Raw genomic sequence first — 113,634 nt, 5'->3', positions numbered from 1 at the left:
CGAGAGGGGGCGCCCGGTTCTCACCGGGCGCCCCCTCTCGTATGTCTGCCTGCGTGGTGCCGGCCGCTCAGGCCACCGGCGTGCCCGGCTCGGTGAGGGCCGGCCGCCGGCTGGCGATGACGCGCTTCGCCAGCGAGCGCGGGCTCGTCAGGAAGCCGTAGCCCCACGACATGTGCATGGTCGCCAGCGCCACCGGGATCTGCGCCCGCGCCTTCAGCGACAGGCCCTTGCCCGCCGGGAGCGAGCCCGCGACGATCGCCGCGACGTATCCGGCCGGGACGACCAGCGCCCACGGGGTCACCGCCGCGCCCACCACGAGGCCCGCCGCGATCGCGACGACTGCGGTCGGCGGGGCGAGGTAGCGCAGGTTGATCGAGCCCGGGTGGTAGCGGGCGACGACGTGGCGCCAGCGGCCGTAGTCCTTGTACTGCTTGGCGAGCGCCCGGACGGAGGGGCGCGGGCGGTACTGCACCCGCAGCTCGGGGGAGAACCAGATCAGGCCGCCGGCCTCGCGGATGCGGAAGTTCAGCTCCCAGTCCTGGGCACGGATGAACTCGATGTTGTACCCGTCCGCCCGCTCCAGGGCCTCCCGGCGGAAGACGCCCAGGAACACCGTCTCGGCCGGTCCCGCCTCGCCACCGGTGTGAAAGGCCGCGTTGCCGACGCCGATCTTCGACGTCATGGCCGCGGCGACGGCGTCCTCCCAGGCGTTCTCGCCCTCGGCGTGCATGATGCCGCCGACGTTCTGCGCGCCCGTCTCCTCCAGGAGGCGTACGGCCGTCGCGATGTAGTTCGGCGACAGCATCCCGTGGCCGTCGACGCGCACGACCACCGGGTGGCGGGAGGCCTTGATCGCGGCGTTCAGCGCGGCGGGGGTGCGGCCGGTGGGGTTCGGCACGGTCTGGACCCGGGCGTCCTCCGCGACCAGCTCGGCGGCGATCTCGTCCGTGCGGTCCGTGGACGGGCCGAGCGCGATCACCACCTCCATCTCACCGGCGTACTCCTGCTCCAGGATGTGCCGGACGGAGTTCCGGAGATGCCGCTCCTCGTTGAGTACCGGCATGATCACGGAGACGGCGGGGTGCTGCGCGGCAGACATGTGGTCCTCGGGGGGTCCTCGGGAGCGCCGGGGGTCTCGCACCCCACCAGGCGGCGTTATTCGGCCGCCACGTTACCGCGAATGGGGGACAGCGGCGCGCGCCGCCGGCCTGCTGCCCGGGATGGAGATCGTATGGGCCTACCGTGCGAACGGTCCCCCTTGCACCGCGGAGGTGTCCCCCCGTGCCCACGCCGCACCGCTCCCCCCGTCCGCCGAGGCCCCGCGCCGCTCCCCCGCAGCCCAGACGGGCCAGGAGGAGGCAGGACGAGAGACCGCGCTGGGGCATGCGGGTGGCGACCACGCTCTCCGTCCTCGTGCTGGGCGCGGGCGGCATCGGCCACGCCGTGGTGACCAACCTGGAGTCCGGGATCGACCGGATCGACCCGTTCAAGGACATGAAGAACCGGCCCGCGGGCGGCAACGGCATGAATCTGCTGCTGGTCGGCACCGACGGCCGCGACAAGATCACCGCGGCCGAGAAGAAGAAGTACCGGCTGGGCGGCGCACCCTGCCACTGCACCGACACGATCATGCTGGTGCACCTGTCCGCGGACAAGGAGCGTGCCAGCGTCGTCAGCCTGCCGCGCGACAGCTACGCCGAGATTCCCGGGCACCGGGACGCGACGACGGGCAAGGAGCACGCGGCCCACCCGGTGAAGCTGAACGCCGCGTACGCCGAGGGCGGGCCGAATCTGACCGTGCGGACGGTCGAGCACATGACGAGCGTCAAGATCGACCACTATCTGGAGGTCGACTTCACCAGCTTCATGACGACGGTCGACACCCTCGGCGGCGTGAAGATCTGCACCGCCCGGCCGATGAAGGACTCCTACACCGGTCTCGATCTCGCGGCCGGCACCCATGAGCTGGACGGCGGCCAGGCGCTCCAGTACGTACGCTCCCGGCACATCGACGGCGCCGCCGACCTGGGCCGGATGCAGCGCCAGCAGAAGTTCATGGCCTCGCTGATCAAGCAGGCGACGAGCAGCGGGGTGCTGCTGAACCCGGTGAAGTTCCGTGAGGTCGCCTCGACGATGCTGAAGTCGGTCCGGGCCGACAAGGGCTTCGGTACGGAGCAGATGCTGGAGCTGGGCCAGGCGATGCGGGGCTTCTCCGCCGCCTCGTCGGAGTTCACCTCGGTACCGATGGGGGACGTCGCTTACCAGGTCAAGGGCATCGGCTCGACGGTCAAGTGGGATCCGAAGAAGTCGAAGCAGCTGTTCCAGGCGCTGCGGGACGACAAGCCGCTGACCGTCGCACGGCCCAAGCAGGCGCCGGCGAAGAAGGTCGACGTCCCGCCGAAGCAGATCCGGGTCCAGGTCTACAACGGGACCCTCAAGGACGGTCTCGGCTCCACGGTCGACGCCGCTCTGCACGCCACGGGCTTCAACACCACCCGCGCCCCGCTCACCGCACCGCAGCGCGACGTGAAGCACACCCTGGTCACGTACGACCCGCGCTGGGACCGGTCCGCGAAGTCCCTGGCGGCGGCGCTGCCGGGGGCCGAGCTGAAGGCCGTGAAGGGGCAGGGCGGCACGATGAAGGTGACGGCGGGCGCGGATTACGGGAAGGTCGAGCGGGTCCGGGCCGAGGAGCCCGATCCGGGCAGGTTCGGCGCGGTGAAGGGCGACGAGGTGGTCTGCCCGTAAGGGCCTGCCCGGTTCCGTTCAGTCCTCGATGCCGTCGGCCGCGCGCTTCTCGCGCAGTTCCTTGATCGCGCGGCGGCGGGCGAGGCGGTGGGTGCGCCGGATCTGCGCCTCCTGGTAGCGCCGGTTGTCGCGCTCCGTCTCCGGGATCACGGGCGGTACCCGGCGCGGCCTGCCGTCCGCGTCGACCGCGGCGAACACCAGGTACGCGCTGCCGACCTGCGAGGCCGGGGTCGACTCGTTCCACCGCTCGGCCATGACGCGGACGCCGACCTCCATGGAGGAGCGGCCGGTCCAGTTCACCTGGGCGCGGACGTGAACAAGGTCACCGACGCGGACCGGCTCAAGGAAGACCATCTCGTCCATCGAGGCGGTCACCGCGGGCCCGCCGGAGTGCCGGCCGGCCACCGCGCCCGCCGCGTCGTCGACCAGTTTCATGATCACGCCGCCGTGCACCGTACCCAGCAGATTCGTGTCACTGCCGGTCATGATGTGGCTGAGGGTGGTCCGGGAGGCCGCGGTGGGCTTGCCCGGAATGTCGCCCTCCGGGCGCAGGGCCTGATCTGTCATGCCCTCCACCTTATGCGGGCACCATGGGGTCATATGCGGGGGCCGGGAGCGCGTCGCAATGCATCAGCTTCGCAACAGCCCTGGTCCGATTTCTCTCACACCCTGTAAGAGCGGTGGCCCGGACCTGCACACTGGATCGTATGAACGATTGGCCCGAGGGCTGGACCGACGACGACCGCAGCGGAAACCGCTACGGGCAGGGAAGCGCGAGCAACCGGCCCGAGAGCGCCCGCTCGATGCCGCATGTCCAGCGCCGCCCCGCCCCGCCCCAGCAGCGCCCCGCGCCGTCGAGGCAGCCGCAGGTACCGCAGCAGCCCGGCGGCTACGGCGACGCCCCCGAGTACGACAGCGGCTACAACACGGGACAGGTCTACGGCGGCGGCCAGGGTGGCCGCGGCGGTGGCGGTCACGGCGGTGGGCCCGGCGACGGCGGATACGTCCAGGGCCGCCCGGGGGCGGCGCCCGACTGGCGCCGCCGGATCAAGATCGGCGCACTGAGTCTGGTGGTCGTGATCCTCGCCGTCTCGGTCGGCACGTACTTCTGGGCCGACTCCAAGCTGAAGCGCGAGGTCGACCTCTCCAAGGTCATCGAGCGGCCGGAGGCGGGCGACGGCACGAACTACCTGATCGTCGGGTCGGACAGCCGCGAGGGCATGACGTCCGAGGACAAGAAGCGGCTCCACACCGGTTCCGCCGAGGGCAAGCGGACCGACTCGATGATGATCCTGCACGACGGCTCCAACGGCCCGACGCTGGTCTCGCTGCCCCGTGACTCGAACGTCGAGATCCCCTCGTTCGTCGGATCGGAGTCCGGCAAGAAGTTCGCCGGCACGGGCCGCACGACGAAGCTGAACGCCGCGTACGCCGAGGACGGCCCCGAGCTCCTCGTCCGTACCGTCGAGTTCAACACCGGGCTGCACATCGACCACTACGTCGAGATCGGCTTCGGCGGCTTCGCGAAGATCGTGGACGCGATCGGCGGCGTGGAGCTGGACATCCCCAAGGCGTTCAAGGACAAGTACTCCGGCGCCGACTTCGAAGCCGGCAAGCAGACGCTCGACGGCCAGCAGGCCCTCGCCTTCGTCCGGACCCGGCACGCCTTCACCTCGGACCTGGACCGTACGAAGAACCAGCAGAAGTTCCTCGCGGCGCTGGCGAGCCAGACGGCGACGCCGTCGACGATCCTCAACCCGTTCAAGCTGTACCCGACGATGGGTGCCGGTCTCGACACCCTCATCGTGGACAAGGACATGTCGCTGTGGTCCCTGAGCCAGATGTTCTTCGCCATGAAGGGCGTCACGGGCGGTGACGGGGCGTCGCTGAACATCCCGATCTCCGGCTCCAGCGGCGGCAACCTGGTCTGGGACAAGGCCAAGGTCAAGCAGCTGGTCGAGCAGCTCAACAACGACGAGAAGGTCACGGTCACCGGCAGCTGACCGCGTACATCGCGCAGGGAAGGGCCCGGACGGTGCGACCGTCCGGGCCCTTCGCCGTGCCTGCCCCTACACCTTCCCGTGGGCGAGCACCGCCACGTGCGGCAGTGCCAACAGCCCGTCCTCGCCCTCGAATTCCTTGCACATCGCGTCGTACTCCCGCTTCGCGGCGGCCACCCCCTCGGGCCCGCGGCTGTTGACCAGTTGTCCGATCGCGGCGACCCCGGAGGCGGGTCCGGCCCACCAGTCCTCGGCGCCGGTCCGGTGGTCCCAGGACAGCGATGCGCCCTGTACGTCCCCGAGTCCGGCCGCCGTCAGCAGGGCGCCCAGCCCCGCCGGGGTGCGCGGGAAGTCGTGTTCCTCGTCGACCGTGGCCAGCCAGCCGGGCCGGGTCAGACCGGCGGCCGCTGCGGCCCGGCCGATCAGCGCCTGGCCCGGAGCGTTCGGCGTCTGCCAGACCGTGACGGCGATCCGGCCGCCGGGGCGGGTGATCCGGCGCAGTTCGACCAGGGCGTCCAGCGGGCGCCCGACGTGGTTGAGCACGAAGTTCGCCACGACTGCGTCGAACTCGCTGTCGGGGTAAGGAAGCTGGGGCAGCGAGCCGATGCGTACGTCGACTCCGGGCGCCGCCCGCCGGGTGGCCGCGACCATGCCGGGTTCGGCGTCCACGGCCCGTACGACGGCGCCCCGCCCCACTCCTGCCACCGTCACGCTGCCGCTGCCGCACCCCACGTCGAGCAGACGGGTTCCGGCCGCGGTGGACGCCGCGTCCAGCAGGGCGGGCACCGTGTGGGCACAGAGCCGGCCGAAGGTCCGGGCGTAACTGTCGGCGCGCCCGTCCCAGATCCGCCGCTCACTCACGTCGAACGCGGTCATGCGACACCTCCGGCCGGGCCCTGCGGCTCGACTTCGTCCAGGTCCTCGTGGAGCGCGTCCAGGATCCGTCCCGTCGGCTCTCCTTCCGGCGACAGTTCGGCCAGACACCAGCCGGGCAACTGCGCCTCGTCCTCGGGCGGAAGATCGCCGTCAGCCGGGTCCGCCAGCCCGTAGAGCAGGCCGAACGCGGTCTCCTTCGCCACCTCCCGGGCTATCTCACCCAGTTCACCGGGCGTCAGCCCGAGCCGCACCGCCCGCTCGACGGCTCCGCTCGCCAGACCTTCCTTGCGGTAGGCCGCAATCCAGTCGGGAGCCGCCGAGCTCCATGCGTCGATGTCCTGCCAGACCATGCGCAGGAAGCGGTACCGGGCCAGCTGAGGGATGTTCTCCTCGGCCTCCGACTCGGCCCAGCCCGAGGCGTCGTCGGCGCCCAGCGCCTCGAACAGGCCGGTGAGCTTGTCGATGTCCGTCATGGACAGGCAAGGTACGCCACGGGGGCGGGAAGCCCTCGTCCGGACCGGGCGGTCGTCCACGCCGCCCGTCGCCCGGTTCAGCCGAACACGGAGGCGGCGATCAGCCCCACGACGACGGCGGCGGCACACACCAGGACGGTCGCACCCCGCCTGCGCCCGGCCTTCCGGGCGCCCTGCCGCGGCCGGGCGTTCCGCGTAGGTGGGGGCGCCGGCGTCTCCGTGGCCCTCGCGCCGGCCGTCTCGGCCAGCAGGCCCCGGCAGCAGGCCGCCAGACGGGCGATGTCGCCGTCCAGGGGAACCGTGGTCTCGGCGCGCGCCGGGGCGGTCGTACCGCCGTCCAGGATGCGTCCGGCCCGGACCCTCACCCGGCCGCGCCCGTGGGACGCGAGGCTGATCCAACGGCCGGCGTCCTCGCCCCTGATCACCACGGTGCCGTCGCGTTCGCGGTAGACGGTGTGCTGCCGCCAGAGCAGTTTCGCCAGCGGTACGGGGATGTCGGCCACCGTCGCGACCCGTCGTCTGTCGTCGCTCAACGGCACGGTGCCGCCCGACGGTTGTACCGCGCAGGCCGTCTTCGGGCCTCCACGGGCACATGAGCGGGTCGGTGGTCCGGCCGGGGTCTGTGCCCCGGTATGTACGTGGTCAACTCGCCGGTCCTTTCGGCTCACGCCGTTCGGCGTGATCACCGCAGGATTGTAGGGGTGCGTCAACCGTTCATGCACAGAGGAGAACTGACTGCCCGTGAGTTTCTACGGCAGCGACTCAGCCGAGGGGGTCGGTGGTGTCGCGCAGGGTGGCCAGGGCCGGCGCGTACATGCGGGCCTTGATGGTGCCGACGGTGTCACCGGCCTTGTTCACCTGCGCCTGCGCGAACTCGATCGCCGTGGAGCGCACGGCGTCCTCGCTGACCGCCCGGTCGACGATGCCGGCCGCCGCGGCCTCGGACCCGCCGTAGCGGTGGGCGGTGAGCATGGCCTGGTGCGCGGCCTGCGGGGCCAGCCGGGCCTGGATGAGGGCGGCCATGCCGGGGGTGAAGGGGATGTTGATGTCCGCTTCGGGCAGGCACCAGTAGCCACGGTCGGCCCGCATGACGCGGAAGTCGTGAGCGAGGGAGAACATCGCGCCGGCGGCGAAGGTGTGACCCTGCAGTGCGGCCACCGTGATGACGGGCAGCGACAGCATCCGGGCGAGGAGCTCGTGGACCGAGACTACGTAGTCCTGGTGCTGGTCGGCGTGGGCGAACAGCCAGTCCAGGTCGAGCCCGTTGGAGTAGAACTTGCCGGTCGCGGCGGTGACCAGAGCACGGGGGCCCTCCGTCTTCTCCACCTCGTCGAGCGCGGCGCCGACGGCGGTGAGCCAGTCGGGGTGGAAACGGTTCTCCCCGTCCCCGAGATCGAGGACGAAAACGTTGTCGTGGCGGTCGAGCGAGGGCATGGGGACTCCTTCGAGCCGGCTGGCGGGTGAAGTGGCTGCGGGCTGCGACCGGGGCGAGAGGCCGGTCCGCCCCCGGTGGACTACCTGTCGGTAACTTATGGGTTGGGGCATAGCCCGGCAAGAGGGACAGCCGTGATCGTTTACCCGCCGAAGTCCTCGGAGCGCCGCGCTCAGCCGCGGAAGTTGCGGGCCAGCCAGGGGCTGAGCATCGCGCGCGGGACGAGTTCCTTGTACGTCTCGTCTCCGGGCAGCGGGACGACGAGCCACTGGCCGGGCGGGAAGAACCTCCCCTTCACGTACGCGATGCCGCCGTACACGGACCGGAGGAACGCGGGCACGGAGTCCCGGGGGACGTCCTCGAACTCCACCCCGTCGACGGTGATCTTCGCGTCGTCCTCGGGAAAGACCTGAACGGTGACGGCGGGCGCCCCGCCCAGCTCGATGAAGGCCTCGTGCGGCAGCGAGCCGTCGGCGTCGAGCACGGCGAACGCCCCGGCGGAGGTGCGGCGGGAGGTCTGGTCGGCACCGATGTCGTCGGTGACGGTCATCTCCAGGCTGTACGCGCCCGCGACCTCACGGACCGCGGCGACGGCGGTCTCGGTGCTGGGCAGATGAGGATGCCCCATGCGGCGGCTCAGCCCTGCGCCGCGTATGCGACGAAGGCCGCCCAGGCGGCCGGGTCGCAGGCTAGGCGGGGGCCTTGGGAGCGCTTGGAGTCGCGGACGTGGACGGTGTGAGCGGCGGCGGCGACCTCGACGCAGTCGTTGCCGTCACCGCTACTGCTGTAGCTGCTCCTGAACCACGACGGCTCGGCCGCGTCCACGGCAGAGGGCTTGTCGATCATGACTCTCCCAGCAGTTGCTCGATGAAGGCCAGTGACTCCCTGGGCGAGAGGGCCTGGGCCCGGATCATCCCATAGCGCAACTCAAGGATCCTGAGCTGCCTCGGATCGGAGACCGGCCGGCCACTGAACGCGCCCTCGGAACGGCCCACCGCACTGCCGTCGGGGAACTTCAGCACCTCGATCAGCCCGCCCGTGCCCGGATGTTCCTCACGGTGGGTCGGCATCACCTGGATCGACACGTTACGCAACCGCCCTACCTCCAGGAGGCGTTCGAGCTGCGCACGCCGCGCCGCCGCGCCGCCGACGGGACGGCGCAGCGTCACCTCCTCCTGGACGAAGCTGAGCGACGGGAGCGGGTCGCGGTCGAAGATGGACCGCCGGGCCATGCGTGCGGCCATCACGCGCTCCATCTCTTCCAGCGTGTACGCCGGAAGCCAAGACGCGAACAGGGCCCGCATATGGTCCTCGGTCTGCAGGAGTCCGTTGATGTTGTGGTGGTGATACGCCTCCACCTGAACGGCTTTGGCTTCCAGCTTCGCCAGCTCCCGCACCTTCTTCGGGTACCGGACCTCCGCCACATCCCGCTTCATCGCGGCCAGCTTGCCGCCCGCGCCAACCACCTCGTCCGTCCGGTCCAGGAACTCCGGCCGAGGAATCCGCCGCCCGCCCTCCACCTTGTAGACCAGGTCCTCCCCGTACCCGATCGCGGCCCCGAGCTCCCCGGCCCGCAGGCCCGCCGACTCACGCCACGCTCTGATCTGGCGTCCCACCGCGGCGACCACTGCGGCGCCCGACTCGTCATCGGGGTCGACCTCCCAGCCGGGCTCGTCCGCCCCGCCGTCGCCCTGCTCCGTACCGTCGCCAACCACGGTCATGCGTGCCCCACTTCCGACGTGCGTGCCGTTCTTTCCTCAACGGAATCCGTTGCCCGCGCGTCACTCCGGACAACCGGGACAGCGCCGGACACGTCCCGGACAACTGCCACCGGGTCGCGGATGCCCACGACCTACGCGGCCACGACCCGGTTGCCCGCGACCCGGCTGCCCACGACGTCTAAAGGCTTTTAAAGAACTCAGGGAAATAACCCCACCAAACCCAACCCCACCCCCGTCCTGACCTGCGTCACTCGCGCGAGTGAACCTGCGCAACTGGGCTGGATTCGAGGCGGGTTGGCTGGCATATGCTCGCCGCGACAACCACAGAACTGAGACGGCCCCGGCCGGGACTGAGAATCCCGAGCAGGGGCCTGACCACGAGGAAGAAGAAGCTTCCCGATGGCTATCCCGCAGGTTATCGCGCCCCCGTGCGCCCAGCCCGGTTCCCCCGGCACCCTTCCCGACGTCACGCCGACCTCCGGCGTCATCCACGTCAACACCCGCCACGTCTCCGGCTTCGTGATCATCGGCAACCACCTCGCCCAGCACCACGAGCTCTCCCTCATCGCGATCGGGCTAGCCGTCCACATCCAGTCCCTGCCCGCCGGGGCCAAGGTCGGCATCAAGGTCCTCACCGACCGCTTCCCCGAGAGCGAAGCCCGCATCACCGCCGCCCTCCACGAACTCGAAGCCGAGGGCTACCTCCACCGCAGCCGCGTACGCCTCCCCAGCGGCCGCGTCGTCACCCGCACGGTCTCGTACAACCGCCCGGGAGCCGACGCACCCCCGGTCACCACGCCCCAGCGAAAGCCGCAGCGGCCGACCAGGCCCGCACCCGAGCAGACGACGGCCCCAGAGCCCGCACCGGCACCCGCACCAGCGCCCGCCGCCCCCATCCGCGTACCCGCACCCACCGCCCCCAGGACACCGCCCCCACCCCTCCCCCGACCGCACGCACCCACCGCGCAGCTGATGCAGGCGGCGGCAGCCGTCCTCGCCGACCTACGCCGCCACGCACCCCAACTCACCCTCAAAGAAGAGGACATCCCAGCGCTCGCCCCCGGCGTAGCCGCCTGGCTCGAACGCGACACCCACCCCGACACCATCCGCCACGCCCTCACCGACCAACTCCCCCTCCCCGTCAAACACCCGGCAAGGTTCGTCCGCCACCGCATCACCACACTCATCCCGCCCCCACTCCCCGGCACCGCAGACCTCGCGCCCCCACCCCGCCGCAAGGTCATCGTCATCCCGCTCCAGAACTGCGACACCTGCGACCGCGCCTTCCGCGCCACCGACCCCGGCCACTGCGGCGACTGCCGAACCGATCTCCGACAGGCCGCCTAGCATGAACGTGACGACCCCCCTTGCCTCCGGGCACAGACGAGGAGCGCACGCCATGCCCATCGCCTCGGACGATGCACCGCGGGACTCCGCCCGCTACAGGGCCATGCGCGAGATCGTCGAGCAGATGCAGGACAGCGTTCCCGGAAAGCTTGAGATCACCAAGGAAGGGATCGTGCACGACATGATGGCCCCGGGGCGCCCCCACGAGCTGACCACGGCCCGGGTGAGCCGTCGCCTGGAGAAGCTCATGCCGGACGACATCGTCGCGCACACGGGGACGCCGGACGTCGAGGAGGAACCGGCGGGCATCATGCGCCATCCGGACGTCATGGTGATCGCCGAGGCCGACATGGAGGGACAGGGCTCCTTCGATCCCCGCACACTCATCGCCGCCGTCGAGGTCGTCTCGCAGTCGAACCCGGACAACGACTGGGTGAGCAAGATGCGTGACTACCCGCTGCTCGGCATCCCCGTCTACGCCGTCTTCGACCCACGCACGGGTACGGGTGCCGTCCTGTCCGACATTCACCCGACGCCGCAGGGTCCTCGCTATGCCACCCGCAAGGACTTCGTCTACGGCGAGGACGTCACCATCGCCGAGTGGACGATCCCGACGACCGACCTGCCCCGTTACGCATAACGCCGGGTGTCCGACCCGCGTCGTACGCTGAATCCCGTACGCGAGGAACGGGAGGCTCCGGTGGCCGGAACGACAGTGGCCGAGGTGAGGGCCGAGCTGGCCGCGCTCGATGACCCCAAGGCGCGCGCGGTCAACGAGAAGCACGGCGACGACCACGGGGCGAACCTCGGCAAGCTGCGCGCGCTCGCGAAGCGGCTGAAGACCCAGCAGGAGCTCGCGGTCGAGCTCTGGGCGACGGGCGACACCGCGGCGCGGCTGCTGGCGCTCCTGATCTGCCGCCCGAAGGCGTTCGGGCGTGACGAGCTGGACGCCATGCTGCGCGAGGCCCGGGCACCCAAGGTGCACGACTGGCTCGTGAACTACGTCGTGAAGAAGAGCCCGCACGCCGAGGAGTTGCGCCTCTCCTGGTCCGCCGATCCGGATCCGGTCGTCGCCAGTGCCGGCTGGGCGCTGACCACCGAGCGCGTGGCGAAGAAGCCCGAGGGCCTCGATCTCGCGGGGCTGCTGAATGTCATCGAGGCGCAGATGAAGGACGCCCCGGACCGCCTGCAGTGGGCGATGAACCACTGCCTGGCCCAGATCGGGATCGAGCACCCCGAGCACCGCGCCCGGGCGATCGGCATCGGCGAGCGGCTGGAAGTGCTCAAGGACTACCCGACGTCCCCGGGCTGCACGTCTCCGTTCGCGCCCGTCTGGATCGCGGAGCTGGTACGGCGGCGCGAGGGCGCGTAGGGCGGCACGGGACAGAACGGGAGCGGGTCCGCGCACCCGTCTCCGTGAGCCCCGTCAGTCCCGTCAGTCCCGTCAGTCCCGGAAGTTGATCGTGCCCCGTCGGCGCTCGCCGTCGAACTTCGAGCGGTCGATCGCCGGGCGCGGGGCCGGACGGGCGGCGATCAGTCTGATCACGTCGCGGCCGGCCAGCGCGGTGCGCCACTGCCCCATGTCGGGACGGGTGCCGCAGGGCCCGTTCGCCTGCTGCCAGAGCCGCCCCACCGCCGACTCCCGCCGGTCGTCCAGCACACCCGGCACCGGGATCAGCGGTTTGCCGGGCGAGACATAGGCGTTCTGGGCCAGTACGCGGCCGATGACCAGGGCCGCCTTGTAGCGGTCGCTGTCGACCGAGACGGTCCCCGGCGGGGCGAGGGGGTCGTGCCAGTCGGGTGTGTCCGCCTGCTCCAGCACCGGGCGCTGCCCGGAGAGCCGGATGCCGTCGCAGTCCAGGAGGTATGCGGCAGGGGCAGGGCGTACGGTCCACAGGATGTTGGCCTGGGAGAGGTCCCCGATCACCAGGCCCATCGCGTGCAGCCACTCGAAGTGGGTCACCAACGCCACGGCCAGCGCGTACCGTTCGGCCGGCGAGGGCTGCTGGACCGCCTGCCACGCGGCCTTCGGGGGCCGCAGCGCGTAGGAGAGCTCGACGAGCTTGCTCTCGCCCTTCACCGTCGTCCAGGTCATGGCCTCGGGCGCCCGGTGCATGAGGAAGCCGGTGACCCCGGCGCCGTCCACCACCCTGCACAGCGGCCATGCCGCCTCGCGGTCGAGCCGGTCGCGGTCGGCCGGGCCCAGGGCCTGCCGCAGCGAGACGAGCGCGGCCAGAGCCGCACCGTCGACCTTGCGCGGCTCCCGGTAGCTCTTGTAGAGGAGCGCGCCGGGGCCGCCGATCGCGTGGACCTCCCCCTGTCCGCCGTCGCCGATCTTGTCGAACACCTTCAGGGAGTCGTACGGGACGTCCAGGCCGTCGTGCACGCTCACGCGGGGCACTCCCACAGCACGACGACGCTCCGGTCGTCGTCGTACGACTTGACCCGGAACTGGCTCTGCCACAGGAAGTCGGCGGGTCCCGGCACCGTGCCGGCCCCCCACGCCCCGCTCAGGAAGTCGCGCATGCCCTGGTCCCCCGACAGCGGTGTGGACAGTCCGTCCGTACTGAGCACGAGGACATCGCCCGGCGCCGCGGGACCGAGAAGCCGCGTGACCGCGGTACGGGCGAGCGGCAACGCGGCGGTACGGGTGTCGATCATGCCCGACGCCTCCGGGTCCTCCTCCTGCGTGACGTCGAGCTGCCATGCCCCGGACCGCAGCAGGGCCGTTCCGCCGTCACCCACGGCCATGTACCCGCGGGTGCGGACAGCGGGATCGAGCGGCACCAGCAGGATCCGCAGCGTGGTCGCGTACGCCTCCGGCCGGTGCTGCCCCTCCCGATGGGCCAGATCGGCGAGGAGCACGGCGATGCTGCCGACCGCCTCGTTCGCCAGTGCGGTGAAGGCGGGCAGGTCGTCGGAGCGCAGGGCGCCGAGCAGGTCCCCCGCCACCCGGTCCAGGTACACGGCCGCGTGCCGGCACACCTCGTTGGAGCCGACGTGGGAGCGGGCGGCCGACCCGACGCCGTCGGCGACCGCGAGCAGCAGGAGTTCCCCGCTGTCCGGCCCGCCGATCCGGGTGACGCACAGCGCGTCCTGACGGGGCTCGCCCAGATAGCGGTGGGAGTCCCCGCGCACGGAGGCGGCCCGGACGGTCAGCGGGCCGTAGGCCGCACCGTCCACCACGATGTCGGGCAGGACCGCCGCGGCCGGGTCCTCGCCCGCGCTGCGCAGACCTTGCGGGACCGGGGCGTAGCTGGGAGGCCGCTTCCCGCTGTGCGGCGGGTCCCCGAGCTGCGGAACCGGCTGCGGAGTCGCGTGCGATGCCACCGGACCGGGCTCCGGCGCGGGAGCCGGAAGGGGGGCGGGGGCGAGCGCGGCGCTCGGAGGGGCCGCGGCATGGGGCTGCTGGGGCGGCAGCGGACCGGGCAGGTGCTGCGGTGGCTGCTGCGGCGGCTGCTGGTGCCCCGTCGACACCACCGCCTCGACCGAACTCCACGTGTCCCGCAACGGGTCGTCGCTGCCCCCGGCCTCGCCGGACCCGGTCGCCGCCCCGCCCATCCCCTGCTGCTGCATCATCCCGTCCTCAGAGCTTGTCGAGGGACACGGTCGAGAAGCCCGGCACCGTCTCGTCGACCGCCAGCGTGAACCCGGACCCGCCGTCGACGGAGATGCTGCTCGCCGACCGCACGATGGAACGGGTGAGGCTGGAGGCGAACTCGCGCAGCGCCTGGGCCGGTGACACCATCGCGTCCTTCTGCATGAAGGCCCGGAAGTTGGCCACCTGACCGATCGTGGCCTCCTCGGCGTCACCGATGCCGAACGCGATGATCTTCGGGCAGAAGCGGGACTGTTCCAGTTCCTTGTGCGCCTGCTCCCAGCCGTGGTCCGTGGGGATCCCGTCGGAGAGGAAGAAGGCCACCGGGCGGTAGACCTCGTGCCCCTGGCCCTTGAGGGCGGCCACGTCGGACTCGATGCACCGCAGCAGTGTGCGGAAGGCGTCGCCGTACGACGTCAGGCCGCCGGCCGCCAGCGCCGGGACCTGGTCGATGTCGCTCAGGTCGACGAGCGGCTGCAGCACGGTGGCGTTGTCCGAGAACCCGATCAGGCAGAACCGGGTCTTGTCGGCGACCGTCGGATTGGTGCTGATCTCGTGGTGCAGCTCGGGGAGCGCGTTGTTGATGGCGTCTATCGGTCCGCCGGACATCGAGCCCGACTCGTCACAGAGCAGGTAGAACGGAAGGATCTGCACGGTCTCGTACCTCCGGTGGTGCCGGTCAGTAGGTGTAGAAGTAGATCTCGATGTCGGCGTGGCCCGAAGAGGACCCGCCCTTCCAGAAGTCGCGCGTGGTGGCTCCCTCGAACATGTCCGGACGTGCCTTCGCCAGAAGGGAGTTGACCTCGTGGGCGTACGCTCCGCCGGCCCCCGGATCCGCATGGCGTCCGAAGGTGAGGACGAACGCGGCCTGACGGCCCCGGTAGGCGGCCGTCGCGGCGCGCAGCCGCTGCTCGATGCGCCGGCGGTCCCCCGGAGCGGCGTCGATGGACACCGTCACCGGCTTGTTCCGCACCGCGCGCGGGCCCTTGGGTTTCGGTGTCGCCGAGGGTTTCGGCTTGGCCGAGGCCGCGGGCTTCGCCGCCGCCTCGGCGGCCAGCGGGTCACCCCGGTCTCCCATCGCCACCAGGGCGAGCACCAGCAGCATGTCGGCGAAGAGCCATCCCGCCAGGTGCAGCGGGTTGAAGCGGGGCGCCCTCATCGTGCGCTTCCGCGCGGCGGGACGGCGTCCTCGGGCTGGGGTGCCTTCTCCAGCCGGACCGCGGTCCGGCCCCGCCGGTCGGCCGGCGCCGGCACGGTCCGCAGCGCGTCCACGAGTCCGCCGAACCGCTCCGCCACGTCGTGCAGCGCTCCCGCCTGGTCCGCCAGTCTGCGTACGACGTCCTGCGACGCCGCGACACCACGGGCCGACTCCTCGGCGACGTCACCGAGCCGGGTCAGCACCTGCGCGGAGACATCGGACGCCACCTCGATGCCGGTGGTGAACGAACGCTGGGACGCGGCCAGCGTGTTGACCGAGTCCTCGACGCGGTCACCGGCCGAGTCGAGGACGTCCCGCACGGCGCCGCTGACATCCCGGACGTCCTCCAGCGCCTTGCGCACCATGACGCCGCTGCCGCTCACCGCGGACTCGACCTGCTTGCCACCGTCCCGGACGGCCTCCGCGATGCGGTCCGCCGCGTCCTCCAGCGGACGTACCGAGCTGTCGATCCCGGCGAGGCGGCCCTCGGCCTTCTCCACCGCACCGCCCACCACGACCGCCGCGGCCGAGAGGTCCTTCTGCGCCTTGGCCGCGCGATTGCCGAGACGGGTCAGCGTGGCGGCTGCCTCGGTGAGCTCGGCGGCGAACCGTACCGGCGACGACAGACGGTGGGTGTTCAGCACGAGTTGAGCGCGCGTCAGTACGGGAACGAGGCGCCTGCGCAGCTGCTCCGCGTCGCGCTGGGCGCTCTCCTCGCGGCGGGTGACGGAGGACTTGCGCAGGCCGTGGACCAGCACGAGCGCGAAGAGCAGCGCGATCGCGGACGTCGCCCCCATCGCGACATGGCCGAAGGTGAACGCACCGGTGAGATGGCCCTCGAAGCCAGACTGCCACAGCTGGAGGAAGGGCCTGGAAGCGGCCTTCGGGTCGGCACCCGTCAGGGCCTGGTAGGCGCTGGACGCCTGCGTCAGGCCGTACCACGTCATCATGAGCGGCACGAAGACCAGCGCCCCGAGCAGCGCCTCCAGCCAGGACCACGCCCGGTGCTCCTCGGCGCCGGCGCCCACGGGGCCGACGCTCTCCGGCCGGGCGTACGCGTGCAGCAGGTCCAGGTCGGCCCACGGGTCCAGATCCTGCGTGGTGCCGGTGAACGCATCGGCCAGTGCGGAGAGTTCGGATTTCCTGGGAGCGAGCCCGGGCTCGGAGACGAGCTCCCGGATCTTCCGCGCAATATCCTGACGGTCCATCAACGCGCTTACGGACATGCCCATCCCTCTGAGAGAAACTCAGGGGACTCCCCACTTCGCGTCTCTCGCTCCCCAGCGATCACGAAACGCCCGCCCCCCGCACAGCGGCACTCACGTGCAGTACCTCCGTGGGCGCAGAGCGTACCGCAGGGCTCGTGGGCTCAGACATACAATCCAGAGCCTCGTCCCGACGGAACACCTGGCACTGGGGGGCCTCATGGGTACCGATGACAGACCGCGTGGCGTGATCCGGCTGGGTGGCCCGGCCGGTGGTTCCCGGACAGGGCCCGTACCGGCGCCCACGACCGGCGGCGATCGACGTCCGGCCGAGCTGACGCGGGCCGCGCCGGACGGCCGGTTCGGCGGAAGGGGTGCGCTTCAGGCCAATCTCAACTGGCTCCCGGGCCCGGGCGCCGATGTGAACCTGTGCTGCCTCGTCGCGTTCCGGGACGGCAGGGTCCAGGTGGTGCAGGCCCTGGGCGACGACTACGGGTCGCTCACCGCCTGGCCGTACGTCGCCCTCGACCAGGACGACCGGACGGGGGAATCGTCCGACGGCGAGACGCTCCGGGTGAACCCGCAGCACCGCGCGCTCTTCGACCGGCTGCTGTTCTTCGTGTACCTCTACGAGGGCGCCGCCGACTTCCGCCGCCTCGGCGCGACGGCGACGGTCACCGCGCCGGGCGACCCGGGCCGCCGGATCCTGCTCGACGAGTCCCCCGCGGGGTCGATCGCCTGCGCCATCGCCCTCGTCACCCCGGACCCGACCGGCTTCCGGGTCCGCCGGGAGGTCCGCTGGTTCCCCGGCCATCCGGAGGTGTCACCCCACGAGCAGATCGACCGGGCGTACGGCTTCGGGGTCGAGTGGACCATGGGGGAAAAGCCACCCCGTCGGCCGGTGGACCCGCGGCGCGGAGGTCCGGGCCGGGCGCGCTGACGGCCGTACGGACAGCAATGCGCCCCGCCACCGGAAAGGTCCGGGTGCGGGGCGCCGTGCCGTGTCGGTGCGCGGGTGCGGGGCGCCGTTACGGCAGGTTGCGGGCCATCACGATCCGCTGGACCTGGTTCGTGCCCTCGTAGATCTGGGTGATCTTCGCGTCGCGCATCATGCGCTCCACCGGGTAGTCCCGCGTGTAGCCGTAGCCGCCGAGCAGCTGGACCGCGTCCGTGGTGATCTCCATCGCGACGTCGGAGGCGAAGCACTTGGCCGCGGCGCCGAAGAACGTGAGGTCGGAGTCGAGGCGCTCGGACTTGGCGGCGGCCGAGTAGGTGAGCTGGCGGGCCGCCTCCAGCTTCATGGCCATGTCGGCGAGCATGAACTGCACGCCCTGGAAGTCGCCGATCGGCTTGCCGAACTGCTTGCGCTCCTGGACGTAGCCCTTGGCGTAGTCGAGGGCGCCCTGGGCGACGCCGAGCGCCTGGGCCGCGATCGTGATGCGGGTGTGGTCCAGGGTCTTCATCGCGGTGGCGAAGCCGGTTCCCTCCTCGCCGATCATGCGGTCGGCGGGGATGCGGACGTTGTCGAAGTAGACCTCACGGGTCGGGGAGCCCTTGATGCCGAGCTTCTTCTCCGGGGCGCCGAAGGAGACGCCCTCGTCCGACTTCTCGACGACGAAGGCGGAGATGCCCTTGGAGCGCTTGGCCGGGTCGGTGACCGCCATGACCGTGTAGTACTCGGAGACGCCCGCGTTGGTGATCCAGCGCTTCACGCCGTTGAGGACCCAGAAGTCGCCGTCGCGGACGGCCTTGGTCTTCATGCCGGCGGCGTCGGAGCCCGCGTCCGGCTCGGAGAGGGCGTACGAGAACATCGCGTCGCCCTTGGCGAGCGGGCCCAGGTACTTCTTCTTGAGGTCCTCGGAGCCGGAGAGGATCACCGGGAGCGAGCCGAGCTTGTTCACGGCCGGGATGAGGGAGGAGGAGACGCAGGCGCGGGCCACCTCCTCGATCACGATGACCGTGGCGAGCGCGTCGGCGCCGGCGCCGCCGTACTCCTCCGGGACGTGGACCGCGTGCAGGTCGGCGGCGGTGAGGGCGTCCAGCGCCTCCTGCGGGAAGCGGGCCTCCTCGTCGACCGCGGCCGCGAACGGGGCGATCTTCGCCTCGGCGAGCGCACGCACCGTCTCACGGAGCATGTCGTGCTCCTCGGCCGGACGGTACAGGTCGAAATCGGTCGAACCCGCCAAGACGCTCACTCCCCATGATGCTAACTACCGTTAAGTAACCCAATTTTAGGCGCCTTCCCCGGCACAGGCATACGTGCTGGGGCCGTGAGCTTCACGACAGCCGGAATGGGACGTTTCAAAGGCAGGACTATGCTCGTTCACCGCACGTCTGTCCGCATCTCACAGGAGCACTACATGGCCCTCAGGATCACTGTGATCGGCACCGGCTATCTCGGCGCCACCCACGCCGCGGCCATGGCGGAACTGGGCTTCGAGGTCCTGGGGCTCGATATCGTGCCCGAGAAGATCGAGATGCTGTCCGCCGGCCGGGTCCCGATGTACGAGCCGGGGCTGGAAGAGATCCTGAAGAAGCACGTCGCGGGTATCGACGGATCCAGCGGGCGGCTGCGCTTCACCACCTCGTGGGAAGAGGTGGCGGAATTCGGCGATGTGCATTTCGTCTGCACCAATACGCCGCAGAAGCACGGCGAGTACGCGTGCGACATGAGCTACGTCGAGAGCGCCTTCGACTCGCTGGCCCCGCTGCTGACCCGGCCCGCCCTGGTCGTCGGCAAGTCCACCGTGCCGGTCGGTTCCGCGGCCCGGCTCGCGGCCCGGCTCGCCGAGCTCGCGCCCGTGGGCGAGGGGGCCGAGCTGGCCTGGAACCCGGAGTTCCTGCGCGAGGGCTTCGCCGTCAACGACACGCTGCACCCGGACCGGATCGTCGTCGGCGTGGAGAGCGAGCGCGCCGAGAAGCTGCTGCGCGAGGTGTACGCCGGGCCGCTCGCGGAGGGGTCGCCGTTCGTGGTGACGGACTTCCCGACCGCCGAGCTGGTGAAGACCTCCGCCAACTCCTTCCTCGCCACCAAGATCTCGTTCATCAACGCCATGGCCGAGGTCTGCGAGGCCGCCGACGGCGACGTGGTGAAGCTGGCCGAGGCGATCGGCCACGACGAGCGCATCGGGAAGAAGTTCCTGCGGGCCGGCATCGGCTTCGGCGGCGGCTGCCTCCCCAAGGACATCCGCGCCTTCATGGCACGCGCCGGTGAGCTGGGTGCCGACCAGGCGCTGACCTTCCTCCGCGAGGTCGACTCCATCAACATGCGCCGTCGCGGCCACATGGTGGAGCTGGCCCGGGAGGCCGTCGGCGGGGACTCGTTCCTCGGCAAGCGGGTCGCCGTCCTGGGCGCGACGTTCAAGCCGGACTCGGACGACGTACGCGACTCACCGGCGCTGAACGTGGCCGGACAGATCCACCTCCAGGGCGGCCAGGTCACGGTCTTCGACCCCAAGGGCATGGACAACGCCCGGCGGCTCTTCCCCACCCTTGCGTACGCCGACACCGCGCTCGACGCCGTGCGCGGCGCGGATGTCGTGCTGCACCTCACCGAGTGGCGCGAGTTCCGCGAGCTGGACCCGGAGACGCTGGGCGAGGCCGTCGGCCGCCGCATCATCCTGGACGGGCGCAACGCCCTGGACCCGGCGGTGTGGCGCGGGGCCGGGTGGACGTACCGGGCGATGGGACGGCCGAAGGCCTGAGGGCCCGCAGTTCTTTCAGCCGCGCCTCGCGCGGTACGTGCGCATCTTCGCGCGGGCGCCGCACACCGACATCGAGCACCAGCGGCGGCGCCCCGCCGGGCTGCGGTCGTAGTACGCCCAGCGGCAGTCCGCCGCCTCGCACACCTTGAGCCGGGCCCAGGTGCCGTCGGCCGACGCGGCGGCGACGGCCACGGCGACCCGGGCGGTCAGCCCGGGCGGCTCCTCCACGGGGCGCAGCGAAGCCGCGCCGTCCGCGTCCACGGTGACGCGCAGGGGCGCGTCCGCGAGCAGAGCGTCGAGCAGCGACGCCGAGGCGGCTTCGGGCGGGCGGTGGCCCGCGTGGGCGAGACAGAGGGTGCGCAGGGCCTCGCGGAGGGTGCGGGCCGCCGGGACGTCCGGCTCGGCGATCACGAGTGCGGCACACCCGGCGGCCGTGTCGAGGGTGTCCGCGCCGGTCTCGACGTTCAGGGTGTTGACCAGGGCTTCGACCAGCGCGAGTCCGCCGGGCGCCGAGTCCCTCTCATTCATGGTTGCGACGTTACCTCTCTTGCGGGAGCATGCAGTAACGGTGACCGGTTGAGCCTCTTTACCGGTAACGCGTGTCCGCATCTGCCCGAGGAGGAAACGTCATGGCTGTAGCCAAGCTGGGTTCCGTCGTCCTGGACTGCCCGGATCCCGTCGCCCTGGCCGGTTTCTACGCCGCGCTGCTCGGCGGAAAGGCCGAGCAGCAGGAGGACTGGGTGGACCTCACCGGTGTCACCGGCGCGCCGCTCGCCTTCCAGGCCGCGCCCGGTTTCGTAGCGCCTCGGTGGCCGCGCCCGGACGCCTCGCAGCAGTTCCATCTGGATCTGACCGTGGAGGATCTGGACGCGGCGGAGAAGGAGGTGCTGGCGCTGGGTGCGACGGTGCTCGACGCGGAGGACCGGCAGCGGACCTTCCGGGTGTACGCCGATCCGGCGGGGCACCCGTTCTGTCTCTGCGCCTGCTGAGGGCTGTCCCGCGGTCCCGGTGGCTCAGGCCGCCGGGGCGTCCAGCTGCTCGATGGTGGCGTGGGACGGGCCGCGGCGGGTGCGCAGGTCCCGGGCCACGTCCTCGGCGGCGCGCAGCACCCGTACCGCGTTCTGCCAGGTGAGCCTGGCGAGGTCGGCGGTGGACCAGCCGCGGCCCAGGAGCTCCGCGATCAGGTTCGGGTAGCCGGCGACGTCCTCGAGGCCCCGCGGGAGGAACGCGGTGCCGTCGTAGTCGCCGCCGATGCCGATGTGGTCGATCCCGGCGACCTCGCGCATGTGGTCGAGGTGGTCGGCGATCGTGGCCACGGTCGCCATCGGGCGGGGGTTCGCCGCCTCGAACGCGGCATGGATCTTCATCCCGCGCTCGGTGGTGTCCAGGTGGTGCAGACCCTTGGCGCGCATGTTCTCGTCGGCGGACTTCGTCCAGGCGACGGCCTCCGGCAGCACGAACTTCGGTACGAAGGTCGCCATGGCGATGCCCCCGTTGGCCGGGAGCTGCGCGAGGACGTCGTCGGGGATGTTGCGCGGGTGGTCGCAGATCGCCCGCGCCGAGGAGTGCGAGAAGATCACCGGCGCGGTCGAGGTGCCGAGCGCGTCGCGCATGGTCGTCGCCGCGACGTGCGAGAGGTCCACCAGCATGCCGGTGCGGTTCATCTCCCGTACGACCTCATGGCCGAAGGGCGAGAGGCCGCCGACTCCCGGGGTGTCCGTCGCCGAGTCCGCCCAGGCGATGTTGTCGTTGTGGGTCAGCGTCATGTAGCGGACGCCGAGGGTGTGCAGGGCGCGCAGGGTGCCCAGCGAGTTGTGGATGGAGTGGCCGCCCTCGGCCCCCATCAGCGACGCGATCCGGCCCTCGGAGCGGGCCGTCTCCATGTCGTCGGCCGTCAGGGCGCGGCGCAGGTCGGCGGGGTGGCGCTCCAGCAGTTCGGCGACGGCGTCGATCTGTTCCAGGGTGGCGCTGACGGCGTCGTCGCCCGCCATGTCGGACCGTACGTAGACGGACCAGAACTGGGCTCCGACTCCCCCGGCGCGCAGCCGGGGGATGTCGGTGTGCAGGTGGGCCGACTGGTCGGTGGCGATGTCGCGGGCGTCCAGGTCGTAGCCGACCTGTTCGCGCAGCGCCCACGGCAGGTCGTTGTGGCCGTCGACGACGGGGTACTCGGCGAGGAGTTCCCGTGCTCGGTCCAGTCGGTCCGTCACGGTTCCTACTTTCCGAAACCGAAGGTGTCGGGGTTCCCGACCTTGCTGCGCAGACGCTTGCCCTTCTCGGTGGCCTGGTCGTTCAGGTCCGAGAGGAACTCGGTCATGCGGGCCTGCAGCTCGGCGTCGTGCGCGGCGAGGATGCGGACGGCCAGCAGGCCGGCGTTGCGCGCACCCGCGATGGAGACGGTGGCGACCGGGATGCCGGCGGGCATCTGCACGATGGACATGAGGCTGTCCATGCCGTCCAGGTACTTCAGCGGGACCGGCACGCCGATGACGGGCAGCGGGGTGACGGAGGCGAGCATGCCGGGCAGGTGGGCCGCGCCGCCCGCTCCGGCGATGATCGCCCGGAGGCCGCGGCCGGCGGCCTCCTCGCCGTACGCGATCATCTCGCGCGGCATGCGGTGGGCGGAGACGACGTCGACCTCGTACGGGATCTCGAACTCGTCGAGCGCCTTGGCCGCCGCTTCCATGACGGGCCAGTCGGAGTCCGAGCCCATGACGATGCCGACGACCGGCGCGGTGGAGGCGGGGGAAGTCATTCGGTGATCGTTCCTCGCAGGTAGTCGGCCGCGTGCCGGGCGCGCTCGCGCACGTCCGCCAGATCGTCGCCGTAGGTGTTGACGTGTCCGACCTTGCGGCCGGGCTTCACGTCCTTGCCGTACATGTGGATCTTGAGCTGCGGGTCGCGGGCCATGCAGTGCAGGTACGCCTGGTACATGTCCGGGAAGTCGCCGCCCAGCACGTTGGACATGACCGTCCAGGTGGCGCGGGGGCGCGGGTCGCCGAGCGGAAGGTCCAGGACGGCCCGGACGTGGTTGGCGAACTGCGAGGTGATCGCGCCGTCCTGGGTCCAGTGCCCGGAGTTGTGCGGGCGCATCGCCAGTTCGTTGACGAGGATCTGCCCGTCGCGGGTCTCGAAGAGCTCGACGGCGAGGTGACCGACGACACCGAGCTCGGCGGCGATGCGCAGGGCGAGCTGCTGAGCCTCTCCGGCGAGCCGCTCGTCCAGCTCGGGGGCCGGGGCGATGACCGTGTCGCAGACGCCGTCGACCTGGACCGACTCGACGACCGGGTAGGCGACGGCCTGGCCGTGCGGCGAGCGGACGATGTTGGCCGCCAGCTCCCGTACGAAGTCGACCTTCTCCTCGGCGAGGACCGGGACACCGGCCCGGAAGGGGTCGGCCGCGTCCGCCTCGGAGCGGACCACCCAGACGCCCTTGCCGTCGTAGCCGCCGCGCACGGTCTTGAGGATGACCGGGAAGCCGCCCACCTCTTCGGCGAAGGCCGCGGCGTCGGCCGGGTCCTTCACGATGCGGTGGCGGGGGCAGGGCGCGCCGATCTCGGTGAGCTTCGCGCGCATCACCCCCTTGTCCTGGGCGTGCACCAGCGCGTCGGGGCCGGGGCGCACGGGGATGCCGTCTGCCTCCAGGGCCCGCAGATGCTCGGTGGGCACGTGCTCGTGATCGAAGGTGATCACGTCACAGCCGCGCGCGAAGGCGCGCAGCGTCTCCAGGTCGCGATAGTCGCCGACGACGACCTCGCTGACCACCTGGGCCGCCGAGTCCTGAGCGGTGTCACTGAGGAGCTTGAACTTGATGCCGAGGGGGATGCCCGCCTCGTGGGTCATACGGGCGAGCTGACCGCCACCGACCATGCCGACTACCGGGAACGTCACTCCTCCAGGGTATCCGCACCCTCCGGGAGCACCGGACGATGCCCCCGGGCGGCGGCTCCCACCGGACCGGGGAGGAGACTCCGGGTGTCGCGGCGTGCCACACCTGTCCCCGTACTCACAGGCGGCCGACGGGCCACCTGGTTAGCATGGCTGGGTTGACGGAACCTGAAGACGAACCGACAGACGGGCTGAGCGATCACATGAGCGAACGGGGCGCACTGCGGGCCCGGCTGGATCTGCTGGCCCGGGAGGTCGCCAAATTCGGCGTGGTCGGCGCGGTCGGCCTGGTCGTCAATATCGGCGTATCGAACCTGCTGTGGCGCTACACGGACATTCCCACGGTGCGGGCCGGCCTGATGGCGACGTTCGTCGCGATCCTCTGCAACTACGTCGGCTTCCGCTACTGGACGTACCGGGACCGCGACAAGAGCGGCCGGACCCGGGAGCTGACGCTGTTCCTGCTGTTCAGCGCGGTGGGCGCGGTCATCGAGACGGGTGTGCTGTACGCGGCGACGTACGGGTTCGGCTGGAACACCCCGGTCCAGAGCAATGTCTTCAAGATCCTCGGAATCGGCATCGCGACGATGTTCCGCTTCTGGTCCTACCGGACGTGGGTCTTCAGGGCGCTGCCTGACAAAGACGTGGTCGTGAATGACGTGGTCGTGAAGGGTGCGGTCGTGCAGGACTCGGTCGTGAGCGCGGAGGATGCCGCGCTGCCGGGGCCGGCCGTTTCCGTACCCGCACCGGCACCCGCGCCGGCCGCCGCCGTGCGGGTCGAGGCGGATTCCGCGCGGCGGTAGCCGGTCATCGCACCGGGCGTTCCGGTTCGTCCCGGTCCAGGGCCACCTGGCTGAGGAAGAGCGCGAAGACCGGGGGCTGCTGCTGGAGCAGTTCCAGACGGCCGCCGTCCGCTTCCGCGAGGTCGCGGGCCACCGCGAGGCCGATGCCCGTGGAGTTGCGCCCGCTGATGGTCCGCTCGAAGATCCGGGATCCCAGGTCGACCGGCACGCCCGCGCCCTCGTCCGTCACCTCGATGACCGCCTGGTTGCCGGTGACCCGGGTCCGCAGCGCGACCGTGCCGCCGCCGTGCATGAGTGAGTTCTCGATCAGCGCGGCGAGCACCTGGGCGACCGCGCCCGGTGTGCCGACGGCCCGCAGCCCCTTCTTGCCGGAGCGGACGACGGCCCGGCCCTCGCTCCGGTAGGCCGGGCGCCATTCCTCGATCTGCTGCTTGACGATCTCGTCGAGGTCGAAGACGACGGCGGAGCCGGTCCGCGGGTCCCGGGCGTTGGTCAGCAGTCGCTGGACCACGTCCGTGAGCCGCTCGACCTGGGTGAGGGCGATGTTCGCCTCCTCCTTCACCGTCTCGATGTCGTCCGTGACGGAGATCTCCTCGATCCGCATGGAGAGCGCGGTGAGCGGTGTGCGGAGCTGGTGGGAGGCGTCGGCGGCGAGCCGGCGCTCGGCGGTGAGCATCCGGGCGATGCGTTCCGCCGAGGAGTCCAGGACGTCGGCGACGCGGTCCAGTTCCGGCACCCCGTACCTCTTGTGGCGCGGGCGCGGGTCGCCCGATCCCAGGCGTTCCGCGGTCTCGGCGAGGTCGGTGAGCGGCGAGGTCAGCTTGTTGGCCTGGCGTACGGCCAGGAGCACGGCGGAGACGATGGCCAGCAGCGCCACCGCACCGATGATCATCAGGGTGCGGCCGACCTCGCGGGTGACGGAGGAGCGGGACTCCTCGACGGTGACCCTCTCGCCGTGCTCACCCACCTCCGTGGCACTGATCACACTGCCGCTGGGGCGGTCACCGACCTCGATGGGGGCACGGCCGGGCATCTTGACCAGGGCGTAGCGCGTGTCGTCGATCTGTTCGGCCAGCACGCCGGGGTTGATCCGCTCGGCGCCCAGGAGCCGGCTCTCGATCACGCTGATCAGCCGCAGCGCCTCGGAGTCGACGCTCTCCTGGGCGCTGCTGCTGATGGTGCGGGTCTCGACGATGACGAGGGAGACGCCGAAGACGGCGATCACCACGAGCACCACGGCGAGGGTGGAGTTGATCAGGCGTCGGCGCATGACTGCTTCTGTACGTCAGCTCTTCTCGAAGCGGAAGCCGACGCCCCGGACGGTGGCGATGTAGCGGGGATTGGCGGCGTCGTCCCCGAGCTTCTTGCGGAGCCAGGAGATGTGCATGTCGAGGGTCTTGGTGGACGACCACCAGGTGGTGTCCCAGACCTCGCGCATCAGCTGGTCCCGCGTGACGACGCGGCCCGCGTCCCGGACCAGGACCCGCAGCAGGTCGAACTCCTTCGCGGTGAGCTGGAGTTCCTCGTCGCCCATCCAGGCGCGGTGCGACTCGACGTCGATCCTGACGCCGTGGGTGGCGGGCTGCGGGGCGGGCTCGGTGGCGCCGCGGCGCAGCAGGGCCCGGACCCGGGCCAGGAGCTCGGCGAGCCGGAAGGGCTTGGTGACGTAGTCGTCGGCGCCGGCGTCGAGGCCGACGACCGTGTCGACCTCGTCGGCCCGGGCGGTGAGTACCAGGACCGGCACGGTGTGGCCCTCGGCGCGGAGCCTGCGGGCGACTTCGAGGCCGTCCATCCCGGGCAGCCCCAGGTCGAGCACGACCAGGTCGATGCCGCCCTGGAGGCCGGCGTCGAGCGCGGTCGGGCCGTCTTCGCGGACCTCGACCTCGTAACCCTCCCGACGCAGGGCGCGGGCCAGCGGCTCCGAGATGGATGCGTCGTCCTCGGCGAGCAGTACACGGGTCATGGAGTGATGGTAGTCCGCGCGGACGACAAGGCGTGAGGTGATCCGGAAGCCCTGCGGGTCTACGAGCCGTTCGCGCCCAGACCTTCGAATGTGGGAGCGTGGTTGCACCTGGACCTGTGATCCATCTCTCAAGTCCTTCCATATGCCGCTCAGTCGTGTCGTATGGTGTTTCAACGCCTGTTGCACTACTCAAGGACCTTTGGGCAGCTCGACACTCCCCGGGGTCCTTCTGCATGTGCGGGACTGGTACCCGCCAGTCCGGAATCCCAGTGAATGACCTGTGGGCCGGGCCCGTACGCCGACGAAGGCGCTCCGGGCGTGGATCCCGACGCGGTGGGCGTACCCGTGTCGGTGCCGGCCTCCCCCCACCGGGCGCGTACGGCTCACGAGCGACGCGTCCCGAGCAAGCAAGGATCGATCATGGCGTCCAGCCTGACGAAGGACCCGGCGAGCACCGCGGGTGGCGAGAAGACCTTCTTCGGCCACCCTCGCGGCCTGGCCACGCTCTTCATGACCGAGATGTGGGAGCGCTACAGCTTCTACGGCATGAAGGCACTGCTCCCGCTGTACCTGATCGCGCCCGGCGGCATGCACATGAGCGCCACCACGGCGACGGCGATCTACTCCGTCTACATGGCGATGGTCTACCTGCTCGCCATGCCCGGCGGCTGGATGGCCGACCGCTTCTGGGGGCCGCGCAAGACGGTCGCCATCGGTGGCGCTGTCGTCATCCTCGGCCACATCACGCTCGCCGTGCCCAACTCCGCGTCCTTCTTCGCCGGCCTCGTACTCGTGGCGCTGGGCTCCGGCCTGCTGAAGGCGAACATCTCCACGATGGTCGGCCACCTCTACAACGGCCCGGACGATCCGCGCCGTGACGGTGGCTTCACGCTCTTCTACATCGGCATCAACCTCGGTGCCTTCCTCGCCCCGCTGAGCATCGGCACGATCGGCGAGAACGTCAACTGGCACTTCGGCTTCGCGCTCGCCGCGATCGGCATGGCCCTGGGTCTCGCCCAGTTCATGCTCGGCACCCGCCACCTGAGCCCGGAGAGCGACGTCGTCTCCACTCCGGCCACGGAGCAGGAGAAGCGCTCGGTCCTGCGCAAGGGCCTGGTCTGGCTGATCGTCGCGGCGGTGTTCTACAGCCTGCTCGCGATCACCGGCAACTTCGCCGACTGGGCACTGCTGCCCATCACCATCGCGGGGCTGATCATCCCGGTCGCCGTCCTGGTCCGCATGAAGCGCGACAAGGAGCTGACGGACACCGAGCAGTCCAAGCTGTCGGGTTACATCTGGTTCTTCGTCGTCGCCGCCGTCTTCTGGATGATCTACGACCAGAACGGCTCGACCCTGTCGATCTTCGGTGAGAACTCGACGACGAACAGCCTGTTCGGCATCGACTTCCCGACGTCCTGGTACCAGTCGCTGAACCCCATCTTCATCATGGCGATCGCCCCCGTGGTCGCCTCGGGCTGGCTGTGGCTGAACAAGCGCGGCAAGGAGCCGAGCACCGCCGTCAAGTTCGCCTCGAGCCTCGTGCTGATCGGCATCTCCTTCGTCGTCTTCATGATCCCGCTGATCGACACCGCCGCCAACGGCGGCCGGGTCAGTCCGATGTGGCTGGTGGCGATCTACTTCATCCAGACCGTCGCCGAGCTCTGCCTGTCCCCGGTCGGTCTGTCGGTCACCACGAAGATGGCTCCGGCGAAGTACAGCTCCCAGATGATGGGTGTCTGGTTCCTCGCGGTCACCGCGGGCGACTCCGTGACCGGCCTCCTCACGTCCCCGCAGCTCGGGGTCGATCTGAACACCACGGGCGCCGTCGCGTTCGAGGCGGTCCTCGCGGTCATCGCCGGTGTCGGCATCTGGATGTACCGCAAGAAGGTCACGCAGCACATGAGTGACGCGAGCTGACCTTCCGGTTCCACGCGCAGGGGCCGCCGCACCGTTTCCACGGTGCGGCGGCCCCTTCCGTATGCGTACGGGGTCCGGTGTCAGCTCCGGCCCGAGCGCAGCCGGCGCCACGGGGTGAACGTGAACACGGCGCCGCCCAGCAGGATCGCCGTACCGGCCACCAGGCCGAGTGCGCGCAGGGCGCCGTTGTCCTCGGCACCCGTCGCCGCGAGCCCGCCGCCGGACGCCGTGCCGCCGCCCGCCGCCGCCGCCGCTCCGCCGGAGCCCCCGGTGTCACCGCCGGAAGCACCGCCTTCCTGGGCGGTGGTGTCGAGTTCGAGGGACGCCTGCGGGGTGCCCTTGACCGTGCACGGAATGGTGATCTTCGAGCCTCCCAGCATGACGTCGATCGTCAGGGCTCCGGGGGTGAGGGTGGACTTGCCGGAGGCGCCCGGCTTGTACGTGCCGGTCATGTCGGTGAGGCTGACCGGCTTGTCCTTCTCCAGGGCCTTGGGGTTCCCGGGTCCGGTGACGGTCACGGAGCCCTTGTCGGCGCCGCCGATGACGATGTTCATGGACGGCTTGAGCGCACCGGCGGGCAGCGGAGCCGGGCTGTTCATCACGTCCTTGGCTGTCTTGACCGTGAGCGCGTAGCTCCCGCCGTTCTTCTTGGCGTTGATCGTCACCTTGGAGGCGATGCCCTCCTCCGGACCGGGCGACTTGCAGGCGAAGTCGACGACGACTTCCTTGCCCGGGAAGTCGGTGGCGCCGCCGCTGCCGCCGGAGGCCGAACCGCCCGAGTCCGAACCGCCGGCGGTCGTACCACCGGAGGTCGTGCCGCCGCTGGTGGTGCCGCCCGAGGTCGTGCCACCCGCCGTCGTGCCGCCGCTGGTGGTGCCGCCCGCCGTCGTGCCACCCGCCGTCGTGCCGCCGGTGGTGGATCCGCCGCCGTCCGTGACCTTGATCGTCGCGCCCGGCTGGACCGTCTCCTTCGGGGAGCACTTGGTGTCCGTGGAGATCGGCTTGGAGACGTTGATGTTGTACCCGTCGGGCGTCAGCGTCAGGTCGCCCGCCTTCTCCAGCTTCAGCGAACCCTTCATGTCCGGCAGGAGCATCGGGCTGTTCTTGGGGATCGCCGGGTTCTGCCGCGGCCCCTCCATCTTCAGGTCGCCCGTGGCGGCGCCGCCCAGCTTGATCGTGCCGGTCGGCTTGACCGTGTCCTTGTCGAGGTCGAGGACGTCGGGGTTGTTGGAGGCGGCCTGGACCGTCTTCCACACGACCTCGACGGTGTCCCCGACCTTGGCCGAGGCGGGTGCGGTCAGCTGCACCTCGGTGGTGCCCTGGACGGGCGGCAGTCCGGAGATGGCCGGGGGTATGCACTCCGTCTTGTACGAGATGTCGGCGGCCTGGGCCGGGCTCGCGGCCAGCAGCATGCCCGCCCCGCCGATCATCATCGCGACTCCCGCCGCGACCGTCCTGCGTTGCGTACTCACGAATGTCCCTTCGTCGTCGGTCTGTGCTCTGACGGTGCGGAATCAGGGGTGAACCACGGCAGCGCGGCCGTGGTGGTGCTCGGGGGCGGCGCGGGGCCCACGGCCGGGGCCGGGGCGCGCCGCAGCTTCGGAAGTCTCGCGGTCACCGGGCCGCGCGGGGACGGGCCGCCTGCCCGGCGACGGCCGGCGGCGTGTCCGGTGCGCGGCCGTACCTTGTCGACGATCGCCATGCCGATGCGGAACACGGCCGCGGGCACGACGAGGCAGAGCAGGATCCAGAAGAGCGTCACGCCCCACGGGCGGCCGACCCCCCAGGGCTGCTCGGCCAGCACCTTCGTGCCGTACTTCAGCGAGATCTGGTAGTCGCCGTGGGCACCGGCCGTCAGCTCGACGGGCAGTTCGATACGGGCCTTGCGGCCGGGCTCGACGGTCCCGCGCCACTGCCGCTCCTCCCACTGCGCGGCGTAGACGCCGTGCGCGGTGCCGACCTGGAAGACCGGGTCCTTCACCGGTGCGGAGCCCAGGTTGCCGACGGTGAACACGAGCCGGCGCGACGGCGGGGCGCCGAACCAGGTCAGCAGCCCGCTGTCACCCTCCAGCCTGGTGGCCGCGAGGACGGCGAGCTTCCCGTCACCGGTCTCCTTGGGGAGCGCGGCGACCGGGTGCCCGGCGACCACGAACACCGCGTCGGCCAGGGCCTGTTCGCCGGTGACCGTGGCGACGTGGACCACGCAGGGGCACGGCGCGGGCGGCTCGGTGACGGGCATCTCCTTGGTGAAGGCGCCCTTCTTGTCGGTGGTGACGGCCCGGCCTTCCGCGTTGGCGCAGGAGTTGGTGCCGCCGATCACGCCCCGGGCCGGGGTGGACTGCCCGCAGATCAGCATCATGAGCAGGGTGTCGGGCCGCCAGCCCTTGCCCTTGACGGTGATCTCGCCACCCTTGCCCGCCTGCTTCTGCGAGAGCGTGACCGCGGGTTTCGGGTCCGCCGCGCTGCGCTCCTCGGCCCCGGCCCCGGTCGCGGTCAGCAGCAGGGCGGGCAGTATCGCGGCCAGCAGTACGGCGAGCAGCGCGGCCGCCCGCCCGCGGCCGTCGCTCCGGAATGCCGCCGGTCCGGTCCGTCCAGTCACGATTCCGCTCCCGCCTTCACCAAGTGCCTCTCGTCGGAGTGCTGTCGATGGTCCGGGGCCGGCGCGGCCCCGTCGTCGTGGGTGCTCCGCCGTGTCGCCCGCCTGCGCCGGAGGCCGTACACACCGGCGGCGACGGCGCCCAGGAGGAGCAGTGCGCCGCCGGTCACCGGCGCCCAGGGCACGAAGGCCGCAGAGGCGGTCGCCTCGCCGTGCGCGCCGCCCGCCGCCGTGACGCGCAGCCGTACGGTGACGGAGTCGAGGGCGGGGGCGTCCCGCCACGGTTCGGTGAGCCGCACCCGCTGACCGGGCAGGAGTTCCACCGGAAGGGTGCGGGCGTCGCGCCGCAGCAGGGACCCGAACACGCCGTCCGCGCTGACGGACAGGCGCGGCACCAGGACGGCGTTGCCCCGGTTGACCAGCGTGTAGTGGATGGTCCCGCCGCCCACCGTGACGTCCTCCACCGTGAGGGCGGCCAGCGTGGGCCCGCCGACCCGCAGTTGGACCCGTACGCCCACCGAGCGGCCGCCGCTCTCGGCGACGATCGCGCCCGGGTGGTCACCGGGCAGCGCGTCCTCGGGCACGGTGAAGGAGACCGGCACGTCGGCCCTGGTCCGGCCGGGCACCGTCACCTCGGTGCTCGCGGTCCGCAGCCAGGCCCCGGTCCCGGTGGAGCCGTGCGCCCCGCGCACCGCGAAGCCGCCGTCGCCCGTGTTGTAGGCGTCGGCGCCGCGCAGCCGTACCGTGACCGGGTCCGGCCCCGGGTTGGTGACCGAGAGCCGGTCCTCCAGGACGCTGCCGGGCAGGCCCTCCAGGTAGAAGTACGGTCTGGCCTCGTCCCGCCCGGAACCGCTCCCCGCCGGCTGCGCCGTCCACGCCGGTTGGGCCGGGTGCTCGGTGGCACCGGCCACCGCCACCGTGGTGAAGGTGCACCACAGGACGGCGAGCAGCGGCAGGGCACGGGCCAGCCGCCGTGCGGCGGACGGCTGTCCGACGACGGGCGCCGGAGCGGGGCGGGTGCGGTGACCGGTCAACGGCGGCATGGGCGGCTCCCTGGTGCGTGACGGCGGCGGCGGGTCGCGCGGGGGTCAGCCCGTGGCCCGCTGCCCCCGCCTGGTCAGCCACAGCACACCCGCCGCACCGGTCAGCAGCACCGTGCCGCCGAGGGTGCCGAGCGCCACGGCCGAGTCCAGCGGGCCGGTCTTGGGCAGCGATGTGTCGGTGTCGGGGGTGGTCGCGCTGCCGCCGCTCGCGCCGCCGCCCGCAGCGGTGACGTCCAGGGAGAGCGAGGGGCCCGGGTTGTTCGACGGGGTGCAGGTCGTCGTCGTACCGAGCGCCTTGATGGTGAGCACCCCGGCGGTGAAGTCGACCTTGCCGCTCTTCTTCGGGGTGTAGGTACCCGACAGGTCGTTGATCTTGATGGGGCTGTTGGCGGGAATGGCCGCGGAGTTGGCGGGGCCGGAGACCTGGACCTGTCCCGGGTCGGCGCCGCCCACCTTGATCACCGCACTGGGGTTCATCGCGCCCTTGCCCAGTTCGACCGGGCTGGAGGAGACGCCCTTCTGGAAGGACATGGTGAGCTTGTAGCCGCTGCCGCTCTTGACGCTCTTGATGTCGATCGGCGAGACGGCGGCCTTGTCACCGATCGGGGTCTTGCACTTGTAGTTGACGTCGACGACCGTCGCGTGGGCGGCGGGCGCGGCCAGCAGCACCACCGCGCCGGCCAGCCCGGACGCCAGCGCGAGAGCTGTTCGCTTCTGGTTCGACACCTCGAGTTCCCCTCATGCCGGGAGTCGCCGCGCGCCGCTCGGGTGCGGCACAAGAAACTGACGACACATCAGATTGGCCGTCAAGGTACGCCCGGGGCCTTGTGGAGGGAAGACAAAGAGCGCGCCGATCCGGCGCGCTCTTCGAGGGGCGTACGAGCCCAGGGGGACGAGCAGGGAAAACCTGCGCGGGACTACACGGGGGCGGCCAGCTCCGCCCAGACGGTCTTGCCGGGCTCACCCGGAACCCGTACGACTCCCCAGTCCAGGCAGAGCCGCTGCACGATGAACATGCCGTGACCACCGGGCCGTCCGGCGCGGTGCGGGGTTCGGGGAGCGGGCTGTCCGGCACCGCCGTCGGCGACCTCCACCCGCAGCGCCTTCGGCGTGCGGGCGATGCGGAGCTCGTCGGGGCCGTCCGCGTGCAGACAGGCGTTGGTGACCAGCTCGGAGACGACCAGCAGGACATCTTCGGCGGCGGCACGACGGTCGGCGGTCGAGGCGGGGAGCCAGCCCCAGTCATGGAGTGCCTGGCGGGCGAAATCGCGGGCCGTCGGCACGATGCCGGTGGCCTCCCGCAGCGACAGCGTGCGCCACTGCCGCCCCGCGGGCTCTGCGTGCGCGGCGGAGGGGACGCCGGTATCCGCGTCCGCGCGGATGCCCGCGTCGGCGCGTGCACCCACGCCTGCGCCCTCCGGCTCGCGGCCGAGGTCGCCCGGCGGATGCTGCCGGGTGGTGCTCATCAGCGCTTCACCTCACCGATTCACCATGTCGCCATTGATACAGATACAGATACAGAAACGAATAGTGGTACGGACACCGATACAGCTACCGCACCGACACGAAACGTGCAGGTCTCCCACGGCTCGCCGAGGTGTCTCCTGCCCTGCCGATTCATGACAACACCCACTTCGCCTATGCGGAACGCGTGACACGGGCAACAGATGGGGCGCCCGTGGTGTCGAACCGCGGCACTATCAGGTGTCCAGGGCCGCTTCGAGGGAGTCGTGGACGGTGAATACCGCCTCGGCCCCGGTGATCTCGAAGACCCGTGCCACCACCGGCAGCATTCCGGCCAAATGGACCCCTCCCCCGGCCGCCTCCGCCTTGAGGCGGGCACCGAGCAGCACATTGAGCCCGGTGGAATCACAGAATTCGAGTCGCGAGCAGTCGACCACCAGGCGCGCACGCCCCTGCTCGACCGCGTGCTCCAAGGGCTCGCGCAGCAGGTCCGCCGTGTGGTGATCGAGCTCACCCACCGGCGTGACAACCTCACTGCGGCCCTCGGTCCGGGCCTCGACCTGAAGCCGACCCCGGTTCGCGCTGCCGACCGTCCCGCGGTCCATGCCCGTCCCTCTTCGTCTCGTCACTGTCCGCGTCAATACGCATGCAGATGAGTTGCAGCTCTCGCTGACGTTCTTAAAACACTACGCGTTCCGTGCGCCACGCGGTAGCCGAAGAACTCAACAAACCGGACATATAGCGTCAATTGGCGCTTGTAACGACCCGCAGGAACCGGGTAAGGGTAGGGGGACACCCAAAACACGGCCGGCTTTGGAGGCGCCGCTTCACCGCAGGAACACGTATGGGCATCGGCAGCCATATGCCGAGAACGATGGAGGAGACCATGTCACCCCGGCTCGACGAACCGCGTACCCACAACGCGACGTCAGCATGTCCTCAGGGACTGACCGAATCAGACTCCCCTGCTGCGGCCGTTTTGGACGGCACGCGCAACAGCACCACCAGCAGTGGCAGTGACACCAGCAGTACCGAAGACAACAGCACCGAAGGCGTGACCGGTCTCGAAGGACTTCCCGAGATCCCCCCCTACGCCGAAGTGGGGCCGCTGGACGCCAGGGCCCTGTCCAAGACGCTCTTCGCCCGGCTGGAATCCCTCGAAGAGGGCACGCACGAGTACTCCTACGTACGCAACACGCTCGTCGAACTGAATCTGGCCCTGGTCAAGTTCGCCGCCTCCCGGTTCCGCTCGCGCAGCGAACCGATGGAGGACATCATCCAGGTCGGCACCATCGGCCTGATCAAGGCGATCGACCGGTTCGAGCTCAGCCGTGGCGTCGAGTTCCCGACCTTCGCGATGCCGACCATCATCGGCGAGATCAAGCGCTTCTTCCGCGACACCAGCTGGTCCGTGCGCGTACCGCGCCGCCTGCAGGAACTGCGGCTCGACCTGGCCAAGGCGGGCGACGAGCTCGCCCAGCAACTGGACCGCGCGCCCACCGTGGGCGAGCTCGCCGACCGCCTCGGCATCACCCATGACGAGGTCGTCGAGGGCATGGCCGCGAGCAACGCGTACACCGCGAGCTCGCTGGACGCCAAGCCCGAGGAGGACGAGAACGAGGGCGCGCTGGCCGACCGGATCGGCTACGAGGACCACGGTCTCGAAGGCATCGAGTACGTGGAGTCCCTGAAGCCGCTGATCGCCTCGCTGGCGAGCCGCGACCGGACGATCCTCTCGCTCCGGTTCGTCGCCAACATGACGCAGTCGGAGATCGGCGAGGAGCTCGGCATCTCGCAGATGCACGTGTCGCGCCTGCTCTCCCGCACCCTGGTCAAGCTCCGCAAGGGACTGACCCTGGAGGAATGAGCGAGCACCCGCGACGCGCTTGCGGGACTGCTGGATCGCCTGCCGGATCAAGGACCTGCCCCGCCGAGGGGCAGGTCCTTCCGCGTTCCACCGTCTCCGGAACCCGGTCAGGCGCCGCTTCCTCCGCGTGGGTGAGCCGTGACGCCGCTTCTCCGCGTGGATGAGCCCTGACGCCGGTTCCTCCGCGTGGGCGGCGCCCGCTCAGACGCCGCGCGGTGCCACGGCGCGCTCGCCGCGCCGCCAGACCTCGTGGACCAGCGGGACGCCCGGCCGATAGGCGAGGTGGACGTGGCTGGGGGCGTCGAGGACCACCAGGTCGGCGCGCGTGCCGGGGGCGATCCGGCCGATGTCGTCGCGGCGCAGGGCCGCCGCGCCGCCCGCCGTGGCGGACCAGAGCGCCTCGTCCGGGGTCATGCCCATGTCCCGGACGGCGAGGGCGATGCAGAACGGCACGGACGAGGTGAACGAGGAGCCCGGGTTGCAGTCGGTGGAGAGCGCGACGGTGGCTCCCGCGTCGAGGAGGCGGCGGGCGTCGGGCCAGGCGGCCCGGGTGGAGAACTCGGCGCCGGGGAGCAGCGTGGCGACGGTCTCCGACTGGGCCAGGGCGTCGACGTCGGCGTCGGTGAGGTGGGTGCAGTGGTCGGCCGACGCGGCGTCGAGCTCGACGGCGAGCTGGACGCCGGGGCCGTGTCCGAGCTGGTTGGCGTGGACCCGGGGATGGAGGCCCTTCGCCCGGCCCGCGGTCAGGATCGCCCGGGCCTGGTCACCGTCGAAAGCGCCCTTCTCGCAGAAGACGTCGATCCAACGGGCGTACGGGGCGCAGGCGTCGAGCATCGGGCCGGTGACCAGCTCGACGTACCCGGCCGGATCGTCCGCGTAGTCCGGGGAGACGATGTGGGCGCCGAGGAAGGTGACCTCGTCGGTGTGACGGGCGGCGATGCGCAGGGCGCGGGCCTCGTCCTCGACGGTGAGGCCGTAGCCGGACTTGGTCTCGAACGTCGTGGTGCCCTGGCGCAGCGCCTCGGCGAGGTAGCGGGCGACGTTGGCGGAGAGCTCCTCGTCGGTCGCGGCGCGGGTGGCGGCGACGGTGGTCCTGATGCCGCCCGCGCTGTAGGCGCGGCCGGACATCCGGGCGTTGAACTCCTGGGTGCGGTCGCCCGCGAAGACGAGGTGGGAGTGGGAGTCGACGAAGCCCGGGATCACGGCCCGGCCGCCCGCGTCGACGGCGTTGTCAGTGGCGGGTGCTTTGCTTGATTCACCGGTCCAGACGACCCGGTCGCCCTCGATGACGACGGCCGCGTCCTGGATCAGTCCGAGGGGGGAACTGTCGCCGAGGGAGGGGTCGTTGGTGACCAGTGCGGAGATGTGGGTGATCGCGGTCGTCGTCATCGGGGGGCTGCTCTCCTTGCGTGGGGACGGCGGAGTGGCCACCGCCTGGGTGCTCAGTGGTGCAGGGCCGCGATGGCTCGCGCGAGCGCTCCGGGGACGTCGTCGACCGACGCGTGATGTCCGTCGCGGACGAGGTGCCGGCCCGCGACCACGGTGTGGCGCACATCAGCGGCGGAGGCGGCGAATACCGCTGTTTCGGCTGCCAGCCTGGGCACCGGTCCCGCTGTTCTGACGGAGTCGAGGGCGACGGTCACGAGGTCGGCGGGGGCGCCGGGTTCGAGGACGCCCGCGTCCGGCCGGCCGAGTGCGGCGTGGCCGTCGGCGGAGGCGGCGCGCAGCAGTGCGGCGGCCGTCCAGTGGCCTCGGGTGCGGGTGCGCAGGCGCTCGTTGAGCTCCATCGCGCGGGCCTCCTCGAAGAGGTCGATCACGGCGTGGCTGTCGCTGCCCAGCGAGAGCGGCGATCCGGCGCGCTGGAGGGCGACGGCCGGGCCGATGCCGTCGGCCAGGTCGCGTTCGGTGGTCGGGCACATGCAGGTGCCGGTGGCCGTCGAGCCGATGAGCTCGATGTCCTCGCCGGTGAGGTGGGTGTTGTGGACGCCGGTGGTGCGGGGGCCGAGGACCCCGTGGTCGGCGAGGAGCCGGGTGGGTGTGCGGCCGTGGGCGGCGAGGCAGGCGTCGTTCTCCGCGGTCTGCTCGGAGAGGTGGACGTGCAGCGGGGCGTGCCGCTGCTCGGCCCACTGGGCGACGGTGGCCAGCTGGTCCGCGGGGACGGCCCGCACGGAGTGGACGGCGGCGCCGATCAGGGTGTTCTCGTCGCCCTTGAGGAGACCGGCGCGCTCCGCCCAGGCGTCGGCGGTCGTGTCGGAGAAGCGCAGCTGGTGCCGGTCGGGCTGCTGGTACTGGGAGGGCCTGCGGCCGAACCCTGCGGCGAGGTAGGCGGTGTCCAGCAGGGTGATCCGGATTCCGGCCTCGCGGGCGGCCGCGATCAGGGCCTCACCCATCGCGTTCGGGTTGTCGTACGGGACGCCGCCCGGCGCGTGGTGCAGATAGTGGAATTCGCCGACCGCGGTGATGCCGGCCAGCGCCATCTCGGCGTACACGGCACGGGCCAGGTCGTAGTACGTGTCGGGGGTGAGCCGGGACGCGACCTGGTACATGGTCTCGCGCCAGGTCCAGAAGGTGCCGGAACCGACCTGGACGGTGGAGCGCAGAGCACGGTGGAAGGCGTGCGAATGGGCGTTGGCGAGGCCGGGCAGGGTGAGCCCGCGCAGCACGGTCGCCCCGGGTGGCGGGGCGTCGACGCCGGTCCGCACCCCGGCGATCCGCCCGCCGGACACCTCCAGGACGACGTCCGGCTCGACATGGGTGCCGAGCCAGGCGTGGGAGAGCCAGTACGTCACGGCGGCGGGCCTGCCCACGGGCTCCGTGGCGAGCTCCGTGGGCTCCGTCGTCGGCCCCGTCGTCGGCTCCGTCGTCGGCTCCGTCGTCGGCTCGGTCGTCGGCTCGGTTGTCGGCTCGGTTGTCGGCTCGGTTGTCATCGGCACGCGAGACCTTCCAGTACGTCGGCGAGTGCGATCACCCCGGCCACGCAGTCGTCCTCGGCGGCGTACTCGGCCGGCGAGTGCGAGATCCCGGTGGGGTTCCGTACGAACAGCATGGCGGTAGGGACCGAAGCGGACAAAATACCCGCGTCGTGTCCGGCTCCGGTGCCGAGTACGGGGACGTCGCGCCCGGTGTCGCGGAGGGCCGCCCCCTTCAGGAGCGCGCCCAGCTCGTCACGCAGGGCGTGCTCGAACTCCACGACGGGCGTGAAGGACTCCCTTACGACGTCGAGGTCGATCCCGGCCCGCTCGGCGTGTTCCCGGGCGGCCCGCTCGATGCCGGCGACGACGGTGTCCAGGGCGTCCTGGTCGGCGGCGCGGGAGTCGAGCCAGCCGCGCACGAGCGAGGGGATGGCGTTGACACCGTTCGGCTCGACGGCGATCTTGCCGAAGGTGGCCAGCGCTCCGGCCAGTTCCGCCTCCCGGCGGGCCGCGAGCACCGTCTCGGCGTACGTGAGCATCGGGTCGCGCCGGTCGGCGAGCCGGGTGGTGCCCGCGTGGTTGGCCTCGCCCCGGAAGTCGAAGCGCCAGCGTCCGTGCGGCCAGATCGCGGACGCGATGCCGACCGGGTCGCCGCTCAGGTCGAGGGCGCGGCCCTGCTCGACGTGGAGTTCGACGAACGCGCCGATACGGGCGAGCCGTTCGGGGTCCGGGCCGATGGCGTCGGGGTCGTACCCGGCCGCCTCCATGGCCTGCGGCAGGGTGATGCCGTCACCGTCGCGCAGCCGGTGCGCGGCCTCGACCGTCAGCTGCCCGGCGGCGAGCCGGGAGCCGACGCAGGCGAGGCCGAAGCGGGCCCCTTCCTCGTCACCGAAGTTGGTGATCGCCAGCGGCCGGGTGAACTCCACTCCCCTGTGGCGGAGTTCATCGAGCGCGGCGAAGGAGGAGACGACCCCGAGCGGCCCGTCGAAGGCTCCGCCGTCCGGCACGGAGTCGAGGTGCGAGCCGGTGACGACGGCGTCCCCCGCGAGGGGGTCGCCGAGCCAGGCCCACTGGTTGCCGTTGCGGTCCACCTCGCAGTCGAGGCCGCGGGCCTCGGCCTGCATCCGGAACCAGAGGCGGCAGTCGGCGTCGGCCCCGGTCCACGCGTAGCGCCGGTAGCCGCCGGACTCGGCGTTGCGGCCGATGTTCCTCAGCGACGCCCACATCGCGTGGAAGGTGGGGCTCACGCGGCGGTCCCGTCCGTGCCGGACACGGTGCTCGTGCGGGATGCGGCGGTCCCGTCCGCGTCCGCCGCGGTACTCGTGCCGGACGGGTCGCCCTCGCGCATCGGGACCCTGACCCCGCGCTCCGCGGCGACCGACTCCGCGATGTCGTAGCCGGCGTCGACGTGCCGGATGACGCCCATGCCCGGGTCGTTGGTGAGCACCCGGCGGATCTTCTCGCCCGCCAGCTTCGTACCGTCGGCGACCGTGACCTGTCCGGCGTGGATGGAGCGGCCCATGCCGACCCCGCCCCCGTGGTGGATGGAGACCCAGGAGGCACCGGAGGCCACGTTGACCATCGCGTTCAGCAGCGGCCAGTCGGCGATCGCGTCGGATCCGTCGAGCATGGCCTCGGTCTCGCGGTACGGCGAGGCGACCGAGCCGCAGTCCAGGTGGTCACGGCCGATGGCCAGCGGTGCGACCAGTTCGCCACTGGCGACCATGTCGTTGAAGCGCTCACCGGCCTTGTCCCGCTCGCCCTGGCCGAGCCAGCAGATGCGGGCGGGCAGGCCCTGGAAGTGGACGCGCTCGCCGGCCATCTTGATCCAGCGGTGCAGCGACTCGTTCTCCGGGAAGAGCTCCAGCATCGCCTTGTCGGTCCTGTGGATGTCGGAGGCCTCACCGGAGAGCGCCGCCCAGCGGAACGGGCCCTTGCCCTCGCAGAACAGCGGCCGGATGTACGCGGGCACGAAACCGGGGAAGTCGAAGGCCCGCCCGTATCCGGCGAGCTGGGCCTCGCCGCGGATCGAGTTGCCGTAGTCGAAGACCTCCGCACCGGCGTCCATGAAGCCGACCATCGCCTCGACGTGCTTCGCCATCGACTCACGGGCGCGCCGGGTGAAGTCGGCGGGCTTCTCGGTGGCGTAGTCGGCCATGTCGTCGAAGTCGACGCCGAGCGGGAGGTAGGCCAGCGGGTCGTGCGCGCTGGTCTGGTCGGTGACGATGTCGACCGGGGCGCCCTCGGCGAGCATCCGGGGCAGCAGCTCCGCCGCGTTGCCGAGCAGTCCGATGGAGAGCGGCCTGCGCGCGTCCCTCGCCTCGGTGGCCAGCTGGAGCGCGTGCTCCAGGCTGTCCGCCTTCACATCCAGGAAGCGGTGCTCGATACGGCGCTCGATGGCGCGCGGGTCGCAGTCGATACAGATCGCGACGCCGTCGTTCATCGTCACGGCGAGCGGCTGGGCACCGCCCATCCCGCCGAGCCCGGCGGTCAGCGTGATCGTCCCGGCCAGCGTGCCGCCGAACTTCTTCGCGGCGACGGCGGCGAACGTCTCGTACGTGCCCTGGAGGATGCCCTGCGTACCGATGTAGATCCACGAACCGGCGGTCATCTGGCCGTACATGGTGAGCCCGAGCGCTTCGAGGCGGCGGAACTCCTCCCAGTTCGCCCAGTCGCCCACCAGGTTGGAGTTGGCGATCAGGACCCGCGGGGCCCACTCGTGCGTCTGCATGACACCGACCGGCCGCCCCGACTGGACGAGCATCGTCTCGTCCTGCTTGAGCGTCCGCAGCGTGCGGACCATCGCGTCGAACGAGCGCCAGTCGCGGGCCGCCTTGCCCGTGCCGCCGTAGACGACGAGCTTGTCGGGGTGCTCGGCGACCTCGGGGTCGAGGTTGTTCTGCAGCATGCGCAGCGCGGCTTCCTGCTGCCATCCCAGGGCGCTCAGTTCGGTACCGCGCGGTGCCCGTACGGGGCGGGGTCCTGACATGGCAATGCCTCCTCGCGACTGTGAATTTTCTATTCACATCTTGAGCGGCTGAATAGCTCCAGTCAACAGGGCGTGGCGGGACGACGGGTCCGCACACCCCGGCACACCCCAAAGCGGGCCACAGCAGCCCGCGGCGGGGCATTTTCCCGAACCTCTCGCATGTACCTATGGAAAATGCCAGAACCTCCACCTGGAGCGAGCACGTTGCGTAACCTCTGGGTCACAGCCGCACGCAGCGTCGGAGGGGAGTCCGCGTGCCCGGAATCGACGAGTGCCTGCTCGACGTCATGAGACTGCCCGGTGCCCGTGGCGCCTCCGTGGTCGACTGGACGAGCGGTCTCGCTCTCGGCACCATCGGTGACTCGCCCAACGGCGATCACGAGGCCACCGCCGCGGAGACGGCGGAGGTGGCGCGGATGGCAGCCGAACAGCCCGCCTTCGCGGCCGGCTTACCGGAGGTACCGGTCGCCGGGGACGGCACGGGAGCCGCGGGGACACCGCCGCCCGTCGAGGATGTCATCGTCACCACCCGCGCCGGGTACCACATCCTCAGATTCGTCGAGACGGACTTCGACAGCAGCGTCTTCCTCCACCTGTGGCTGGACCGCGCGGAGGGCAATCTGGCCCTGGCCCGGATACGGCTGGGCGAGATGGCCGAGCGGCTGGTCCTGGCATGAGAACCCCCGCCCCCTCGACCGCCCGGGCCCCGGGCGCCCCGGCCCCCGTCCTCTCGCCCATGCTCCAGCGCCTCGCCGCCGAACGGGCCACCGGCGCCCTCATGCGCGACCGCGGCACCCTCTACCTGGCCGACGGCAAGGTGGTGCACGCCGAGAGCCCCTCCACCCCCGGCATCGACGTCCTGCTCACCCGGGGCGGCGCGCTGCGCCGCGAGGGCTGGTGGGACGCGGTCGCCCAGGCCGGTGCCGGGCAGCGGGTGGGCCGCTACCTCGTGGACAGCGGCCGGGTGCCGGGCGGCGCCCTGGAGCTGTGCCACCTGGGGGCGCTGTACGACGCGGCGTTCTTCGCCCTCGCCCCGACCCGGGCCCCGGCCCGCTTCCGCTACGGGGTCGCCCACTGGATCGGCCCGGTCCGCCCCGTCCCCGTGGACGCCGTGCAGCGCGAGACGCTCCGGCGCAGGGAGCTGCTGGACCGGATCTGGCCGGAGTCGGTGACCGACAGTGCCCCGCTCGTGGGCACCGGCCGGCCCGCCGACTCCCCCGTGCCCCCGTACCGGCGCCGCGTACTGGAGCGCGTGGACGGGGTGCGTACGGCGACGGACATCGCGCAGGAACTGGGCAGGTCGGCGTTCCACACCCTGGTCGACCTGCGGCGGCTGGCGGCCGCCGGACTCGTCGCCGCGGCACGGGAGACGGCGGACCCGGCCGGCCGCATCGCGCTCCCCGAGGTCACGGCCGACCCCGACGTCGCCCTGTTGCGCCGGCTCCGAGACGCATTGGAGGCCCTGTGATACGCGCGCTCAGACAGCGTGCCGGGAGGAGACAGCTGATGGTGCCCGAGGCCGAAGTGCAGGACGTCCTGGCCGAGCTCCAGCGGTTACGGGCCCGCGTTCCGCTGCTCTCCGGGGCCCTGGCGGCCAGCACCGACGGACTCGTCCTGGCCCATGACACCCCGGGCGTGGAGGCGGAGGGCGTCGCGGCGCTGACCGCGGCCGCGCTCGGCGTCTCGATCCGGATGACGGACGCGACCGGCCGCGGCGGCTTCCGCGAACTCCTCGTCCGCGGCGAGACCGGCTACATCGCGACGTACGCCGCCGGCTCCTCGGCCGTACTGACGCTGCTCGCCGAGGACCGGATCAACGTCGGAAGGCTCCATCTGGAGGGCCGCAGGTCCGGCTCCCGGATCGGCGAACTCGTCGACGCCGCCCTGGAACGCACCCCCCAGCCCGCGCCGGGCCCCCGGGCCCCGGTGCCCCGCACCCCGCCCCAGGCCGGACCCCTGCCGCACCGCCCGACATGACCCCGCACGACATGACCTGCACGACATGACCCCGCACGAGCCCGGCACGACCCAGAAACGGAACCGGTCCTCCCGACCGGTCAGGGAAAGGAAACGAGCACTCATGGCGAACACCGAAGCGTCACTGAAGGAAGCGATGTCGTCCATCGAGGGCACCACCGGTGTCGCCCTCGTCGACTACACGAGCGGCATGGCGCTGGGCACCCTCGGCGGCGGCAAGGACTTCAACCTGGAAGTCGCGGCCGCGGGCAACACCGACGTCGTACGCGCCAAGCTCCGCACCATGGAACACCTCGGCATCCAGGACGAGATCGAGGACATCCTGATCACGCTGGGCACCCAGTACCACCTGATCCGGCTGCTCAAGACCCGTGGCAACAACGGCCTGTTCCTGTACCTCGTACTGGACGCCGGCCGGGCGAACCTGGCCATGGCCCGCCACCAGCTGAAGAAGATCGAGGCCGACCTGGAGATCTGAGGCGCCGCGTCTCTCGAACCCCGGCGTCAGCGGGAGCGCCGCGCCCCACCGGGCGCCGCGTCGCCCGCCGCGGGCCCCGTCGTCCGGTAGGCCTCGACCTGCTTGCCGGCGGGGCGCCCGCGCCCCACCCTGTCCGTACGGACCCAGTACAGGACGTCGTCCCGGCGCTCCCGCTGCCCGATCCGGACGGCCTTGGCCCAGAGCCCGGCACCGGCCCCGGCGAGCAGCAGCCCGCCCGCCCCGGGCACGGCGAACGCACTGGCGACCGCCGCGAGGAACGCCCCGAGCAGCCACCAGCGGTGCCCCCGGCGCCAGTTGCGTACGGTCACGGCCCGGTCCTGGAGGAAGTCGGTGCGGCCGGCCCGGGTGGCGCCCCTGGCGAGCGAGGCGTACCGGCCCCCGCGCGACAGTGCGACGACGGCCATGGTGACCAGGAACAGCGCCGCCCCCGCCGGCAGGCCGATGCGGCGGCCGGTGAGTCCCGGTACCAGTGCCCCGATGGCTGCCGCGACCAGGCCCGGCCACCACAGGGGCGCCGCTCCGGCCCGTACGATCACGGCCACTCTCGCCAACGACTGCGCTCCGCGCCCCACGTCCGTGCCCCTCTCGACGGCTCCCGTGCTCCATTCCGTGGGCGCAGATTAAGGGCCGTACATGAGCGATGTCTGAGAAACGGCGGGGGCGGCCACGGACCAGGTGATGCGGGGTTCCGTCACTCGACGAACAGGCCCCGCGCCGCCGCCCGCGCGTCGAACTCCTCCAGCCTCGCCTGTGCGTCGGGCAGGTCGTCGCACATGGCTTCCAGCAGCACCCGCCCCAGCAGCATCGGCGCGCAGGCGGTGTCGAAGGCGAGCCCCGTTCCCACGGCGGCGGGGATCAGCAGATCACTGTGCGCGGCCACCGGCGCGAAGGCGGAGTCGGCGACCGAGACCACGGCCAGTCCCTGGTCCCTCGCGTGAGCGAGGGCGTCCACGACCTCGCGGGGGTGGCGCGGCAGCGCGAAGCAGATCAACGCACTGGCACCGGCCCGCCGGGCCGCGTCGATCCGGTCGTGCAGCATGCTGCCGCCCTCGTCGAGGACCCGGACGTCCGGGTGCACCTTGGCGGCGAAGTATCCGAAGCCCCGGGCCTGCGAGGAAGCGGCGCGCAGCCCGAGCACCAGCAGGGGCCGCGAGGCGGCGAGGAGCCGCCCGGCCCGCTCGACGGGCCCCGGGTCGGCGAGCAGTTCGGCGAGGTGGCGCAGGTTCTCGATCTCGCCGAGCACCGCCTGCTGGTACTCGTTGTACGTGTCCTCCCCGTCGCCCTCGCCGGGGCCGGCCGGGGCGACCTCGCGCAGGTGCTTGCGCAGCGCGGGATAGCCGTCGAACCCGAGGGCGACGGCGAACCGGGTGACGGAGGGCTGGCTGACCCCGGCCAGTTCGGCCAGTTCCACGCTGGAGAGGAACGGAGCGTCGCCGGCCCTGCGCACCATCGAGTGCGCGATGCGCCGCTGCGTGGGCGTGAGCCTGCGCCCCTCGAACAGCTGCTGCACACGCGCGGCCGGGCTGCTCCCGCTCATGCTGTCCCCTCGGTAGATCGGCCGTGCCGGGATCCGGCACCGACGAATCCATTCAGCCAGCAAGCCGTCTGCATGTCCATATGCAGCCGCTCCGTGGACGGCCGGCCCCGCTGTTCCCCCTACGGGAAACAGGGGGGCTAGCCCCACTGACCGGGCCGTCCCCGCTTCGTACCGTGGAACCATGGACGCACCCGACACCGAGCTCAAGAAGGAGCTCAAGGCCACCCTGCAGGCCCGCAGCGAGCTGGGGGCCGAGTACGAGTCCGCGCTCGTCGAGTCGTTTCTCGAGAAGGTCGAACAGCGCCTCGACGGCACGCTCGACCGCCGGGTCCGGCGCCATCTCGCCGAGCAGCAGATCAGCGTCGCCCGCGGGGCGCGCACTCCGCAGCTGCCGCTCGGGAACTTCGGTGAGCGCTTCGGGTTCGGGATCATCTCCATGATCCTGGCGATCCCGCTGTCCGCCATCGGTGTCGCGAACGCGGGGATCGAGGGGCTCGTCGTGGCCTGGCTCGGCATCGTCGGCGTCAACATCGTCCAGGCCGCCCACAGCGGGCGGGTGTTCAGGCGCCGGGAGAGCGAACGGCGGACGACGTCCGACTGGGAGGACTGAGCGCCTCAGGCCTGGCGGGTCGGCAGCACGACGACCTGGCGCAGGTTGATGTGGCGTGCGCGGCTGGTCGTGTACGCGATCAGGTCGGCGATCTCGTCACCGGAGAGCCCGCCGAGCGCGTCGAACATGCCGTCCAGCTGCCCGCTGAGTTCCGCGTTGTCGACATGGCCGGCCAGTTCGGAGTCGGTGAGGCCGGGCTCGATGTTCGTGACGCGGACGTCGCGCGGGCCGAGTTCGGTGCGCAGCGAGGCCGACAGGTACGTGAGCGCGGCCTTCGTGGCCCCGTACACGGCGTAGTTGGGGAACGTGACGTGCGCGCCGATCGACGAGATGTTGACCAGATCGGCGGTGCGGCCCCCGGCGGCGGCCGCCACCAGGTCGGCCGTGAAGGCCCGGATGATGCGCAGGACACCCGTCACGTTCGTGTCGAGCATCCGCTGCCACTCGTCGGCGCGGCCCGCTTCCACCGGGTTCGGCAGCATCACACCGGCCGCGTTGACCACCAGGTCCACCGGGCCGAACTCCGTACGCACGCGCTCGGCGGCGGCGTCCACGGACGCCTGGTCGGTGACGTCGGTGACCACGACGAGTGCCTGGCCGCCGTCGGCGGTGATCTTCCCGGCGAGCTCCGTCAGCCGGTCCTCGCGGCGGGCCAGCAGCGCCACCCGTACCCCTTGGGCGGCGAGCAGCCGTGCCGTCGCGTTCCCCATGCCGCTGGCGGCTCCGGTGATGACGGCGGTGCGGCCGGCGAGCGTTGCGTACGCCATGTCGGTACTCCTCGGTGCTGGTGCTCCGGGGCGCTTCCCCGGGCCGGTCCCCACTCTGTGACGGCGCGCGGCGGCTACCCAGGGGTGCGTCCTTCCTGGGTCCGGCAGTACCAGGCTGGGATGCGGCCGGTCTTCTACGATCGGCCGCATGGACGGCGACCTCGGAGACTTCCTCCGCTCACGACGTGCCCGCATCCGGCCCGAGGACGTGGGGCTGAACTCCTACGGCCGCAGGCGCGTCCCCGGGCTCCGGCGCGAGGAGGTCGCCCAGCTCGCCGGGGTCAGCGTCGACTACTACATCCGGCTGGAACAGGGCCGCGGCCCCAGCGTCTCGGACGCCGTGCTCGACGCGATAGCCCGGGTGCTCCGGCTGGACGGGACGGAGCACGCCTATCTGCGCACGGTGGCCCGCCCCGCACCGCGCAAGGCCGCTCAGCCCGCCTCGCAGCGGGTACGGCCGGGGCTGCGGCTGCTCCTGGACACGCTCGACCCGGCGCCCGCCTTCGTCCTGGGCCGCCGGATGGACGTCCTGGCGTGGAACGCGCTGGGTGACGCGGTCGTCGGCTTCTCCCGGATGGCCGCCGCCGAACGGAACATGCCGCGGCAGACGTTCCTGGAACCGGCGGCTCGGGAGCTGTATCCGGACTGGCCGGCCGTGGCGGCGGAGACGGTCGCGTATCTGCGCCTGGACGCGGGACTTCACCCCGACGACAGGCAGCTCGCCACCCTGGTCGGCGAACTGTCCATGAAGAGCGAGGACTTCCGCCGGCTGTGGGCGGACCACCAGGTGAAGGCGAAGACGTACGGCGTGAAGCGGATCGACCACCCGGTCGTGGGCGGGCTGACGCTTCCGTACGAGACGCTCGGCGTGCCCGGCGACCCGGACCAGTCCCTGGTGGTCTACACCCCGGAGCCCGGTTCGGAGACGGCGGAGCGCATCGCCCTGCTGGCGAGCTGGGCCGCCGCGCCACAGGCGCTGGGCGGGGATGAGGAGGGTGCGCGCGGTCTCCGCGCATAGATGTGTCGCGGGGACCGCCGCACCCCCGGTTTCCCAGGGGGCGGGACGACGGCGGTCCCCGCGAAGGACGCGATCCGGGTCAGGGCCGGATCTCGCATCCGGGCGACGGTGGAGGTCCGGGAGCCGCTCCGTAGTCCGTGTCGCCGTTTCGGTGCCGGCGGGTTTCCCTGCCGACACCCACTAATCTGCCCGAGCCGTGTTAAGCCGGTGCTGCGGCCACGTGTCGCGCTCGTACCGTTTTCACGAAGTGCGCGTTCCGGCCCCGGGCCGCGCGTTCCGCTCCACGGCCGCGCGTTCCGCTCTACGGCTGGGCGGGCGTGGCCGACGCGTCCTTGGCGAGGAACGCCAGCAGGTCCTGCCGGCTGACGACGCCCTTCGGCTTGCCCTCGACGAGCACGATCGCCGCGTCGGCCGCGCCCGTGCCGCCGAGCACCGCCATCAGGTCCTCGACCGGTTCGCCGGAGCCGACCTGCGGCAGCGGCGGCGACATGTGCTTCTCCAGCGGGTCGGTGAGCGAGGCCTGCTGGGCGAAGAGCGCGTTCAGCAGCTCCCGCTCGACGACCGAGCCGATGACCTCGGCGGCCATCACGTCCGGGTGTCCGGCACCGGGCTTCACGATCGGCATCTGCGAGACGCCGTACTCGCGCAGCACGTCGATCGCCTCGCCGACGGTCTCCTCCGGGTGCATGTGGACGAGCGTCGGGATCGGACCCGCCTTGTAGTCGAGGACGTCGGCGACACGGGCGGACGGGCCGGTGTCCTCCAGGAAGCCGTAGTCGGCCATCCACTCGTCGTTGAAGATCTTGCTGAGATAGCCGCGGCCGCTGTCCGGCAGCAGGACGACGACCACGTCGTCGGGTCCGAGCCGCTTCGCGACCTCCAGGGCGCCCACGACCGCCATGCCGCAGGAACCGCCGACCAGCAGCCCCTCCTCCTTGGCGAGGCGGCGGGTCATCTGGAAGGAGTCCTTGTCGGACACGGCGACGATCTCGTCGGTGACCGTCCGGTCGTACGCCGACGGCCAGAAGTCCTCGCCCACGCCCTCGACCAGATACGGCCGGCCGGAGCCGCCGGAGTAGACCGAGCCCTCCGGGTCCGCGCCGACGACCTTGACGGCGCCGCCGCTCGCTTCCTTCAGGTAGCGGCCGGTGCCGCTGATCGTGCCGCCGGTGCCGACCCCCGCCACGAAGTGGGTGATCCGCCCGTCCGTCTGCTCCCACAGTTCGGGACCGGTGGTCTCGTAGTGGGAGCGCGGGTTGTTCGGGTTGGAGTACTGGTCGGGCTTCCAGGCTCCCGGCGTCTCACGGACCAGCCGGTCCGAGACGTTGTAGTACGAGTCCGGGTGCTCCGGGTCGACCGCCGTCGGGCAGACGACGACCTCCGCACCGTAGGCGCGCAGCACGTTGATCTTGTCCGTGGACACCTTGTCCGGGCAGACGAAGATGCACTTGTAGCCCTTCTGCTGCGCGACGATCGCCAGGCCCACGCCCGTGTTGCCGCTGGTCGGCTCGACGATCGTGCCGCCGGGCTGCAGCTCGCCACTCTGTTCGGCGGCCTCGATCATGCGCAGGGCGATCCGGTCCTTGACCGATCCGCCGGGGTTGAAGTACTCGACCTTGGCCAGGACCGTCGCCTGGATGCCGGCCGTCACACTGCGCAGCCTCACCAGCGGGGTATTGCCTACGAGACTGATCATCGAATCGTGGAATTGCACCGTGTACTCCGGGGTCTCCGAGATGGTGCCGCAAGAGTATGCGTACGGGCACGAGATTGGGCGAAGCGATTGAACGACGGCCACTTGGGGGCAGTTAGCTCTGTGTACGGCGGTAGGGCAGTACGGCAAGGAGGAGGTGGACCGGACTGTGTCGAGGGCAAGGGTGGCACGGCGGATCGCGGCGGGCGCGGCGTACGGCGGTGGCAGCATCGGGCTGCTGGGCGCCGCGGCGGTGGGCGTCCTGCTGGCGGAGGTCCAGCTGGCGAAGCGGCAGGTGGGAGGCGGCACCGCACCGGTACCGCCGAGCGCGGACGGGCGGTACGGGGTGGCGTTCGCCGGCCCCGCCGACCCGCTGAAGTTCGGGCTGCTCGGGGACTCCACGGCGGCCGGGCAGGGGGTGCGCCGGGCCGGGCAGACTCCGGGGGCGCTGCTCGCCTCGGGGCTCGCGGCGGTGTCGGAGCGGCCGGTGGATCTGCGGAACGTCGCGCAGCCGGGGGCCAGGTCGGACGATCTGGAGCGGCAGGTCTCGCTGCTGCTCGCGGACCCGGCCCGGGTGCCGGACGTCTGCGTGATCATGATCGGCGCCAATGACGTGACACATCGGATGCCCGCCACCCAGTCGGTGCGCTGTCTGACGACGGCGGTGCGCAGGCTGCGTACGGCGGGCGCCGAGGTCGTCGTGGGCACCTGCCCGGACCTGGGCACGATCGAGCCGGTCTACCAGCCGCTGCGGTGGATGGCCCGCCGGGTGAGCCGGCAGCTGGCGGCGGCGCAGACGATCGGTTCGGTGGAACAGGGCGGGCGCACGGTGTCACTGGGCGACCTGCTGGGCCCGGAGTTCGAGGCGAACCCGCGGGAACTGTTCGGCCCGGACAACTACCACCCGTCGGCGGAGGGGTACGCGACGGCGGCGATGGCGCTCCTGCCGACACTGTGCGCGGTGCTCGGCCTGTGGCCGGAGACCGACCGGCTGGACGGGGCGCGGCGCGAGGACATGCTGCCGGTGGCCAAGGCGGCCTCCCAGGCGGCCAAGGAGGCCGGTACGGAGGTCACGGGGGCCCGGGCGCCCTGGGCGCTCCTCAAGCACCGCAGGCGGCGGCGTCTGCCCGCGGCGACGGAGCCGCACCCGCACCCGCACCCGGAGATGCACGGGGAGGCGGGCGGCTCGACGCGGGTGGAACGGCGCCCCGGCACCGGCACGGACACCTCGCCGCGGCACGCCTGAGGATGCGCCGTGCGGGGCCCCGCAGGACGTGCCGTGCGGGGCCCCGCACGATGTTCCGCGCGGGGCCCCGCACCCCCTCGCGTCCGACCCACCGTCAACGAACTGAGCGGTTGCTTAGAAAAGAGGCCCGCATCACACGCCCTGTCGGGTGACCTCAGCAGTACGTCCGGGTAACTTCCAGAGCAGTCCTGCCAGACAGCCTTCCAGCCCTCATGGAGCCGCGTGATGCCCGAAGCCGTGATCGTCTCTGCTGCCCGTTCGCCCATCGGCCGGGCCTTCAAGGGTTCGCTGAAGGACCTGCGCTCGGACGACCTGACCGCCACGATCATCCAGACCGCCCTCGCCAAGGTCCCCGAGCTGGACCCGAGGGACATCGACGACCTGATGCTCGGCTGCGGCCTCCCCGGCGGCGAGCAGGGCAACAACCTGGGCCGCATCATCGCCGTACAGATGGGGATGGACCACCTTCCCGGCTGTACGGTTACGCGCTACTGCTCGTCCTCCCTGCAGACCAGCCGCATGGCGCTGCACGCCATCAAGGCCGGCGAGGGCGACGTCTTCATCTCCGCCGGCGTGGAGATGGTGTCCCGCTTCGCGAAGGGCAACTCCGACAGCCTGCCGGACACCCGCAACCCGCTCTTCGCCGACGCCGAGGCCCGCACCGCGGCCCGCGCCGAGGAGTCCGGTGCGAGCTGGCACGACCCGCGCGAGGACGGCCTGGTCCCGGACGCGTACATCGCGATGGGGCAGACGGCCGAGAACCTGGCCCGGATCAAGGGCGTCACCCGTCAGGACATGGACGAGTTCGGCGTCCGCTCGCAGAACCTGGCCGAGGAAGCCCTCAAGAACGGCTTCTGGGAGCGCGAGATCACCCCGGTGACGACCCCGGACGGCACGGTGGTCTCCAAGGACGACGGCCCGCGTGCGGGTGTCTCGCTGGAAGGCGTGCAGGGCCTGAAGCCGGTCTTCCGCCCCGACGGCCTGGTCACCGCGGCCAACTGCTGCCCGCTCAACGACGGCGCCGCGGCGCTCGTGATCATGTCCGACACCAAGGCGCGCGAGCTCGGCCTGACCCCGCTGGCGCGGATCGTCTCCACCGGCGTCTCCGGCCTCTCCCCCGAGATCATGGGCTACGGACCGGTCGAGGCGAGCAAGCAGGCCCTGAAGCGGGCCGGGCTGACGATCGACGACATCGACCTGGCCGAGATCAACGAGGCGTTCGCCGCCCAGGTGATCCCGTCCTACCGCGACCTGGGCCTGCCGCTGGACAAGGTCAACGTCAACGGTGGCGCCATCGCCGTCGGCCACCCCTTCGGCATGACCGGCGCCCGGATCACCGGCACGCTGATCAACAGCCTGCAGTTCCACGACAAGCAGTTCGGCCTGGAGACCATGTGCGTGGGCGGCGGCCAGGGCATGGCGATGGTCATCGAGCGCCTGAGCTGAGCCGGTCCGGGCCGGGTCCGGGCTGCACCGAGCCGCTCCGGGCCCGGACCGGGTCCGGTCGCCGCGGGGGGCGGCAAGTGCGGGCCGGCCCAGGTCGGCGCACCGCGGGCCCGCCCCCGCAACCGCGCACGTTTTCGTGACGCTCCGGATGCGCCGGATCACCGGCCATCGGCGCCCGCCGGGCCCACACCGCCCTCCGGGCCCTTCGGCCGGACAAAGTGGCCGGTTCCGAGCCCCGACCGTGACCGAATCTCCCCCAGGATGTGACCTATCTCCTGGGGGAGAGCCATTCCCGCAGGTCACACCCACATCAGGGCTAAACCCCGGGCACAAAGACCTGTCCAATTCGTGACGTAATGCACTGACACAGGGTGCCGGTACAGGACAAGCTGATGTAGGAAGTCGGGGGATCGATTGAAACCGGGAGTATGTCAGTGAGCGCCATGCCTCTTGCCTTGTTGCTGACCACCGCCGCTGCCACGGCCGTGGGCGCTGCCGCTCTGCACGCCGCTCACGGGCTGCGTCAGCAGGTAGCCGCCCTGCGGAGGGAGCTGGCCGACGGCCGCGCCCACAGTGCGGCCGTACCCGCTCAGAGCCGTGGCGAAGCCACCCCTGCCGCCGAAATACGTGCGGCGGTCGCCGAGGCGCTGGCCGAGGAGCGGGAGCGCGAGCTCGCCGAGGCCCGGGCCTTCTGGGCCACGCAGGAGGCGCGCGACGCCGCCGACGCCCCGTCCCTGCTGGGCGGTCTGGCCGGGCTGGGCGAGGACGCCCCGTTCTTCATGCCGCGCCAGAGCGACTTCGCCGGGCTGGAGTCGATGGACCTCGACGCCACGGAGGCGTTCGAGGAACTGACGGAGCTGGCCGAGCTGACGGAACTGGCCGACATGGCCGAGCTCCCGGAGACCGCGGAGTTCGCCGAGGACTCCCCCGAGCTGGCCGCGGCACGCCGCCGCCACCCCTCGCACCCCGACTTCGTGCCGGTGCAGACGCCCGTCGTCACCGACCACGAGCGCACGGTGAACCGCCTGGAGGAGCTGGCCGACAGCCGGACCGAGCTCTCCGACGTGCGCCCCGGCCCGCTGGGCACGCTCGATGTGTACGTCTTCGCCGACGGCACCACGCTCTGTATGACCCCCGGCCACCGCGAGACGGCCGAGCAGCTGGCCGCGTCGCTGCGGGCCGGTGAGCACCCCGTGCTCCTGGGCGGTTCCGGTGTCTCCGGCGCGTACGCGCTGACGTTCTCGTGCGGCAAGGACAACGTCTACATACTGGCCGACCGCGTCATCGCGAGCTTCTAGCCCGCGGACCGGTCTCCGGCCCCACCCCGGTCCAGCGGCTCTCGCCGGCCGCTGCCCGGACAGTGCGCGCACGCATCGCTGTGCGCACCGCCCGAACCCCGGCGCGCGCTCCCCTAGGAGAACGCCCGCGCCGCCGCTTCCCCGACGAACTGCACGGCCTCGTCCAGCTCCACGGACGGGGCCATTTCCAGTGCCACGGCCAGATCCCGCCCCGCGACGGCGAGTTGATCGCCGATGGCGAAGATCCCTGCGTCCGGCATGATCCGCGGCTCCCGGCCCGGCGCCTCGACGCGCTGGGCCCGCACCGCGAGTTCCCTGGCCGCGGCCAGCCCCTCGGCCGCCGCTCCCCGCTGCAGCCTGCTCTGCGGGGCGGCGCGCAGCCGGTCGGCGAATCGGTCCACGGCGGTGATCAGGGGCGTCGTATCGAGCACCCCGCGACCCTACGCGCCCCTCCCGGATGGTTGCCAACGGGCTGTCGCTCGGGCACGGTGTCGGGAAGGACCAGCAACGCGCACAACGCGTCGGAGGCGCCGATGTCACAAGTGTTGTCCGAAGAGACCCATCGCAATCTGCTCTCCAGAATTCCGCACTGCACCGGTCGTGAGATCTCCGACTGGCTCCGCACCGTCGAGGACGGCCCCGCTCTCCGCTTCGAGGAGAAGGTCAGCTGGCTGCGGAGTGAACACGACCTCGCCTACGGACACGCGAAGGCACTCGTCCACGAGTGCGACCTGAGAAGAGCGGCCCGCAAGCTGCTGTAGATCTCCGCCCCGTCCCCGTCCCCGCACAACGAGAAACGGCCCGCAGCCTCCGTGAAGGAGCCTGCGGGCCGTTCCCGTGATCACATCAGCGTGCGGTCACGACCTAGTCGTCGCCGCTGAGGATGGAGAGCAGACGCAGCATCTCCAGGTAGATCCACACCAGGGTCATGGTGAGGCCGAAGGCCGCCAGCCAGGACTCCTCGCGCGGTGCGCCGTACGCGATGCCGTCCTCGACCTGCTTGAAGTCCAGGGCCAGGAAGCACGCGCCGAGGATGATGCCGATGACACCGAAGAGGATGCCGAGACCGCCGCTGCGGAAGCCCAGGCCGTCACCGCCACCGAACGCGGCGAACAGCAGGTTGACCACCATCAGGAGCATGAAGCCCATGGCGGCGGCCATCACGAAGCCGTAGAACCGGCGGGTGACGCGGATCCAGCGCATCTTGTACGCGAGCAGCACACCGGCGAAGACACACATGGTGCCCATCACGGCCTGCATCACGACGCCCGGTCCGATGTACGTGCTCACCGCGCTGGAGATGACCCCGAGGAACACGCCCTCGAAGGCCGCGTACGAGATGATCAGCGCGGGGACGGGCTTGCGCTTGAAGGACTGGACGAGCGACAGCACGAAGGCGATGATCGCGGCGCCGATGGCGATGCCGTACGACTTGCCCAGGTTGGCCTCGTCGACCGGCAGCAGGGCCCAGGCGAGCGCGGCACCGAGCACGACCGTGCCCAGCGTCAGCGCCGTACGGGTGACGACGTCGTCGATCGTCATCACACCGGAGCGCGCCGGCGCCTGCGGGGCGCCGTACTGGGTGTCCTGCTGGGCGTACGGGTTGGTGGCGTACGGGTTCGGGGCGGTGCCCTGTGCGTACGGGTTGGCACCCGCTACGGGGGCCCCGGCCTGCGGTGACGCGTTGAAGCCCGCGTGACCGTTGTCGCGGCTGAAGCCCCGTCGCGAGAAGACCGGGTTGCTGCTCCTCATCTCACTCCTCCATGGCCACCCAGCGTGGCCTTGGAACAAGAGTAATGGGTAGGCAAAACAAACTCCCTAGTGCCAGGGGAGGATCTTTCCGCGACCGCGACCGCGACCCGGCCCGTAACCCACCCCTTGTCGCCCGCTGCCTGCGACACAGCCACGGGCCTGAGAAATCCCTGTGCGTTCCCGGGCGCAGCTGAGTATCGCCTATAAAGTTGATGAAATCGTTGACGATCTCGTCGCGCGCTCACTAGGTTCGAAATCCGGAAGAGCGGAGTGGTGCCGCCCTCTGATCAGAGGGTGCGCAGGCCAGGGGCCGTCGCCGTAGTGACGAGTTCGTCGTCCCACAGCGGGCCACCACCGCAAGCGTGTCCGGCGCATGTGACCGGCACAGAGGCGGCGGGGAAACCTGCCGCGACGAGGAGACCACCGTGCAGCACAGGGCAGTGAAGCGAAGGACTGTCGTCATGGGAATCGGCGCGACGGCAGGGGTGGTCGCGGCCGGCGGGATCGCTGTGACCTCGCAGGCGTCCGCCTCCGAGGACGACTCCACGGCGCCCTCGGCAGCCCTGGTCTTCGACACGGACGACTTCACGGAGCTGACCGAAACGATCGCCGATGCCGCCGGCGTCGATCACGTGGTCACGTACCACTTCTACAAGCCGCGCAACTACGTCACCGCACCGAGCGACGACACCCACCAGAGCCTGGTGGTCAGCGTCCCCATGACGATCGACGGCAAGGCCGTCGACGCCTCCCACGCCCCCATCGTCCTGGCGAACGCGGTGGGCGGCTACATGCCGTCCAGCGTCGCAAAGGCCACCGGTGTGGGCCAGGCCGCGCTGGAGATGGGCTCCATGGGCGGCGGAACCGGCGGCGCCCCTTCAGGGGCGCCCAGCGGGATGCCGTCCGGCATGCCGTCGGACGGCCCGGGCGGGGGCGGCACGGGGGCCATCAACGGGATGGTCAACCTGGCGAAACTCGCGCTGGCCGCGGGTTACGTCGCCGTGGAGCCCGGCACCCGCGGCCGCAGCCTGACCGCCTCGGACGGCACCGTGTACGGCACGGCTCCGGCGGTCATCGTGGACCTCAAGGCCGCAGTGCGCTACGTACGCTTCAACAAGAACCGCATCCCGGGCAACACCAACCGGATCGTCTCCACCGGAACCAGCGCCGGCGGTGCCACTTCGGCGCTGCTGGGTGCGTCCGGTGACAGCCCCCTCTACGACAGGTACCTGAAGGAGGCGGGCGCGGCCCACGCCTCGGACGCGATCTTCGCGACCGGCGCCTGGTGCCCGATCACCGACCTGGAGCACGCCGACGGCGCCTACGAATGGAACTGGGGCTCCTCACTCACCCAGTCCACCGGCACTGTCGTCGACCAGTCCGTCTCGAAGGCGCTGCAGGCGCAGTTCGCCGAGTACCAGGCCTCCTTGAAGCTGCGCGGCCTGAACCGCTACGGATCCCTGACGGCTCGCAACTACGACGACTACCTGCTCACGACCTACATGCAACCGTCCGCCACGAAGTACCTGGCGGCACTGCCGGACTCCGAGCGCACCGCCTACCTGGCCAAGAACACGTTCATCACGTGGTCCGGCGGAAAGGCCACCTTCACCTGGGCCGACTACGTCACCCACGTCGGCACCCGGAAGAAGGCCACCCCCGCCTTCGACGCCTTCGACCTGTCCGCCGGCGAGAACAACGAGTTCGGCGAGGGCACCGTCGAGTCCCGCCACTTCACCGCGTACAGCCTCAAGAACGACACCACCGGAATCACCGGCAGGAGGCTCGACAGTGATGTCCCCGAGAAGCTCGACCTGATGAATCCGATGTACCACCTCGTCAAGAAGCGCAACCCGAGCCGGTCGAAGCACTGGTGGATCCGCGTGGGCACCAACGACAGCGACACCTCGCACGTCATTTCCGCCAACCTCGCCGCCGCGTTGGACAACCTCGGCGACGACGTCAACCACTCCTTCTACTGGGACCAGGGCCACGCCACCAATGCCGACCCCGGCGACTTCATCGCATGGGTCGCCAAGGTGACCGGCCACAAGAAATAGCCCGCTCACCCCACCGCGACGCCGCCGAACGCCACCGGAGCCCCGGGGCGAGAACGGCCGGGCCCCGGGGCCTCAGTCGCTCGCCCTCACCGCCGCCTCCCGCGCCGCACGCTCCACCCGGTCCCGGTGGCCCGCCCACCACGCGGAGTCGCCGGGGGCCATGTTGCGGCCCTTCTCCCGCTGCCCCGTGGCCCCGTCGACCAGCTCCCGTACGAGGTCGGCGTGCCCCGCGTGGCGCTGGGTCTCGGCGACCATGTGGACGAGGACCCGGTGGAGGGTCAGTTCCTTGCCCTCTCCGCCGGGGAGCAGGCCCGTCGCGTCGAGGTCCAGCGCGCCGATCGTCGCGTCGGAGTGGGCCCACACCCGGCGGTAGCGCGTGACGATCCCGTCACGGGTCTCGTCGGCCGTCGCCCACAGGTCCGCGTTCGGCTCGGCGTCACCGGCGATCCAGAGCTCCGGCGCGTCGGCCGGACGTCCGAAGACGTCGCCGAAGTAGAAGCCCTCGGCTCCGGTGACGTGCTTGACCAGGCCCAGCAGGTTGGTGCCCGTGGAGGTCATGGGGCGCCTGACGTCGTACTCCGACAGCCCTTCCAGCTTCCACAGGAACGCGTCGCGGGCGTCCTGCAGATACAGGTGCAGGTCCTTCTTGTAGCCGGTCTTGTAGCCGGTCCCTCGGTCTGCCTCGCGGCCTGTCCTGGTCATGACGCCACTCTGCCCGGGCGCCCGGGCCGCGCCCAAGGAGTTTTCTCCCCTGCCCCCGGGTACGGGGAGAACCGCTCGTCACGCTCACTTGACCTGGAGCGCGCTCCAGATCCGAGGATGGGCCGCATGGATACCAAAGACCCCCGGATCGTCCTCGGCACCATGGACTTCGGCACCCGCGTCGCCCCGGACCGGGCCTTCGCCATCCTCGATTCCTTCGTCGCCGGTGGCGGCGTCTGGCTCGATACCGCGAACTGCTACTCCTTCTGGACCGACCCCGCCGGTGTCGGAGGCGCCTCCGAGCGCGTCATCGGCGCCTGGCTCCGGGCCCGCCCGGGCGTGCGCGACACGGTGCGGATCGCGACGAAGGTCCGCCACAACCCGCTCGTCCCGCACGCGCCGGAAAGCGCCGAAGGACTCTCGGCACGCGCCGTTCACGCCGCTGCGAAGGAGAGCCTGGGGCGTCTCGGGGTCGACCACGTCGATCTGCTCTGGGCCCACGCCGAGGACCGCGCCGTGCCGCTGGAGGAAACGGTCGGAGCCTTCGGTGAACTGGTCGCGAAGGGAGTGGCCCTGCGGGTCGGGGCGGCGAACCATGCCGCCTGGCGCGTCGAGCGCGCCCGGTCGCTGGCCCGGGAACAGGGCGTCGAACCGTGGACGTGCCTGCAACTGCGCCACTCGCTCGTCCAGCCGCGCCCGCTCACCCCCGTCGCGGAGGGCGGCCACCGCATGCTGACCACCGAGGATCTCGACCTCGCGCGCGCGGAAGGGCTCGCCGTGTGGTCGTACAGCTCGCTGCTGTGGGGTTCCTACGTGCGCCCGGACAAGCCCCTTCCGACCACCTACGATCATCCCGGGACCACTCGGGTGCTCGCGGTCCTGGACGACATCGCCGGTGAACTCGCGGCCACGAAGAACCAGGTCGTCCTCGCGTGGCTGATGCTGCAGGGGATCGACCCCATCGTCGGCGCAAGCCGGGTGGAGCAGATCGAGGAGGCACTCGCCGCACGCCGTGTGCGGCTCGGCGCCGAGCACCTGGCACGCCTCACCGAAGCCCGCTAGCGGCGGCAGAAGGAGTTCGTTGATGAGCCTCACCCCGGCCGCCGCCGCCGGCCGCACCGGCGTCTCCATCGACACCCTGCGCTACTACGAGCGCGAAGGGCTCATCGGCCCGATCCGGCGCTCAGGAGGCGGACGCAGGGAGTACACCGAGGACGACGTCTTCTGGATCGGTCTCGTCACGTGCTTCCGCGATGCCGGTCTCGGCATCGCGGACCTGCGGGAGTTCGTCACCATCCTGCGCGCCGAACACGCTCCTCAGGAGCGCGTCGCCTTCCTGCGCGAGCGCCGTACCGCCCTGGAGCAGCGGGTGGCGGCGCTGCACCGGGCCATGGGGGTCCTTGACGACAAGATCGCCTACTACAGCTGAGCACGACGGGCAGCCGCTACACAACCGCCGCCTCTGCCAGGCGCTCGAACGTCTCGTTGAGCACCGCTCTGCGTTCGTCCTTGTACTCCGGCTTCGGCTCCAGGCCGTCGATCGTCGCCTCCCACACCGCCAGGAACGTCCTCTGCCAGCCCCGGATCACCTCGGGCGACGGGAGCGTCACTCCCACCCAGCCCTGCCGGTTCAGGACGAGCAGAAGTTCCAGGTTGCAGGGGACGGTGACGCCCCAGTACTCGTCCGGTTCGAGCTCCACGGGGTCACCGGCCATCGCCTCCGTCACCTCGGCCACCAGCCGGCCGGCCAGGTCCCCGAGGTGGTCCGCCGCCGTGTCGCTGTCGAAGTTGCCCGCGCCCCACGTGCCCACTGTTCCGCCTCCGCGCTGTGCGTCGTCGTCGCTTCCGTACGTCATCACAGCAGAGGGCACTGACACCCGGGGAAGCGTTTGGACATATCCGCTATGACCGATCAATGCCACTCTCATGCTCTATTGTTCGATTGTTCGAAAACCGCAGAAACGAGTGCGAGGCGGGCCATGGCGCAGCAAGTGGACGACGGTCCGGTCGCTTCCCGGAAGAGGTTCTTCGACCGGCCGACCACAGGCAAGGCCGTCCTGGTGGTCGCCGTCTATCTGGCGTACTACCTGCTGGTCAGCCTGGCCATCGGCGCTGTCTTCGGTGACGAGATCGACCCGGACGACCCGCTGGCGACCGGCGCCGGCATCTTCTTCGGCCTCGTGCTGCCGGTCGCGATCGGCGCCGTGACCGTGCTCGGCTTCACCGCCTTCACCGGTCGGCTCCGCTCCGTCTTCGGCGCGCAGCCGGTCCGCGGCCGGGGCTGGATGTGGATCGGTCCCGCCCTCGTGATCATCGCGGTCGTCAGCCATACCGCGGCCATCGAGTGGAACGGCTGGCAGCCGGGGCAGATCGCCCTCATCGCCCTGCTCGGCGTCTGCGTGGGCCTCGCCGAGGAACTCGCGTCCCGCGGCCTGCCGGTTCTGATGCTGCGCGGCGCCGGTCATTCGGAGCGGTTCGTGATGGTGGCGACCTCGCTCCTGTTCGCCCTCATGCACCTGGTCAACGTGCTGTCCGGGATGAAGCCGAGCACCGTGCTCGTCACCGTCGTCTACACGTTCGGCTTCGGCGTGTGCATGTACCTGACGATGCGCGTCACCGGCACGATCTGGGCGGCCATCGCCCTCCACGCCGTCACGGACCCGACGACCATCCTCGCGAGCGGCGGCATCGACGAAGCCGTCACGGACCACACCGGGGGCTGGTCCCTGCTGGGCTCAGCGGTGACGATCCTCATGATCGTCTTCTCGTTCGTGGCCGTGTTCCTGGTCCGCGGTGACCGCCGCGCCCCGGCGGCCGGCTGATCGCCCGGCCGGTCCCGATCGCTCCTCAGGAGAACAGGTTCTCCGGGAAGTCCGTGAGGAACATCAGCAGCACCAGCGCCATGAGGAGCAGCGAGACGGCTCCCTCGCCCAGCGCGGCACGCGGGCTGCCCGCCAGGGTGGCCGTGCGGTGCGGGTCGGCGGGGTCGTAGCGGACCGTGACCCGCGCCCCTTCGTGGAATCGCTTGTTGCCGGTGTTCCGGAACTCGACCCATTCCCCGTTCTGCGCGGTGAACGCGAACACGTGCGAGGACCGCCGGTCGCCCGACGAGCCCGTCGCCGTGTCCCGCTCGTCCACGCGGACGCAGCGCGCCGGGGCGGACACGCCGGAGCGTGCGCCGCGCAGCTGCTGGAAGGTCCGGCCCAGGGATCTGAGCGCCACCAGCGCGACCACACCTGTGAGTACGAGCGTCGTGTCCATGCAGTCCTTCTAACCGTTGCGCAGCCTGTCGACGAGGAAGCCCACCGCACAGCCAACCACCAGGACCACCAGCTGCACCAGGAACGTGATGACGGTGAGGTCACTTCCCTGGGAGAGGAAGATCATCAGCTGGAGGACGACGGCGGGTGTGAACGCCGCGATGAAGTGCCGTACCTGCGACTCCCGTGACGCGCCCTGGTGCACGGCCGCCGCGGCCCACACGCCCAGTGCGACGCAGGCCGCGGACGGCAGGTGCAGCAGCAGAACGGTGCGGACCGGTGAGGCCATGGTGGAGACGTCGTCGCCCGTGATGACGTCCCAGACGAGCATGGCGAGGACCAGCTGCGTCACCAGCGTCACCACGATGCCGGCGGCCCAGGGCAGCATCAGGTTCATCAGCCGCGGCCGGTCGTGGGCGGGTGCGGCGTACCCGCGGTGTGCGTCGTATCTGGACATTCGGCTGCCTCTTCGTCGTCGCCCGGCGTTCGGGCGCTACTTCACCTGGATGCTGTCGACGATCTTCGTCCGGTCCGCGTCACTGAGCTTGCCCTCCTGGGCGTCGATGCGGACGGAGTAGATCTTTCCCTTGGAGTCGACGCCCGTGATGACCACGCCGTCGACCGTCGCGCCCTTCGGGGGCGACTGCGGCACGCCCGTACCGGTGTAGGTGAAGTCGATGCGCTTGGCATCCTTCGCACCCTCGATGCCCGCGTCCTTCGTGCCCTTCACCTCGGTGGTCGCCATGAGGAGCGCCCGGCCCACCGAGGCGGCGTCGTCGCCGGTCGAGGCGTCGGCGAAGCCGCTCTGGATCGACACCTTCACCGTCGGCCGGTCCCCCTCGCTCTGCAGGGCCGCGGCGTCGTTGAGGTTGCCGCGCTCCGCCTTGCTCTGCTCGGTGAGACCCGGCGGGTAGGCGAGCGACACCGTGGGCCCCGCGAGCTTCTTCCAGCCGCTGGGCGCGGCGGGTGCGGCCGTGTCCGATCCCTTCTCCCCGCCGCAGGCGGCGAGCATCAGACCGGCGGTGAGGACGGCGGTCGTGACGGCGGCAGTCCGCACCGTCCGCCGGACGGAAAGCTTGGTCATGATCAGGTCTCCTTGTACCGGTGAATCACTTGGCACAGTAGCTGTACGGGAAGAACGAGCGCTGGCCTCCGGAGGGAGCCCCGAGGAACTCGGCCTTCGTCAGGCTCTTCTCCGACTCGGAGGTGGTGTAGGCGCCGTTGATGCCGGCGATCTCCAGGTTGATGTCGAGGCCGATCTCCTCGGACGAGGACGATCCGTCGTACTCCTGCTTGCTGACCTGGCCGTGGTTGAACGCGTAGTGGCCGAACGGGTCGCCCGCGCCGGGGTCCTTGGTCGGCACCGGCGTCCCGGTGAACAGGTAGTTGAAGGCGCTGTTCATGCCCTGGCCGGAGAACATCTGGGCCTTGATGGCGTCCGACTCGGCCTGGGACATGTTCTTGTCGTCGAGGGGAACGGTGGTGGTGATGACCTGGGTGGTCGTCCCGCCGCCCTTCGCGTTGCCGTTCACGTCGCCCTTGAGACCGGCGCTGGCCTCCGCCTTGCCCTCCAGGGTGCGCGTCATCGTGATGCTCTTCACCTTGCCGGTCTTGCTGTCGACCGTGACGGTGATGGCGCCCGCCGCCGAACCGGCGGCCTCCGCGCCCGCCTTCGCCGGACCGGCCTCGCCCTTCGCGTACGCACCGCCGGTGGCCTTGGCCTGGTACGTGTACGCGTCGGTGTTGTTGATGTGGTTCTGCGTCAGCGTGACTTCGTGCGATCCGGAGATCTTGAGGCCGGCCTCGACGGTGGCACCGGGCTTCGGGGCCGGGGTGGTCGTGCCGTCCGGGTTGGTCGTGTCGGGGGCGTTCATCCCCGCGCCGAACTGGAAGCCGGCCTGGGCGGCGACTTCGAGGCTGATCTTCTGCGTGGTGATGTGCTTGTTGCCGAGCTTGTCCTCGATGTTGTCCTTGAGGCGGCTCTCCTTGGCCTTCGGCCCCTTGCCGAACCAGCTGGCGATCTCGGTGGAGCCGCCGACGATCGGGCTGAGGTTGGAGAGCTTGTTCAGCCGGCTGAGCTTCTTGTACTCCTCCAGGTCCTTGCGGAACTGGTCCGCCTCCTCCTGGCTGTCGAAGACCCAGGTGTCGCCCGTGGTGACGGTGAGGCCGGCGCCGATCTCGACCTTGTCCTTGCCCACGTCACCGATCTTGATGCGGGCCTTGGGCTTCTCCGTGCCCTTGATCGAGCCGGCGTCCGTGAAGGTGAGGGAGACCTGCTCGTCGTTGTCGTCGATCTTGCCGTCTTTGTTGACGTCCGTCTTGGCCTTGGTCGTCGTCTCCTCGAAACCGAACTCGCCGCCGAACTCGATCCCGAGCGTCTCGAACGAGACCCCGAACTTGCCGCCCTGCGTGCCGGACTTGGTCACGGTGGCGCAGGTGAGGGGCTCGAACTCGGCGTTGGGATCGCCGCTCGCCTCGCCTTCCTTGCCGCCGCCGCAGCCCGCGCTGCCGCCGCCTATCGACGAGACGAGGCACTGGATCCGGTCGGTTATCCGCCCACCGACGCCGGCCGCCGCCATACCGCCGATCAGGGCGACGACGACCAGAATCGTGCCGAGGTACTCGAACGCGGTGGCCCCCCGGTCACCCCATCTGCTGCTGGGTATGGGCTCCCGGTACCTCGTCCGCGGCATGGCTTGTCCTCCCGTATGGCCTTAGGGCAGGGAGGCTATGAGAGGTGCGGGTGTTCAGGCACGGGCCCGTGGGCCCAAATGCGGGGCCTCATTCCGGACGTACCGCCGAACACCCGTGGGCCCAGTGGGTCCGGGCGGGGCCCCGCGGCGATTCCGCGGAGACGAGCCGCGGCAGGACGCCCTCCTACGGTGCCCGGTGCGGTGCACGGCGTACGGCGAGGACGGCCAGGTCGTCCTGTTGCACCCCGGCGGTGAAGTCCCGCACATCGTCGACGAGTGAAGCGATCAGCCGGCCCGCGGTGATGTCGACGCGGCCGCCGAGACGCGCCTCGAGCGGATAGAAGTCGCCCTCGCGCGAACGGGCCTCGGTCAGGCCGTCGGTGCACAGCAGCAGCGTGGACCCGGCGGGGAAGGGGAACCAGGCCACCGTGCGCGGTGCGTCGACCAGACTCGCCAGGCCCAGCGGCACGTGTTCGTCCCCCTCGCCGACGACGGTGACGGCACCCTCGTGGAGCAGGTAGGGCGGAATGTGGCCGCACCCCACGACCTGCGTGTCGGTGCCCGCGTCCACCCCCAGGGCCAGCGCGGTGACGAACCGTTCGGGCTCGCCCCGCTGTCCGGCGTAGTCGTTGTGCCGCACGACCGCCGCTTCCAGCGCGTCGACGAGTGCGGTCACCGTCGGCTCGCGGTGGGCGGCTTCCCGGAAGGCGCCCACCACGTCGATGGCCATCCCGATGGCCGCCAGGCCCTTGCCCTGGACATCACCGATCAGGATCCGGGTGCCCCAGGGAGTGGCCACCACGTCGTAGATGTCGCCGCCGACGAGCTTGTCCTCCTGCAAGGGCTCGTACACGCCGTCCACCAGAACGTCGTCGGTGAGCAGCGGCAACGGCCGCAGGATCTGCCTCTGCATCGCCGCGGCGGTGGACCGCAGCCGCACCAGGGCGCCCTCACGTGTGATGCGCACCCGGGCTCCGTAGACGGCCAGCGTGCCGAAACCGACGGCGAACACCGCCAGAATCACCCGGTCGACGATCCGCTCCCCGGGCTGGAGGACCACCGGCTCGATGACGACGAGGATCACCCAGGCGGAGACCATCGCCGTCTGGCGCGGGCTGCACAGGGCGGCGGCGAACGCCGGGAGGAACACCAGCAGCCCGAGGAGGATCACCGCGGTCCCGGTCAGCAGACCGAGGACGACGACCACGGCCGTCGTCGCCAGGGTCGCCAGGACGACGCCGCGGGTGGAGGGCGTACGGATGGCGGTGTCGTCGCCACTGTCCGACGCGATCTGTGCCGATGACCTCGCCGCGCGCAACGGACCGGACATGCGGGCATCCTCCAGCGGCGACGGGGGCGCGCATGCGTGTGCCGCACGCGGAAAGGACCGGGGGGCCTCGATCATCCATTCCCGTCACGGGGCCGCGGGGAGGCTGGCCGCCGCCCGGCCGAACTGCGCCCGTACGGGTGGCGCCCCGCGCTCCTCGCGCGTACGCGGAAGGCCGGGCGGCCCCCTTGTCGTGGGAGACCACCCGGCCGGGGCGCGGTGCCCGCTACCGCACGTCGTAGGCGCGGGTGATGGTCTGCGTGACCGCGTTGTCGCGGGAATCGGTGAGGCCGACCTTCAGCATGACCTGCGCACCGGTGGCGCCGGTGTGGTCGACGACGGCCGTCCACCGGCCGTCCTTGTGCCGGGTCGGTGCCTGGGTCCAGGTGGCACCGCCGTCGTAGGAGTAGGACAGCGAGGCCGCGGTGATCGTGCCCGGGGTGTATCCGTCGTGGCCCTCTGCCGACAGGCCGACCTTGATGCCGTCGCGCGCGGGCAGCGTGTTCATGCCGTCCGCCGGCAGGTCGTACGCCGGGAAGAGGATCGGCAGGCCGCGGGAGTACACCTCCGGCTCCAGGCGGGAGCGGAAGCTCCAGGTGGTGGTGACCGCGGTGGAGCGCAGCCAGGGCCTGTCCGAGGTGGGGATCTTCTCCAGGTTCTGGGTGAGCTCGTACGCGGAGTCCTCGGCCGGGACCTCGAAGGCGTCGTACGGATAGGTGCTGGTGGCGATCTGTTCACCGTTGCGCTTCAGCGCGAGGTTGCCCAGGTCGCCGAACGATCCGCCGTAGGACCAGTGGTCACCCGAGGCGTCGACCCACAGGGCCGTCTGGATGCCGATCAGGTCGCCCTGCCGCTCGGCGGCCAGCGCCAGGTCACCGGCGGTGTCCCGGGCCGCGCCCGGCCGCAGGGGGCCGCCGTACCACTCCTCCGAACGCCGCTCCCCGGCCCGGTAGGTACGGTCCTTGTCTCCCATGAACGCGGCGAACGGGAAGCTGGTCAGCGCACCGTGCAGCCAGACGTCGTCACCGGTCGTGTAGTAGGCGGTACGGGTGCCGGGCACCGGGACCGGGTCGAGCAGGTTGACCGTGATGGAGGTGTTGGGGTTCCAGGAGGGGACGATGAACAGCCCGTCGAGGTAGTCGGTCTCCTTGCCGAGGGCGTTCCACTTCTCGGTGACCCGGGCCAGCTTGGAGTCCTCGACCCGGTAGGTCCGGTCGGAGAGCAGCGGGCCCTGGGTCGGGAACGTGAGGTTGTAGACGTAGGGCGAGCCGTCCTCGGTGCCGGTCGCGCGCCAGGTGGGGCGGAACTCGAAGAAGCCGTTCCTGGCGCGTCCGTCGACGGAGGCGTAGAACTTCTGCACGGCGCCGCCCGCCATGAGCGAGCCGCTCAGCTGCCATGTGTCGTCCCAGGTGCGGGCGTAGCTGAACGTGGTGTGGCTGATCTTCGAGGGGCGGTCGGTGCGCGCGCCCAGCCGGTGGGCCTTGCGGGCGTCGAGTACGACGGTGGTGTCACCGGTGATGCTGAGCTGCGGGCGTCCGAGGTAGCTGATGGAGTCGGCCACGTTGTCCGCGTTGTCGGTGGCCACGAACCCGGAGAGGGCGTAGTCGCCCGGGCGCACGCTGAACGTCTGGTCGGCCGCGCCCTGGTTGCTGCGGCGCTCGCCCTTGTCCGTGTCGAGGCTGACCAGGTCCAGGGAGGAGGCACCGGCCGCGGGCTTGCCGTTGCGGTCGATGACCTTCACCCGGAGCGTGACCGTCTCGGGCTGGACGTAGAGCGTGACCGGCACGGAGATGTGGGCACCGCCGCCGGACGCCATGATCCGGCCGGTGACGGCACCGTACTGGGAGGCCTTGAGACGGGCCGCGGGGTCGATCCGCACCGGTACCCGGACCGTGGTGCCCGCGGGAACGGTCACCTTGCCCGGCGCCGGCCTGATGACGGCGGAGCTGACAGCACTGCCGTCGTTGCCGTGCACACCGCTCACCTTGAGACCCAGGGTGAGGTCGTCGGTGCCGGCGTTGGTGAAGGGCACCTGGACGGTGCTGCGGTCCGACGCGTCCTGCGGCCAGTTGTAGCTGCCGCCCTGGACCGCGGGTGCCGAGAGCACCTTCTGGTGGACCGCCGCGTACACGTCGAGGACGCCGGCGCCTGTCTGGTCGGCGCCCGCGACCTTGCCGCCGGTGCGGGCGGAGGAGACCAGGGCGGACTTGATCTGCTGCGCGGTCCAGCCGGGGTGGGCCTGCCGGACGACCGCTGCCGCGCCCGCGACGTGCGGGGTGGCCATGGAGGTACCCGACATCGACCGGTAGGCGTAGACGCCACGCCCGCCCGCCGCGGCCGCCGAGATGTCGACGCCGGGTGCGGCGATCTCGGGCTTGAGGGTGTGCGTGACGGCGACCGGACCGCGGCTGGAGAACCAGGCGGTGGTGTCGTCTCGGTCGACGGCGCCGACGGTCAGCACGCCGGGCGCGCAGCCCGGCGAGGAGACCGTCTCGGTGCCGGAGCCCGAGTTGCCCGCGGCGATGACGAACAGGCTGTGCGTGTTCTGCGAGAGCTCCTGCGCGGCCAGGGCCAGCGGGTCGGCGCAGTCACCGATCTCGGGGTTGCCCAGGCTCATGGAGACGACATCGGCCTTCTGGTCGACGGCCCACTGCATGCCGGCGATGATCCAGGAGGTCAGGCCGGAGCCGCCGTCGTGTCGGGACGGACCGGCTCAGAGCCAGCCGACGCGCGCCGCGTGCCAGCCCAGCTGGAGGCGTGACTCCACGCCGGAGAGATCCATCAGACGCCGCACCCGTCGCTCCACCGTGCGGATGGACAGTCCCAGTTCGGAGGCTCTCTCCCCCTCCCCGAGGCCGGACTGCAGCGCGACATCTCGGACGGAGGCGGACGGCCGGGCCAACAGCACCGTGTAGACGGCCTCTTCGGACGGGCTCAGCCCCAGCGCCTGCAGCATCCCGCTCCTCCCTGGGCGGCGCCCGCGTCCGGCCCCGGCGCGGCTCGCACGCACCGGGCGGGTTCCTCCCGCCGGAACCCTATCCCTCGCCCCCCGGACCCGGACCGTGGCCGCTCACCCGTCGGACTCCGGCAGGAACCGGCTTCCCGCGACGGCCTCCGGGCGGATCTCGTGAAGGCTGCCGACGGGAACCCGGGGGCTTGGCATGCTGGGAGAAGGAGGTGGCCGACGGAACGCCCCCACTCCGCCGCCGGTGGCCGCGCCCCGGCATCCGACAGGCACCCCCGAGCACGTGCCGTCCCTCTCCGTCGAGGAGTACGACACCCGAACCACTGAGGAGTGACTATGCGCGAAGGTGACATCTCGGCCCACTCGGGAGACGGGGCGCTGCTCCGGTCCCGCGAGCTCCTCGGGCAAGCCCGTCACGCACTGGACGGCTTCATCGCCTCCCGGTCGAAGCCGCCGCAGGAGACCGGTGCGACCAGGGCGCGTCCGACGAATGAGCAACTCGCGACCCTCTTCTCGGGCCCGGGCGATCCGGCGTCGCGGTTGCAGGCCATCGAGAACGCGCCCGAGGCCTTTGTGGACCACCTCATCGAGCAGTACCGCCGGCGGACGACACCAGGACACCTGCGGCCCGTCTGGCGTGACGACTGGGACGCTTCCGGGGGCACTCCGGGGCAGATGATCTACACCTCGTGGTGGGGCGCCCCCCGCCTCTACGAACGGGAGATCTTCATCTGGCGGGACATGGACCGGGACACCGAGATGTCCCTCCAGAGGCAGACCGTCAGCTACCACTGGCGCTACGACCACGGGGAGAACCAGGGCGGCGCCTCGACCTACATCGACATGACCGTGAACGCGGAAGGCGAGGTCGAGGTGTCGTCCGCGTCGTCCCAGCCCTACTACCCGGCCACGTCCGACGGGTTTGCGGCACTGCTCGAAACGTGCCTGCGCTGACCTCGCGACGAGCGCGACCGGTGCCGTCGGCAGGCCGGGAGCGGCCGCTCCGGCCGGCCAGAGGTGGTGCGCGCGATGGTGCCCGGAACCGGACTCGAACCGGTACGCCCCCGAGGGGCAGCGAGGTTTAAGCTCGCCGTGTCTGCATTCCACCATCCGGGCTTGGCGCGCGGCTCCGCGTTGGCACATGACCCTATCCGGGGGCTCCCCCCGGCCGGACGGACAGTGGCTCGATGTTGTCTTATTTTATTGATCGCTTGAGGGTCCGTCAGCACACGTGGGAGGCATAGTCACATGGCTGGGCGGGGTGGCGGGTGCGGCGGACGCGTATCCGAATTGACGGAAAGTCGCCGCACCCACACAGCCGATTCGCCAGGGGCGCGCCACGGATCGCCAGGGGCGCGCCACCCCTACCGGGTGAGGCCGTCGTTGACGCACCGCAGCACCGGGTGCGCGCCCAGTGCCTCCGGGTCTGCCAGGACCGCTCCTGTGATCATGAACACCGTGCTCTCCCCGGGCAGCAGCGTGACGAGCATCTCGTCCACCTCGGCCGCCGGGTCGAGCCGGTCGGGGAAGAGCGCGAGGTCCCGCAGAAGGGTGCGGGCCGTCACCTCGACGCGGTAGCCGGGCGCCTCGCCCCCGCTCTCCGTCACCGTGACGTCGTACCTGGCCGGCGGCAGCGCGAGGCGGGTGTCCTCCTCGTAGAACTCCACTGCCCGGGTGGCGCCGAGGCGTGCGACCAGGAGCTCGCGGGTCCGGTCGGCCGGCTCGGCGACCGACGGCGGCAGCGGGACCCGGGTGACCGCGCGGGCGGCCGTGCTCACGACCACCTCCTCCTCGGCCAGCACCGCCCCGTCCAGGCCGTGCCGGGTCAGCCGCAGCGCGCCGGTCCAGGGCTCCGGGGCGTCGTTGACGAGATGGACGGCGCCGTCGCGCACGGCGATCAGGCGGTCCGCGTACACGGCCCGCAGGGCGTACCAGAGGGGCTTGCGGCGGCCGTCGCCGTCGACGGCCGACCAGGAGACGACCGGCCAGCAGTCGTTGAGCTGCCACACGATCGTGCCCATGCAGTACGGGGTGTGGGAGCGGAAGTGGCGGATGCCGAAGGCGACCGCGCGGGCCTGGTTGAGCTGGGTGAGCCAGTACCAGTCGTCGAAGTCCGCACCGGGCTGCGGCAGGTGGTCGCCCAGGCCCCGGAGCAGCTTGGCGTTGCCGTCCTCGGCCTTCTGGTGGTGGGCCAGGAGCGGGGCGTCGGGGCTCAGCGGGCCGCTGATCGCGCGGCGCAGGGTGGCGTACGCGGGCGGGCCCTGGAAGCCGAACTCGGCGACGAAGCGCGGCACCCGGTCGGCGTAGGCCCGGTAGTCGGCCCGGTTCCACACGTCCCAGATGTGGATGGTGCCGTGCGCCGGGTCCTGCGGGTGGATGTCCTCGGTGCCGGAGTAGGGCGAGCCGGGCCAGTACGGACGGGTCGGGTCGGTCTCGGCGACGATCGCGGGGAGCAGCTCGTGGTAGTAGCCGTGGCCCCAGGTGCGGTCACCCAGTTCCTTCCGCCAGCCCCAGTCGGCGTGACCCTCCAGGTTCTCGTTGTTGCCGCACCACAGGACGAGGGCGGGGTGCGGGGAGAGGCGGGTGACGTTCTCCCGGGCCTCGGCCGCCACCTCGTCCCACAGCGGCTGCTCCTCCGGGTATGCGGCGCAGGCGAAGGGGAAGTCCTGCCAGACCAGCAGGCCCTTCTCGTCGGCCAGTTCGTAGAAGTCGTCGCTCTCGTAGAGGCCGCCGCCCCAGATCCTGATCAGGTTGACCCCGGCCGCGACCGCCTGGTCGAGACGGTCGGAGATCCGCTGCCGGGTGACGCGGGTGGGGAAGCAGTCCTCGGGGATCCAGTTGACGCCGCGTACGAAGACGGGCTCGCCGTTCACCGCGATGCGGAACGCGTCGCGGTCCAGCGTGACGCCGCGGAAGCCGGTCCTGAACTGCCGGACCTGTTCGCCGAGGCGGACGGTGACGTCGTACAGGGGCTGATCGCCGTGGCTGTGGGGCCACCAGAGCTCCGCTCCGGGGACGGTGAGCGTGGCGGTGGCCCGGTCCTCACCGGCGAGGACGGTGAACGCGACACGCTCGCCCGCGGCCTCCACGACGGCTTCGAGGGCCTCCTGGCCGGCCCGGTCGACGTCGAGGGTGACGGTGAGGCGCGGCACCCCCGCGTCGTCGAGATCGGGCAGCAGGGTGACCGACGCGATCCGCGGACCGCTCCAGGTCTCCAGCGCGGCCGGCCGCCAGATGCCGGACGTGACCAGGGTGGGCCCCCAGTCCCAGCCGAAGTTGCACGCCATCTTCCGGATGAAGGCGTACGGCTCCGCATAGGCACCGGGCCGGTCGCCGAGCCGGTCGCGCAGCTCCTCGGCGTAGGTGTACGGGGCGGTGAACCGTACGTCGAGGGTGTTTGCGCCCTCGGCCAGCAGGGCGCGGACGGGGAAGCGGTGGCTGCGGTGCTGGTTGGCGGCGCGGCCCACCTCGATGCCGTTGAGCAGGACGGTGGCGACGGTGTCGAGGCCGTCGAAGCACAGGTCGGCGTGGTCGTGCCCGTCCGGCGTCCAGTCGAACGTGGTGCGGTACGTCCAGTCGGTGCGGCCTGTCCAGCCGAGCCGGTTCTCGTTGTCGTCCAGGTACGGGTCGTCGATCAGCCCCGCCGCGATCAGGTCCGTGTGGACGCAGCCGGGCACGGTGGCGGGGACGCCCCCTGTGGGGAGCCCCACGGGCACGGGGCTGTCCGCGCTGAGCGTCCAGCCGTCGTGCAGGGGCAGGTGGCGAAGGGTCACGCGGAGGTCCTTCCGCAGTCGGGGAGCTGGGCGCATGCGACGAAGTGGTCCGGCTCGGTCTCGTACAGGTCGGTGTCCGGCGAACCCGCCTCGTGGAAGGCGCAGCTCTCCAGCGGCTCGGGCGGGTCCCACGGGGTGTTGAGCCGGGGCACGGCGGCCAGCAGGGTCCGGGTGTAGGGGTGGAGCGGGTTGCCGAACACCTTCTGGGTGTCGCCGCGTTCGACGACTCTGCCACGGCGCAGCACCACGGTCTTCTCCGCCAGGTAGGTGCCGAGCGCGAGGTCGTGGGTGATGTAGAGGACGCCGAGGCCGCGCTCCTTGAGGACGGCCAGGAGGTTGAGGACGTCGATGCGGGTGGAGGCGTCGAGCATGCTGGTGATCTCGTCGGCGACCAGGAAGCTCAGGTCGAGCAGGAGGGCGCGGGCGATGAGGAGGCGTTGCAGCTGGCCGCCGCTGAGCTGGTGCGGGTAGCGGCCGAGCACCTGCCCGGGGTCCAGACGGACGTCCCGTACGGCCTTCTCGACGCGGGCGGCCCACTCCTTGTCGGAGACGCCCGGGTGGTAGGCGCGCCGGATCATGTCGAAGACGCGGTCGGCCCGGAAGACCGGGTTGTAGCAGGAGAAGGGGTCCTGGAAGACGCCCTGGACGCGGCGGTAGAAGTCCTTTCCGGGACGGACCTGCCGGCCGTCCAGGGTGAGGCTGCCGGAGCTGACTCCGGTCAGGCCGAGGATCATCCGGCCGATGGTGGACTTCCCGCTGCCGCTCTCGCCGATGAGGGAGACGACCTCGCCGGGTTCGGCGGTGAAGGACACCCGGTCCACCGCGGTGACGGAACCGCCGCCGAACGCTCCGGCGCGGTAGGTCTTGGTGACGTGGTCGAGGGTCAGCATCAGGCCTTCCAGCATGCGACGGAGTGACGGGGGGCGATCTCCACGACCGGGGGTTCCTCGGCGCACTGCTCGTCGGCGAGCGGGCAGCGGTCGCGGAAGCGGCAGCCGGCCGGAGGGTTCAGGAGGGAGGGCGGGGCGCCCGCGATGCCCTTGAGGGGCTTGTCGGCGTACCGGGCGCCGACCTCGGGGAGCGAGCCGAGCAGGAGTTTGGTGTACGGGTGGCGGGGCGCGGTCGTCAGGACCTTCGTGGGTGCCTTCTCGGCGAGCTTGCCCGCGTACATCACCATGATCGAGTCGGCGATGTGCGAGGTGAGCCCGAGGTCGTGCGTCACGAAGATCATGCTGGTGACCAGGCCCTTGTCGCGCAGCCCGGTGAGGGCGCCGACGACGGCCCGCTGGGTGGAGACGTCCAGCGCCGAGGTGACCTCGTCGGCGATGAGGACGGACGGGTCGAGGAGGGTGGAGATCACCATGACGGTGCGCTGCTTCATGCCGCCGGACAGCTCGATCGGGTAGCGGTTCAGGACGTCGTGGTCCAGGCCCACCAGGTCGAGGCGGCGGTGCAGTTCGGGTGTGTCCACGCTGACGCCGCGGGAGGCGAGCAGTTCGCGGATCATGCGTCCGATGCGCCGGGTCGGGTTGAGGGCGCTCATGGAGTACTGCGGTACGAGCGATATCCGGTGGAAGCGGAAGGCGTTCATCGCGCGGTCGTCGGCGACCGGCACGTCGTCCCCGTCGAGGGTGACGGTGCCGCCCGCGTGCCGCATCCGGCCGTCGAGGCGGATCAGCGACTTGCCGAGCGTCGTCTTGCCGCAGCCGGACTCGCCCGCCAGGCCCAGGATCTCCCCGTCGGCCAGGTCGAACGAGACGCCGTCCAGGGCCCGGACCTCGCCGCGCAGGGTGCGGTAGTGGACCCGCAGGTCGGTCACGGTCAGGGTCATGTGCTCAGGGCCTCTCCGGGATCGGTCACGGTGGAAGTCATGTCTCAGGCCTCCCGGAGCTTCGGGTTGAAGACCTCGTCGAGGCCGACGTTGGCGACGTAGAGCGCGCCGACGATCGCGGTGATCCCGGCGCCCGGCGGGACGAACCACCACCACATGCCGAGTTGGAGCGCGCTCCACTGCTGGGCGCTCTGCAGCATCATCCCGAGCGAGACGCCCTCGGTGGGACCGAGCCCGATGAAGTCGAGGGAGGAGGCGATCAGGACGGAGCCGCCGAAGAGCAGGATGAACATCATGAAGAGGTACGAGCTCATGTTGGGCGCGATCTCGCGGAAGACGATCCGCCAGGTTCCGCTGCCGCTGAGCCGGGCCAGGTCCACGAACTCCCGGGTGCGCAGCGAGAAGGTCTGCGCACGGATCGCGCGCGCCGCCCAGGGCCAGGACGTGAGCCCGATGAACAGGCCCTGCACGGGGACCGAGCGGACGCCGAGGTAGGCGTTGATGATCAGCAGCACGGCGAGCGCGGGCAGCACCAGGACCACGTTGGTGAGCATGTTGAGGATCTCGTCGACCGCTCCGCCGCGGTAGCCGGCCAGGAAGCCGACGAGCATGGCGATGACGGCGGCGATGGCCCCGCCGACGACGCCGACCAGGAAGGTGGCGCGCAGCCCGTGCACGAACTGGGCGTACACGTCCTGGCCGAAGGTGGTGGTGCCCATCCAGTACGTGCCGTCCGGCGGCGCGGCCTGCGGGCCCACGTACTCGTTCGGGTCGGGGTTGTCGAGCAGCGGCGGTCCGAAGACGCCGGTGAGCAGGAGCAGCACGACGACGGTGAACCCGATGATGAGCTTCGGGTTGCGCACGGCGTAGTGGAGCGTCTCGCGGCCGGGGCGGGCGGCAGCGGCGGTGGGTGCGGCGGTCTCGGCGGCCGGTTCGGGCACGGTGCTCATGACTGGCCTCCTGCCATGCCGGTACGGGTCCGGGGGTCGACGACGACGTACACGATGTCGATGAGGAAGTTGGCGATCAGTACGCCGATCACGATGAACAGGAACGCGCCCTGGAGCAGGAAGAAGTCCTGGTTCTGGATCGCGGCCAGGATCAGCGAGCCGAGCCCGGGATAAGCGAACACGATCTCGGTGACGAGGGCCCCGGCCACCAGGACGCCCAGCTGGAGGGCGAGTCCGGTGATCTGGGGCAGGACGGCGTTGCGGAAGGCGTAGCGGCGGATGAGCCGCTGCGGTGCGCCCAGGGCCGACAGATAGGAGGAGTAGTCGGACTCCAGCTCGTAGATGATCATGTTGCGCATGCCGATGGCCCAGCCGCCGAGCGCGACCAGGAAGAGCGAGAGGAACGGCAGCACCCAGTGCTCGAGCAGGTCCACGGCGAAGGCGGTGGACCAGGTCGGCTGGATGTCGAGGCTGTAGCCGCCGGAGAGCGGGAACCAGCCCGCCTTGGAGCCGAGCGCCCAGGCGAGGATGACGGCGATCCACATGTACGGCATCGCGGTCAGCAGGTAGCCGGCCGGCAGCACGGTGTTGTCGAGCACCTTGCGGCGGGCGGCCAGCGCCCCGGCCCAGTTGCCGACGAACCAGCTGAGCAGGACCGACGGGATCATCAGCCCCAGCGTGTACGGGAGTGCGTCGAGCAGCACGTCGGCGACGGGCTTGGGGAACACCCAGATGGACAGCCCGAAGTCGCCCTGCAACAGGGCACCCCAGAAGTGCAGGTACTGCTGCCAGACGGGCTCGTCGAAGCCGAACAGGTCGTTGTAGTAGGCGCGCATGGCCTCGACGGCCTCGGGCTGCGAGACCCGGGCCCTGGCCACCATGGCGGCGACGGGGTCGCCGGGCATGAAGCGCGGGATCATCCAGTTGACGGTGACGGCGACGACGAACGTCAGCGCGTAGATCAGAAGTTTGCGGGCGAAGTAGCGGCGCAAGGGAGCTCCCCGGAGAGAGCCCCGCCGTACGGGCGGCGGTCAGGGCGGCGTGCGCACGGCGGGGCGGTCATGGAATCGAGAACGGGCGGCACACGGCCGGCCGCCCCCTCGGAACGGCCGGCACGGAGCCGGTCCTTCTCGGAGCGGCCGGCACGGGGCCGGTCCTTCTCAGAACGGCCGTGTCACTTGACGGGCTTGATCTGGGTAAGGGCTTCAAAGCCGCCCATCTCCAGCCAGTTGCGCCACAGCGCCGGTGCGTACTTGGGCGCACCCGCGGCGTCCGACGGCCAGTTCGTCCAGCTTTTGGTGGTGGACTGGGCCCAGAGGCCGTTGTACCAGAGGGGGATGACCGGCATCTCCTTGAGCTGGATCGCCTGGATCTTCGAGATGACCTTCTTCATGCCCTCGGTGTCGTCCGTCTTCACCCCGCCGAGTTCCTGGACGAGCTTCCAGGCCTCCTCGTTCTCGTACCGGCCGAAGTTGACGGTGTTCTGCTGCTTCTGGACGGGCAGCTGGAACATGTACTCGTAGTACGTCCACGGGGTGCTGGAGAGCTGGCGCTCGTTGTTGACGACGAGGTCGAAGTTGCCCTTGCCGCGCGTCTCGTTGAGGGCGTTCGCGTCGGGGAACTCGGTGGTGATGCTGATGCCCGCGTACTTGGCGGACGAGGCGATGACCTTGGCGGCCTCCATCCAGTCGGTCCAGCCGGTGGGCACGGCCAGCTTCAGACTGATCTTGGAGCCGTCCTTGTTCTCCACGAGGCCGTCGCCGTCGGTGTCCTTGTAGCCGGCGTCCGCGAGGATCTGCTTGGCCTTGTCGGTGTCGAACGAGAAGCCCTCACGGGAGACCAGGTCCTGGTCGACGAACTTGTCCCACTGCGGGAGCAGACCCGTCGGGTTGGCGGGCTTGACCAGCTCCCCGTACACGCCCTTGACGATCTTCTCCGTGTCGACCGAGGCGGCGAGCGCCCGGCGGAAGGCCGCGTCGTTCATCGGCTTCTTCGTGGTGTTCGGCACCAGCCAGGCCGTGTTGGCGGAGAGCATGTAGGGCGGCTTGTCGTAGTACGAGACGACCTTCTGGCTCTTGATCAGCGAGGAGGCGCCGGGCAGGAAGTTGTTGCTGAGGTCCAGCTGGCCCTGACCCAGCTGACCGATGACCACCTCGTTGCTCGGGTTGGACACGTCGACGATGTAGCGGGGCGCGGGCTTCATGGAGAGCGCCTTGACGCCCCACCAGTCGTCGCGCCGCTGCCACACGACCCGGTCCTGGGAGTGGCTCTTGAGCGTGTACGCACCGGTGCCGACCGGCTTGTCGTTGACGCCGTCGAGGATCTCCTTCTCGGAGCGCTTGCTCCAGATGTGCTCCGGGACGATCGGCTGCCCGTAGAGGGTGAAGTCCCACTCCTGGTAGCGGGCCTCCTTGAAGGTGAAGCGGACCGTCGTGGCGTCCACCGCCTTCGCGTCCGACAGCCAGCTCCACAGGGTGTGGAAGGACGAGGCCTCGATCTTGCCGAGCCCGTAGGAGTACGCGACGTCCTTGGCGGTCAGCGGCTTGCCGTCCGACCAGGTGATGCCCGGGCGGAGCTTCATCTCGTACGTCTTGTCGGCGGTCCAGCTGCCCGACTCCGCGAGCCAGGGCGTCAGCTTGCCCTCGTTGGGGTCGAAGTGGAACAGCGTCTCGTAGACCAGCCCCTTGGTGCCCGTGGCGTGGTCCCAGTTGTGCAGCGGGTTGTAGTTGGCAGGAGGCCCCCACTGGGTACCGGTGGTGTAGAGCGTCTCGTTGCGCGGGAGCGCGCCGCCCCCTCCGCCGCCCGTGCCGCCGGCGCCGCCCGCCGAGGAGCCGCCCCCCGTGCACGCGGTGGCGGCGAGTGCGATCACGGCGAGCGTGGCCGCGGTCCGTCCCCGGAATCCCGTGCCCATCGTCCCTCCTTCTCCCCGCCGTCATTGCCGAGCGGAGTTACTGAACCGGGTAAGTGCCGTGAAGCTAAGGCCGCCCGGAGGGCATGTCAAGGGTGCGGGAGCGCTCCCATCCCTTTATTTTCAGGGGCAGTTGAGGGATCATTACTTTCGCTACAAGAATCGCACGCAAGAGAACACGCCAACAGGTTGACGTTATGCATAAACCGGTTAAGCCAGGTCGTTATGCCCAGGCAACGTTCCACGCAGCACGGGCCCGCGCCCTGTGCTGGCCCGTCCGACTCCTCGGCGTCTCGGCATGGAACCCTTCTTCGTGACTCCTCCCCGCCCTGAGGGGCGGGGCTTCTCGCTATGCCGTGTCGGCGTTGCGACGGACCAGCCCGGCCCGTAGAACATTGAGTGCCCCGACCTCGTCGGCGTGAGCCTGGTGGCCGCAGTCGACGCAGTGGAACTTCTCCTGTGTGGGCCGGTTCTCCTTGGCGGTGTGCCCGCATGCGGGACACGTGCGGGAGGTGTTGCGGGGGTCCACGGCCATCACTTCCCGCCCGGCACTCTCAGCCTTTGCGTTCAGGATCGTCAGGAACACCCCCCAACCGGCATCAGCGATCGAACGGTTCAACCCGGCCTTGGCCCCAGCCCCGTTGGGCAGGAACACGCCCGGCCTATCGGGATCGGGCTTCGGTGCGGGGGCCTTGCTCATGTTGCGGATCTTGAGGTCTTCGTGCGCGATGAAGTCGTGCGCACGGACCAGGGTGAGCGCGGTCTTGTGTGCGTGGTCGAGCCGCCGGCGCCGCACCTTTCCGTGCAGGGCTCCGACCTTCTCCACCGCCCGCTGATGGTTACGGGTGCGGTCCTTGGCCCTGCACCGAGGGAACCGGGACAGGGCCCGCTGCGCGCCCTCCAGCCTGGCGGCGGCCTTCCGGGCGTGGCGCGGGTTGGGAATGTGGACGCCGTTGGAGTCGGTGAGGAACGAGGCGATCCCGAGATCGATGCCGATGTCGGAACCGGTCGCGGGCAGCGGTTCGGGCAGGGCCTGGTCGGCGGTGATCACGACGAACCATTTACGGCCCTCACGCTTCACGCTGACGGTCTTGACCGTGCCCGGCACCGCGCGGTGCTGGTTGACCCTGACGTGCCCCACACCCTGGAGACGGACCCGGGTGACCGGGGTGTGCGGGGTGGAGTCCCAGCGGCAGCCGTCCCCGTCCCGGGGGAAGTCCACCGTGTCAAACCAGTTCACCCCGCGAAAGCGGGGGTAGCCGGGCTTGTCCCCGGCCTTGATCCGGCGGAAGAACGCGGCGAATGCTTTATCGAGTCGCCGCAGCGTGGCCTGCTGGGAGCTGAACGACCAGCGGCCCTGGCGTTCGGGGTCGAAGGTCCGGATGTCCTTGAGCTGCTCGGACTGCATCCCGTACTTGACGCTCGTCCTCGAGGGGTGCCGGTAGGCGTCACGGCGTTCCTGCAACGCACCGTTGTAGAGCGAGCAGTGATCGCGCAGCATTTCACCGAGCGCGATCGCCTGACCCACGGTGGGCCGTAAGAGGAACTTGTACGCACGAATCACCCGGCCCACCCCCTTCGCCCGACTCCACGAACCAACGTACCGCTGACAAACATCAGCACGATGCGAACCAACCCGCTTCACTCGCCGGAGTGACAACGTCTGCCAGTCCTTCGAGGCCGACGCGTCCGTTCTGGCCATCACGCCGGGACAGCCGCGTCGAAGGCAACAAAACGGCTTTGAGTGTCATACCGCAGGAGGACGCAGGACCCCCCGCGATGCGACTCAAGGCGGCCCCCGGAACGGGCACCGGGAGTGACGACCGGCGGCCGATCGGCGGAGACGATGGAGATGTGCCCCTCCCCCGGGCCCCCGCCGCCCGGCGGGGCCGTCGGGCAGGCTGCCCGTCCCGTACGAACCCGACCCTGGAGTCTCCCGTGACCACCATGTCCACCGCTCACCGCGCCACCGCGGTGGCCGCCCGCGCCACGGAACTGTCGAAGGTCTACGGGGAGGGCGAGACCAAGGTGACCGCCCTGGACCGGGTCACCGTGGACTTCCCGCAGGGCGAGTTCACCGCGATCATGGGCCCGTCGGGCTCCGGCAAGTCCACGCTGATGCACTGCGTCGCCGGTCTCGACAGCTTCACCGGCGGTTCCGTGCGCATCGGCGAGACGGAGCTGGGGTCCCTCAAGGACAAGCAGCTCACCCAGCTGCGCCGGGACAAGATCGGTTTCATCTTCCAGGCGTTCAACCTGCTGCCGACGCTCTCCGCACTGGAGAACATCACGCTGCCGATGGACATCGCCGGCCGCAAGCCCGACCAGGACTGGCTGCGCAAGGTCATCGACATGGTGGGCCTCGCCGACCGGCTGAAGCACCGCCCGACCGAACTCTCCGGCGGCCAGCAGCAGCGCGTCGCTGTCGCCCGCGCACTGGCCTCGCAGCCCGAGATCATCTTCGGCGACGAGCCCACCGGAAACCTGGACTCCCGCTCCGGCGCCGAGGTCCTCGGCTTCCTCCGCAACTCGGTGCGCGAACTGGGCCAGACCGTGGTGATGGTGACCCACGACCCGGCCGCCGCCTCCTACGCGGACCGGGTGATCTTCCTCGCGGACGGGGCGATCGTGGACCAGATGATGCACCCCACCGCGGACGGGGTGCTGGACCGGATGAAGGCGTTCGACACCAAGGGCCGCACCAGCTGAGCCCCGCCCCTCCCCGGGCCCCCGGGCCCTGTCCGGAGTTCCCCGACAGGACCTCGTCGCCACCCCATCCGGAACCCCTCCCCCCCCTCCAGGACTGACAGACATGTTCCGTACCGCCCTGCGCAATGTGCTCTCGCACAAGGCCAGGCTGCTGATGACCGTCCTCGCCGTGATGCTCGGCGTGGCCTTCGTCTCCGGCACCCTGGTCTTCACCGACACCCTCGGCAACGCCTTCCGCAACCAGTCGGCGAAGAGCTACGACGACATCGCCGTCGCCGTCACCACCCACGCCGACCAGCGCGACGAGAAGACCGCCGCCATCGACGCCGCCACCCTGAAGAAGATCCAGGACCTGGACGGCGTCGCCTCCGCCACCGGCCGCGTCGACGGCTTCGCCGGAGTGGCCGACCCCGACGGCAAACTGATCGGCAACGGCTGGTCCAACACCGGGTCCAACTTCGCCCCGGGCAAGGACGGCCAGGACGCCCAGTACACCTTCACCGACGGCTCCGGACCGACCGCCGCCGGCAGCGTCGCCCTGGACAAGGACACCGCGAAGAAGGGCGAGTACCAGGTCGGCGACAAGGTACGGGTCGCCACCAACGGACCGGTGAAGGAGTACACCCTCTCCGGGGTCTTCACCACCGAGGACGGCGCGGTCAACGCCGGCGGCAGCCTGGTCCTGTTCGACACCCCCGTCGCCCAGCAGCTGTTCCTGCGGCCGGGCGAGTTCAAGGACGTCGCCGTCTCCGCCGCACCCGGCGCCTCCGACCAGCAGCTGCTGGCCGCCGTCAAGCCGCTGCTGCCCGAGGACGCCGAGGCCAAGACCGGCCAGGTCCGCGCGGACGAGCAGGCCGACCAGACCGAATCCGCCCTGAGCAGCCTCAACAAGCTGCTGCTCGCCTTCGCGGGCATCGCCCTCTTCGTCGGCATCTTCCTGATCGCCAACACCTTCAGCATGCTGGTCGCCCAGCGCACCAAGGAGCTCGCGCTGCTGCGCGCCGTCGGCGCCTCCCGCCGCCAGGTCAAGCGCTCCGTCCTGCTCGAAGCGGCCGTCGTCGGCCTGATCGCGTCCGTCGTCGGCTTCGCGCTGGGCCTCGGACTCGCCACCGGGCTGCGCTCCGCGATGAGCCTGATCGGCGGGAAGATCCCGGCCGGACCGCTGGTCATCGCACCGGCCACCGTCATCGCAGCCTTCGGCGTCGGCGTCCTGATCACCGTGCTGGCCGCCTGGCTGCCCGCCCGCCGGGCCGCGAAGATCCCGCCCGTCGCGGCGATGAACAGCCAGTACGCCGTGGCCACGGTGAAGTCCCTGGTGCTGCGCAACTCGATCGGTGCCGTCATCACCCTGCTCGGCGGGGCGGCGGTCGTGGGCGGCGCGGCACAGGCCGGATCGAACGGCCAGCTCCTCATCGCGGGCGGCTCCTTCCTGGCCCTGATCGGCATCATCATCCTGATCCCGCTGCTGTCCCGGCCGGTGATCGCCCTGATGCGCCCGCTGCTGCAGCGGATGTTCGGGGTCTCCGGCAAGCTGGCCGCGCAGAACGCGGTCCGCAACCCGCGGCGCACCGGCGCCACCGCCTCCGCGCTCGCGATCGGCCTCACCCTCGTCACCGGCATCTCGGTGCTCGGCGTCACCCTCGGCCAGGCGGTCGACAAGATGACGACGGACAACATCAGGGCCGACTACATGATCTCGATGGCCAGCGGCGACTCGCTCGACGAGTCGGCACTCACCGCCGTGGAGAAGGCCGCCGGCGTCACCGCGGTCTCGCCGCAGCAGGCGGTCTGGATGGACATCGGCGACACCTCGCTGTCGGTGTCCGGCGTCACCCCGGGCGACGTGGAGAAGGTCCTCACCGTCGACACCCGCTCGGGCTCCCTGGACTCCCTGGCCAAGGGCCAGATCGCCGTCTCGGACAAGACCGCGAAGTCGCACGGCTGGAAGACCGGGGACACCGTCCCGGTCACGTACGAGGACGACAGGAAGGGCAGCCTGAAGATCGGCGCCCTGTACAAGGACAACGAGTTCCTCTCGCCGGTCCTGATCCCCCGTGACCTCGTGGCCCCGCACCAGGCCCGCGCGGACATCCGCGAGATCTGGGTGAAGACGGACGGCGGCGCGAGTGCGGCCCACGAGCAGGCGCTGGTGGACGCGCTGGGCGACAACCCCGGCATGAGCGTCATGGACCGCAAGGACATCCGCGACATGTTCGGCGGCTCCATCAACCTCGCGATGAACATCATGTACGGCCTGCTGGCCATGGCGCTGATCATCGCGGTGCTCGGGGTCGTCAACACCCTGGCCATGTCGGTGTTCGAGCGTCAGCAGGAGATCGGCATGCTGCGGGCCATCGGCCTGGACCGGCGCAAGGTCAAGCGCATGATCCGGCTGGAGGCGGTGGTCATCTCGCTCTTCGGCGCGGTGGTCGGCATCGGGCTCGGCATGTTCCTCGGCTGGGCGATCGGGCAGACCGTGGCGTCCCAGATCCCGCAGTACGTCCTGGTCGTACCGTGGGGCCGGATCGCGGTCTTCCTGCTGCTGGCCGGGCTGGTGGGGGTGCTGGCCGCCCTGTGGCCGGCCCGCAGCGCCGCGAAGCTGAACATGCTCACGGCGATCAAGACGGAGTAGCCCGGAACGGGACACGGAAGAGGGCCGGTACCCGCGGTGGCGGGTACCGGCCCTCGGCCGTCTCCAGGGATCGGGCGGTCGCTTACGTCTCCGGGGTCAGACGGTCGCGTACGTCTGCGGAGTCAGACGGTCGTGTAGGTCTCCACGATCAGGCGGTCGCGTCGGCCTTCCAGTCGCGGGCTCGCAGCGGCATGCGGGCGCCCCCGCCGTCGGCCGGGCGGACCGCGAGGATCTGGTTCACACCGATCTTGTTGTGCTCGAAGGAGAGGGCGGAGGCGGCCATGTAGAGGCGCCAGACCCTGGCCCGGCCGGGCGAGGTCATCTTCACCGCGCGCGGCCACTCCTTCTCCAGGTTGGCGACCCAGCGGCGCAGGGTCAGGGCGTAGTGCTCGCGGAGCGACTCGACGTCGCGGGCCTCGAAACCGGCTTCTTCGAGGGTCGCGACGGTCCGGCCCACCGGGGCCAGTTCGCCGTCCGGGAAGACGTAGGCGTCGATGAACTCGTCCACGTGGTACGCGGACTCGTCCTTCTCCGGGCGGCGGGCGATCTGGTGGTTGAGGAGGCGCCCGCCGGGCTTGAGGAGTGCGTAGAGGTCGTCGGCGTACTCGCGGTAGCGGACCGAGCCGACGTGTTCGGCCATGCCGATCGAGGAGATGGCGTCGTACGGGCCGTCCCTGACGTCCCGGTAGTCCTGGACCCGGATCTCGATCCGGTCGGTCAGGCCCTCCTCGGCGATGCGCTTCCTGGCGAAGGCGGCCTGTTCCACGGAGAGGGTCACTCCGGTGACGCGGGCGCCGTACTCACGGGCGGCGTGGATGGCCATGGAGCCCCAGCCGCAGCCGACGTCCAGGAGGCGGTCGTCCTCCTTCAGGGCGAGCTTGCGGCAGACCAGGTCGAGCTTGTCGCGCTGGGCGTCCTCGAGGTTCCCGCCGTCCTCCCAGTAGGCGCAGGAGTAGACCATGGACGGGCCGAGGACCAGTGCGTAGAAGTCATTGCCCACGTCGTAGTGGTGGCTGATGGCCTCCTTGTCACGGCGCTTGGTGTGCAGCGTGCCGCTGCGCCGGCGTACCTCCTCGGGCGGCGGCGGGGGCGGGGGCCACGGGCCGGCCAGTTGCAGCAGCCCCTTGGCCGCGGCGCGCAGCTTCGGGTCGCGGACCGGGTGGACGCTGTCCTTCGCCTCGCCGCCGCGCTCCCAGATCAGCCCGGCCATCAGGTCCAGGGCCGCGTACAGGTCGCCTTCGATGTCGAGTTCCCCGGCCACCCAGGCCCGGGCGAGGCCCAGTTCGCCCGGCTTCCACAGCAGGCGGCGCAGGGCACGGCGGTTCCTGATGACGAGGACGGGGGCGCCGGGGGGGCCGGATTCGCTGCCGTCCCAGGCCCGGATGCGGACCGGTAGGGGTTCTCCCAGCAACTCCTGGGCGAGAGCGGTCAGCCGCAATGCGGCGTCTGCCATGGCGCACACCTCCGTGATGGTGTTTCCCAACGTGCCCAGACATGCCCACGCATGCCTCGGACCACGCCCCGGCACCCTTGGCGCCACGGCGAGGTACACCCCTTCAACAGTTTCCGGCGGCCGGGCCATCCCGCTACCGCGCAATGGAACGGCAAAATACCTGTACCGCACATGCATCCGCCGGGGCGCTGGCCCCCGCACTCCCGCACCGGCTGCCGCGCCGACCTGCACCGATACGCCGAAGGGGCCGTCCGCACCACGGATGGCGGACGGCCCCTTCGGGCGTCGTGCGACTGTCTGTCGCGGATCCGGAGATCCGCGTACCGGACGGGAGGGCCGGGGCCCTCCCGTCCGGGCCGGAACCTAGGCCTTGGCCTTCTCGCTCACGGGCTTGGCGGCGGCGGGGGCCGGCGCCGGCTTGGCGGCCTCGTAGAACTCCTCGCGGGGAGTCTCCATGGCACCGAGCGAGACGACCTCGCGCTTGAGGAACATCGCCAGGGTCCAGTCGGCGAAGATCCGGATCTTACGGTTCCAGGTCGGCATCGCCATGCCGTGGTAGCCACGGTGCATGTACCAGGCGAGACGGCCCTTGAGCTTGATCTTCACCTTGCCCATGACGATCATCGCGACGCCCTTGTGCAGGCCCAGACCGGCGACCGCACCCTTGTTGGCGTGGCTGTAGTCGCCCTGCGGGAAGCCGCGCATCCCGGAGATGACGTTGTCCCCGAGGACCTTGGCCTGGCGCAGCGCGTGCTGGGCGTTCGGCGGGCACCAGGCGTTCGGGTTACCGGCCTTGCGGCCGACCATGTCCGGCACCTGGGCGTTGTCGCCCGCAGCCCAGATGTAGTCGGTGCCCTGCACCTGGAGCTTCTCGGTGGTGTCGACGTGGCCACGCGGGCCGAGCGGCAGGCCGAAACGGGCCAGCGCCGGGTTCGGCTTCACACCGGCGGTCCACACGATGGTGTTGGAGTCGACCTCCAGGCCGTTCTTCAGCACCACGTGACCGTCGACGCAGGAGTCCATGGAGGTCGAGAGGAAGACCTCGACACCGCGGGACTCCAGGTGCTCCCGGCCCCAGGTGCCCAGCTTCGGGCCGACCTCGGGAAGGATCTTGTCGGCGGCGTCGACGAGGATGAAGCGCATGTCCTCGCGCTTCACGTTCGTGTAGTACTTCGCCGCGTCGCGGGCCATGTCCTCGACCTCGCCGATGGTCTCCGCGCCGGCGAAACCGCCGCCCACGAAGACGAACGTCAGCGCCCTGCGGCGGACGTCCTCGTCGGTCGTCGAGTCAGCCTTGTCCAGCTGCTCGAGGACGTGGTTGCGCAGGCCGATGGCCTCCTCGATGCCCTTCATACCGATGCCCTGTTCGGCCAGGCCGGGGATCGGGAAGGTACGGGAGACGGCGCCCATCGCGATGACCAGGTAGTCGAAGGGCAGCTCGTAGGCCTCGCCGACGAGCGGCGCAACCGTGGCGACCTTGCGGTCCTGGTCGATGGTCGTGACGCGGCCGGTGAGGACCTCGGCCTTGGGCAGCACGCGTCGCAGCGGGACGACGACATGCCGAGGCGAGATGCTGCCGGCAGCAGCTTCGGGGAGGAAGGGCTGGTAGGTCATGTACGACCGGGGGTCGACGACCGTGACGGTCGCCTCGCCGTAGCGCATCTTCTTCAGAATGCGCCGAGCTGCGTACAGGCCTACGTACCCACCGCCTACTACGAGGATCCTGGGACGCTCCGTGGTGCTCATGCCATCGAGTATCCACCCCCCTCGGGGGGCACGCTCGTGAGCCCCTTCACAAGGTATGGCCCACCCTCTGCTACACTTCGCCGCCCACGTGACCCAGGTCATGGGCCGACAGGGGAACCACGACACCCTGGCGAACGTTGTTCACCGCTTGTGAGCTGGCCCTTGAGCCGCCGAGCGGGGTGAACCACCCCTCCGATTCACACACCCGCAACACAGCCGGAACCGCCCCGTATGCGGGGCGGGCGACCCCGCACACCCTCCCGCGGGCCCGTTCGGAGCAGAAGTCCGCCCCAGGGGGCCCAATTCCTTGTGAAGAAGTTCACGAACTTCGTGGCGGCGTGTCGCCGAAGGCGCCCGCAGAGGTGTCCGGAGGGGCTCAGAAGTGCAGGCCGGAGTGCTGATGAGCAGGGTCCGCGGCGCTCCGCGGGCCTGCTCTAACGGGCCGCGTAGAAGGCGATGCCGTCGAGGATGTCGTGCTCGCTGACGACCACCTCGCGCGCCCCGGTCCGCTCCATCACGCCCAGCAGGATCAGCGCCCCGGAGGTGATCACGTCGACCCGGCCCGGGTGCATCGCGCCGATCGCCGCACGCTCGGCGTGGGTGGAGGCGAGGAGCCGCCCGGAGATCTCCCGGACCTGCTCCAGGGAGATCCGGGAGTGGTGGATCGCCTCGGAGTCGTACTCCTCGAGCCCCAGCGCGACGGCGGCCACGGTGGTGACCGTTCCGGCGAGACCGACGAGCGTGCCCGCCGAGGTGAGCGGCACGGTCTCCTCGGCCAGGTCCAGCGCGGCGGCGACATCGGCGCGGACCGCGTCCACCTGCTCCGGCGCGGGCGGATCGCTGACCACCCCGTCCCGCGTGAGGTGGCGCTCGGTCATCCGGACGCAGCCGATGTCCACGGACCGGGCCGCCCGGACCCGGTCGTCGCCGACGACGAACTCGGTGGACCCGCCGCCGATGTCCACGACGAGGTACGGCTTCGCGAGGTCGTCCCGCCCGACCAGCTCCTTGGTGGCCCCGTCGAACGAGAACTCGGCCTCCTGGTCACCGGTGATCACCTCGGGCTCGACGCCCAGGATGTCCAGGACGCCACGGACGAAGTCGTCCCTGTTCTCCGCGTCCCGGGAGGCGGAGGTCGCGACGAAGCGGACCTTCTCCGCGCCGTGCTCCTTGATCACCGCGGCGTACTGCCGGCAGGCGGCGAACGTCCGCTCCAGCGCCTCCGGGGCAAGCCGCCCGGTCCGGTCGACGCCCTGCCCCAGCCGGACGATCTCCATCCGCCGGTCGAGCTCGACGAGCTCACCGGTGGCGGGGTCGGCGTCCGCCACGAGCAGACGGATCGAGTTGGTACCGCAGTCGATGGCGGCCACGCGTGTCATCTCTTCAGCCTCTCCGGCACATCATGTCTTGAGACTCACCGGCGGCAGATCAAGCCCCTCCGGCGATTGAGGAGCGGGGGTCCGGGGGCGGAGCCCCCGAGAGGGACCTCAGCCCTCGTCCCCGTCCGGCGCACCGCACGGCGACACGCACGGCCCCTTGCGCCACCACTCCGGCAGCATCGCGATCGCCTCGTCCCCTAGCGGGTTCACGCCCGGCCCCGCGGCCAGCGAGTGCCCGACGAGCACATGCAGGCACTTCACCCGGTCCGGCATGCCCCCCGCGCTCGGGAAGCCCTCCAGCACCTCGATGGCGTCACGCCGCGCGATGTAGTCCTCGTGCGCGGCCCGGTACGCCGCGGCCAGCTCGGGGTCCGTACCGAGGCGCTCGGTCATCTCCTTCATGACCCCGTTGGCCTCCAGCGTGCCGATCGCGGACGCCGCACGCGGGCACGTCAGGTAGAACGTCGTCGGGAACGGCGTACCGTCCTCCAGCCGGGGCTGCGTCTCGACCACGTCCGGGTTGCCGCACGGGCAGCGGTGCGCGATCGCGCGCAGCCCCCGCGGCGGGCGCCCCAGCTGCTGCTGGAACGCGGCGATGTCCGCGTCGGTGGGCGCGGTGGACTCGGTCTGGGGAGGGGGCGTTTCCATGCCTGCCTAGGGGTTCTGATCGGACTGCTCGAACTGCGGTTCTGCAGATGGGGAAGGAAGTGCTGCGGCTCAGCCGCGGTCGGCGCTGTCGACGCCGTCCCACAGGTTGGAGTGCCAGGGCCGGTCGGTCTCCTCCGACGTCCCGTTGCGCTCCTTGACCGCGTCGGGGTCGACCACGGTGTAGCCGGTCTCCCCGGGAAGAAGGTAGTGCAGGTGCTGGCGGGCCAGCCGCTTGATGTACGCGTCGTCCTGGAGCCGCGCCTTCTCGTCGCGCAGCTCCTCGGTGCGGGCCTCGGCCTCCTGTGCCAGCCGCTCCTGGTCGGCGATCTCGTCGCGCTGCGACACGTACTGCCGCATCGGATACGCGAGGGCGACGATCAGCGAGCAGACCACCAGGGCCAGGAAGGCGGCCCGGCCGGTGAGCCGGGAGCGGCGGGCCTGACGGCGGTTCTGGGAACGGTAGACGCGGGCGGCGGTCTGCTCACCGAGCAACCGCAGCCGGGTCGCGGTGGAGAACCGGTCCCGGTCCTTCGCGGCCATGTCTCCGCCTCCCCATTACGCACGTCCGTCCCCGCACACGGTACGGGACCGAGTGCGGGGACGGACGGAGGCCGGGGCACTTGACCCCGCCGGGCTTGGTGAGCCCGTGCTGTACGTGTCAGCCCTTGAAGCGCGGGAACGCCGAGCGGCCGGCGTACACGGCGGCGTCGTCGAGGATCTCCTCGATGCGCAGCAGCTGGTTGTACTTGGCGACGCGGTCCGAGCGGGCCGGGGCGCCGGTCTTGATCTGACCGCAGTTCACGGCGACCGCGAGGTCGGCGATGGTGACGTCCTCGGTCTCGCCGGAACGGTGCGACATCATGCACTTGAAGCCGTTGCGCTGGGCCAGCTCGACGGCGTCCAGGGTCTCGGTCAGCGAACCGATCTGGTTGACCTTGACGAGCAGGGCGTTGGCCGAGCCCTCCTCGATGCCGCGGGACAGCCGCTCCGGGTTGGTGACGAAGAGGTCGTCGCCGACGATCTGCACCTTGGCGCCGATCTTGTCGGTGATGACCTTCCAACCGGCCCAGTCGTCCTCGTACAGCGGGTCCTCGATGGAGACCAGCGGGTACGCGGAGACGAGCTCCTCGTAGTACTCGGTCATCTCGGCGGCCGAGCGGGACTTGCCCTCGAACTCGTACTTGCCGTCCTTGTAGAACTCCGAGGCGGCGACGTCGAGCGCGAGCGCGATGTCCTTGCCCGGGGCGTAGCCGGCTTCCTTGATGGCCTCGACGATGAGGTCCAGGGCGGCGCGGTTCGACTCCAGGTTCGGCGCGAAGCCGCCCTCGTCACCGAGACCCGTGGACAGGCCCTTGGTCTTCAGGACCTTCTTCAGCGTGTGGTAGACCTCGGCGCCCCAGCGCAGGGCCTCGGAGAAGGACTCCGCGCCGATCGGCGCGATCATGAACTCCTGGATGTCCACGTTGGAGTCGGCGTGCGACCCACCGTTGAGGATGTTCATCATCGGGACGGGCAGCAGGTGCGCGTTCGGGCCACCGAGGTAGCGGAACAGCGGCAGGTCCGAGGCCTCGGAGGCGGCGTGGGCCACGGCGAGCGAGACGCCGAGGATGGCGTTGGCGCCGAGCGAGCCCTTGTTCTCCGTGGCGTCCAGGTCGAACATCGCCTGGTCGATCAGCCGCTGCTCGGTCGCGTCGTAGCCGACGAGCTCCGGGCCGATCTGCTCGATCACGGCGAGGACGGCCTTCTCGACGCCCTTGCCGTGGTAGCGGTTGGGGTCGCCGTCGCGAAGCTCAATGGCCTCGAACGCGCCGGTGGAGGCGCCGGACGGAACAGCAGCACGGCCCGTGCTGCCGTCGTCGAGGCCGACCTCGACCTCGACCGTGGGGTTTCCGCGGGAGTCGAGGATTTCCCTGGCTACGACGACGTCGATGGACGGCACGAGGCATCTCCTTCTGGGATGTGACGCTTGTGGTGCAGGGTCGCTTTGGCCTTGCGACAAGAGCCTAACCGGCCCGGCCGCCCCAACCGGCCGACCGCCCGTCCCCTGGGACGAAAAAGGACCCAAGGGCAGGCACAGCGGGGCAAAAGGCCAGAAATTTACTGGCTAGTAACTACAACAGTTGAACGATCAACGCAGAAACCGGCTCACCCCGGACCGGAACGCACGGGGGGAAGGTGCGCACCGGGCCGGGGCGGCCGGGGTCATCAGCGAGGAGAGATCGCGACTACTTCGTCAGGTGCAGCTGCTGACCGGGGTAGATCAGGTCGGCGTCCGTGACGATGTCCTTGTTCAGCTTGAAGAGCTGCTCCCAGCCGCCCTCGACCTCGTGGTCGGCGGCGATCTTGCTCAGGGAGTCGCCGGTGACGACCTTGTACTCGCCGTCACCCTTCTCGACCTTCTTGCCGGTCGGGGTCGTGACGGTCTTCGACTCGGCCTTGGGGGCGGCCGAGCGCTCGGAGCGGTTGGTGGAGGGGGCCTCGGCGCGCTCGGCCTTCTTCGGCTCGGCCTTCTGGACCGGCGCGGACTCCTGCTTCGGGGCGGTCTCGGTCTTGGCGGCGGAGGAGCCGGTGTCGACGCCCGGGTCGACACCGTCGTTGCTCAGGTTGCCGGCGCCGGCGCAGGCCCAGGCGCCCGGGCCCTGCAGGGCGAGGAGCTTCTCGGCGGTGGCGATCTGCTGAGCCTTGGTGGCCAGGTCGGCACGGGCCGCGTACTGGGTGCCGCCTGCGGCCGCCCAGCTGGACTGCGAGAACTGCAGGCCACCGTAGTAACCGTTGCCGGTGTTGATGGACCAGTTGCCGCCGGACTCGCACTGGGCGACGGCGTCCCACGTGGAGACGGAGGCGGCGGAGGCGCCGGTCGCACCCATCAGGGGCACGGCGATGGCGGCACCGGTGACACCGGCGAGCGTGGCGATACGGACGGCCTTGGACGGGCGACGGTGCTTGTTGCCCTTGCTGTTGAGCAGCATCGAGACTTCTCCTCACCGACGCCTACGAGGTGAGCTGTCGGGTTCGGGCCAAGTGAGTTGCCCGGTCGCACGTCCTAGCACGCGACTTCACCCCAAGCCGGTCCTGATGCGTCTTGCGACGATCGGGCCCGGCGCCTACCTGGGTCCCCCGCTCCTGCCTACGGCGCTTTACGCGTCTGTTCCCTTCGACCGACGGCAGGATTCGGCGTGACGATCGACGGGGCCCGCGGTGCGAGCGGTTCCGACCGTAAACACACCAACCCTCATATCCAAAGATGGACATACCGGATAAACAGCCCTTACTTGCACCCGAAGAAGCACTGTTTGCGCAGGTGGGAACGGATGCGGCGGTACCTCCCGGACAAGACACGCCAGTTCACGCAAAGAGACCCATGTCTCACTTGGTCAAAAGTGGGACATAGGCCTCTTAACTACCCCAATATTTGGGGTGTTTTCAGCTGATCATCAGACCGCGCTCATTCGGCCTTCACGCCGAGATCGAGGCTCTGGCCAGGCAGGATGAGGTCGGGGTCGGAGCCCACCTCGGCCTTGTTGGCCTCGTACAGAGCCGTCCACCCGCCGGGCAGCTGCTGTGCATCAGCAATCGCCCACAGGTTGTCGCCCGCACGGACGGTGTACGCACCGTCAGCAGCCGGGGCGCCGGTGTCGCGTGCGTCACCGGCACCACGCGAAGCATGCCGCCCCGCGTCCCGGTCACCACTGCGGCCGCTCTCCCGGGTCTCCTCGGGGGCCGGCGTGCCGCGGTGCTTGCCGCCCTTCTCCTGCCCCGAGGTGCCCTTCTCGGCGCCCGAGGCATCACCCGAGGGCGTCGTGGAGGGGGTGGCGGAGGGCGTGGCCGACGCGTCCGGCTTCGCGTCGTCCTTCGCGTCGCCCGACGGCGCCTTCGCCCCCGACGACGCGTCGTCCGACGAGGTCGCGCCCTCGGACGGGTCGGTACTCGCGGACGGATCGGCGCTCGCGGACGGATCCACGCTCTCCGTCGGGTCGGCGGACGGAGTGCTGCCCGGGTCCACCCCCGGCAGGCCGCTGTCCACGACGAGACCGGAGATGACCGCACAGCTGGGCCATGCCTTCGGCCCCTGGTCCTCCAGGACCTTCTCCGCCACGGCGATCTGCTGCGAGCGGCTGGCGAGGTCGGCGCGCTCGGCGTACGACTCGCCGCCGTACGACTTCCAGACCTCCTGCGAGAACTGCAGGCCGCCGTAGTAGCCGTTGCCGAGGTCGGCGCTCCACATGCCGCCGCTCTCGCACTCGGCCACGCGGTCCCAGGTCGAGGCGTCGGCGGCGTGCGCACCTGCCGCGCCGAGCAGCGGGATGGCGATGGCCGAACCGGTCACGCCTGCGGCGACGATGATCGCGGGTGCCTGCCGAGGGCGACGGTGTCTGCCGTTCGCGGAGCCCATGGGGATGCCTTCCGTGTGACTGACGAGTGACTGGTGAGTCGAACGGTGAACCTAGCGGGACTCGAACGTGTGTCACAAGTCGATGCAGCAGAGATCACGTGAAAGTCACAGAGTTGACAGAGTGTCACCTTCACCGCGCACCGGCCCCGGCGTGAACTCCACCGGCAGGGTGCGCAGTCCGCGCATGATGAGCCCGCCACGCCACCGCAAATCGGCAGGTTCTCCCGCAAGTCGCAGGCCAGGAAGGCGCTCCAGAAGCGTGGCGAGCGCGGCCTGCCCCTCCAGCCGGGCGAGCGGCGCTCCCAGGCAGTAGTGGATTCCGTGACCGTAACCGAGGTGTTGGTTGTCACGCCGCGCGAGGTCCAGGGTGTCCGGCCCGTCGATGCGCCCGGGGTCCCGTTCGGCGGCTGCGAGCACGACGGGGACGGGTTGGTTTCACCCGGGCAAGGAAGGAGCCTCCGGGAAGGTTCCTGACGCCCCTTTGACCTTGGGAGCCTCGCTTCGTACTGACAGCAGGCTGCCACGGAGCACTCCTGTGACCGTGAGCTGCGGCGGAGTCGGACGCTGATATGCCTCTACCCCCCTGCGGTCCGCGCCCAGAACCGCCATGACCTCGGGCCAGGCACCCTTCTTCCACCAGACGAGTTGCCGTTCCCGCATGGGATGGACGGGTCCCCACGTAAGAGGCATGTCGACCCAGGACAGCCCTTGCCGAAGCCGGTGGAGCATGCCGGAGAACTGCGCGCGGATGTCGGCTACTGGTGTTCGACAGGGAGCCGACCGGGCACCTCGGAAGCGAAGTCCGGAACACCGACGGCGGCCGCTCGCCGACAGACGCCCGATACCGTCGTCACGTGAACCACACCCCGCCGCCCGAACTCTTCACCTGGGAGTTCGCCACCGACCCGTACCCCGCCTACGCCTGGCTGAGGGAGCACAGCCCCGTACACCAGACGACACTGCCCAGCGGCGTCGAGGCATGGCTCGTCACCCGGTACGCGGACGCACGGCAGGCCCTCGCCGACAGCCGCCTTTCGAAGAACCCGGCGCACCACGCCGAGGACGCCCAGGGCAAGACCAAGACCGGCATCCCTGGCGAGCGCAGTGCCAACCTGATGACGCATCTCCTGAACATCGACCCGCCCGACCACACACGGCTGCGCCGGCTGGTGTCCAAGGCGTTCACGCCCCGGACGATCGCCGCCTTCGGACCGCGCGTGCAGGAGCTGGCGGACCGGCTCATCGACGATTTCGCGGAGAAGGGGGATGCCGACCTCATCCATGACTTCGCCTTCCCGCTCCCCATCTACGCCATCTGCGATCTGCTCGGTGTACCCGAAGAGGATCAGGACGACTTCCGCGACTGGGCGGGCATGATGATCCGGCACGGCGGCGGGCCGCGCGGCGGGGTCGCCCGGTCCGTGAAGAAGATCCGCGCCTACCTCGCCGAGCTGATTCACCGAAAGCGGGAAAACCCCGGCGATGACCTGATCTCCGGCCTGATCCGGGCAAGCGACCACGGAGAGCACCTCACCGAGAACGAGGCTGCCGCGATGTGCTTCGTGATCCTCTTCGCGGGTTTCGAGACGACCATCAACCTGATCGGCAACAGCGCCCACGCGTTCTTCCGTAACTCCCCGCAGCGTGCGGTGTTCCAGAGTGCGATCCAACAAGGCGACAACCGCCTCTTGGACACCGCCATCGAGGAGCTGCTTCGTTTCGACGGCCCGGTGGAACTGGCCACTTGGCGCTACGCCACGGACGCTCTCGAAATCGGAGGAGAACTGATCCGCGAGGGCGATCCCGTACTCGTCGTACTCGCGGCGGCTGACCGTGATCCGGACCGATTCACGGAGCCCGACACACTCGATCTTTCTCGCCGGGACAACCAGCATCTGGGGTACGGGCACGGCATCCACTATTGCCTGGGCGCTCCCCTCGCACGCCTGGAGGGACGCATCGCCCTGGAGACCCTGTTCCGCCGCCTGCCGGACCTTCAACTCTCGGTTGAACCAGCCGACCTACGGTGGCGGGGCGGTCTCATCATGCGTGGGCTGCGGACACTCCCGGTGGGGTTCACGCCTCAACGACGGCTGGCCGATCGCGAGGGCGGCACGGCGGGCTCGTCCGAGGACGGATGAAGTCACGCAGTCACCACGGGTACGCCGTCCGATCGGCCGGCGAGCAGGGCTGCGATGTGGTCGGCGCAGCAGAGGGCCGCCGTGGCCATGGCGCTCCTGGTCATCCCGGCGATGTGCGGGGTCAGCCGCGCATACGGCAGGCCGAAGAGTGGCGAGGCGAAGACTGCGTGCTCGTGCCTCGTGGACACAGACTCCTCCCTGCCGCTACCCGACGCCCTCCGCAGCCCTGATGGCGTCCCGGTACGCGCGCCCCGCGGCCCTCAGCGCCGCCTCCGGGTCGATGCCGTCCTCCTGGGCGCGCACGGCCAGGGCGAGGAGGCGGTAGCCGATGTCGTCGCCCTGGGGGAGCGCCACGTCGAGCCCTGCCGTACGGACCCGGCTCGCGAGCTTCGCGGCGAGTGCCAGACCGGGCTGACCGAGCGGCACCCCGTCGGTGACCGACTCGCGCTGCTTCTCGATCGCCTTCGTCCGCAGCCAGTGTGCGTGGACGTCCTCCGGTGTCTCGGCGGTCTCGTCGCCGAAGACGTGCGGGTGGCGGTGGATCAGCTTCTCGACGAGGGTGGCCGCGACGTCGTCGACGGAGAAGGGCTCCTCCTCGTCCTCTTCCGCGATGCGCGCGTGGAAGACGACCTGGAGCAGTACGTCCCCGAGCTCCTCGCGGAGCTCCTCGCGGTCGCCGTCCTCGATCGCCTCGACGAGTTCGTACGCCTCCTCGATGGCGTACTTGGCGAGGCCCTTGTGGGTCTTCTGCGAGGTCCAGGGGCATTCGAGGCGGATCCGGTCCATGACCTGGACCAGATCGAGGAGCCGGGCGCCGGGAAGATCGTACGAACCCGGCAGCAGCTCCAGGTTCGGCATGCGCACCCGCCCCGAACCGGCCAGGCGGGCCAGTCCGTCGGTCAGCGGCTGGTTGCCCTCACCGCCGGTGAGGACGACGACGGTCCGGCCGCCGGCGCACGCGTCGACGAGTTCCTGCGCGTCGGGCACGCCGGGCGTGACGGTGACGCCCGCCTCACGGAGGTACGGCAGCTGCGGCTGGTCCTGTTCCCCGCAGTGCACACGGTCGGCGGCGTGCAGTGTCTGCCAGGCGGGCCAGGACAGGAGTCCGGGCGCGACGCGGTGGCTGGCGGTGAGCAGGACGATGCGGCCGGGGTCTTCAGCGTTCACACCGCGAATCTACCCCGGCCGTCGGACGGTCCTCAGGCCCCGGCCTCCGCGGCCGACTGGGCCGGCTTGGTGACCTGGTTGATCCAGGGGGCCTTGTAGTCGGCGAGCTGGATCTGCTGGTTGTTCCAGGTGCCGAAGCGCGGGTTGACGTCGACCTTCAGCGCCTTGGACGCCTTCGTCAGGGCATCGCCGAGGGTCTTCGTGCCGGCCGGGGTCGTCGGGTCGGCCCCGAGCGCCTGGCCGAGCTTGGTCAGCTGGATCTGCTCCCGCAGGAAGGCGTCGATCTGGTCCGGGGCGATCCAGCGCTCCTGGAGGACCGCGGCGCGCAGCCCGGCCTCCCCCTTGTACTGTGCGACGGCCTGCTGCCGCATCTGCTGGATCTCGGCACGGGTGACGGTCACCCCCGCGTCGGCGGACGCCTTGTCCAGGACGCGGTCCAGGATCAGCCCGTGGAGCTTGGCGCGGCCGAGCTGGCCGGACTGGTTGGTGATCTGGGCGGCCTGCTTCGAGGTGTCCTGCGCCCGGCGGACCTCCGCGACCTGGCCCTGCACGGCGGCCACCGTGATCCGGTCCCCGCCCACGACGGCCGCGGCGCCCGGGTGGGCCTGGCTGCCGCAGGCGGCGAGGAGCGGCGCTGCGGTGAGCAGTGCGGCGGAGACGGTGAGCGCGGTGCGACGGCGGCGGTGCAAAGGAGCCTCCCGAGGAGATTGTGCGGCGGTGCACAAAGCCTTGCGGTGATCGATGTTAGGGAGTGGAACGGGTCCGGGCCACTGATTCGACCAACGATTCGGGAGGAGTTGGGGATGTGGGGTGGTGGCGGCGCGGCTCAGCCCACCCGTTCGACCGGTTTCGGCGGGGTGTCGGGGCGCAGCATGATCGTGCGCGAGACGACGAACGTGATGGGGATGGCGGCCGCGGCCGCCACCAGCGGTGCGTAGCGGCTGCTGAATCCGGCCAGGTCGACCAGCAGGTAGACGCCGCCGGTGGTGATGACGAAGTTGGCCGCGTTGGTGAGCGGGAAGAGCAGGAACTTCCGCCAGGTGGGCCGGGTGCGGTAGGTGAAGTAGGAGTTGAGGAAGAACGAGCCGGTCATGCTGAGCGCGAAGGCGATCACATGCGCGGCTATGTACGGCAGCCAGTGGAGCAGGACGAGGTAGCAGCCGTAGTACGTGCCGGTGTTCACGGCGCCCACGAGGGCGAACCGGGCCAGTTGTGCCTTGACCGTCATCGGCGTACGAACTCCAGGGGTGCCGGCTCCTGAGCAGGCCGGTGTGTCTGGGTGTTGGTGGCCTTGACCAGGAAGTGCGGGCGGCGCTTGACCTCGTAGTAGATCCGGCCGACGTACTCCCCCACCACTCCGACCATCACCATCTGGACGCCGGCGAGGGCGGTGAGCACCACGAGCAGGGTGACGTATCCGGGGGTGTCGACGCCCTTGACCAGGGCGACCCCGACGATCCAGGCGGCGTAGACGAAGGCGAGGGACATCAGGAGCATGCCCAGGTAGAGCGCGGCGCGCAGCGGCTTGTTGTTGAAGGAGAGGAGTCCGTCGAGGCCGTAGTTCAGCAGTTTGCCGAAGGTCCAGGCGGAGCGGCCCTGTTCCCGGACGGCGTTCTCGTAGCTGAAGGTCGTGGTGGGGAAGCCGACCCAGGCGAAGAGGCCCTTGGAGAAGCGGTTGTACTCGGTGAGTTCGAGTACGGCGTCGGCGGCCCGCCGCGAGAGGAGCCGGAAGTCGCCTACTCCGTCGACGAGCTCGACGTCGACGAGGCGGTTGATCAGCCAGTAGTAGGCGCGGGCGGTGAGGGTACGGGTGACGCGGTCGCCCTTGCGGGTGCGGCGGGCGATCACCTGGTCGTAGCCCTGTGCGTGTTCCTGGAGCATGCGGCCGACGAGTTCCGGCGGGTGCTGGAGGTCGGCGTCCATGATGACGACGGCGTCGCCCTCGGCGTGCTGGAGGCCGGCGAGCATGGCGGCTTCCTTGCCGAAGTTGCGGCTGAAGGAGACGTAGCGGGCCCGGGGGTCGGCGGCTGCCAGTTCCTGGAGGATCGGCAGGGTCCGGTCCGTACTCCCGTCGTCCACGTAGACGAGCTGGAAGGCATGGCCCAGGCGGGTCATCTCATCCGTCACACGTTCATGGAAGCGTTCGAGGATGTCTTCCTCGTTGAAGCAGGGCACCACCAGCGAGATCAGCACGAAAGTACATCAGCCGGTCAACGTGACGGGCGCGGATGGCGGGTGTGGCCCGGGGGCGACGATTGGGTGAACTGGCCCGTGGCGGGGGCCCGCGGCGGAGGTCTGTGGCGGTTCAGCCGCCTCTGACCTTCAGCTGGCGTTCCAGTTGCCGGCGCAGCTCGATGGGCAGGGGGTGGTGCGGTCCGTACATCCGCTCGGTGTCGTACAGGAGTGACTGGAGCTGGCCGCGGGCGCCGGCGTGGTCGCCGAGGGCGAGGAGCAGCTGGCCGATGCGCTGGCGGATCTCGTAGGAGCGTGCCGGGTCGTTGTTCGTCGCGTACTGGTTCTCGTAGTACGGGAGGACCGCGCGGTACTCGGCGAGGGCGGCGGCCGGTTCGCCGAGTTGTTCCAGGCACTGTGCGGCGTCGTAGCGGAACTGCAGGGTCTGGAGGTCGGCCGGTCCGGCCTCGGCGGCGCGGTCGTCGGCGAGGCGGCGCAGTTCGGGCAGGGCGCGGCGGTACTGGCCGTCGTCCATCAGGGTCGCCGCGTACTGCTTGCGCAGGATGCGGACGACCGGGGAGCCTTCTCCGTGCTGTTCGGCGGCGGCCGGGAGGATGCCGCCGAGCATGTCGACGGCCTGGGTGATGCGGCCTTCGCCGAGCAGCCTCTTGACCTCGTCGACGGCGGCGGCGACGTCCGGCCGGGCGGGCATCGGCGCGGGCTGGGCGGCCGGCGGGGTCGCGGCGCGGTCGGGCCACGGGGCGTGCGGGCGCAGGAAGGGGCGGGTGGGGTCGAGCGGTCCGGAGGGCTGTCCGGAGTTCCGGGTGGGCAGCAGCGGGGCGAGGTGTTCGTACACCTCCTGGGCGCTGGCCGGGCGGTGCTGCGGGTCCTTGGCGAGCAGTCGCAGGACGAGCGTTTCGAGGGGTTCGGGGATGTCGGGCCGGATCTGGCGGACGGGGGCCGGCGGTTCGTAGAGGTGGCGGTGGAGTACGCCGAGGGCGGTGGATCCGGCGAACGGTACGTCTCCGCTGAGGAGTTCGTGCAGGAGCACGCCGAGGGCGTACAGGTCGGTGTACGGGCCGACGGCGCCGCCCATGGCCTGCTCGGGGGCCATGTAGGCCGGGGAGCCGATGGGTGATCCGGTGTGGGTGAGGCGGGTGGTGTCGGTGTCCAGGACGGAGGCGACGCCGAGGTCGAGGACGAGGACGGTGCCGTCCGGGCGCACCATCAGGTTGCGGGGCTTGAGGTCGCGGTGGACGATCGGCACGGCGTGCACGGCGCACAGGACGGCGCAGAGCTGGGCGGCGACGGCGACGGACCACTGCCAGGGGTACGGATCGTGCTCGGCGAGGTGGTCGCCGAGGTCGGCGCCCTCGACGTACTGCATGACGAGGAACAGTTCGTCGCCGTCGCTGCCGGCGTCGTGGACGGTGACGAGGCCCGGGTGGTCGACCTGGGCGGTGACCCGGCACTCGCGGACGAAGCGGCGGCGCAGTTCCTCCGCCGCGTTGCTGCCGATGGGGCCGGTGACACGGTCGGGGCGCAGCAGTTTGACGGCGACCCGGCGGTCGAGGCGCTGGTCGTAGGCCGTCCAGACCTGGCCCATGCCGCCCTGTCCGAGGATCGTCGCCAGCTCGTACCGTCCGCCGATGAGGCGACCGCTCACCGGCCCTCCTCCTTACGGAGGTAGTCGCTGAGCTCGTCGAGTTCGGCGCGGACCTGGTCGATGCGCTGGGGGTGGGGCGTCGAGTGGGGCTGCTGGGAGGGGGGTTGCGGCTGTTGCGCGGGGGGCGTGGGGGCGGGGTTGGGGTTGGGCTGGTACGGCTGCTGGTAGTGCTGCGGCGGGTACGCCTGCGGGGGCAGGGGTTGCCCGAGCGGGGGCGGCATGGGCGTCTGCATGGGCGTTGTGGGTGCGTACGCGTAGCCCGGTCCCGGCGGCAGGTGGCCGCCCAGGGTGTTCTGCCGTGTCAGCTCCGCGTAGTGGCGGATGTCGGCGACGAGGTAGTGGGCGGCGGCGGCTGCCATCGCGAGGAACAGCATCGGTATGAAGACGAAGTCGACGCCGTGGGCGTCCTCGCCGTCCCTGCCGATGATGAGCAGCAGCGTGAGGGCGAGGACGAAGCCGGCCGCGGCCACCCACCAGTCGGCGGTTCTGCGGCGCACGATCGCCAGTCGCAGCAGGGGTGCCCACAGGAGCATGCCGCAGGAGCACACCGCGAGCGCGGTGAACAGCACGCGCATCGACACGATCCAGGCCCTGGAGGGGACTCTGCGCGGCGCCTTCGGCGGTTGACCCGGGGCGTACATGGCTGCTCCTGGATACCTGGTCATGGGACGTCCGCGCGCACTTGGGCGTGCGCGCAGAACCGAGCGTAAAGGGCGACACCGACAAGGGGCCCCGGGTTGTACGGAACCGTTGTGGTTCCGCTCACTCCGGCGTGACCGTACCGTCCGTCAGTCCGTCGTACATCCCCTGGACGAGCCGGCCGCCGAGTTGGCCGGCGAGGCGCAGTGCGTCCTCGAACGCGGCCAGGGTACGGAACCGTTCGCCGTACCGCTGTTGCTCGGCCAGGGGCAGCCGGGGCAGTTGGAGGCGGCGGGCGTCGAGCCGGGTGGCGGTGGACGCGTAGCTGCTGGCCCGGCGGTTGGTGGCGGTGCCGCGCAAAAAGCCGGCGAGGAACCAGGGGTCGAGGGCGGCCGGGTCGGGGCGCAGCAGCTGGAGGTTGCGGCCGAGCGCGGCGCCCGCGGTGGCGTCGTCGACGACGCGGGCGACGGAGCCGCCGCCGAGTACGGGGACGACGACGTCGCCGGGTTCGACGAGCACGGGCTCCTCGTGGGGCCCGTCGGCGGGGAGGTTTCCCGAGGGTGCGGTGGAGCCGAGGACGTCGTGCTCGGTGAGTACGGGGCCGGTGCCGGTCCCGGTGCCGCCGGTGCGGAGCTGGAGGGCGCCGGCGCGGGCGAGTTCACCGATGGTGGTGAGGGGCCAGCGCGCCGGGTCGGAGACCTCCACGGGCGGTGGGGTGAGGCTGTCCGCGAGCCCCAGGGTCCTGGTCAGCCGGTCCCGTACGTCGATCAGCTCGGCGGGTCCGTCGGCCGCGGCCGGGGACGGCAGGTGGCGGGCGGGGGCCAGGTCGACGTCGTCGTCGAGGAGCTCGATGACGGGGACGACGCGGCTGACGCCGGGCCGGGGACTGTGGCTCTCGGCGTTCGGGAGGGGCGGGGCGGTTGTCGGGCCGGTCTCCGCCTCGCCGCTGAACGGCCGCCAGGCGTCGAGCACGGCGGTGTGCAGGGCCGGCCAGTCGAGGCGGTCGCGGCCGCTCCGGTCGGAGGCGGGTTCGGCGGGTTCCGCGGTGTCGACGAGGAGGAGTTCGGGCGAGGGGTGCGGCCCTGCGTCCGGCTTGCGCAGGACCCAGAGGTGGAGCGGGATGCCGTACGGGGGTGCGGCACCGGCCGGGAGCGCGATGACGGCCCGCAGGGCGCCCCGGCGCAGCAGATCGGCGCGGATGCGTCGGCCCGAGCGGCGCGACGCGGCGGCGGGCGGCATCAGCAGGACCGCGGTGCCGCCCTCGCGCAGACGGGCCAGCGCGTGCTGCACCCAGGCGAGTTCGGACTCGGTGCGGGCGGGGAAGCCGTACTCCCAGCGCGGGTCGTAGGCGAGTTCGTCGTGGCCCCAGTTGCGTTCGTTGAACGGCGGGTGGCAGAGCACGGCGTCCGCGGTGAGCCCGGGAAAGCCATCGGCGCGCAGGGCGTCGCCGGTCCGCACGGCGAGCGTGCACTCGGCGGGGCCGGTGTGCAGGGCGAGCGTGCACTCGGCGGGGCCGGTGTGCAGGGCGAGACGGAGTGCGGTGAGGGCCGCGAGGTCCGGGTCGCTCTCCTGTGCGTACAGCGCGGTGGGCCGCGGGACCGCGCCGAGCAGGGTGCCGGTGCCCGCCGCCGGGTCGAGGACCGTGCGCGGGGGGCCGCCGCCGGTGTCCGCCAGTGCGGCCATCAGTTCCGCCAGGCCGGGCGGGGTGAGCGTGTACTGGCGCGGGTTGGCGTCGAGCTGACGTCCGAGCAGGAACTCGAAGGCCTCCCGGGTCCCGGACCCGGCGGCGAGCTCCGCGGCGCCCCGCAGGAGCGGTACGGACGGCAGGAGTTCGGAGCGGTCGGGGCTGTGAACCGCGCGTCCGGTCCCGGAGGCCGGTCCGAACCGGGCGGTGAGCACCTCGTTCAGGGCGAGGGAGAGCACTCCGGCCATGCGCGCGTCGGACACCGCCGTGATCTCCCGCCAGGCGGTGGGCCGCTCCTGCACCAGGAGCAGGGCGCATCCGACGTGGAACAGGGCGGGGACGGCGCCTGCGGGATGTCCGGACAGTTGCTGCCAGACGCGCTCGCGGAGCGGGACCTCGGCGAGTTTGCCCTGGTCGCGCAGCCACTGCTCGACCTCGGGCAGGGCGAACGACGGGCTCGTCTCGGTGCCGCCGACGGGCTTGGGGAAGTCGGCGTGCCGACGGCGCCAGTTGCTGACGGCGGCGCGTCCCACCCCTGCCAGCCGGGCGATACCGGCGGCGGTCACCTCTGTCGCGTTCTCCGGCACTTGCTGTCTCCCTGGTGCTCGTACCGCTGCTGCCCGTCCGTGCTCACTGCTGTGACGGCGAGCATAGCGACCTGTTCACAGCACACGGTTCACGGCGTGCACCGCCCCATTCCTTGTGAACGGTGTTGACTCGGTTCACAAGGAATGGTGTCATTGACCTGTCGCTGCACGAGGCGGCATGTGGAACCGCTCACCACTCATCTACGCACCTGCCGAAGGGCACAGCCATGTCCCAGTTCACCCAGCCGCCGCAGTCCCCGCAGTACGGGCAGCCCCAGCCGCAGCAGCCGTACAGCCCCGCCCACACCCCCGGCCTGCGCCCCGCGCGCAACGGACTCGGCGTGGCGGCCCTGATCCTCGGCCTCATCGGCGCGGTCTCGGGCCTGGTCCCGTTCTTCTTCTGGCTGGCGGGCATCCTCGGCCTGATCGCGCTGATCCTGGGGCTGGTGGGCCGGGGCCGCGCCAAGAGGGGCGAGGCGACGAACAAGAACATGGCGACGTTCGGCGCGGTCCTCGGCCTGATCGCGCTGATCCTCTCGGTGGTCGGCGCCGTGATCACGTTCAAGGCGGTCGACGACGCGGTGAGCGACCTGAACAAGGCGGTGTCGGACACGACCGCCTCCGCGAAGCCGAAGGCCGGCGGGGAGGCCGACGCCAAGAACACGGACGACACGAGCGCCAAGGAGGAAGGGAAGAAGGAGGACACCGCCGAGGCCCTGGAGGCCGGCGACTCGGCGGTCTACGACGACGACGTCACGATCACGGTCGGCGACGCGACCTCGTACACCCCGGACTCGTTCGCGGCCGGCCACACCAAGGGCAACAAGGCCTACCAGGTGGCCGTCGTCATCGAGAACGCGGGCAAGGAGAAGTTCGACGCCCTGCTCGTCAGCGTCGAGGCGCGCGCCGGCCAGGACGGAGTCGACGCCGAGCAGATCTACGACAACAAGGTCGGCGAGGGCTTCAGCGGCACGGTCCTGCCCGGCAAGAAGGTCACGGTCCTCTACGCCTTCGACGCCCCCGCGGACGCCGGGAACCTGACGGTCGAGGTCAACCCCGGCTTCACGTACGAGGCCACCCAGTGGGACCTGAAGCTCTGACCCGCACCCACGCGCGAACGGAACCCGCCCGTGGGCGGGTTCCGTTCGCGCGTCCACCCCGTCACGGGGACCGGCCCGTGCGGCCGAGGAGGCCGGCAGCCGCCCTCAGCCGCCGCACAGCTCCAGCATGACCTTCTTGTCCGCGGTGGTGACCGGGAGTTCGTACTTCAGCGACACCTGGGCGAACCGCAGGGCGTACGAGCAGCGCACCGGCTTGTACGGCGGCAGCCAGGACGCGGGGCCGGAGTCGCGCTTGGCGTTGTTGGCCGGGCCGTCCACGGGCAGGAGGTTCAGCGGGTCGTTGGCGATCTGCTGCCGCTTGGCCTCGTTCCAGCGGGCGGCGCCCATCTGCCAGTCGTACGACAGCGGCATGACGTGGTCGATCTGGACCTTGGTGGCCTGCTGCTTGCGCCACTCGATGGCCGAGCCGGTGTACGGGTCCATGAGGGTCATGGCGACGACCACGCAGTCCGATCCCGACCGGAGTGCGACCTTCTTGCCGTCGCGGGCCAGCAGGTCGTTCCGGGTGTCACAGCCGTTCCGCGAGAGCGGGATGCCGTCGACCGAGTCCTTCCAGGCATACCCGAACTTGTCCCGCTCGTAGCCGGTCTTGGGGCCCCGGCCCTTGGTCGCCACCTTCTCGATGACCTTCCGGGCCGCCGCCCGGTCCGCGTCCGAGGTGAGAGGGGCGAGACCCGGCTTCGTACCGTCCGGGTTGTCCAGCGGGCTGGCGCCGAACCCGGTGACGGACCGGCCGCCGCCGTTCGCGCTGCTGCTCGCCCCGCCACCTCCGGAGGACACCTGCTCGGGGTCGCAGCCGGTCAGGGCCAGCACCGTCAGCACACCCAGGGCGGGCACGAACACTCGACAATCGCGGGGAGATATCACTCGAAGCCGTCCTGACGGGGAGAAAGCCGAACCAACCCGGGAATCCTACGGACGTCTGCCCCGCCAGGGAGTGTTCATGGCATCCACTGCCTCCGGATGCGGCCCGGATCACACCTTTCCGATGCCCAGCGTCGTCTCCGACGGCAGCAGCCCGGAGCCGAGTGCCGCCACCCACAACGGGCCCAGCAGATCGACGAGCCGCTCCCGCTCCTCGTCCCCCAGTGCCCGCCACGGCGCGGCCGCCGCCTCGTCCGTGCGCCGCTCGACCTCGGCGCGCAGCGCCCTGCCCGCCTCCGTCGCCGTACCGTCGTCCGCCAACAGGTCGCGCTTCGCCAGGCGTTCGCGGGCCTGCGTCCACTCCTCGTCGCTCCAGCGCCGGCTCGCGAACACCTCCGGGCGCGCCGCACCGATGGCGGCGAACGAGACCAGGGCCTCGGCCGGGTCGAGCTCCGCGTCGGCGAGCGCCGCCAGATGGCCGTCACCGCGGTGTTCGCGCAGGACGGTCGCCGCGTGCCAGAGGACCAGGTGCGGTTCGTCCGGCCAGGGCAGCGCGGCGTTGGCGGCGGCGAGCGGGCGGCCCGTCGTGTCGGCGGCCTCCGCGACACGGCGCACCAGCGCGGCGGCCTCGGCCGTGTCCGGCGCGGCGGCCGCCTCCCCCAGGACCGTCCGGTACGCGCGGTCGACGGCACGGCCCCGGGCGGCGAGCACGGCGCCGGGCGAGGCGACGGACCAGACGGCGGGGACGTAGGCGTCCACCATCGCCGGGCTGAAGCTGTAGAAGGTCTCCGCGACCCGGCCGGCCCCGGCCCCTTCCTCCCCGAGGGGCGCCGCCCGCCACGCGAAGTAGCTCGGCCAGCGCTCGTCGACCGCGTACCCGAGTGCCGCGGCCTCCTCGAAGGCCTCCGGCGCGTAGTAGAGAACAGCGTGCAGGGGCTCCAGCAGGTGCCACATCTGCCGTACGCGACCCAGCTCGTCGGACATGTCTCCGCCTTCCGCAGCAGCTTCCATCTTGCCAGTGACTAGATGTCCCTCGGGAGCCAGAGTGCGCCTCGCCCCGCGAACTTGTCAATGACTAGATTCCGCGTAGGGTTCCTTCCATGAGCAGCGACCGCACCTACCACCACGGCGACCTGCGGCGGGCCGTCCTCACCGCCGCCCTCGGCGTCGTCCGCACCGAGGGCCCGGCCGCGCTCAGCCTCCGGGACCTGGCCCGCCGGGCCGGCGTCTCCCACGCCGCGCCCGCCCACCACTTCAAGGACCGCACCGGCCTGCTCACCGCCATCGCCGCCGAGGGCTACGGGCTGTTCGCCGACGCCCTGGCCGCCGCACCGGACCTGCGGGAGCGGGGCGTGCGGTACGTACGGTTCGCCGCGGGACATCCGGCCCACTTCCAGGTGATGTTCCAGCCGGACCTCTACCGCGCCGACGACCCGGACCTCCTCGCGGCGAAGGAACGGGCGTCGGTGGAGCTGCGGGCGGGCGTCACCGGTCTCCCCTCCGGCGGCGGGGAGGACGCCCGGCTCACCGGTGTGGCCGCCTGGTCCCTGGCCCACGGCTTCGCCACCCTGCTGCTCAGCGGCAACCTGAGCGGGGCGGTGGGCGACCGGGATCCGGAAGAGGTGTTCCGGAGGATCGCGTACCTGCTGTTCGACCCGAAACCTCCTGGCGGCGAGTGACCGGCCGGGACGAAGAAGCGCGTTCACGCGGGCAGCTGGTGTGATGCGGCAGGCAACGTTCGCCCCGTCGCGACGCCTGCCCTACGCGCTCGGCCCCGCCGGGCCGAAGCCTGGCGGGGCCGAGAAGAGCCTGTCCCCCGAATGACCAGCAGCGAATGACCAGCAGCGTCGTGTCGCGGTCTCCGAGGGCTCAGGCGGTACGGCGACAGTCGTTACCGTACCGAGTACCCGAAGTAGGTGCCGTTGGCCGGGAGCCCGCCCTGGCCCGGCTGGTACGTGGTCGCGGGCCTGCTCGTACCGCCCGATACGGCGTTCGGGAACGGCAGGACGTGCAGGGCTCCGGTGGCGGCGGGACCGTAGGGCATACCGGCGTAGAGGTTCCGCGGGGTGAAGTGGATGCTCGTGCCCAGCTTGTCGCTCTCACCCGGGGCCCCGGGGATACCGTCGCCGTCGCCGGCCTCGATCCACAGGTCGTTGGCGCCTGCCGCATCCAACAGCGAGAAGGTGTGGATGGCGCCGGCGTCGGTGACACCCGCGAGGTCCTCACCGGGGGCACCCACGGCGACCTTCAGGGTGGCGGCTGAACCGACCTGGCGGGGCGCGGTGTTGACCGCACTGAGGGACGAGCCCTCGTAGTCACCGGCCTCGATCGTGCCGGAGCGGTCGTCGGTCGCGGAGCCCTGGTTGAGCGCGTGCATGTAGTCCCAGGTTCCGTCGGCCCCGATGTGTATGAGCATGACATTGCCCGCACCGGCCTGCTGCGCGCCGCCGGTCTCGGCGGCCATCGACTCGCCGGGCGAGCCGACCGCGAGGATCGAGTCGGTGGCCGTGGCCGCACCGGACGGGCGGTAGGCGACCAACGCGAGGGCCTGGCCGAACTTGTCACCGGCCTCGGCGCCGCCGCCGATCCTCTCGTCGTCCTGGTCCATGCCCGTGATCACGGTGGGCCGCCCGTCGGCGTCCAGCTTGTGGCTGAGCACCGCCAGGTTGCCGGCGTTCGCGTCGCCGCCGATGGCGTCACCGGGAGCGCCGATGGCGATGAAGTTGGAGTCGCCCGTGACGGACGTGCCGAAAGCGTCGCCGGCCTCGGCCGCGCCGGGGACGTTCGAGGTGTCCTGGCTGATGCTGATGTTGGTGTCGTCGTGCACGTAGAAGGCAACGCCCGCCTCGGCGAGCGAGCCGGCCGACTCACCCGGCGTGCCGATCAGGATCCACGGCCTGCCTTCGGCGCTGGTGCCCGCGGTGAGGGAGGCGCCCATCCGGTCGCCGGTCTCGGGCGCGGAGCCGCCGATGGAGCCGTTGCCGTAGCCCTGTTCGAAGTGGCGGCTGGCCGGGCCACTGCCGAGGCCGTCCTTGCCCCCGAACAGGATGTCGACGAAGCCGGCGTCGACCGCAGTGCCGACGTTCTCCTCGGACGCGGAGACGACCAGGTCGGTGTAGCCGTCCTCGTTGTAGTCGACGGTCGCGAGATGGTTGCCGAAGTGGTCCCCGGCCTCGGCGCCGCCGGCTACCCAGTCGAGGTCCTGGGTGATCTCGGCAATGCCCTTGCCGCCGCCGCGGATGACATGGACGAGGCCCGCGGTGGTGTGGCCCCCGACCGTGGCCATCGGGTCGCCGATGGCGATGTCCTCGATGGCGTCGCCGTTGAAGTCGACGATGCGGGTGGCCCCGGCCTTCTCGTCGATCCAGGAGGCGAGGTCGTCGACGCGCGCGATGACGCCCGCGGTGGAGGTCTGGGCCTCGTCGATGCCGAGGCAGCCGCCCTGGAAGGACTGGCTGTTGAGCCCGACGAGCTTGCCGCCGGAGATGACCGGGCCGCCGGCGTCGCCCATGCAGGCGGCCGAGCCGTCCTTGCCGGTGACGCCCGCGGAGGTGGCCGCGGTGGAGTCGACGCCGTAGGTGCCGGTGTGCAGCTGGAGCGGTGCCCATTCGGCCTTCGTGCGGCCGTATCCGGCGAAGGTCAGCTCCGTACCGGCCGCGGGCGCGGTGGTGGCGAGCTGGGCCGGCGTCACGTTGGTGACGGGCCGGCTGAGGCGGGCCAGGACCACATCGCGGTCCGTGCGCGGCACAATCTCGACGACGCGGCGCTCGGCGCCCTGGGTGCCGGAGAGGTCGGAGCGGCCGATGACGGCGGTGGTCGTCCGGGTGGGGGCGCCGGCCGGGACGGCGAGCGGAGCGGCCGGGTCCTCGGCGAAGCAACTGGCCGCGGTGAGCAGCCATTCGGCGTCGACGAGGACGGCGGAGCAGCCGCGGTCGTGGGCGCCGATGGTGATCTGTGCGGTGTAGGCGTAGGTGGCGTCCGAGTCGGCGACCTGTGTGCCGCCGGTGATGGCGACCGCGGGTGTCGCACTCAGCGCAAGCGACCCGGCGGCCAGTACGGCGCCGAGCGCGGCCAGACGAGAACGTCTCAGGGAAGACATACGAGTGGTTTCCTCAATCACGGGGCGAAGCGGACTAGTTGGTGACGCGGATCTCGACGAGGACGTGCTCGCGGCCGTCGACGGACTCGCCGACGCCCTTCCACGTGTCCGCGGGAATGTCGTACTCGACCTGGTCGCCCTCGGCGGTCATCTCCAGGTGCGTGTTGACGGAGTCGTCCGTCTTCACCCCGTGCACCGCGGGCAGTTCGAGGGTCAGGAAGCCCTCGTCGGCGGTGACCTTGAAGCAGACGTCCGCATGGTCGCGCGCGAGGAACTGCAGGAGGTTGCCCCCGGCGGCGCAGTCGGCGAGCACGACGTGGCCGTCGCCGCGCTTGAGGACGATGTTCTGCTCGGCCTGGATCTTGTCGGCGTTCGGGTAGTTGTAGTCCTCGACGGCGTAGCCGGGCGCGGCCTCGGCGACGGTCTCGGTGGAGGACTGGGAGGCGGCCCCCGCGCCGCCCTGGGCGAGCACGGCCCATGCCAGAGCACCGGCGGCGGTCGCGGCGCCGAGAATGCGCACGAATGCGCTGCGTGTCTTCATTACAGTCCTTGAAGCTAGAAGGGAGACAGTCTCATTTGAATTCAAGCCCCGTTCCAAAAAGGGCACTTGGCGAGCACGTCCAATTCCTGACGCGGACGGAGAACAGCCCGAAATCAGCCGGAAACCGGACAACGATCGGACAACCGGCGAGTTCGCACGAAAGAGAATGGGTGGTACGGCCGCGGAATAGACTCCGCGGCCGTACCGCCCGGCACCATCAGGTCACTCAGTCCGTCTTGCTGAGCTCCTGCGTGATCGGACCGTCCGGATCGGACTGGAAGTGCAGCGTGTCCTGATCGTCCACGTAGAGCTGGATTCCGCCGATCTTGCCGAGCCCGCCGTCTTCGATACCCAGGTAGACGAAATCGTCCGAACTGCCCGGATCCTCATAGTCCCAGGTGCCGCTGAAGTCGGTCGGATCCGAGCCGTCGCTCGTCGTCACCCGGGTGGCCGAGAACGTGCCGTCCGCCGAGAGCTCGATCTGCCCGCCCTCGTCGTTGCGGTACACGCCGGGCAGCTTCTCCGGCTCGACCGCGCCCGAGCACCCCGAGACGAGCACCGCCGAAGCGCCGAGCGCGGCCAAGAGCCACCGCTCACTGGTCCTCATGCAGCTCACGGGCCCAGCGTAACGTCGAACTCGATCACCTGGGTCTTGGGCGACAACGGCCCCTCGTCACCGACGACCTTGTCGACGAACGCGCCCACGGTGTCGCTCCACCAGTCCGTGTACCCGATGACCGGCGGGTGCGTCGCCGACTCGATGTCCGATTCGTTGTACGCGGTGTAGCGCCAGGTGACCGACCCGTCCGCGTTCTTCCGGATGGGAGTCATACGGACCTGGTGCGAGCCCAGGAACGTGTACGCGAGGTTGCCGGTGAGCCCGGCCGTGCTGAGCGTGCCGTAGTCCGTGAGGTACTTGCCGGCGCCATCGAAGCCGCTGAGCATGTAGTCGTCCATGTAGGTGTGACCCAGCTCGTACTTCCCGGTCCGCTGCCAATTTTTGAGGAAGTAGTCGAGGACCCCCTGCGTGTGCTCGTGCTCACGGTAGAGGCGGGTGAACTCGTCGTCCGGGCCGAAACACTGCGAACCGGGGCCGGAGCCGGTGAGCCAGCTCCACCCCAGCTCCCACGGGTTGGTGTTGTTCCGGTGCGTGATCGGGTCGCCGAACGGCGTCAGGCAGCTCTCGGCGCCGTCGGGAAGGGAGCCCTCGCCGTCGATCGGCACCTTCGAGTTGTTGATCGCGTCCTGGATCGCCTGCCGGATCGCGGCCTGGATGACCAGGACCCGCGCCTGGGTGGCGGCGATGGCCGCCTCGGCGTACGACTTGCCCGCCGCGAGCTCGGCCTGCCGGGCCTGCGTCGCGGAGGCCTGCGCGTCGGCGGCGTAGGACGCCGCGGTCTCGGCGGAGTTCACGGCCCGGCTCGCCGCGTCCCGCGCCACACTGCTCGCCTTGCGGGCCTCCGCGGCCGCGTTCGCCGCGGTCCGCGCGGACTGGGCGGCGGCGGCCGCGGAGGCTTCGGCGGCCTCCGCGTTCTCGCGGGCCTCCTCGGCGGAGGCCTTGGCGTCGGCCGCCCAGCCGTCGGCCTTGTCGGCCCACTCGGTGGCTTCCTTGGCGGCCTGCCGGGCGATGGCCGCGGCCTCGGAGGCGCGTGCCGCGTCCTCGAGCGCGTCCTCGGCGATCTTGGCCGCCCGCGCGATCGCCGCACGGATCGCGCTGATGTGTGTGGCGTGATCATGGTCGATGCGCGCGAACTCGTGCTGCGTCGTGCCGATGAACTGGCGCAGCATGTGCGTATCGCCTTCAAGGGCGACCTTCGCCGCGGCCTGTATGTACGGGCCACCGCTCGCCAGGAGCGTGGTGGCCGCCACCTTGTCGTCCTCGTGGACGGCCGCGGCGCGCTCCACGTGCAGGAAGGTGTGCAGCGCCTCGGCGGAGCCGTCCGTCAGGGCGGCCTCGGCGGCGCGCCGTACGGCGGTACCGGTGGAGGAGTCCGCGAGGAGCGTGGTGACCTCGACCTCGTTGTCATCCCGTGCCGCCTGGACCGCGCCCTTCTCCAGGAAGGTCCTGATGGCGGCGGCGTCCTCGGTCTGCAGCGCGGCGACGGCGGCCTCGGCCACGTTCTGCGTGGAGATCGCGGCGGTGGCCGCGGTGTTCTCCGCGTTGTCCTGCTGCAGCGCGATGACCCGGTCGGCCTCGATCCAGCGCAGTACGTCCTCGTCCGAGCCGGCAAGCGCGAACTCGGCGGCCTCGCGGGTCCACGTACCGGACCGGTCGATCAGCCCGACGGCGGCCTGCCGCCCCTTGCTCACGGCCTCCCCGGTCCGCCCGTCGGCGAGCGCCGCGTCCATTGCGGTGATCAGCGCGACGAGTTCGTCGGACAGCCGCGCCTCCTGCGTACGCTCACGGTTGGCGCGCTCCAGACGGTCGGTCTCCGCGCTCCGCTGCTGCTTGGCGACCTCGATCGCTTCCGCGGCCTCCTCGTTCAGCCGGGCGATCTCGGCCTCCCGGGCCTCCTCCTCGACCTCCCGAGCCTCGGTGACGGCGTCGTACGCCTTGTTCGCGGCTTCCACTGCGGCGTTGGCGGCGGTGGTGGAGCGGTTGGCGTAGTCCACGGCCTCGCCGGCGTGCCGGGCCGCTTCCTCGGCGGCATCGGCCGCCTTCTCCGCGTGGTCGGCCGCGCTGTCGGCGGCGGCGGACGCGGAACGCGCGGCGGTGGCCGCCCTGCGGGACAGGGCCGAGGCCCGGCTCGCGGCCGTCGTGGCCCGGCCGGCGGCGGCCTCCGCGATGGCGGCCTGGCGCTGCGCTTCGGCGGCCTCGGACCGCGCCGCACCGGCGGACACCGCGGCGTCGGCCGAAGCACGCGCGGCGGAGGCCGAGTCCACCGCGGCACCCGCGGCGGCGTGGCCCGCGGCCTCGGCCGCGTCGGAGGCGAGGGCCGCGAGCTTGGCCTTCGCGGCCACGGTGCGCACCCAGTCGACCATGACCCGCGCGGCCTGCGCCGCCTGGTTGGCCGCGTCCGCCGTGTTCGCGTTCTTGGAAGCGCTGATCGCGGCGCGGTAGGCGCGCGACGCGGCGCGTCCCGCAGAGGCGGCGGCGGCCGCGGCGGCGTTCGCGGCGGCCACGGTGCGCCGGGCCGCGACCTGCGCGGTACGCGAGGCGGACACCGCGGTCGACGCGGCGGCCGCGGCACCCTGGGCGGCCCGCGCCGCCTTGTTCGCGGCCCTGGCCGAGCGCTGCACGTCCTGCTCGGCGGCCTGCGCCTCCGCCTTCGCCTCCAGCGCGGCCGCCTTGGCCTTGCCGGCGGCCTCGACCGCCTGCGCGGACAGTTCGACCGCTTCGTCGGTCTTGCGCTCGGCGCGCAGTCCCTCCGACTCCACGATCTTGACGAGCTGCTGGATCTCCGCCGACTCCTCGTCCCGCGCCCGGGCGATGTACTGCCCCGTCGTCAGGAACCACTGGATCGCCCGCGGCGATCCGTCGTCGAGCGCCCGCTCCGCGTACTCCCGCACCTGTGGCGAGGCGGTCACGAGGATGGAGGTCACCTGGACGCGCTGGTCCTCGTCGTGTGCGTCGTACTGCCCAGTGCTGAGGAAGTCCCGCAGCGCGAAGTCCGTACCGTTCGCGAGTGCCTCGGAGGACTCACGTTTCACGGCCTTGCCGCCATGTGCGTTGACCGTGGTCACGGCCACTTCGAGGTCCTCGTGCACCGCCGACTCGAAGCCGCCCTGCAGGTAGGTGGCGACCGCCGCGTCCCCGCCGGACAGCGCCTGCCCGATCCCGGCACGCGTCGCCTTGCCCGCGCTGACCAGGGCCTCGGTGAGCGTGAACCGGTTGTCCTCGGCCGTGGCCGCCGGCAGCCTCTCGGCGAGGAACGTGGCCACGTCGTCCGCGCTGCCCACGAGCGCCACCGCCGCGGAGGTGCGCACCGCGCGGCCG

104 protein-coding genes, 1 tRNA gene, 3 pseudogenes and 1 riboswitch (1 of these 109 cut by a window edge) are annotated in these 113,634 nt (G+C 70.9%); of the genes and pseudogenes, 31 read left to right on the top strand and 77 right to left on the bottom strand.

What is annotated here, in order from left to right:
• Nucleotides 1-67 precede the first annotated feature (67 nt).
• Complete coding sequence (locus OG959_RS23930) at nt 68-1,099, bottom strand: glycosyltransferase family 2 protein (RefSeq protein ID WP_326661553.1); 1,032 nt, start codon at nt 1,097-1,099, stop codon at nt 68-70.
• A 182-nt stretch (nt 1,100-1,281) separates the two neighbouring features.
• On the opposite strand from OG959_RS23930, the gene OG959_RS23925 reads away from it, so the two are divergent.
• Nucleotides 1,282-2,748, top strand: a complete 1,467-nt coding sequence (locus OG959_RS23925; protein WP_442805614.1) for an LCP family protein — start codon at nt 1,282-1,284, stop codon at nt 2,746-2,748.
• A gap of 18 nt (nt 2,749-2,766) precedes the next feature.
• On the opposite strand, the gene OG959_RS23920 is transcribed toward OG959_RS23925, so the two are convergent.
• Nucleotides 2,767-3,315, bottom strand: a complete 549-nt coding sequence (locus tag OG959_RS23920) for an acyl-CoA thioesterase (RefSeq protein ID WP_326661549.1) — start codon at nt 3,313-3,315, stop codon at nt 2,767-2,769.
• 140 nt (nt 3,316-3,455) lie between these two features.
• On the opposite strand from OG959_RS23920, the gene OG959_RS23915 reads away from it, so the two are divergent.
• Entirely contained in the window at nt 3,456-4,751 is a 1,296-nt protein-coding gene (locus OG959_RS23915) for an LCP family protein (protein ID WP_326661547.1), read from the top strand.
• Nucleotides 4,752-4,817: 66 nt separating this feature from the next.
• On the opposite strand, the gene OG959_RS23910 is transcribed toward OG959_RS23915, so the two are convergent.
• From OG959_RS23910 to OG959_RS23880, 7 genes are all read right to left on the bottom strand, one after another.
• A complete protein-coding gene (locus OG959_RS23910) occupies nt 4,818-5,624 on the bottom strand; it encodes a class I SAM-dependent methyltransferase (protein WP_326661545.1) in 807 nt (268 codons plus the stop codon).
• A complete protein-coding gene (locus tag OG959_RS23905; RefSeq protein ID WP_326661543.1) occupies nt 5,621-6,097 on the bottom strand; it encodes a hypothetical protein in 477 nt (158 codons plus the stop codon). Before OG959_RS23905 ends, OG959_RS23910 begins: the two co-directional genes overlap by 4 nt.
• 77 nt (nt 6,098-6,174) lie before the next feature.
• Nucleotides 6,175-6,630 carry a hypothetical protein gene (locus OG959_RS23900; protein ID WP_326661541.1) on the bottom strand — a complete coding sequence of 152 codons (456 nt, stop codon included), beginning with the start codon at nt 6,628-6,630 and terminating at the stop codon, nt 6,175-6,177.
• 229 nt (nt 6,631-6,859) lie between these two features.
• Complete coding sequence (locus OG959_RS23895; protein ID WP_326661539.1) at nt 6,860-7,531, bottom strand: enoyl-CoA hydratase-related protein; 672 nt, start codon at nt 7,529-7,531, stop codon at nt 6,860-6,862.
• A 170-nt stretch (nt 7,532-7,701) separates the two neighbouring features.
• Nucleotides 7,702-8,157: a hypothetical protein gene (locus OG959_RS23890; protein WP_326661537.1), complete on the bottom strand. Its 456-nt coding sequence runs from the start codon at nt 8,155-8,157 to the stop codon at nt 7,702-7,704.
• A gap of 8 nt (nt 8,158-8,165) precedes the next feature.
• Nucleotides 8,166-8,375: a DUF397 domain-containing protein gene (locus tag OG959_RS23885; RefSeq protein WP_326661535.1), complete on the bottom strand. Its 210-nt coding sequence runs from the start codon at nt 8,373-8,375 to the stop codon at nt 8,166-8,168.
• Complete coding sequence (locus tag OG959_RS23880) at nt 8,372-9,250, bottom strand: helix-turn-helix domain-containing protein (protein WP_326661533.1); 879 nt, start codon at nt 9,248-9,250, stop codon at nt 8,372-8,374. The genes OG959_RS23885 and OG959_RS23880 overlap by 4 nt, the downstream gene beginning before the upstream one ends.
• A 399-nt stretch (nt 9,251-9,649) precedes the next feature.
• Between OG959_RS23880 and OG959_RS23875 the strand changes: the two genes are divergently transcribed.
• The 3 genes from OG959_RS23875 to OG959_RS23865 are packed head-to-tail and all read left to right on the top strand — an operon-like array spanning nt 9,650 to nt 11,969.
• Complete coding sequence (locus OG959_RS23875; protein ID WP_326661531.1) at nt 9,650-10,597, top strand: helix-turn-helix domain-containing protein; 948 nt, start codon at nt 9,650-9,652, stop codon at nt 10,595-10,597.
• Between the two features lie 52 nt (nt 10,598-10,649).
• Nucleotides 10,650-11,237, top strand: a complete 588-nt coding sequence (locus tag OG959_RS23870; protein ID WP_326661529.1) for a Uma2 family endonuclease — start codon at nt 10,650-10,652, stop codon at nt 11,235-11,237.
• Nucleotides 11,238-11,297: 60 nt separating this feature from the next.
• On the top strand, nt 11,298-11,969 hold the full coding sequence (locus OG959_RS23865; RefSeq protein WP_326661527.1) for a DNA alkylation repair protein: 672 nt from the start codon (nt 11,298-11,300) through the stop codon (nt 11,967-11,969).
• 72 nt (nt 11,970-12,041) lie between these two features.
• Here the strand turns inward: OG959_RS23865 and OG959_RS23860 are convergent, their stop codons facing one another.
• Genes OG959_RS23860 through OG959_RS23840 form a run of 5 tightly spaced genes read right to left on the bottom strand, consistent with a single transcriptional unit; the run spans nt 12,042 to nt 16,619 of the window.
• Complete coding sequence (locus OG959_RS23860; RefSeq protein ID WP_326661526.1) at nt 12,042-12,989, bottom strand: hypothetical protein; 948 nt, start codon at nt 12,987-12,989, stop codon at nt 12,042-12,044.
• On the bottom strand, nt 12,986-14,176 hold the full coding sequence (locus OG959_RS23855; RefSeq protein WP_326661524.1) for a protein phosphatase 2C domain-containing protein: 1,191 nt from the start codon (nt 14,174-14,176) through the stop codon (nt 12,986-12,988). Before OG959_RS23855 ends, OG959_RS23860 begins: the two co-directional genes overlap by 4 nt.
• Nucleotides 14,177-14,183: 7 nt before the next feature.
• Nucleotides 14,184-14,849 (bottom strand): vWA domain-containing protein, encoded by a 666-nt coding sequence (locus tag OG959_RS23850; protein WP_326661523.1) that lies wholly within the window; start codon nt 14,847-14,849, stop codon nt 14,184-14,186.
• A 25-nt stretch (nt 14,850-14,874) separates the two neighbouring features.
• The gene (locus OG959_RS23845; RefSeq protein ID WP_326661522.1) at nt 14,875-15,354 is read right to left on the bottom strand and encodes a hypothetical protein; all 480 of its coding nucleotides are present in this window, start codon (nt 15,352-15,354) and stop codon (nt 14,875-14,877) included.
• A complete protein-coding gene (locus OG959_RS23840) occupies nt 15,351-16,619 on the bottom strand; it encodes a methyl-accepting chemotaxis protein (RefSeq protein WP_326661521.1) in 1,269 nt (422 codons plus the stop codon). Before OG959_RS23840 ends, OG959_RS23845 begins: the two co-directional genes overlap by 4 nt.
• Before the next feature lie 199 nt (nt 16,620-16,818).
• Between OG959_RS23840 and OG959_RS23835 the strand changes: the two genes are divergently transcribed.
• Nucleotides 16,819-17,538 (top strand): tellurium resistance protein TerA, encoded by a 720-nt coding sequence (locus OG959_RS23835; protein ID WP_326661520.1) that lies wholly within the window; start codon nt 16,819-16,821, stop codon nt 17,536-17,538.
• Nucleotides 17,539-17,626: 88 nt separating this feature from the next.
• Here the strand turns inward: OG959_RS23835 and OG959_RS23830 are convergent, their stop codons facing one another.
• Nucleotides 17,627-18,784: an acyl-CoA dehydrogenase family protein gene (locus OG959_RS23830; RefSeq protein ID WP_326666577.1), complete on the bottom strand. Its 1,158-nt coding sequence runs from the start codon at nt 18,782-18,784 to the stop codon at nt 17,627-17,629.
• Between the two features lie 174 nt (nt 18,785-18,958).
• Here OG959_RS23830 and OG959_RS23825 point away from each other — a divergent pair, with 174 nt between their 5' ends.
• Nucleotides 18,959-20,302: a UDP-glucose dehydrogenase family protein gene (locus OG959_RS23825; protein WP_326661518.1), complete on the top strand. Its 1,344-nt coding sequence runs from the start codon at nt 18,959-18,961 to the stop codon at nt 20,300-20,302.
• Nucleotides 20,303-20,317: 15 nt separating this feature from the next.
• Here OG959_RS23825 and OG959_RS23820 read toward each other — a convergent pair whose 3' ends face one another.
• Complete coding sequence (locus tag OG959_RS23820; RefSeq protein ID WP_326661516.1) at nt 20,318-20,830, bottom strand: CGNR zinc finger domain-containing protein; 513 nt, start codon at nt 20,828-20,830, stop codon at nt 20,318-20,320.
• Between the two features lie 101 nt (nt 20,831-20,931).
• Here OG959_RS23820 and OG959_RS23815 point away from each other — a divergent pair, with 101 nt between their 5' ends.
• Nucleotides 20,932-21,291: a VOC family protein gene (locus OG959_RS23815; RefSeq protein WP_326661515.1), complete on the top strand. Its 360-nt coding sequence runs from the start codon at nt 20,932-20,934 to the stop codon at nt 21,289-21,291.
• 24 nt (nt 21,292-21,315) lie between these two features.
• On the opposite strand, the gene OG959_RS23810 is transcribed toward OG959_RS23815, so the two are convergent.
• The 3 genes from OG959_RS23810 to OG959_RS23800 are packed head-to-tail and all read right to left on the bottom strand — an operon-like array spanning nt 21,316 to nt 24,193.
• Nucleotides 21,316-22,512: a dipeptidase gene (locus OG959_RS23810; protein ID WP_326661513.1), complete on the bottom strand. Its 1,197-nt coding sequence runs from the start codon at nt 22,510-22,512 to the stop codon at nt 21,316-21,318.
• A 5-nt stretch (nt 22,513-22,517) separates the two neighbouring features.
• The gene (gene purE / locus OG959_RS23805) at nt 22,518-23,057 is read right to left on the bottom strand and encodes a 5-(carboxyamino)imidazole ribonucleotide mutase (RefSeq protein WP_219570819.1); all 540 of its coding nucleotides are present in this window, start codon (nt 23,055-23,057) and stop codon (nt 22,518-22,520) included.
• Entirely contained in the window at nt 23,054-24,193 is a 1,140-nt protein-coding gene (locus OG959_RS23800) for a 5-(carboxyamino)imidazole ribonucleotide synthase (RefSeq protein ID WP_326661509.1), read from the bottom strand. The genes purE and OG959_RS23800 overlap by 4 nt, the downstream gene beginning before the upstream one ends.
• 200 nt (nt 24,194-24,393) lie before the next feature.
• Here OG959_RS23800 and OG959_RS23795 point away from each other — a divergent pair, with 200 nt between their 5' ends.
• A complete protein-coding gene (locus OG959_RS23795; protein WP_326666575.1) occupies nt 24,394-24,993 on the top strand; it encodes a GtrA family protein in 600 nt (199 codons plus the stop codon).
• Nucleotides 24,994-24,997: 4 nt separating this feature from the next.
• On the opposite strand, the gene OG959_RS23790 is transcribed toward OG959_RS23795, so the two are convergent.
• The gene (locus OG959_RS23790; RefSeq protein ID WP_326661507.1) at nt 24,998-26,263 is read right to left on the bottom strand and encodes an ATP-binding protein; all 1,266 of its coding nucleotides are present in this window, start codon (nt 26,261-26,263) and stop codon (nt 24,998-25,000) included.
• 15 nt (nt 26,264-26,278) lie between these two features.
• The gene (locus OG959_RS23785) at nt 26,279-26,956 is read right to left on the bottom strand and encodes a response regulator transcription factor (RefSeq protein WP_018524728.1); all 678 of its coding nucleotides are present in this window, start codon (nt 26,954-26,956) and stop codon (nt 26,279-26,281) included.
• 420 nt (nt 26,957-27,376) lie between these two features.
• On the opposite strand from OG959_RS23785, the gene OG959_RS23780 reads away from it, so the two are divergent.
• Nucleotides 27,377-28,873, top strand: coding sequence for a peptide MFS transporter (locus OG959_RS23780; RefSeq protein ID WP_326661505.1), 1,497 nt, complete (start codon nt 27,377-27,379; stop codon nt 28,871-28,873).
• Between the two features lie 80 nt (nt 28,874-28,953).
• Here the strand turns inward: OG959_RS23780 and OG959_RS23775 are convergent, their stop codons facing one another.
• From OG959_RS23775 to OG959_RS23750, 6 genes are all read right to left on the bottom strand, one after another.
• Nucleotides 28,954-30,303: a hypothetical protein gene (locus OG959_RS23775; protein ID WP_326666573.1), complete on the bottom strand. Its 1,350-nt coding sequence runs from the start codon at nt 30,301-30,303 to the stop codon at nt 28,954-28,956.
• 38 nt (nt 30,304-30,341) lie between these two features.
• On the bottom strand, nt 30,342-31,472 hold the full coding sequence (locus OG959_RS23770) for a hypothetical protein (protein WP_442805613.1): 1,131 nt from the start codon (nt 31,470-31,472) through the stop codon (nt 30,342-30,344).
• Entirely contained in the window at nt 31,469-32,512 is a 1,044-nt protein-coding gene (locus OG959_RS23765) for a COG1470 family protein (RefSeq protein WP_326661503.1), read from the bottom strand. The genes OG959_RS23770 and OG959_RS23765 overlap by 4 nt, the downstream gene beginning before the upstream one ends.
• 45 nt (nt 32,513-32,557) lie before the next feature.
• The gene (locus OG959_RS23760) at nt 32,558-33,238 is read right to left on the bottom strand and encodes a peptidase (RefSeq protein ID WP_326661501.1); all 681 of its coding nucleotides are present in this window, start codon (nt 33,236-33,238) and stop codon (nt 32,558-32,560) included.
• 191 nt (nt 33,239-33,429) lie between these two features.
• Nucleotides 33,430-33,978, bottom strand: a complete 549-nt coding sequence (locus OG959_RS23755) for an ATP-binding protein (protein WP_326661499.1) — start codon at nt 33,976-33,978, stop codon at nt 33,430-33,432.
• A gap of 234 nt (nt 33,979-34,212) precedes the next feature.
• The gene (locus OG959_RS23750; protein WP_326661497.1) at nt 34,213-34,581 is read right to left on the bottom strand and encodes an STAS domain-containing protein; all 369 of its coding nucleotides are present in this window, start codon (nt 34,579-34,581) and stop codon (nt 34,213-34,215) included.
• Nucleotides 34,582-34,862: 281 nt separating this feature from the next.
• On the opposite strand from OG959_RS23750, the gene OG959_RS23745 reads away from it, so the two are divergent.
• On the top strand, nt 34,863-35,843 hold the full coding sequence (locus OG959_RS23745; protein WP_326666569.1) for an RNA polymerase sigma factor SigF: 981 nt from the start codon (nt 34,863-34,865) through the stop codon (nt 35,841-35,843).
• A 201-nt stretch (nt 35,844-36,044) separates the two neighbouring features.
• Here OG959_RS23745 and hutI read toward each other — a convergent pair whose 3' ends face one another.
• The 4 genes and pseudogenes from hutI to hutU form a co-directional block, all read right to left on the bottom strand.
• Nucleotides 36,045-37,232, bottom strand: coding sequence for an imidazolonepropionase (hutI, locus tag OG959_RS23740; RefSeq protein WP_326661495.1), 1,188 nt, complete (start codon nt 37,230-37,232; stop codon nt 36,045-36,047).
• A gap of 53 nt (nt 37,233-37,285) precedes the next feature.
• A complete protein-coding gene (locus OG959_RS23735; RefSeq protein ID WP_326661493.1) occupies nt 37,286-38,770 on the bottom strand; it encodes a formimidoylglutamate deiminase in 1,485 nt (494 codons plus the stop codon).
• The gene (locus OG959_RS23730; RefSeq protein ID WP_326666567.1) at nt 38,767-39,981 is read right to left on the bottom strand and encodes an allantoate amidohydrolase; all 1,215 of its coding nucleotides are present in this window, start codon (nt 39,979-39,981) and stop codon (nt 38,767-38,769) included. The genes OG959_RS23735 and OG959_RS23730 overlap by 4 nt, the downstream gene beginning before the upstream one ends.
• Nucleotides 39,982-40,088: 107 nt before the next feature.
• Nucleotides 40,089-41,744 (bottom strand): annotated as a pseudogene (gene hutU / locus OG959_RS23725) (urocanate hydratase); the annotation flags it as partial.
• 254 nt (nt 41,745-41,998) lie between these two features.
• Between hutU and OG959_RS23720 the strand changes: the two are divergent.
• From OG959_RS23720 to OG959_RS23705, 4 genes are all read left to right on the top strand, one after another.
• The gene (locus tag OG959_RS23720; RefSeq protein WP_326661491.1) at nt 41,999-42,421 is read left to right on the top strand and encodes a hypothetical protein; all 423 of its coding nucleotides are present in this window, start codon (nt 41,999-42,001) and stop codon (nt 42,419-42,421) included.
• Complete coding sequence (locus OG959_RS23715; RefSeq protein WP_326661489.1) at nt 42,418-43,212, top strand: transcriptional regulator; 795 nt, start codon at nt 42,418-42,420, stop codon at nt 43,210-43,212. Before OG959_RS23720 ends, OG959_RS23715 begins: the two co-directional genes overlap by 4 nt.
• A gap of 38 nt (nt 43,213-43,250) precedes the next feature.
• Nucleotides 43,251-43,721 (top strand): roadblock/LC7 domain-containing protein, encoded by a 471-nt coding sequence (locus OG959_RS23710; RefSeq protein WP_326661487.1) that lies wholly within the window; start codon nt 43,251-43,253, stop codon nt 43,719-43,721.
• Nucleotides 43,722-43,824: 103 nt separating this feature from the next.
• Nucleotides 43,825-44,199, top strand: a complete 375-nt coding sequence (locus tag OG959_RS23705) for a hypothetical protein (RefSeq protein WP_326661485.1) — start codon at nt 43,825-43,827, stop codon at nt 44,197-44,199.
• A 26-nt stretch (nt 44,200-44,225) separates the two neighbouring features.
• On the opposite strand, the gene OG959_RS23700 is transcribed toward OG959_RS23705, so the two are convergent.
• Both OG959_RS23700 and OG959_RS23695 read right to left on the bottom strand, forming a co-directional pair.
• Nucleotides 44,226-44,762: a hypothetical protein gene (locus OG959_RS23700; RefSeq protein WP_326661483.1), complete on the bottom strand. Its 537-nt coding sequence runs from the start codon at nt 44,760-44,762 to the stop codon at nt 44,226-44,228.
• Between the two features lie 149 nt (nt 44,763-44,911).
• Nucleotides 44,912-45,757, bottom strand: coding sequence for a MurR/RpiR family transcriptional regulator (locus OG959_RS23695; RefSeq protein ID WP_326661481.1), 846 nt, complete (start codon nt 45,755-45,757; stop codon nt 44,912-44,914).
• A gap of 181 nt (nt 45,758-45,938) precedes the next feature.
• Between OG959_RS23695 and OG959_RS23690 the strand changes: the two genes are divergently transcribed.
• Nucleotides 45,939-46,367, top strand: a complete 429-nt coding sequence (locus OG959_RS23690; RefSeq protein WP_326661479.1) for a hypothetical protein — start codon at nt 45,939-45,941, stop codon at nt 46,365-46,367.
• Nucleotides 46,368-46,372: 5 nt separating this feature from the next.
• Here the strand turns inward: OG959_RS23690 and OG959_RS23685 are convergent, their stop codons facing one another.
• On the bottom strand, nt 46,373-47,134 hold the full coding sequence (locus OG959_RS23685; protein ID WP_326661477.1) for an SDR family oxidoreductase: 762 nt from the start codon (nt 47,132-47,134) through the stop codon (nt 46,373-46,375).
• Nucleotides 47,135-47,282: 148 nt separating this feature from the next.
• Here OG959_RS23685 and OG959_RS23680 point away from each other — a divergent pair, with 148 nt between their 5' ends.
• The gene (locus OG959_RS23680) at nt 47,283-48,152 is read left to right on the top strand and encodes a helix-turn-helix transcriptional regulator (protein ID WP_326661475.1); all 870 of its coding nucleotides are present in this window, start codon (nt 47,283-47,285) and stop codon (nt 48,150-48,152) included.
• 301 nt (nt 48,153-48,453) lie between these two features.
• Here OG959_RS23680 and OG959_RS23675 read toward each other — a convergent pair whose 3' ends face one another.
• The gene (locus tag OG959_RS23675; protein WP_326661473.1) at nt 48,454-49,866 is read right to left on the bottom strand and encodes a cystathionine beta-synthase; all 1,413 of its coding nucleotides are present in this window, start codon (nt 49,864-49,866) and stop codon (nt 48,454-48,456) included.
• Between the two features lie 163 nt (nt 49,867-50,029).
• On the opposite strand from OG959_RS23675, the gene OG959_RS23670 reads away from it, so the two are divergent.
• The 3 genes from OG959_RS23670 (at nt 50,030) to OG959_RS23660 (ending at nt 53,835) form a co-directional block, all read left to right on the top strand.
• Nucleotides 50,030-51,091, top strand: coding sequence for an SGNH/GDSL hydrolase family protein (locus OG959_RS23670; RefSeq protein WP_326666566.1), 1,062 nt, complete (start codon nt 50,030-50,032; stop codon nt 51,089-51,091).
• A 225-nt stretch (nt 51,092-51,316) separates the two neighbouring features.
• A complete protein-coding gene (locus OG959_RS23665; protein WP_219571353.1) occupies nt 51,317-52,537 on the top strand; it encodes an acetyl-CoA C-acetyltransferase in 1,221 nt (406 codons plus the stop codon).
• Nucleotides 52,538-52,965: 428 nt separating this feature from the next.
• Nucleotides 52,966-53,835 carry a hypothetical protein gene (locus tag OG959_RS23660; RefSeq protein WP_326661471.1) on the top strand — a complete coding sequence of 290 codons (870 nt, stop codon included), beginning with the start codon at nt 52,966-52,968 and terminating at the stop codon, nt 53,833-53,835.
• A gap of 113 nt (nt 53,836-53,948) precedes the next feature.
• Here the strand turns inward: OG959_RS23660 and OG959_RS23655 are convergent, their stop codons facing one another.
• On the bottom strand, nt 53,949-54,266 hold the full coding sequence (locus OG959_RS23655; RefSeq protein WP_326661469.1) for a hypothetical protein: 318 nt from the start codon (nt 54,264-54,266) through the stop codon (nt 53,949-53,951).
• 102 nt (nt 54,267-54,368) lie between these two features.
• Here OG959_RS23655 and OG959_RS23650 point away from each other — a divergent pair, with 102 nt between their 5' ends.
• A complete protein-coding gene (locus tag OG959_RS23650; RefSeq protein ID WP_266779668.1) occupies nt 54,369-54,596 on the top strand; it encodes a DUF4287 domain-containing protein in 228 nt (75 codons plus the stop codon).
• A gap of 103 nt (nt 54,597-54,699) precedes the next feature.
• Here OG959_RS23650 and OG959_RS23645 read toward each other — a convergent pair whose 3' ends face one another.
• Nucleotides 54,700-55,587, bottom strand: a complete 888-nt coding sequence (locus OG959_RS23645; RefSeq protein WP_326661464.1) for a Bax inhibitor-1/YccA family protein — start codon at nt 55,585-55,587, stop codon at nt 54,700-54,702.
• Nucleotides 55,588-56,048: 461 nt separating this feature from the next.
• Here OG959_RS23645 and OG959_RS23640 point away from each other — a divergent pair, with 461 nt between their 5' ends.
• The gene (locus OG959_RS23640; protein ID WP_326661462.1) at nt 56,049-57,647 is read left to right on the top strand and encodes a subtype B tannase; all 1,599 of its coding nucleotides are present in this window, start codon (nt 56,049-56,051) and stop codon (nt 57,645-57,647) included.
• A 72-nt stretch (nt 57,648-57,719) separates the two neighbouring features.
• Here OG959_RS23640 and OG959_RS23635 read toward each other — a convergent pair whose 3' ends face one another.
• Nucleotides 57,720-58,349: a DinB family protein gene (locus OG959_RS23635; RefSeq protein WP_326661460.1), complete on the bottom strand. Its 630-nt coding sequence runs from the start codon at nt 58,347-58,349 to the stop codon at nt 57,720-57,722.
• 126 nt (nt 58,350-58,475) lie between these two features.
• On the opposite strand from OG959_RS23635, the gene OG959_RS23630 reads away from it, so the two are divergent.
• Complete coding sequence (locus OG959_RS23630) at nt 58,476-59,411, top strand: aldo/keto reductase (protein WP_326661458.1); 936 nt, start codon at nt 58,476-58,478, stop codon at nt 59,409-59,411.
• Nucleotides 59,412-59,433: 22 nt separating this feature from the next.
• A complete protein-coding gene (locus tag OG959_RS23625; protein WP_442805612.1) occupies nt 59,434-59,778 on the top strand; it encodes a MerR family transcriptional regulator in 345 nt (114 codons plus the stop codon).
• Nucleotides 59,779-59,794: 16 nt separating this feature from the next.
• On the opposite strand, the gene OG959_RS23620 is transcribed toward OG959_RS23625, so the two are convergent.
• Nucleotides 59,795-60,160, bottom strand: coding sequence for a DUF4259 domain-containing protein (locus OG959_RS23620; protein WP_326666565.1), 366 nt, complete (start codon nt 60,158-60,160; stop codon nt 59,795-59,797).
• A 168-nt stretch (nt 60,161-60,328) separates the two neighbouring features.
• On the opposite strand from OG959_RS23620, the gene OG959_RS23615 reads away from it, so the two are divergent.
• Nucleotides 60,329-61,171: a CPBP family intramembrane glutamic endopeptidase gene (locus OG959_RS23615; RefSeq protein ID WP_326661455.1), complete on the top strand. Its 843-nt coding sequence runs from the start codon at nt 60,329-60,331 to the stop codon at nt 61,169-61,171.
• A 25-nt stretch (nt 61,172-61,196) separates the two neighbouring features.
• Here the strand turns inward: OG959_RS23615 and OG959_RS23610 are convergent, their stop codons facing one another.
• The 7 genes and pseudogenes from OG959_RS23610 to OG959_RS23580 all read right to left on the bottom strand — a co-directional run bounded on the left by OG959_RS23610 (nt 61,197) and on the right by OG959_RS23580 (nt 68,585).
• The gene (locus OG959_RS23610) at nt 61,197-61,610 is read right to left on the bottom strand and encodes a DUF3592 domain-containing protein (RefSeq protein WP_326661452.1); all 414 of its coding nucleotides are present in this window, start codon (nt 61,608-61,610) and stop codon (nt 61,197-61,199) included.
• A gap of 9 nt (nt 61,611-61,619) precedes the next feature.
• Nucleotides 61,620-62,066: a hypothetical protein gene (locus OG959_RS23605; RefSeq protein ID WP_326661450.1), complete on the bottom strand. Its 447-nt coding sequence runs from the start codon at nt 62,064-62,066 to the stop codon at nt 61,620-61,622.
• 36 nt (nt 62,067-62,102) lie between these two features.
• Nucleotides 62,103-62,693 carry a hypothetical protein gene (locus tag OG959_RS23600; RefSeq protein WP_326661449.1) on the bottom strand — a complete coding sequence of 197 codons (591 nt, stop codon included), beginning with the start codon at nt 62,691-62,693 and terminating at the stop codon, nt 62,103-62,105.
• A 25-nt stretch (nt 62,694-62,718) separates the two neighbouring features.
• The gene (locus OG959_RS23595; protein WP_326661447.1) at nt 62,719-64,302 is read right to left on the bottom strand and encodes a hypothetical protein; all 1,584 of its coding nucleotides are present in this window, start codon (nt 64,300-64,302) and stop codon (nt 62,719-62,721) included.
• Nucleotides 64,303-64,486: 184 nt separating this feature from the next.
• Complete coding sequence (locus OG959_RS23590) at nt 64,487-65,632, bottom strand: PP2C family protein-serine/threonine phosphatase (protein WP_326661445.1); 1,146 nt, start codon at nt 65,630-65,632, stop codon at nt 64,487-64,489.
• 223 nt (nt 65,633-65,855) lie between these two features.
• A pseudogene (locus OG959_RS23585) lies at nt 65,856-68,433 on the bottom strand (S8 family serine peptidase); the annotation flags it as partial.
• A complete protein-coding gene (locus OG959_RS23580; protein WP_326666860.1) occupies nt 68,343-68,585 on the bottom strand; it encodes a hypothetical protein in 243 nt (80 codons plus the stop codon). The pseudogene OG959_RS23585 and the gene OG959_RS23580, both read right to left, overlap by 91 nt.
• 345 nt (nt 68,586-68,930) lie before the next feature.
• Between OG959_RS23580 and OG959_RS23575 the strand changes: the two genes are divergently transcribed.
• Entirely contained in the window at nt 68,931-69,548 is a 618-nt protein-coding gene (locus OG959_RS23575; RefSeq protein WP_326661441.1) for a hypothetical protein, read from the top strand.
• A 76-nt stretch (nt 69,549-69,624) separates the two neighbouring features.
• On the opposite strand, the gene OG959_RS23570 is transcribed toward OG959_RS23575, so the two are convergent.
• The 8 genes from OG959_RS23570 to OG959_RS23535 form a co-directional block, all read right to left on the bottom strand.
• Nucleotides 69,625-69,710, bottom strand: a tRNA-Leu gene (locus OG959_RS23570).
• 248 nt (nt 69,711-69,958) lie between these two features.
• On the bottom strand, nt 69,959-72,367 hold the full coding sequence (locus OG959_RS23565) for a glycoside hydrolase family 2 protein (protein ID WP_326661439.1): 2,409 nt from the start codon (nt 72,365-72,367) through the stop codon (nt 69,959-69,961).
• Nucleotides 72,364-73,272, bottom strand: a complete 909-nt coding sequence (locus OG959_RS23560) for an ATP-binding cassette domain-containing protein (RefSeq protein WP_326661437.1) — start codon at nt 73,270-73,272, stop codon at nt 72,364-72,366. The genes OG959_RS23565 and OG959_RS23560 overlap by 4 nt, the downstream gene beginning before the upstream one ends.
• Complete coding sequence (locus tag OG959_RS23555; protein ID WP_148019026.1) at nt 73,257-74,198, bottom strand: ABC transporter ATP-binding protein; 942 nt, start codon at nt 74,196-74,198, stop codon at nt 73,257-73,259. Before OG959_RS23555 ends, OG959_RS23560 begins: the two co-directional genes overlap by 16 nt.
• A gap of 44 nt (nt 74,199-74,242) precedes the next feature.
• Entirely contained in the window at nt 74,243-75,148 is a 906-nt protein-coding gene (locus OG959_RS23550; RefSeq protein ID WP_326661434.1) for an ABC transporter permease, read from the bottom strand.
• Nucleotides 75,145-76,140 carry an ABC transporter permease gene (locus OG959_RS23545; protein ID WP_326661432.1) on the bottom strand — a complete coding sequence of 332 codons (996 nt, stop codon included), beginning with the start codon at nt 76,138-76,140 and terminating at the stop codon, nt 75,145-75,147. The genes OG959_RS23550 and OG959_RS23545 overlap by 4 nt, the downstream gene beginning before the upstream one ends.
• A gap of 182 nt (nt 76,141-76,322) precedes the next feature.
• Complete coding sequence (locus OG959_RS23540; RefSeq protein WP_326661430.1) at nt 76,323-78,059, bottom strand: ABC transporter substrate-binding protein; 1,737 nt, start codon at nt 78,057-78,059, stop codon at nt 76,323-76,325.
• Between the two features lie 346 nt (nt 78,060-78,405).
• Nucleotides 78,406-79,620, bottom strand: a complete 1,215-nt coding sequence (locus OG959_RS23535; RefSeq protein WP_326661428.1) for an RNA-guided endonuclease InsQ/TnpB family protein — start codon at nt 79,618-79,620, stop codon at nt 78,406-78,408.
• 374 nt (nt 79,621-79,994) lie between these two features.
• Between OG959_RS23535 and OG959_RS23530 the strand changes: the two genes are divergently transcribed.
• Nucleotides 79,995-80,765 (top strand): ABC transporter ATP-binding protein, encoded by a 771-nt coding sequence (locus OG959_RS23530; RefSeq protein WP_326661426.1) that lies wholly within the window; start codon nt 79,995-79,997, stop codon nt 80,763-80,765.
• A 103-nt stretch (nt 80,766-80,868) separates the two neighbouring features.
• The gene (locus OG959_RS23525; protein ID WP_326661425.1) at nt 80,869-83,397 is read left to right on the top strand and encodes an ABC transporter permease; all 2,529 of its coding nucleotides are present in this window, start codon (nt 80,869-80,871) and stop codon (nt 83,395-83,397) included.
• Between the two features lie 148 nt (nt 83,398-83,545).
• Here OG959_RS23525 and OG959_RS23520 read toward each other — a convergent pair whose 3' ends face one another.
• The 9 genes and pseudogenes from OG959_RS23520 to OG959_RS23480 all read right to left on the bottom strand — a co-directional run.
• Nucleotides 83,546-84,850 (bottom strand): cyclopropane-fatty-acyl-phospholipid synthase family protein, encoded by a 1,305-nt coding sequence (locus OG959_RS23520; protein WP_326661424.1) that lies wholly within the window; start codon nt 84,848-84,850, stop codon nt 83,546-83,548.
• 363 nt (nt 84,851-85,213) lie between these two features.
• A complete protein-coding gene (locus tag OG959_RS23515) occupies nt 85,214-86,596 on the bottom strand; it encodes an NAD(P)/FAD-dependent oxidoreductase (RefSeq protein ID WP_326661423.1) in 1,383 nt (460 codons plus the stop codon).
• A 434-nt stretch (nt 86,597-87,030) separates the two neighbouring features.
• On the bottom strand, nt 87,031-87,975 hold the full coding sequence (locus OG959_RS23510; protein ID WP_326661421.1) for a Ppx/GppA phosphatase family protein: 945 nt from the start codon (nt 87,973-87,975) through the stop codon (nt 87,031-87,033).
• A gap of 108 nt (nt 87,976-88,083) precedes the next feature.
• Nucleotides 88,084-88,623, bottom strand: a complete 540-nt coding sequence (locus OG959_RS23505) for a DUF501 domain-containing protein (protein ID WP_326661419.1) — start codon at nt 88,621-88,623, stop codon at nt 88,084-88,086.
• A 69-nt stretch (nt 88,624-88,692) separates the two neighbouring features.
• A complete protein-coding gene (locus OG959_RS23500) occupies nt 88,693-89,163 on the bottom strand; it encodes an FtsB family cell division protein (protein WP_326661417.1) in 471 nt (156 codons plus the stop codon).
• 118 nt (nt 89,164-89,281) lie between these two features.
• A complete protein-coding gene (gene eno / locus OG959_RS23495) occupies nt 89,282-90,562 on the bottom strand; it encodes a phosphopyruvate hydratase (RefSeq protein ID WP_219572828.1) in 1,281 nt (426 codons plus the stop codon).
• 286 nt (nt 90,563-90,848) lie between these two features.
• On the bottom strand, nt 90,849-91,592 hold the full coding sequence (locus OG959_RS23490; RefSeq protein ID WP_326661415.1) for a transglycosylase family protein: 744 nt from the start codon (nt 91,590-91,592) through the stop codon (nt 90,849-90,851).
• Between the two features lie 4 nt (nt 91,593-91,596).
• Nucleotides 91,597-91,768, bottom strand: a riboswitch (cyclic di-AMP (ydaO/yuaA leader).
• A gap of 300 nt (nt 91,769-92,068) precedes the next feature.
• A complete protein-coding gene (locus OG959_RS23485; protein ID WP_326661413.1) occupies nt 92,069-93,016 on the bottom strand; it encodes a transglycosylase family protein in 948 nt (315 codons plus the stop codon).
• Between the two features lie 105 nt (nt 93,017-93,121).
• Nucleotides 93,122-93,445, bottom strand: a pseudogene (locus OG959_RS23480) (cytochrome P450); the annotation flags it as partial.
• 425 nt (nt 93,446-93,870) lie between these two features.
• Between OG959_RS23480 and OG959_RS23475 the strand changes: the two are divergent.
• Complete coding sequence (locus OG959_RS23475) at nt 93,871-95,157, top strand: cytochrome P450 family protein (protein ID WP_326661412.1); 1,287 nt, start codon at nt 93,871-93,873, stop codon at nt 95,155-95,157.
• A gap of 2 nt (nt 95,158-95,159) precedes the next feature.
• Here OG959_RS23475 and OG959_RS23470 read toward each other — a convergent pair whose 3' ends face one another.
• From OG959_RS23470 to OG959_RS23435, 8 genes are all read right to left on the bottom strand, one after another.
• Nucleotides 95,160-95,345 (bottom strand): hypothetical protein, encoded by a 186-nt coding sequence (locus OG959_RS23470; RefSeq protein WP_326661410.1) that lies wholly within the window; start codon nt 95,343-95,345, stop codon nt 95,160-95,162.
• A 16-nt stretch (nt 95,346-95,361) separates the two neighbouring features.
• Nucleotides 95,362-96,324 (bottom strand): nucleoside triphosphate pyrophosphohydrolase, encoded by a 963-nt coding sequence (locus tag OG959_RS23465; protein WP_326661408.1) that lies wholly within the window; start codon nt 96,322-96,324, stop codon nt 95,362-95,364.
• Nucleotides 96,325-96,356: 32 nt separating this feature from the next.
• Entirely contained in the window at nt 96,357-97,013 is a 657-nt protein-coding gene (locus OG959_RS23460; RefSeq protein WP_326661406.1) for a SurA N-terminal domain-containing protein, read from the bottom strand.
• Nucleotides 97,014-97,150: 137 nt separating this feature from the next.
• Nucleotides 97,151-97,552 (bottom strand): GtrA family protein, encoded by a 402-nt coding sequence (locus OG959_RS23455; protein ID WP_326661403.1) that lies wholly within the window; start codon nt 97,550-97,552, stop codon nt 97,151-97,153.
• The gene (locus OG959_RS23450; RefSeq protein ID WP_326661401.1) at nt 97,549-98,517 is read right to left on the bottom strand and encodes a glycosyltransferase family 2 protein; all 969 of its coding nucleotides are present in this window, start codon (nt 98,515-98,517) and stop codon (nt 97,549-97,551) included. Before OG959_RS23450 ends, OG959_RS23455 begins: the two co-directional genes overlap by 4 nt.
• Before the next feature lie 112 nt (nt 98,518-98,629).
• Nucleotides 98,630-100,162 carry a serine/threonine-protein kinase gene (locus tag OG959_RS23445; RefSeq protein ID WP_326661399.1) on the bottom strand — a complete coding sequence of 511 codons (1,533 nt, stop codon included), beginning with the start codon at nt 100,160-100,162 and terminating at the stop codon, nt 98,630-98,632.
• The gene (locus tag OG959_RS23440) at nt 100,159-100,803 is read right to left on the bottom strand and encodes a hypothetical protein (RefSeq protein ID WP_326661397.1); all 645 of its coding nucleotides are present in this window, start codon (nt 100,801-100,803) and stop codon (nt 100,159-100,161) included. The genes OG959_RS23445 and OG959_RS23440 overlap by 4 nt, the downstream gene beginning before the upstream one ends.
• 121 nt (nt 100,804-100,924) lie before the next feature.
• Nucleotides 100,925-103,072, bottom strand: coding sequence for an N-6 DNA methylase (locus OG959_RS23435; protein ID WP_326661394.1), 2,148 nt, complete (start codon nt 103,070-103,072; stop codon nt 100,925-100,927).
• 227 nt (nt 103,073-103,299) lie between these two features.
• Here OG959_RS23435 and OG959_RS23430 point away from each other — a divergent pair, with 227 nt between their 5' ends.
• Nucleotides 103,300-104,172, top strand: a complete 873-nt coding sequence (locus OG959_RS23430; RefSeq protein ID WP_326661392.1) for a DUF4190 domain-containing protein — start codon at nt 103,300-103,302, stop codon at nt 104,170-104,172.
• Between the two features lie 105 nt (nt 104,173-104,277).
• On the opposite strand, the gene OG959_RS23425 is transcribed toward OG959_RS23430, so the two are convergent.
• Nucleotides 104,278-105,060: an HNH endonuclease family protein gene (locus OG959_RS23425; protein ID WP_442805611.1), complete on the bottom strand. Its 783-nt coding sequence runs from the start codon at nt 105,058-105,060 to the stop codon at nt 104,278-104,280.
• 108 nt (nt 105,061-105,168) lie between these two features.
• Complete coding sequence (locus OG959_RS23420; RefSeq protein WP_326661388.1) at nt 105,169-106,041, bottom strand: SCO6745 family protein; 873 nt, start codon at nt 106,039-106,041, stop codon at nt 105,169-105,171.
• A gap of 116 nt (nt 106,042-106,157) precedes the next feature.
• On the opposite strand from OG959_RS23420, the gene OG959_RS23415 reads away from it, so the two are divergent.
• Complete coding sequence (locus OG959_RS23415) at nt 106,158-106,736, top strand: TetR/AcrR family transcriptional regulator (RefSeq protein WP_326661386.1); 579 nt, start codon at nt 106,158-106,160, stop codon at nt 106,734-106,736.
• A gap of 212 nt (nt 106,737-106,948) precedes the next feature.
• Here OG959_RS23415 and OG959_RS23410 read toward each other — a convergent pair whose 3' ends face one another.
• From OG959_RS23410 to OG959_RS23395, 4 genes are all read right to left on the bottom strand, one after another.
• A complete protein-coding gene (locus OG959_RS23410) occupies nt 106,949-109,156 on the bottom strand; it encodes a S1 family peptidase (protein WP_326661384.1) in 2,208 nt (735 codons plus the stop codon).
• Nucleotides 109,157-109,190: 34 nt separating this feature from the next.
• On the bottom strand, nt 109,191-109,697 hold the full coding sequence (locus tag OG959_RS23405; RefSeq protein ID WP_326661382.1) for a hypothetical protein: 507 nt from the start codon (nt 109,695-109,697) through the stop codon (nt 109,191-109,193).
• 226 nt (nt 109,698-109,923) lie between these two features.
• Nucleotides 109,924-110,304, bottom strand: coding sequence for a hypothetical protein (locus OG959_RS23400; protein WP_326666564.1), 381 nt, complete (start codon nt 110,302-110,304; stop codon nt 109,924-109,926).
• Nucleotides 110,305-110,309: 5 nt separating this feature from the next.
• Nucleotides 110,310-113,634 carry the 3' portion of an ALF repeat-containing protein gene (locus tag OG959_RS23395; protein ID WP_326661380.1) on the bottom strand. It continues 191 nt past the right edge of the window, so 3,325 of the gene's 3,516 nt are visible here — the last part of the coding sequence; the start codon falls outside the window, past its right edge; its stop codon occupies nt 110,310-110,312.

Source organism: Streptomyces sp. NBC_00385 (assembly GCF_035917155.1).
GTDB classification, from domain to species: domain Bacteria; phylum Actinomycetota; class Actinomycetes; order Streptomycetales; family Streptomycetaceae; genus Streptomyces; species Streptomyces poriferorum.
This window is presented reverse-complemented; position numbering and strand designations above follow the sequence as displayed.

Bases quoted from the DNA above. Each gene is read 5' to 3' on its own strand.
- OG959_RS23930 (WP_326661553.1), bottom strand. From the start codon at position 1,099: ATGTCTGCCGCGCAGCACCCCGCCGTCTCCGTGATCATGCCGGTACTC.
- OG959_RS23920 (WP_326661549.1), bottom strand. From the start codon at position 3,315: ATGACAGATCAGGCCCTGCGCCCGGAGGGCGACATTCCGGGCAAGCCC.
- OG959_RS23915 (WP_326661547.1), top strand. From the start codon at position 3,456: ATGAACGATTGGCCCGAGGGCTGGACCGACGACGACCGCAGCGGAAAC.
- OG959_RS23910 (WP_326661545.1), bottom strand. From the start codon at position 5,624: ATGACCGCGTTCGACGTGAGTGAGCGGCGGATCTGGGACGGGCGCGCC.
- OG959_RS23905 (WP_326661543.1), bottom strand. From the start codon at position 6,097: ATGACGGACATCGACAAGCTCACCGGCCTGTTCGAGGCGCTGGGCGCC.
- OG959_RS23895 (WP_326661539.1), bottom strand. From the start codon at position 7,531: ATGCCCTCGCTCGACCGCCACGACAACGTTTTCGTCCTCGATCTCGGG.
- OG959_RS23890 (WP_326661537.1), bottom strand. From the start codon at position 8,157: ATGGGGCATCCTCATCTGCCCAGCACCGAGACCGCCGTCGCCGCGGTC.
- OG959_RS23885 (WP_326661535.1), bottom strand. From the start codon at position 8,375: ATGATCGACAAGCCCTCTGCCGTGGACGCGGCCGAGCCGTCGTGGTTC.
- OG959_RS23880 (WP_326661533.1), bottom strand. From the start codon at position 9,250: ATGACCGTGGTTGGCGACGGTACGGAGCAGGGCGACGGCGGGGCGGAC.
- OG959_RS23875 (WP_326661531.1), top strand. From the start codon at position 9,650: ATGGCTATCCCGCAGGTTATCGCGCCCCCGTGCGCCCAGCCCGGTTCC.
- OG959_RS23870 (WP_326661529.1), top strand. From the start codon at position 10,650: ATGCCCATCGCCTCGGACGATGCACCGCGGGACTCCGCCCGCTACAGG.
- OG959_RS23855 (WP_326661524.1), bottom strand. From the start codon at position 14,176: ATGATGCAGCAGCAGGGGATGGGCGGGGCGGCGACCGGGTCCGGCGAG.
- OG959_RS23845 (WP_326661522.1), bottom strand. From the start codon at position 15,354: ATGAGGGCGCCCCGCTTCAACCCGCTGCACCTGGCGGGATGGCTCTTC.
- OG959_RS23840 (WP_326661521.1), bottom strand. From the start codon at position 16,619: ATGTCCGTAAGCGCGTTGATGGACCGTCAGGATATTGCGCGGAAGATC.
- OG959_RS23835 (WP_326661520.1), top strand. From the start codon at position 16,819: ATGGGTACCGATGACAGACCGCGTGGCGTGATCCGGCTGGGTGGCCCG.
- OG959_RS23825 (WP_326661518.1), top strand. From the start codon at position 18,959: ATGGCCCTCAGGATCACTGTGATCGGCACCGGCTATCTCGGCGCCACC.
- OG959_RS23820 (WP_326661516.1), bottom strand. From the start codon at position 20,830: ATGAATGAGAGGGACTCGGCGCCCGGCGGACTCGCGCTGGTCGAAGCC.
- OG959_RS23815 (WP_326661515.1), top strand. From the start codon at position 20,932: ATGGCTGTAGCCAAGCTGGGTTCCGTCGTCCTGGACTGCCCGGATCCC.
- purE (WP_219570819.1), bottom strand. From the start codon at position 23,057: ATGACTTCCCCCGCCTCCACCGCGCCGGTCGTCGGCATCGTCATGGGC.
- OG959_RS23795 (WP_326666575.1), top strand. From the start codon at position 24,394: ATGAGCGAACGGGGCGCACTGCGGGCCCGGCTGGATCTGCTGGCCCGG.
- OG959_RS23790 (WP_326661507.1), bottom strand. From the start codon at position 26,263: ATGCGCCGACGCCTGATCAACTCCACCCTCGCCGTGGTGCTCGTGGTG.
- OG959_RS23785 (WP_018524728.1), bottom strand. From the start codon at position 26,956: ATGACCCGTGTACTGCTCGCCGAGGACGACGCATCCATCTCGGAGCCG.
- OG959_RS23780 (WP_326661505.1), top strand. From the start codon at position 27,377: ATGGCGTCCAGCCTGACGAAGGACCCGGCGAGCACCGCGGGTGGCGAG.
- OG959_RS23775 (WP_326666573.1), bottom strand. From the start codon at position 30,303: ATGATCGGCGGGGCGGGCATGCTGCTGGCCGCGAGCCCGGCCCAGGCC.
- OG959_RS23765 (WP_326661503.1), bottom strand. From the start codon at position 32,512: ATGCCGCCGTTGACCGGTCACCGCACCCGCCCCGCTCCGGCGCCCGTC.
- OG959_RS23755 (WP_326661499.1), bottom strand. From the start codon at position 33,978: ATGAGCACCACCCGGCAGCATCCGCCGGGCGACCTCGGCCGCGAGCCG.
- OG959_RS23750 (WP_326661497.1), bottom strand. From the start codon at position 34,581: ATGGACCGCGGGACGGTCGGCAGCGCGAACCGGGGTCGGCTTCAGGTC.
- OG959_RS23745 (WP_326666569.1), top strand. From the start codon at position 34,863: ATGTCACCCCGGCTCGACGAACCGCGTACCCACAACGCGACGTCAGCA.
- hutI (WP_326661495.1), bottom strand. From the start codon at position 37,232: ATGACGACGACCGCGATCACCCACATCTCCGCACTGGTCACCAACGAC.
- OG959_RS23735 (WP_326661493.1), bottom strand. From the start codon at position 38,770: ATGACAACCGAGCCGACAACCGAGCCGACAACCGAGCCGACGACCGAG.
- OG959_RS23730 (WP_326666567.1), bottom strand. From the start codon at position 39,981: ATGTGGGCGTCGCTGAGGAACATCGGCCGCAACGCCGAGTCCGGCGGC.
- OG959_RS23715 (WP_326661489.1), top strand. From the start codon at position 42,418: ATGAGAACCCCCGCCCCCTCGACCGCCCGGGCCCCGGGCGCCCCGGCC.
- OG959_RS23710 (WP_326661487.1), top strand. From the start codon at position 43,251: ATGGTGCCCGAGGCCGAAGTGCAGGACGTCCTGGCCGAGCTCCAGCGG.
- OG959_RS23705 (WP_326661485.1), top strand. From the start codon at position 43,825: ATGGCGAACACCGAAGCGTCACTGAAGGAAGCGATGTCGTCCATCGAG.
- OG959_RS23695 (WP_326661481.1), bottom strand. From the start codon at position 45,757: ATGAGCGGGAGCAGCCCGGCCGCGCGTGTGCAGCAGCTGTTCGAGGGG.
- OG959_RS23690 (WP_326661479.1), top strand. From the start codon at position 45,939: ATGGACGCACCCGACACCGAGCTCAAGAAGGAGCTCAAGGCCACCCTG.
- OG959_RS23685 (WP_326661477.1), bottom strand. From the start codon at position 47,134: ATGGCGTACGCAACGCTCGCCGGCCGCACCGCCGTCATCACCGGAGCC.
- OG959_RS23680 (WP_326661475.1), top strand. From the start codon at position 47,283: ATGGACGGCGACCTCGGAGACTTCCTCCGCTCACGACGTGCCCGCATC.
- OG959_RS23665 (WP_219571353.1), top strand. From the start codon at position 51,317: ATGCCCGAAGCCGTGATCGTCTCTGCTGCCCGTTCGCCCATCGGCCGG.
- OG959_RS23660 (WP_326661471.1), top strand. From the start codon at position 52,966: ATGTCAGTGAGCGCCATGCCTCTTGCCTTGTTGCTGACCACCGCCGCT.
- OG959_RS23650 (WP_266779668.1), top strand. From the start codon at position 54,369: ATGTCACAAGTGTTGTCCGAAGAGACCCATCGCAATCTGCTCTCCAGA.
- OG959_RS23645 (WP_326661464.1), bottom strand. From the start codon at position 55,587: ATGAGGAGCAGCAACCCGGTCTTCTCGCGACGGGGCTTCAGCCGCGAC.
- OG959_RS23640 (WP_326661462.1), top strand. From the start codon at position 56,049: ATGGGAATCGGCGCGACGGCAGGGGTGGTCGCGGCCGGCGGGATCGCT.
- OG959_RS23635 (WP_326661460.1), bottom strand. From the start codon at position 58,349: ATGACCAGGACAGGCCGCGAGGCAGACCGAGGGACCGGCTACAAGACC.
- OG959_RS23630 (WP_326661458.1), top strand. From the start codon at position 58,476: ATGGATACCAAAGACCCCCGGATCGTCCTCGGCACCATGGACTTCGGC.
- OG959_RS23625 (WP_442805612.1), top strand. From the start codon at position 59,434: ATGAGCCTCACCCCGGCCGCCGCCGCCGGCCGCACCGGCGTCTCCATC.
- OG959_RS23615 (WP_326661455.1), top strand. From the start codon at position 60,329: ATGGCGCAGCAAGTGGACGACGGTCCGGTCGCTTCCCGGAAGAGGTTC.
- OG959_RS23610 (WP_326661452.1), bottom strand. From the start codon at position 61,610: ATGGACACGACGCTCGTACTCACAGGTGTGGTCGCGCTGGTGGCGCTC.
- OG959_RS23605 (WP_326661450.1), bottom strand. From the start codon at position 62,066: ATGTCCAGATACGACGCACACCGCGGGTACGCCGCACCCGCCCACGAC.
- OG959_RS23600 (WP_326661449.1), bottom strand. From the start codon at position 62,693: ATGACCAAGCTTTCCGTCCGGCGGACGGTGCGGACTGCCGCCGTCACG.
- OG959_RS23595 (WP_326661447.1), bottom strand. From the start codon at position 64,302: ATGCCGCGGACGAGGTACCGGGAGCCCATACCCAGCAGCAGATGGGGT.
- OG959_RS23590 (WP_326661445.1), bottom strand. From the start codon at position 65,632: ATGTCCGGTCCGTTGCGCGCGGCGAGGTCATCGGCACAGATCGCGTCG.
- OG959_RS23580 (WP_326666860.1), bottom strand. From the start codon at position 68,585: ATGCTGCAGGCGCTGGGGCTGAGCCCGTCCGAAGAGGCCGTCTACACG.
- OG959_RS23575 (WP_326661441.1), top strand. From the start codon at position 68,931: ATGCGCGAAGGTGACATCTCGGCCCACTCGGGAGACGGGGCGCTGCTC.
- OG959_RS23560 (WP_326661437.1), bottom strand. From the start codon at position 73,272: ATGCTGGAAGGCCTGATGCTGACCCTCGACCACGTCACCAAGACCTAC.
- OG959_RS23555 (WP_148019026.1), bottom strand. From the start codon at position 74,198: ATGACCCTGACCGTGACCGACCTGCGGGTCCACTACCGCACCCTGCGC.
- OG959_RS23550 (WP_326661434.1), bottom strand. From the start codon at position 75,148: ATGAGCACCGTGCCCGAACCGGCCGCCGAGACCGCCGCACCCACCGCC.
- OG959_RS23540 (WP_326661430.1), bottom strand. From the start codon at position 78,059: ATGGGCACGGGATTCCGGGGACGGACCGCGGCCACGCTCGCCGTGATC.
- OG959_RS23525 (WP_326661425.1), top strand. From the start codon at position 80,869: ATGTTCCGTACCGCCCTGCGCAATGTGCTCTCGCACAAGGCCAGGCTG.
- OG959_RS23520 (WP_326661424.1), bottom strand. From the start codon at position 84,850: ATGGCAGACGCCGCATTGCGGCTGACCGCTCTCGCCCAGGAGTTGCTG.
- OG959_RS23515 (WP_326661423.1), bottom strand. From the start codon at position 86,596: ATGAGCACCACGGAGCGTCCCAGGATCCTCGTAGTAGGCGGTGGGTAC.
- OG959_RS23510 (WP_326661421.1), bottom strand. From the start codon at position 87,975: ATGACACGCGTGGCCGCCATCGACTGCGGTACCAACTCGATCCGTCTG.
- OG959_RS23505 (WP_326661419.1), bottom strand. From the start codon at position 88,623: ATGGAAACGCCCCCTCCCCAGACCGAGTCCACCGCGCCCACCGACGCG.
- OG959_RS23500 (WP_326661417.1), bottom strand. From the start codon at position 89,163: ATGGCCGCGAAGGACCGGGACCGGTTCTCCACCGCGACCCGGCTGCGG.
- OG959_RS23490 (WP_326661415.1), bottom strand. From the start codon at position 91,592: ATGCTGCTCAACAGCAAGGGCAACAAGCACCGTCGCCCGTCCAAGGCC.
- OG959_RS23485 (WP_326661413.1), bottom strand. From the start codon at position 93,016: ATGGGCTCCGCGAACGGCAGACACCGTCGCCCTCGGCAGGCACCCGCG.
- OG959_RS23455 (WP_326661403.1), bottom strand. From the start codon at position 97,552: ATGACGGTCAAGGCACAACTGGCCCGGTTCGCCCTCGTGGGCGCCGTG.
- OG959_RS23440 (WP_326661397.1), bottom strand. From the start codon at position 100,803: ATGTACGCCCCGGGTCAACCGCCGAAGGCGCCGCGCAGAGTCCCCTCC.
- OG959_RS23430 (WP_326661392.1), top strand. From the start codon at position 103,300: ATGTCCCAGTTCACCCAGCCGCCGCAGTCCCCGCAGTACGGGCAGCCC.
- OG959_RS23420 (WP_326661388.1), bottom strand. From the start codon at position 106,041: ATGTCCGACGAGCTGGGTCGCGTACGGCAGATGTGGCACCTGCTGGAG.
- OG959_RS23415 (WP_326661386.1), top strand. From the start codon at position 106,158: ATGAGCAGCGACCGCACCTACCACCACGGCGACCTGCGGCGGGCCGTC.
- OG959_RS23410 (WP_326661384.1), bottom strand. From the start codon at position 109,156: ATGTCTTCCCTGAGACGTTCTCGTCTGGCCGCGCTCGGCGCCGTACTG.
- OG959_RS23405 (WP_326661382.1), bottom strand. From the start codon at position 109,697: ATGAAGACACGCAGCGCATTCGTGCGCATTCTCGGCGCCGCGACCGCC.
- OG959_RS23400 (WP_326666564.1), bottom strand. From the start codon at position 110,304: ATGAGGACCAGTGAGCGGTGGCTCTTGGCCGCGCTCGGCGCTTCGGCG.